The sequence below is a fragment of the Chitinibacter sp. FCG-7 genome (assembly GCF_040047665.1).
GTDB lineage: Bacteria > Pseudomonadota > Gammaproteobacteria > Burkholderiales > Chitinibacteraceae > Chitinibacter > Chitinibacter mangrovi.
On record NZ_CP157355.1, the window covers coordinates 1,775,435 to 1,890,777 of the forward strand.

Consider the following 115,343-nt stretch of genomic DNA (forward strand, 5'->3'; position numbering starts at 1 on the left):
CTACCACGGCCACGCTGACAGCCTGCTGGTCAAAGCCGGCTCGGGCTTGCTAACCTTTGGCAACCCATCGTCGGCGGGCGTACCCGCTGCGGTCGCTGCAGATACGATTGTTCTGCCGTACAACGACGTCGCTGCACTGGAAGCGCTATTTGCCGAACAAGGCAGCCAGATCGCCGCGCTCATCGTCGAGCCGATTGCCGGCAATATGAATCTGGTACCAGCCAGCCCGGAATTCGTCGCCGCAATGCGCAAGCTGACGCAAGAGCACGGTGCGGTACTGATTTACGATGAAGTCATGACGGGGTTTCGCGTTGGACTGCAATGCGCACAAGGCCTGCACGGCATTACCCCCGATCTGACTTGCCTTGGCAAAGTGGTCGGCGGTGGCTTGCCGTTAGCCGCATTCGGTGGCCGCGCCGACATCATGGCCAAACTCGCCCCGCTTGGCCCCGTATACCAGGCCGGCACCTTGTCGGGTAACCCGCTGGCAGTCGCAGCAGGCATGGTGACCTTGCAGGAAATCAGCAAACCCGGTTTCTTTGAAGCGCTCAGCGCCAAAACCAAGGCTTTTGCCGACGGCCTGAACGCGATTAGCCAATCTTTGCCTGCGGAAAAACGGATCACCGCCCAATCGGTCGGCGGTATGTTCGGCATTTACTGCAGCCCAAGCATCCCGCACAGCTACAACGACGTTATGAACAGCGACCGAAGCCGCTTCAACGCCTTCTTCCACGCCATGCTGGCCGAAGGCATCTATCTAGCGCCATCGGCATTTGAAGCTGGTTTTGTCAGTGCAGCGCACAGCTATTCCGATTTAGAATACTCCCTGAACACAGCTAAAATTGCACTGAGTAATATCTAAATTATCCAATTGGTATACCCAATAATGTCTTTTGGAACCTCTGTACAAATCGGTATTTACATAGATCTTCAAGCATAAATCATTGATTTTTAAGTAGCTACTTTTTATGTGTTCAGAGGTTTTTTTTAGGGTAGATATATCCTTCTAGATTCTAAGGTACCTCGTATAATCCACTTTTCTCCGAGGCACTCTTCGAACCTTACAAGCCAACCGGCGTTCAAGCTACTCTATATGTGTCTCGTGCACTATAAAACGAAGCTTCTTCTGCCTCATTGGCCTGAATTTGTCCATATCAAAATTAACATGTGGGCACTGCCAAATCGGTGACACATGCTAACTTAGCGTGTCATCACTCGTCTTCAGTCCTTGACCTCTCATACCCAGCAATCCAACGCTAGTCTCATAGACAAGACTTTTCTTAGCATCTGATCTACCTTTAAAAAACAAGAACCTACCATAATTTTTTCTCAAGCATCGAAAGTTTATTGCCAAAATCAGGATAAGACCGTTCATCGCTTAGAAGATGCGTTTTGTCATCTATAAATGAGGATGGTTAAAAGCTATAATATTATTAAACACTAATATTGATAGAGGCTACAAAATGAGGCAACGTGGTTTTACTTTTGTCGAAATGATGGTAGCTGTAACTATACTCGGTACTGTACTAGCAGTGGCAATCCCATCATATATACAACTCATCGACCGAGAAAAACTCAAATCAGCTGCAGAATTAATGTATAGCAGCTTACAAAAAGCGCGTAGCTTTGCAAAAGCACGCAGTGAAAATGTTTTCATTACAGTAAGTACAACCGGTAGCGCATGGTGCTACGGGATGCACGCTGGGACTGCTGCATGTAACTGCAATACAGCAAATGCTTGTAATGTTGAACAAATTTTATCAACAGATCCAGAATTCAATTTTTCTACTATCACTATCAGTTCAAATAGTCTTTCTGGTCAAAATTTTGACCAAGTAAGGGGCGTAGTTAATGGTGCAGGTGGATCAGTTACATTCAAATCACCAAAAGGTAAAGAAATAAGAGTTTTATTAAGCGCCACAGGTGAAATTCGACATTGCTCACCATCTGGTTCTTCTAATTTTGGAGCTTATCCAACATGTTAAAACAAAATGGGTTTTCTCTTATTGAACTAATGGTAAGCATCATTATTGGCTTATTTTCACTTACAGCCATTTTGACAATATTAAGTAATAATTTGGCTTTCAGTCGCTCTTCAATTGACATGTTGAGGTTAAATCAAGAAATGCGGATCGCAATGGATACTATTGCTGATGATTTACGTCGCGCAGGTTATTGGAATAACACACAAAGCATGGTAAACAATTTAACAGTATCTAATCCTCATTCCTTTCCTAATTTACCAGTAACCATAAATAATGATAAGGACTGTATCGTATTTAGTTATGATAGAGATAACAGCTCCGACACACCCGCAGCAAATGAGATATTTGGTTTTGCACTCAAAAACAATCAGATTGTTACTGGATTTCCAGAAGATATAGATGGATGTGATTCAATTAGTGATTGGAAACCATTAACTGACTCTAAAATCGTAAAAATAGAATCTTTATCTTTTGAAAGTATTAATCCAACAACAACTCAAAATCCCACAGGAACATCAACCGACGTACATCAATTAATATCAACTGCTGGTTTAGTTTGCATTAGAGAAATAAGAATACGAATTTCAGCAACACTGGTTAAAAACGATTTGAATAATCCAGTGAAACAAAGTCTAGAAAAAACTATACGTTTAAGGAATGATGAAATTCGCAGATCACCAGCAACTTCATGTGCATGAGGCTAGCCATGTTAAATATTAAAAATCAAAGTGGAATTGCAACGTTACTGGTAGCTATGGTTACACTATTTATAATGACTATCAGTGTTTTTTTAGTAAATCGTGTCGCCCTTACTGATATCTTTAATTCCTCTGCACAAATCCAATCAAGTAGAGCTAAAGAGGCTGCTGAAGCAGGTGTCCACTTTGTTTTAGCTGAGTTAAATGATGATGTATTAAAACAAAAATATTTTTGTGGAAGCTATATTAGAAGTAATACAACTGCATGTAGTACACCAGCAGAAAATAATTCTGGAAATTCGTATATTGTAGCAAGTACAGCAGATCAAGCCTATACAACAGCATCAAGCCAGGCCTTTACTGTAACTATCACACGCCCATCCCCCACAGGGCCAATCAGTCTTCGTAGTACGGGCGGTAAACCAGATTGTTTGACTGGTGTAACATGCAATAAAAAAATCATCAATGTACTACTTTCTGTTGACCCTTTATTTAGCAAAATGCCGCCTGATGCATTGTCATCTCCAGGTCAGATTGGACTGACAGGTTCAATTTGTGTACAAAATTCATCAGGCAATGGTGGTTTTGCTGCACGTGCAGGTGAAAAATTAGCGACGACAAATAATTTGCAAGGCGCTGGTTGTGCTGCCGCAAATGGGAATGGTTTGTTTGGTGCAATTGCAACCACTGATAAAAACTTGGCTTCAATGAATGGAACATTACAGAATAAATTTTCTAGTGATGCCGGATTTTCAAAAAGTAATGAATCTAATTACTTTGAGTATTTATTTGGAGAATCAGAAACGCATATTTACCAAGAAGCAGATGAACGCTTAGGTGGTGCTCATGCTACATCTGGGAATGCTATTAGCAGCTTTAGCGGATGCCCTAAGAGCTGTGCAAAAGTAATTTGGATAAGTGACCAGGCTTTATTTGATTTAGGAAATGCAACCTATGGGTCTGAAGCTGAGCCTGTGATTATTATTTTAAATGGCGCTGGAGTAATTAACGGTAGCCCTACTATTAATGGCATGCTCTATACTTCTGGCTCTTTAACTGTACATGGAAATCCGACAATTAATGGTGCTGTTTCTGCTGGTGGTGCAATATCTGGGAATGGCAATTTAACAATACTTTATAATAAATCAATTTTTGATAATACTCTAACATTACCAAGTGGTTTCACTGTTCAAGGTGGTTCATGGCGTGACTGGTAATTCACCCATTAAGGAGAATATGATGCTTAAGCGAAATAGTCAGCTAAAAAAATACCATCTGGGTTTTTCTTTGATAGAAATGCTAGTGGCGGTATTCATTTTTTCTATTGGTTTATTGGCTGTTGCAAGCCTTCAAGCAAAGTTAGTCAGCCATGGTGCGACAAATAAAGAAAGTAATATTGCTGAATCTCTTGCTAAGCAAAAAATGGAAGAGTTGCGTAGAAGGGGATTTGACTTTTTACCTGCAAATGGTAGTGACACCCCTAGCAGCTTTAATTCTGATTTTAATTCTACATTTACCAGAAAATGGACTATTAGCAATGGGCCGACAATTGATTCAAGATTAGTGACTGTCACAATGTCTTGGAAAGATAAAAATAATCTTAATAGAAACTTCTCAATTCTTTCTTATATAACAAAATTTGATCCAGTAGATTTTGCAGATTTAACATTACCACCTGGTACAACATCTGACCCAATTAATACAATAGTTAATTGGAAACCAGGTGGAAATTATTATAAAAAAGACGTAATTGTTAAATACAAAGACTCTAATGGAGAAACTAAGTATTATATGTCAAACAATGATCATGCTGATGCATGGAATGCTACTGATCCAGGCAATGATACTACTAACTGGGCATTAGTAAACTTTATTCAAGGTACTTTACAGTGGACACCTAATAACGCAACAACTCACTCTGTATGTGAACTACGTTTTGGTGATTTTAATTCTTTACCAGTTAAATTAACAGATCCTGAAGTAACGGCTTTTGGTACAAAAAATAATGGATCTATTGATCCGAGTGAAATTAATGGTGGTATCACAACCCGTCGTTGTAGTCCGAATATGTTGTCGGGTATTGGTGTGCTATCTACCAAATATGCATGTGCATTGAAAGCAGGTGAAAGTAAAAAATTGTTTGTACAATGTGAAATTGAAGATGGATCAGGAGGTACGACTATTATGGGACCTGTTGGTCCATATTCATCAACTCAAAATGATGTAAATTTGAGTCTATGTCAAAATGGTGGTTCTTGCATAATGACAACCCCTGCTCCAACTGCAGTACCAACAGCAACTCCTATTACAACTCCGACTGCAGTACCTACAGCAACTCCAGTTGTAACTGCTACTTCTGTACCAACACCAACATCTAGTGCTACACCTAAACCATCAGCAACTGTACAAATTACTATTAATATGGCAAATAGTAATAAGAAAAATGGCACATCTTGCACATTGCAAGTATTAACTGCTGGAACTGTTTGTGCAGCCTCGAGCTGGAGTACTGCAGCTGTGAGCTCTGGAAATGGTACTGACACTAGAAATTACAGCACTACATGTACACTAACTGGTAGTAGTGCTGATATAAATTTACAGTGTGGTAATACAACTAAAAATACTTGGAGTGGTTGGATTAGCAAAACCATCACACCAGGAAATACAACTACATACACATTTAATGGTTTTTGAGTAAATAAAAAGGGTTGCATTTGCAGCCCTTTTTTAGTTATAAGTTAGAATTTATAACTTACTAATAATTTCAGCATAGTCAGGTATACCAATATATTTCTTGATTAATTTACCATCTTTAGAAATTAAAAAATTGGTTGGTGTTAATGTTACACCACCAAATTTCTCAGCAATTTTCCCATCTGCATCGTGAACTATTTTAAATGGAATTTTTTCTTTTTTATTATAGTTTTTGATGTATTCAATATTGTCATAGCTCATTGCAATTGCAATTGTCTGGAAACGTTCTTCACCATATTTAAGCTGCAATTTTTTCAGTTCTGGCATTTCTTGCATGCAGCCTGTACAGCTTGTTGCCCAAAAATTTACCAATACAATCTTTCCTTTATAGTCAGAAATCTTGATCTTTTGCCCTTCCAAGCTTGTCATTATTTGCTCACTTGGTACTTTTTTGTCGTTTGAAAGTACAAAGTAGCTAGCTATGGCAGCACTCAGTAGGCAAACAATGATTACTTGTAGACTGGTTTTCATGATTTTTCCTCTTGAAGCATCGGATTTTATGGCATGTAGTCTGTTTTGAGCGAGCTTTTGTTCCTCAAATCTGGAGTACTTTGCTTTACATATATATTGATAAGAAGAAGATAGTAATAATAAATAAGGGTGTCACTTCCCTGTGGGTAAGTCAAAATATTCATAGTAATCAACATTTTAAGATACCCACAACCTATCTGAAGATTTTTGTAACGCCTGTGGGTAATTTGTTGGGATTTTTATCCACAGATCACTTTTGCTATTTATCCACATAGGCATTTGCTTTTCTCCACATGGCAAGTACCTGATTTGATAAGCTGTTTGTGAATAAGCGTATAATCGCGCTTTTTCTTGGGGGTGCATGATGGCAATTCAGTGGTTTCCGGGGCATATGCATGTGGCTCGCAAGAAAGTCGCTGAGACTTTGGCCAAGGTTGATGTAGTGATCGAGATTGTCGATGCGCGCATGCCTTTGTCTAGTAGTAATCCCATGATTGAGAAGCTGCGCATGCATCGCCAACGTCCTGCTTTGAAAATTTTGAACAAGGCTGATCTGGCAGATCCCGCGCTTAATAAAATTTGGCTGGAGTGGTTTAGAGCTCAGCCTGGTACCGAAGCTATTTTGCTGGGTGAAGATAACAAGCAGGAAGCCTTGAAGAGAATTCCTCAGCTTTGCTTGAAGCTAGCACCTTTCCGTACCGGGGTTGAGAAGCCACTGCGTGCGATGATCATGGGTATCCCCAATGTGGGTAAATCAACTTTGCTTAACACTTTGGCACAGCGCAAAGTCGCCAAAGTCGCAGATACGCCAGGCGTTACAAAGTCCCAGCAACGTATCGAGACCTTGGGTGGGGTTATTCTTTACGACACACCGGGTCTGATGTGGCCAAAAGTAGAGCATGAACCTTCGGGTTTTCGTCTGGCCTTGGGTGGCTCGATTGGCCGCAATGCGTACGATGAAGTTGAAGTCGCTTATTTTGCCATTGAGGCGCTGAAGGCTCGTTACCCCGCTGAATTGATGAAACGCTATAAATTGCCTGATCTGGATGGGGAAGTTGAAGCTCTTTTTGAGCGGATAGGTCGCAAACGTGGTGCAGTGATGGCTGGCGGACTGATTGATGAGCAGAAAACGGCAGATCTGATCATCACTGATTATCGAAGCAAAGCCATTGGCCGAATGACGCTGGAAACACCGGATGATTTCATTGGTGTTGATCTGGGTTCTGGCGAGGACGCGCCGCCAGATACGCTTGATGAAAATGCTGATGAGTTATAAATCGCCTGATCGTAAGGGGATCTCTGGCTGGTTTGCATTCCTTAGACCTGCTTGATTCTAGCTTTTTATGGGTATATTCATCCGGGCATTGATGCGTATGATCCAGATCGATATACCTGATTAGAGTATTTTTGAAGTGCGGTTTTCCAGTGGTACCGATGGCAGATAGAAGCAAAATTGGCTTAATATTCCCTAAAACTGTGTGATTGGATGATGCTTATGGATACAGAATTGGGTAATTTGGAGGACAAAGTGAAGCAACTGGCTGATCTTTGTCGCCATCTGCGAGATGACAATCGCAATTTGCGTCAGGCTTTACTGCAAGCAACGCAGGAAAATCAGCACTTGACCCAGAAACTGGCAGGAACCAAAGAGCGGGTTGCTACGATTTTGGCTAAATTGCCGGAGGACATACTGTGAGTGAAGTGATCAAGCAATTGGATATTTCAATCATGGGGCGCGAGTTTCGCGTCGCTTGTCCGGAAAATGAAGAAGCCACGCTTTTGCAGGCTGTGCAGCTACTTGATACGCGCATGCATGATATTCGCAGCAACGGCAAAGTGATTGGTTTGGAAAAAATTGCGATCATGGCAGCTTTGAACATGACGCATGAGTTCCTGCAGACCAAGGTGCCTGGTGGAATTGACATCGGCGCGTTTCAGCGTAGAATCGACAGCATGAATTCAACGATTGATGCGGTATTACAAGAGCAAACCGAGCTCTTTTAAGCATCAAACGCACCCTTGCTTTCCTGCGGTGTTCGTAACGGCTCAGATTCTTTGAACCGATAAGCTGTATAGCATGTCCGCCGGGTCTCCCGACGCCTGTTGTGAGCACTCTCGCTGTTTCGGCAGTTGACGAATGCACCTGATGGCATCGACCTGGTGGCAACTTGAACCATTGGGTTCAAGATGCGAGTCGGTACGGCACTCGCGGGAAGCCCCCACCTATGATGTCCTTAGCCCCAGACCTTTCCAAAGTTGAACTCCGAAGCCGTTTGCGCAAAATCCGCTCTGCGATTTTGCCAGCACAGCGACAAGCTGCTGCTTGGGCGGTGACCCGTTCGAAACCAGTCCTGCAACGTTTGCTGCGTGGAAAAAATATTGCCCTGTATGTGCCTGTGGGGAGCGAGTTTCCAAGCTGGCCGCTGATTTTCACTGCATTGCAACGTGGTTGCAAAGTGTACTTGCCTCGAACGCCCCGTTTTGGCCGTCAACTTGAGTTTGTGCGCTTGAATTCCCTGTCGCAATGGCAAATCGGGCCATACAATATCCCTGTGCCTTCTCATCCGGAAGTATGTTCACCGCGAAAGCTCGATACAGTGTTTGTGCCTTTGCTAGGGTTTGACTCGCAATTGGCTAGATTAGGCCAAGGTGGTGGGTATTATGATGCCACTTTTGCCTTTCGCCGTTTGCGCCGACAATGGCGTAAGCCCAAATTAATTGGTCTGGCGTTTTCCTCGCAATGCCTTGTGCAGCTGCCGCTTGAACCGTGGGATTTGCGTTTGGATGCGGTACAGACCGAAAGTAGTTATTGTCGAGCTGCTCGGTATTGAATGCTGCTGGCGAATACTGGTTATTCCGCAGGTACATTACACAGAATATTCGCTATCATGGGTGGATGATTTCATGTTCAGCTATCACTGGCTGACATATTGCTAATTCACCATTGAGGTTAAAATGGCTGCTATCGTATCGACCCCTGTGAAGATTGTGAATGCAACAGGTCTGCATGCACGTCCTGCGGCAAATGTTGTCAATGTTGCAAAACAATTTCAATCAGACATTAAATTGATGTTCAAATCTATCGAAGCCAATGCCAAATCGGTGGTTTCAGTGATGGGGCTGGATGTCAGCCTGGGTGATCAAATTCAAATTAAAGCCGATGGCCCTGATGCACAGGCTGCTATTGCTGCGGTTACACAAATTATCAGTAGTGGTTGTGGCGAGAAGTAGTAAGACCAACCGTAAAGGGCAGCTTGCTGCCCTTTTTGTTTGTTGCAGGCTGTGTAATTAATAATGATGAATTGTAATTTTACGTAATTCAAATAGAACCAATTCCGCTAAATCTGACCAGAAACAAGTTTTTATCCCATTACTGGCAGCACACTGCTTGTTAGAAAACTTTCGGCCTATCGGAGTAATTATTGGCTGGCAATTAAGCCAATTATTTACTTCATGCTGATGGTATACCGCTTTAAACTGGCTTTTAAGCAAACGGCTGTTTAAGTCAGAGACCGAACAAAAAATGAGGTATTTATGTCGAATCCTGCAACCCGGATTGAATTGAAAGCTCCCTTATCTGGGGTGATGGTGCCATTGGAAAAAGTACCAGATCCCGTATTTGCGCAAAAAATGGTTGGCGACGGGATCTCGATTGATCCAACCAGCAATATTTTGCTGGCACCTTTAACGGGTAAAGTCACACAGCTGCATTCTTCCAAACACGCGGTCACCATCACGGCCCCCAGCGGTATTGAAGTGCTGATGCATATTGGTCTGGATACCGTCATGCTCAAAGGTCACGGTTTCAATGCCAAAGTCAAAGAAGGTGACATCGTTGATGTCGGCCAGCCCTTGATTGAATTCGATATGGATCTGGTGGCGCGCAAAGCGGTTTCGCTGTTAACCCAGATTGTGATTACCAATAGCGACCAGGTTGCCCAATTTATGCCGGCGACGGGGCTTGTGGCTGCAGGACAGCAAACCGCCTTGACCTTGCAGTTGGCGGCCGGTGCTACCAGTGCGGTTGCCAACGTCGGCACAGCCAGCGAAGCGTATTCCGATCCGATTAAAGTGCCGAATCACACCGGTTTGCACGCTCGTCCATCAGCAGTCTTGGCCAACGCAGCCAAAACCTACCAATCCGATATCAAACTGGTACGTGCTGGCGAAGAAGCGAATGCCAAATCCGTGGTCGCCATCATGGGGCTCGAAGTGCAGCACAATGATGAAATTCGCGTGCGTGCAGCTGGCCCGGATGCTGCGGCTGCCGTTAAAGCGATTTCAGAACTGATTCAAACCGGTTGTGGTGAAGACGTTGGCGGTCCGGTTGCTAAAACTAAGCCCGCGCCATTGAATATTAAAACAGCCAAGCCACAGCCAAAATCGAGCGATCCCAATGTGCTCAGCGGCGTTTCTGCCTCACCAGGTCTGGCTGTTGGTCATGTATTTCACGTCAAGCAGGAAGAAATCTCGGTTGTTGAGCAGGGTGAAGGCCAGCAGGTGGAAAAACGCCGTCTGGATAAAGCCCTGAAAGATGCCCATCAGCAATTGGAAAACCTGAAAGCCGAGATTTCGGATGCCAGCAAAGCCGAAATTTTTGCCGCACATCAGGAGTTGCTGGAAGATCCCGACTTGCTTGCCATTGCCATTGCACACATTGGCAAAGATAAAAGCGCGGCATTTGCGTGGAAAGTGGCCTTCAATACCTATGCCGAAAAACTGGCCAGCCTGAAAAATGAAGTCCTGGCCGGTCGCGCCAATGATATTCGTGATGTCGGTCGCCGCGTTTTACGCCTGATTGCTGGTGTTGAAGAAGCTGCGATGGTGGTGCCTGAAAACGCCATTCTGATCGCCGAAGAATTAAGCCCGTCCGACACCGCCAGTCTGGATCGTACCAAAGTCCTTGGTTTTTGCACCACCGGTGGTGGTGCGACCAGCCACGTCGCTATTCTGGCGCGCTCACTGAATATCCCGGCAATCTGTGGGATTGACGAAGATGTGATGCAGTTGGCTAATGGCACCCCCGTCATTCTGGATGGTACGCGTGGCACACTGCGCAAAAATCCGTCTGAAGCCGAAGTGTCTGCTATTCGTGAAAAACAGGCGGCTCAAGCAAGCAAGCGCGCAGCCGAGTTGGCCGCTGCTTTTCAACCCGCGGTGACCAAAGATGGTGTGCACGTTGAGGTAGTCGCTAATATTGGTGGTCTGGAAGACGCCAAGCAAGGCGTGAAGCTGGGCAGCGAGGGTGTGGGTCTGCTACGCAGCGAGTTCCTGTATCTGGAGCGCACTGACGCACCTTCGGAAGAAGAGCAAAGCCAGATCTACATCGACATCGCCAAAGCGCTAGGCACCGAGAAGACTTTTGTAGTGCGCACGCTGGACGTGGGTGGCGATAAACCACTGCCATACTTGCCAATGCCAGCCGAAGAAAATCCATTCCTCGGTGTGCGCGGGGTGCGCTTGTGTCTGGCCGAGCCTGAGCTCTTGCATACCCAAGTTCGTGCCGTTCTTCGTTCAGCCCCATTCTCGAAACTGGCAATCATGTTCCCGATGATCACCAGCCTGGAAGAAGTGCGCGAAGTGAAACGCATCGTGGCCGAAGAAAAAGCCGCGCTGGGCATTACCCAGCAAGTGCAAGTCGGCATCATGGTCGAAGTACCTGCCACCGCCGTGATGGCCGAGCAATTTGCCCGTGAAGTGGATTTCTTCTCGATCGGCACGAACGATCTGACCCAGTACACGCTGGCGATGGACCGTGGCCACCCCAAACTGGCCAAGCAAGCCGATGCGATGCATCCAGGCGTGTTGAATCTGATCAATATGACCGTGCAAGGCGCGCATAAACACGGCAAGTGGGTCGGCGTCTGCGGCGGTATTGCCTCTGACCCGATGGCAATTCCGCTGTTGCTGGGGATTGGTGTCGATGAATTGTCGGCGAGCGTGCCCGCTATTCCGGCAATCAAAGCGCTGGTTCGTACGCTCGATAAAGCCCAGTGCCAAAAACTGGCTGCCGAGGTGTTGCAATTGGGCACCGCAGCTGAAGTGCGGGCACGTTTGTCTCAACTGCTGGATTAAGTGCAAGGCGAAAGTGTTCGTGCCGAGCACGAACACTTTGACCCCGTAATTGGAAGGAAAAAACCACCATGGCAATCTTCATCAGTTTTATCGTCGGCCTGCTACTGGGCGTGATTGGTATGAAACTCACCCGTAAAACGCCTCAAGCCGCTCCGGCGGCTATTTCTCAAGCTGCGGCTCCAGCGGCCAAAGTCAGTGCAAAACCTAAGTCAGTTTTAAAAGACAGCTGGTTGGCTGGCCTGGGTGGCGAGCAAAATGTCCAGCAGGCCGAAGCGATTGCCGCCACGCGAGTTCGCGTCAGCCTGCAAGATGGCAGCCGCTTGAATGAATCAGCGTTGAAACAAGCCGGAGTCTTGGCCATTGCACCAATTAATGCGCAAGTCTTTCACCTGATTATTGGCGCGTAAGCGGTCTGAATGAGCCAAGCCCTGCGACTGGATCGATAATCCGCGTTTTTGCAGGGATAGGCGTCAGGCCAATGGCGTGTTCCGTCCATCCAACCCACCTTCACGGTGGGTTTTTTGATCTGGATCAATAAATACCCCCTACTAGTATTTATATGTAGGTCTTTTAATGTATTGCTCGCGTAGTTATACCCAAGAATAATCAATCGAAATATTCAAGTTTTATGGTCAGCGCACCCAGCCTGACTGAGAAAACAGGAGAAAGTCGATGTTTAAAAACGCGTTTGCAGTACTGCAAAAAATCGGGAAAGCCTTGATGCTGCCCGTGGCCGTTTTGCCGGTTGCGGGTTTGTTACTAGGGATTGGTGCTTCACATTTTTCCTTCCTGCCGACCGTGGTGTCGCAGCTGATGGAAGCCGGTGGCGGGGCCATTTTTGGCCATCTGCCGCTGATTTTTGCCATCGGCGTTGCGCTGGGTCTGACCGAGAATGATGGTGTCGCTGCGATTGCCGCTTCGGTGGGGTTTGTTGTGCTGCTCGCCACCATGGGCGTGATGGCACCAGTGATGGGTGTCGAGCCCGCTACCGTGATGGGCATGAAATCGATGGAGACCGGTGTATTTGGCGGGATCATCATCGGTGGCGTGGCCGCAACGCTGTTCAACAAGTATTACCGCATCGAGCTGCCGCCGTATCTGGGCTTCTTTGCCGGTAAACGTTTTGTGCCGATTGTGACCGGGATTGCCGCGATTTTCGTGGGCGTGATCATGTCGGTGATCTGGCCTTCGATCCAGGGCGCGATCAACAGCTTCTCACAATGGGCCGCGCATTCTGATCCGCGTATGGCGGCTACCGTTTATGGTTTTATCGAGCGTCTGCTGATCCCATTTGGTCTGCACCACATCTGGAACGTGCCGTTCTTCTTTGAAATCGGCAGCTTTAGCAACGCGGCTGGCAAGGTAGTGCATGGCGATATTGCCCGTTTCTTTGCTGGCGACCCAACTGCCGGGATTTTGGCTGGTGCCTTCTTCTTTAAAATGTTCGGTTTGCCAGCGGCGGCCTTTGCCATCTGGCATACCGCCAAACCTGAGAAAAAAGTCATGGTCGGCGGGATTATGGTGTCGGCGGCGCTGACTTCATTTTTGACCGGGATTACCGAGCCCATCGAATTTGCCTTTATGTTCGTGGCGCCGGTGCTGTACGTGATCCACGCCTTTCTGGCGGCCAGCGGGCAATTTATCGCCAACACGCTGGATATGCATATGGGCTTTACCTTCTCGCAAGGCGGCATCGACTTCCTGATGTTCAATGCCTTCGGCAAGTACGCACAAAACTGGTGGTATGTACTGATCATCGGCCCGATCTACGCCGCGATTTATTACAGCGTATTCCGCTTTGTCATCGTGAAATGGAATCTGAAAACGCCAGGCCGCGAAGACGAAACGGCAGAAAATGTGGTCAGCCACAGTGCTGGCGGTATGGCGGAAGATCTGGTGCTGGCTTTTGGTGGTGCCAGCAATATCAAATCACTGGACGCATGTATCACCCGTTTGCGGATTTCGGTGCAGGATGTGGCTAAAGTCGATCAGCCCAAGCTCAAAGCCCTTGGCGCAGCAGGCGTGATGCAGGTGGGCAACAATATGCAGGCCATTTTTGGCACCCGCTCGGAAAATCTGAAAACCGATATGGAGATGTATATCAAGCAAGGCGGCATTCAGCTTAATGTAGCGGGCAATACCCCAGTTGCCCAGTTTGCAGTTGCCAGCAAGACTGCCATCAATCCGGCGCTGCAGACGGCTTTGGGCGGCGCAGCCAATATCCGCAGCGCCGTGCCAATGGCAGCAACACGGGTTCGGGTTGAGCTGGCAGACGCCAAACTGCTCGATCTGGCTGCACTGAAAACACAGGGTATTGAAGCGGTGGCGCCTTTGGCCGACGGTGTGGTGCATCTGATCGTTGGCGATCGTGCCGAACAGATCGCCGGGTCTTTGCTGTAAATCGTTGACGTATTCTTCCCGAGCCATCGCAGCCGCGATGGCTCGGCTTGCCAATCTTGGCAAGCCAATATCAACAGCACTGCACAGGGCTGTATTATTTTGCTGGATAGTCACGGCGGATTCAGCCACACTTTCGTCATGGCACGCGAAAAGCATTTAGACCTTCCTATCTATCGTCCCTCAGCCTGGCTACCCGGTGGGCATGCCCAGACGGTTTATCCTGCCACCTTGCTGTGGCAGCGCCCCATCATTTACAAACGCGAGCACTGGATTACGCCTGATCTGGATGCCATTGGGGTTGACTGGACCGATGGCCGTGCCGGAACGCCGCTGATTGTGCTGTTTCATGGGCTGGAAGGTAGTTCGCGCAGCCATTACGCCGTTTCCTTGTTTCATCAGGCGTATCGGCGGGGCTGGCGTGGCATCGTCCCGCATTTTCGCACCTGCGGAAATGTGCCTAACCGCTTGCCGCGCAGTTATCACGCCGGCGATTCGGCCGAAGTCGACTGGATTTTGCGCCGTCTGAAGAAAAATTTCCCCGAGACGCCTTTGTTTGCCGTGGGCTATTCGCTGGGCGGCAATGCCTTATTGAAATGGTTGGGCGAGCAGGGCGATACTGCGAACGATGTTATTTATGCCGCTGCGGCCGTGTCTGCGCCGATGGATTTGGCCGCTTGCGGTAATGCACTGGATAAGGGCATCAACCGGCATTTATACACCCGGGAGTTTCTGGGCACGATGCGCAAGAAAGCCCAGTACAAGCTCAAATTATCGGAAAACCCGTTTATTGACTGGCAGCAGGTGAAGCAGGTGCGGACGCTACGAGAGTTTGACGATCTGGTTACCGCGCCTTTGCATGGCTTTTTTGGGGTCGAAGATTATTGGTCGCGGGCCAGCAGTAAAAGCGTGCTGAAGCAAATTGCCGTTCCGACTTTGCTGATCAATGCCTTGAATGATCCACTTATGCCCGCGCACAGCTTGCCAACGGTACACGATGTCTCTGAAGCCGTGCATCTGCTCCAGCCACGTGACGGCGGGCATGTCGGATTTTTATCAGGCCCACCGCCTGGCCGTTTGAGCTGGCTGCCCGAAACCATTTTGAAGTTTTTCCAATACCACCTGCCTTTGGTGAGATAAATGAGCCGTATTCCTGCTGCAATTTTCAAAGCCTACGATGTGCGTGGCCCTGTTTCGCTGCTAACGCCAGAAGTTGCCTACTGGGTTGGACGTGCCGTGGGCGCACAAGCGCTGGCGCGTCATATCCGCAGCATTGCGCTAGCTGGCGATGGCCGCCTATCCACGCCAGAGCTGATGGATGCGATGCAACGTGGTCTGCTTGAAGCTGGGGTATTGGTCTGCAGACTAGGTATGGCCTGTACTCCATTGCTATACTTCGCAGCCAAACATCATGCCGACGCTTCGGGCATTATGATTACCGGCAGTCACAACCCGCCGGAATACAATGGCATCAAGCTGGTGCTGGGTGGTGAAACGATTGACGGTGCGGCGTTGCAAGCTTTGCGCGAGCAGATCGAAGCCGACCAATTACCCGTGGTGGCAGGTGGTACGGCCAGCGAAATCGATGTGTTTGCCGATTATCTGGCGGCTCTCAAACGGGATGTTCAAATTACCCAACCGCTCAAACTGGTGATCGATTGTGGCAACGGTGCTCCGGGTGCGGTGGCGCCGCAATTATTTCGTGCGCTCGGTTGCGAAGTCACCGAATTGTATTGCGAAGTCGACGGTCATTTCCCTAATCATCATCCTGATCCGCAAGTGGTCGAAAATCTGCGCGAGCTGCGCGCCACCGTGCTGGAGCAGGGGGCCGATCTGGGTATTGCCTTTGATGGCGATGGCGATCGCCTCGGCGTCGTGACACGTACTGGGCAGATGATTCCCGGTGATCGTTTGCTGATGATTTTCGCCAGCATGGTCTTGGCACAACGCAGTGGCCATGTTTTATACGATGTGAAATCCAGCCGCTCGGTCGCGCAATGGGTCAAGCAGCTTGGTGGCACTTCGGAAGCAATCCCTACCGGGCATTCGCACATGAAGCGCAAGCTCAAGCAAAGCAAAGCCTTGCTGGCCGGTGAGCTATCAGGGCATTTTGCCTTTGCCGGTTGGGATGTGGATGACGCCTTGTATGCCGCAGCACGATTATTAGCTGCAGTCAGCGTAGGGCTGGATCTGGATGCCGAGCTGGCGCGGCTGCCGCAATGCCTCGCCACGCATGAGTTACAAATTCCGCTGTCGGGCGCAGGGCATTTATTAGTCAAAGATATCGCGGCCAAAGCGCAATTTCCCAGCGCAACGGCGATTAGCTTTGTCGATGGTCTGCGCATAGAATACGCCGATGGTTTTGGGCTGATCCGCGCATCCAATACTACGCCGGTGCTGACGCTGCGGATCGAGGCCGATGAAGCGCAGGCTTTACGCCGAATTGAACAAGAACTCGCGGCCGCCATCGCGCCGCTTCCATTTCCAAACTATACCGTCGAATAAATGATTAACTTACCCCCTCAGCACCTGATCGCAGCCAATGTTGCCACTGCGCTGGCCGAAGACATCGGTGAATGCGATTGGACCGCCCAGCTAATCCCGGCTGATCAGCAAGCCACGGCGCGGATTATCGTGCGTGAAGCCGCCGTCATTTGTGGCCTGCCTTGGGCTAATGAAGTGATTCGCCAGGTTGATGCCAGCATTCAAGTCGATTGGAAAATTACTGAGGGAGAGTATGTCGCTGCGGATCAATTGCTATGTGTTCTGCAGGGCAATGCCCGCTCTCTATTAACTGCCGAGCGCAGCATCCTCAATTTCATCCAGACTTTATCGGCTGTCGCAACGGAAACTCGTCGCTACGCCGAGGTGGTCGCGGGTACCAAGGCCGTAGTTCACGACACGCGCAAAACCATCCCCGGCCTGCGTCGCGCACAAAAATACGCCGTCACTGTTGGTGGTGGCGCTAATCAGCGTATGGCCTTATACGACGGTATCTTAATTAAAGAAAATCATATCGCTGCTGCGGGCAGTATTGCCGATGCACTGGCCACCGCCCAGCAAATCGCGCCCAAGCACGTTACGATTCAGATCGAAGTTGAAAACCTGTCCGAGCTTCAGCAAGCGCTTGATGGCGGAGCGGTATCGGTATTACTCGATAATATGAGCCTGGCCGATATGCGCACCGCAGTGCAGATGGCGCAGGGGCGGGCAGTATTGGAAGCCTCAGGCGGTGTTGATTTAACAACCATCCGTGCCATTGCCGAAACTGGCGTTGATCGCATCTCGGTAGGTAAACTCACCAAAGACATTCAGGCCATTGATCTATCAATGCGCTTTAGCTAAAAATCCGATCAAACCGAACTCAATTGATCTTTTGGATGTAAGCCAGCGGGCTGAGTGCTTTTCAGGTCTGGTTTTGCTCGGTGTGAGCGTTCGATTCAGATTGTTTCTTCTTATTGCCTGCGATTTTGCTCTGTTTTTCTGAGTTTTTGCGAGTTTTGCTGAGCATTTCGCTGGTGCTGTTGTTTGTGTTTCTGCGCTTTTTGCCAAAATAATTCGATTTTCGTTTCCTTTCCGATCAATCACTTAGCACCTTTGTTGGATTTTCTTCGCCGATAGGTGTTGACGACTTCTAGGGGCGTGGGTATAGTTCGGCCTCTCTGCTGATGACGCAGCGAAACGAAGTAGTCGTTTCTCTGGTTGTTCAGCCCGATCTTTAACAAATTACAGCCGATGAGTGTGAGTGCTTGATTCGTAAGTCAAATCAAGTGCTTGCACTCAATTGAAAAGAAAATTGAAAGACAAATTCTTCGGAATTTATCTCGCAGTTTCTTTGAGTATTGAAGTACAAGCCAAGTAGTACATTTAGCTTAGAGATTAAACGAAAGAGTTTGATCCTGGCTCAGATTGAACGCTGGCGGCATGCTTTACACATGCAAGTCGAACGGCAGCACGGACTTCGGTCTGGTGGCGAGTGGCGAACGGGTGAGTAATACATCGGAACGTACCCAGTAATGGGGGATAACTATCCGAAAGGATAGCTAATACCGCATACGCCCTACGGGGGAAAGAGGGGGATCGCAAGACCTCTTGTTATTGGAGCGGCCGATGGCTGATTAGCTAGTTGGTGAGGTAAAGGCTCACCAAGGCGACGATCAGTAGCGGGTCTTAGAGGACGATCCGCCACACTGGAACTGAGACACGGTCCAGACTCCTACGGGAGGCAGCAGTGGGGAATCTTGGACAATGGGCGCAAGCCTGATCCAGCAATGCCGCGTGCGTGAAGAAGGCCTTCGGGTTGTAAAGCGCTTTTGTCAGGGAGCAAATCCTTGTGGCTAATACCCACCGGGGATGAGAGTACCTGAAGAATAAGGACCGGCTAACTACGTGCCAGCAGCCGCGGTAATACGTAGGGTCCAAGCGTTAATCGGAATTACTGGGCGTAAAGCGTGCGCAGGTGGTTTGTTAAGCACGATGTGAAATCCCCGAGCTCAACTTGGGAATTGCATTGTGAACTGGCTAACTAGAGTACGGCAGAGGGGGGTGGAATTCCACGTGTAGCAGTGAAATGCGTAGAGATGTGGAGGAACACCGATGGCGAAGGCAACCCCCTGGGCTGATACTGACACTCATGCACGAAAGCGTGGGGAGCAAACAGGATTAGATACCCTGGTAGTCCACGCCCTAAACGATGTCAACTAGTTGTTGGGCTTTTCGGAGCTTAGTAACGCAGCTAACGCGTGAAGTTGACCGCCTGGGGAGTACGGTCGCAAGACTAAAACTCAAAGGAATTGACGGGGGCCCGCACAAGCGGTGGATGATGTGGATTAATTCGATGCAACGCGAAAAACCTTACCTGGTCTTGACATGTACGGAATCCTTGAGAGATCGAGGAGTGCCTTCGGGAACCGTAACACAGGTGCTGCATGGCTGTCGTCAGCTCGTGTCGTGAGATGTTGGGTTAAGTCCCGCAACGAGCGCAACCCTTGCCACTAGTTGCTACCATTCAGTTGAGCACTTTAGTGGGACTGCCGGTGACAAACCGGAGGAAGGTGGGGATGACGTCAAGTCCTCATGGCCCTTATGACCAGGGCTTCACACGTCATACAATGGTCGGTACAGAGGGTCGCTAACCCGCGAGGGGGTGCCAATCTCACAAAACCGATCGTAGTCCGGATTGCACTCTGCAACTCGAGTGCATGAAGTCGGAATCGCTAGTAATCGCGGATCAGCATGTCGCGGTGAATACGTTCCCGGGCCTTGTACACACCGCCCGTCACACCATGGGAGTGGGTTTCACCAGAAGTAGGTAGGCTAACCGCAAGGAGGCCGCTTACCACGGTGGGATTCATGACTGGGGTGAAGTCGTAACAAGGTAGCCGTAGGGGAACCTGCGGCTGGATCACCTCCTTTCAAGAGAAAGACCTGCGGGTCAAGTACTCACACTCATCGGCTGTAGATTTTGAAGATACAGAGAAAGTAGCTGAGCAATGAAGCAATTCATTGTTGGGTTACGGACTTGGTTGGAAGCTGGGTCAGTAGCTCAGTCGGTTAGAGCACCGTCTTGATAAGGCGGGGGTCGCTGGTTCGATTCCAGCTTGACCCACCATTGATTCATCAGTGGAAACAGCTTAGTAATGCCAGATTGGGGGATTAGCTCAGTTGGGAGAGCACCTGCTTTGCAAGCAGGGGGTCGTCGGTTCGATCCCGTCATCCTCCACCAATCAAACTGTGAGGTGTTAGGCGTGAAGAGTAAGGTGTAAAACCTGTTCCAAACTAGCTTAAACGAGATATCACAATTGAAGCAATTAACACCGTTAGTTGTTTGAATTCTGATTTCTTAAATCAGCAGCGATTTAATTGGCTGTATCGTTCTTTAACAAAATAGAAGAAGTAATATCTCCTAATTAAACAATGTAGGAGTGAAGTTGGGTTTGAGGTTTACGCCTCACGCCTTACGCCTCACTCCTTACAGTATGAAATTGGGTTGATTGTATCTGCTAGTCAAAAGACTAGCCGTTGAATGACCTGAGAAATCATTCAACAAGTCGTAAATACCGATACTCTAAACCGAGATCACGGTAAAACGTGTTTGAGGTTATAGGATCAAGCGAATAAGTGCATCTGGTGGATGCCTTGGCGATGATAGGCGACGAAGGACGTGATAGCCTGCGATAAGCGTGGGGGAGCTGGCAAAGTGCTTTGATCCCACGATTTCCGAATGGGGAAACCCGGCCCTTTTGGGTCATCCTTGACTGAATACATAGGTCATGTGAAGCGAACGCGGTGAACTGAAACATCTAAGTAACCGCAGGAAAAGAAATCAACCGAGATTCCCAAAGTAGTGGCGAGCGAAATGGGAAGAGCCTGTACGTGATAGCAGTCGTGTTAATAGAAGGCAATGGAAAGTGCCGCCATAGTGGGTGATAGCCCCGTATATGAAAACACAATTGTGGTACTAAGCGTACGAGAAGTAGGGCGGGACACGAGAAATCCTGTTTGAAGATGGGGGGACCATCCTCCAAGGCTAAATACTCATCATCGACCGATAGTGAACCAGTACCGTGAGGGAAAGGCGAAAAGAACCCCGGGAGGGGAGTGAAATAGAACCTGAAACCGGATGCATACAAACAGTGGGAGCAGACTTGTTCTGTGACTGCGTACCTTTTGTATAATGGGTCAGCGACTTACGTTCAGTAGCAAGCTTAACCAAATAGGGGAGGCGTAGGGAAACCGAGTCCGAATAGGGCGCACAGTTGCTGGGCGTAGACCCGAAACCAAGTGATCTAGCCATGGCCAGGATGAAGGTGCGGTAACACGCACTGGAGGTCCGAACCCACTGACGTTGCAAAGTCAGGGGATGAGCTGTGGCTAGGGGTGAAAGGCTAAACAAACTTGGAAATAGCTGGTTCTCCTCGAAAACTATTTAGGTAGTGCCTCATGTATCACTGACGGGGGTAAAGCACTGTTATGGCTAGGGGGTCATCGCGACTTACCAAACCATGGCAAACTCTGAATACCGTCAAGTGCGAGCATGGGAGACAGTCCTGGGGTGCTAACGTCCTGGGACAAGAGGGAAACAACCCAGACCGCCGTCTAAGGTCCCAAATGATCAATTAAGTGGAAAACGAGGTGGGAAGGCATAGACAGCCAGGATGTTGGCTTAGAAGCAGCCATCATTTAAAGAAAGCGTAATAGCTCACTGGTCGAGTCGTCCTGCGCGGAAGATGTAACGGGGCTCAAATTGATAACCGAAGACGCGGATATGTACGATGTACATATGGTAGAGGAGCGTTCTGTAAGCCTGTGAAGGTGTCTTGAGAAGGATGCTGGAGGTATCAGAAGTGCGAATGCTGACATGAGTAGCGATAAAGGGGTGAAAAGCCCCCTCACCGAAAACCCCAGGTTTCCTGCGCAACGTTCATCGGCGCAGGGTGAGTCGGCCCCTAAGGCGAGGCAGAAATGCGTAGTCGATGGGAAACAGGTTAATATTCCTGTACTTGGTATTAGTGCGATGTGGGGACGGAGAAGGTTACCTCAGCCAACGGTTGGAAGAGTTGGTTTAAGTGTGTAGGCGTGTGGCTTAGGCAAATCCGGGCTGCTTTAACGCTGAGGCATGATGACGAGTCTACTTGTAGACGAAGTGAGCGATACCCTGCTTCCAAGAAAAGCCACTAAGCTTCAGCTAATATCGAACCGTACCGCAAACCGACACAGGTGGGTAGGATGAGAATTCTAAGGTGCTTGAGAGAACTCGGGAGAAGGAACTCGGCAAATTGACACCGTAACTTCGGGAGAAGGTGTGCCTCTAGTCAGTGAAGGTGTACAACCGGAGCTAAATGAGGCCGCAGAGAAATGAGGGCTGCGACTGTTTATCAAAAACACAGCACTGTGCTAACACGAAAGTGGATGTATACGGTGTGACGCCTGCCCGGTGCTGGAAGATTAAATGATGGGGTGCAAGCTCTTGATTGAAGTCCCAGTAAACGGCGGCCGTAACTATAACGGTCCTAAGGTAGCGAAATTCCTTGTCGGGTAAGTTCCGACCCGCACGAATGGCGTAACGATGGCCCTACTGTCTCCTCCCGAGACTCAGCGAAGTTGAAGTGTTTGTGAAGATGCAATCTCCCCGCTGCTAGACGGAAAGACCCCGTGAACCTTTACTGTAGCTTTGCATTGGACTTTGAAGTGGTTTGTGTAGGATAGGTGGGAGGCTTTGAAGCTGGAACGCTAGTTTCAGTGGAGCCGTCCTTGAAATACCACCCTGACCCCTTTGAGGTTCTAACCTTGGTCCGTTATCCGGATCGGGGACCGTGCATGGTAGGCAGTTTGACTGGGGCGGTCTCCTCCCAAATTGTAACGGAGGAGCTCGAAGGTCGCCTAGGTACGGTCGGACATCGTACTGATAGTGTAATGGCAAAAGGCGGCTTAACTGCGAGACCGACAAGTCGAGCAGGTGCGAAAGCAGGACATAGTGATCCGGTGGTTCTGAATGGAAGGGCCATCGCTCAACGGATAAAAGGTACTCCGGGGATAACAGGCTGATTCCGCCCAAGAGTTCACATCGACGGCGGAGTTTGGCACCTCGATGTCGGCTCATCACATCCTGGGGCTGTAGCCGGTCCCAAGGGTATGGCTGTTCGCCATTTAAAGTGGTACGTGAGCTGGGTTCAAAACGTCGTGAGACAGTTTGGTCCCTATCTGCAGTGGGCGTTGGAAGTTTGAGGGGGGCTGCTCCTAGTACGAGAGGACCGGAGTGGACTGACCTCTGGTGTACCGGTTGTCACGCCAGTGGCATTGCCGGGTAGCTAAGTCGGGAATAGATAAGCGCTGAAAGCATCTAAGCGCGAAACTAGCCTCAAGATGAGACTTCCCTAGGTCTTTAAGACCTCTAAAGGATCGTTCGAGACCAGGACGTTGATAGGTCGGGTGTGGAAGCGCAGTAATGCGTTAAGCTAACCGATACTAATTGCCCGTGAGGCTTGATCCTATAACCTGAGACGCGTTATGCGATGAAGGTGCAATCGACCCGATTGCGAATTGTTGAATAAAGAGATGAACCGGAAGCATGCGAATGCGACTGATGAAAGATTACTTCTTCTATTGATTTCGAGTAGTTGTTTGAAAAAACAGCGACTCACCCAGTTTTGTCTGGTGACCATAGCGAGGTGGTCCCACTCCTTCCCATCCCGAACAGGACAGTGAAACGCCTCAGCGCCGATGATAGTGCGGATTGCCCGTGTGAAAGTAGGTCATTGCCAGACTACCCTAAGAAAGCCAGAAGCCCAGTTCGAAAGAGCTGGGCTTTTTGCTGTCCGCGAAATGTGCAAGTGCAATGGCTGGTGTGGGCGAGTATGTGGCTGCAGGATAGGTTGGCTCTGATCTGCAGGTATATACCTACCAGTTCACCGGCTAGTGTGAATTTGTTTCTGGGTTTGTGCGGTGCAGCATGTTATGCTGGTTTATCAACTGATCGCCGCCGCGATTTTAGTTTGAATTTTTGAAATGTACTGCAGTCATTCATCAGGAGACCAGCATGTCGTTTTATTTTGAAGATCTGAAAGTTGACCAAACCGCGGAATATCGCAAAACCCTCACTGAAACCGATGTCGTTCTGTTTGCCGGTTTGACTGGCGATAATAACCCGATGCATATTGATGCCGAATTTGCGCAGCAAACCCGTTTTGGTGAGCGCATTGTGCACGGGATGCTGACCGCCAGTTTTTTATCGACGGTGATCGGCATGCATTTGCCCGGCCCTGGCTGTATTTATATGGCGCAAAATATCCGCTTTGTGCATCCGGTGCATATTGGCGATACCGTGAGCGCGCGAGCGCGGATTGTCGAGCTGTTTGCCGACAAGCAACGCGTCAAGTTGGTGACCGAATGCTGGGTGCGTGATGTACTGGTTTTGTCGGGTGATGCGGTGGTTTGGGTACCTAAACGGCCTCTATAAATGCCACCCTGCATAAACACTGGTTGATGCCACTCACTGATCTGCGTAAATGAAAAGCCTCGCTATTGCGAGGCTTTGTTTATTGATTTTCAAGCAATAATCAGCGCATGGCGTGCGCAACCAGCACCATGACTGCAGCCGAGGCGAGACGGGTTTTGACGTCGTCGGCACGGCTGGTCAGCACAATCGGCACGCGTGCGCCGAGCACAATCCCGGCCGAATCGGCGGCGGCAAAGTAGCTCATTTGTTTGGCCAGCATATTGCCCGATTCGATATCGGGAACGACCAGAATATCGGCTTGCCCAGCCACGGGCGAGTTGATCTTTTTGGTTTTGGCGGCGGCCATCGAGATCGCATTATCAAAGGCCAGCGGGCCATCCAGAATCGCACCGTGGATTTGCCCACGATCGGCCATTTTGCATAACAGTGCGGCGTCCATCGTCGACGGCATTTTGTCGGTGACGGTTTCCACTGCGGATAAAAGCGCCACTTTCGGGCAGGCAATGCCCAGAATATGTGCCAGATCGATGGCGTTCTGTGTGATGTCCGCTTTCGCAGCCAGCCCAGGCGCGATATTGATGGCCGCATCGGTGACTAACAGCGCACGCTCGTAGGCGGGCACGTCCATTACAAATACATGGCTGATACGCCGCGCCGTGCGCAGGCCAGTGGCCGAGCACATTACTTCGGACATCATTTCATCGGTGTGCAGACTGCCTTTCATTAGCGCTTGCGCCTCGCCAGTGCGGCAGAGTTCAACCGCTTTTTGCGCCGAATTATGGCTGTGTTCAGCGCCGACGATGCGAATGCCAAGCAGCGAAATGCCCTCGGCGGCAGCGACTGCGCGGATTTTGGCTTCGGGGCCCACCAGAATTGGAATAATCAGCTTTTCTTGCGCTGCCAGCATGGCGCTCAGTAGTGAGTCTCGATCACAAGGGTGCACCACGGCCGTCGGGATCGCGGGCAGCAGATCGGTCTTGGCGCGCAAATTGGCAAAAACATGGTGCGCGCGTAGCGTAAATTGCGGCGCTTCGGCGTATTCGCTGCGCTGGCTTGTCGTGGGGGCAAGCACATGAATCGGTCCGCTGCACAATTGTTCCCCATGCTGGTTTTCGCAGTGGGCATCCAGAATCACCAGCTTACGTGCTTCGTCCTTGCTGCTCACGGTGAGCGTGAGCGATAGGATATCGTCTTCACTAATCCAGCCATGGGCTTGCAGCTGGTGATCTTCAATCAAGGAGCCGGGGCCAGGAAAGGAGTTGATGGCGGTGGCGGTGAGAAATAAAAATATACCTATGGCAGGTACGCTCACCAAACCCTCGCTGTCTCTCTTTCCTGCCATCATACCCAGCATGTCAATATCGCTACGGCGTACCAGATGTTGGCGGTGGTATTGCTGGCCAATCTGCAGATCGGCAAAAAGCAGGTTTTCGACGCTCATGATGAAGTTATCCTTACTGGCTTTGCACGTAGGGCACACTGAGCAATAGCGAATTACATCGTGAATCCGCTCAATCCGCTGAAAGGCGCATTTGCTGCGCTCAGCGTACCCCGCCGAATTTTTAAGCGATGATATTCATGCCGCCGTCGACATAAAAGGTCGAGCCAGTTAGGCGCTTGGCGCCGTCCGAACACAGAAACGCCGCTGCTGCGCCCACGTCGTCGATATCGACCAGCTCGCGCATCGGTGCATGTTGCGAGGCCTGGGAGAGCAGGGCGTTAAATTCCGGGATGCCGCTGGCGGCGCGGGTCATAATCGGGCCGGGCGATACGGCGTGAACGCGGATTTTTTTGCTACCCAATTCATTGGCCAGGTAGCGTACGCTGGCTTCCAGCGCGGCTTTCACCGGGCCCATGACGCCGTAGTTCTGCACCACTTTTTCCGCGCCCAGATAGCTCATCGTCAGCAGCGTGCCGCCCTGATTCATCAAGGGTTCGGCCAGCTTGGCCATGCGAATGAACGAATGACAAGAGACATCCATCGCTAGCGCAAAACCGGCGGCCGAGCTATCGACCACGCGGCCATGCAAATCGTCTTTCAGCGCAAAGGCAATCGAATGTACGCCAATATCAAGGCGCCCCCAGCTTTGCTGGATTTGCGCAAAGACCGCTTCCAGATCGCCTTCTTCCTGCACATTGCATTTGAGCACAATGGCCGGCTCCAGCTCTTCGAGCAGCGGGGCGATAAAATCTTTGGTGCGCTCGGTCTGGTAGGTGATCGCCAGCTGAACGCCTTGTTCTTTAAGCGCTTTGGCAACGCCATAAGCAATCGAATTGGCATTGGCCATGCCGACGATCAGCGCGTATTTTCCTGCTAAAGCTTGGGTCATTGTGCTTGCCTCGTAATGATGATGAATCCGGGAAGCATCGCAGGCGGGTCGACGCGGGCTGTGCATTCAATGCACTGGCTGCGATGCGAAGTCTGTTTAGATGCTAGTCTTTCGCCATTTTTTGTGCAATGCAATATATTGACTTGTTTGACCAAATGCAGGAAAAAGCTGAATAAAATCAAGGTGGTAATGGTGGGTTGATCTTGTGGCATGCTCCTGATGACCGTAAAGCAAAAGGTCTCAGTCAGTGTGCATGGGGTATAGCTACAAAACCATTAATGGGATTACCTTATGGCGATATACCCTTGTCGGTATCTGGGCAGTTACAGCGCGTGCATTACGTCCGAGATTTAGGCTTGCCAGTTGGCGTGTGGCGATGAATACTTCGCCCACGTCCATGTTGAGAAATACCGTGTTTGCTGCCGCTTTTGCCGCCCTGATGGCGGAAAACCCCGCCGAGAAAATGGCCCTGCTGGCCCAGATCGACCTCGCCCAATCTGATGCCGTAGCCGATGCGCCGGCTGTGATGCCGGTCATCACGCCCGGTAGGCCAGCCAAACCGGCGCTGGTACCGCCTGCCAGCCTGCCGCGCCGCCGCAATCTGGCGCAGGCCGAAAACCGCGCCGCCTTGCTGCACGCCTTTGCGCATATCGAATTTAACGCGATCAATCTGGCGCTCGATGCCATTTACCGCTTTCGCGACATGCCTGTGCAGTATTATGCCGACTGGCTGCAAATCGCCAGAGAAGAAGCGTATCACTTCAGTTTGCTGCGCGAGCATTTGAATAGCCTGGGATTTGACTATGGCGATTTCGACGCGCACAACAGCTTATGGGAAATGGCCGTGCGCACCGATGCCGACGTGATGGCCCGCATGGCCTTGGTGCCACGGATACTGGAAGCGCGCGGGCTTGATGCCGTACCGCCAATCCGCGAAAAGCTCGCCGTAGTCAAAGACACCCGCGCCTGCGAGATTCTGGACATTATCCTGCGCGACGAAATCGGCCATGTCCGCATCGGCAATCACTGGTATTACTGGTGTTGCGAACAACGCGGCTGCGAGCCGATCGCCACTTTTGTCGCGCTCCTGCGCGACTACGACGCGCCAGTCTTTCGCGGCACGCTCAACCACCTCGCCCGGCTGGAAGCGGGTTTCACCACAGAAGAAATGGCGCTGATTGAATCGTTGAAAGCGTAATAAAGTGATCTGCCGCCATTGTCATTATTTTTCCTCGCTACCTTGTATTAAACGATACCGTGCAATATGATGTAAACACTACTACCGTTTAATACATGGTAGTGGATAAGGAGTCATATGCATCGCCATTGGCCACACCCTGCAGGAGCGTGGTGCTGATTTCACACAAAGGGAGGCGGGATGAAAACCCAGCTAAAAAAAGGCGTGCTGGAAATGTGTGTGTTGGCGGTGCTCGCGCGCGGCGATAGCTATGCGTATGAGATCGTTAGCACCTTATCGAACACGATGGACATGAGCGAAGGCACGATTTACCCACTGATGCGCCGCCTAGAAGCTGAGCAATGGGTAAGCACTTATCCCAGCCAATCGAGCAGCGGGCCAGCGCGCAAATATTATCAACTGACCGAATTAGGTCGGTTTGCGCTGCAACAAATGCAAGGGGAATGGCAGGAGTTTATCGCCGATGTTGAACAAGTCATGGGGCAGGGAAAATGAATCAACAAGAATTTATTGCACAACTTGAACGCGCATTGCGCCTATTACCTGCCGCCGAAGTGCGGGATATTGTGGCTGATTATCAGGGCTACTTTGCCGAAGCAATTGCAAACGGGCGCAGCGAGGCTGAGTTTTGCGCTGCATTGGGTTCACCATTGACATTGGCGGAAGAAATTTTGGCGCAAAGTGCGGTGCCAGCTTTGACCGAAGAATCGTTTCAAGGTTTTGAAACTGATGAGAAATCAGGCTTAAGCTGGATTTTGCATTCTTGGCGAGTATTTAAACTGGCGCCTGTACTATTTATGGGTTTAGGAGTAATTGCAGGTGGATTCCAGCTACTGATTGGAAAAACGACCTATTCTGCGATACTTTCACCTTTTGTTGGCCAGATTATTGCTGCCTTGATTTATGCTACGGCTTGGCGTTTTGAAACAAAGCGCAAGATTGACTTTGGCGCAGACGATCAGCAATTTAGCAGGGTAGTGCTTCGCTTTTTGGGTTTGGCAACGTTATTGGCGGTGTCTGGCTTTTTGCATGATGCAATCAGCGATCTGATTGCGGGTCGGCCAATTGCTATGACCTTGGTTGAGGTGCCAAATGCTGCCGAGGCATGGTTTGGCATTATTTGGATGGGCACCGTAGGTACTTTACTTTGGTTTACTTCAGTGCTGATTGTGCTTCAGAATCAGTCGATTTGGCGTGCAATCCAGCTTAGCGTTAAGGCTGTGTTGCGCTACTGGCGTCAAATACTAGCCATTTTTTTCTGGTTATTTTTGATTGTGATTGCCTTAGTGGTGTTGGGTTGGATGTTTATAAAAATGGCTGAAGCCATTACAAACGTTAAGTTGCCAGCTGAAATTTGGGAGGCAGAATTCTATCGAGTGACGCTGGTGAGTTGGGGGACTGCGATTTTATTTTTACTGCCTTATAGCGCTTGGGCTGCCATCTTCCGCGATGGCTCGATGAGAACTGAAGTCCGCCAGTCTTAAAATTAAACCGCACAAAAAAACAAAAACCGACCTGCGTGGTCGGTTTTTTTATTGGGGCAATCTATTAGGGTATTGCCATCTGGCTAAATCTCATATTGGTCTACAGCGATATACCCTAGGTGTTTATTTCTGCGCGACTTTCTCGCCGACGCCGTCATTCCAGTCGTAATGGCCTTTCCAGGCGTTGTAAACCAGATTTGGGTATTCTGCTTTGCCCAGGCTGCCGTTGTAGCGGCCGAGGGCGCGGAAGAGGTCGCCATTTTCGATATTCAGATAGTGACGCAAGATCGAGCAGCCGTAGCGCAGATTGGTGTGCATATCAAACAGGCTTTGCTCCGGCGTGCCTATGGCGCGCTGCCAGAACGGCATCACCTGCATCAGACCGCGCGCGCCCACCGGGCTGATCGCGTAGCGGTTAAAGCGGCTTTCGATGTGAATGAGCCCGAGAACCATTTGCGGGTCGAGCCCGGCGCGGGTAGCTTCGTAGTGGATGGCGGTGAGCAATTTGCGCCGCACGAACTCGTCGGGAATACGCGATTTGAGACGCTCGGACATTTCATTCAGCCACGCTTCGCCTTCCGCTTTATTGGCAAACATCAGCCGTGGCTCGATGCGGTCGGCAATGCTGCGGCGCAGGCTACTGGCGACCGAGTCGGATAAATATTCTTCGCGCTGTGCGCCCGCATGTGCGGCCTGGCCTAGCAGGGCTAGCATCAGCAGCGGAGGGAGTAAAAACTTCAACATATTGAAATACTTGCCGGAGATCGAGCTGTAATTTTCGCCGCAGAACGGAGTAGGGTCAATGTTTGCGGTGATGAATCGTCGCTTTATCCGCGCCAGCGGCGCCGCTTGGGCAGGCTGGCGCTTGATCGGGCGCTCGATTGCTGCCATATTCGCCGCTGCGCTCCCTTTGATTTGCACCATGAATAAACAAACCCGCCATACCTTTTATGCCCGGCTGGCCGAGCTGGACCCGAATCCAACCACCGAGTTGAACTACACGACGCCGTTTGAATTGCTCACGGCGGTGTTGCTGTCGGCGCAGGCGACCGATGTCGGCGTGAATAAGGCGACGAAGATTTTATTTCCGGTCGCCAATACCCCCCAGGGGATTCTGGCGCTAGGGCAGGAAGGGCTTGAGTCCTATATCAATACCATCGGTTTGTATCGCAGCAAGGCCAAGCATTTGCTCGAAACCTGCCGCATCCTGATCGAGCAACACGGCGGCGAGGTGCCGCGCGATCGCGAGAGCCTGGAGGCGCTGCCCGGCGTGGGGCGAAAAACGGCGAATGTGGTGCTCAATACCGCGTTCGGCGTGCCAACGATTGCCGTCGATACGCATATTTTCCGTCTGGGTAATCGCACTGGGCTGGCACCAGGCAAGGATGTTCGCGAAGTCGAAGATAAGCTACTGAAAGTCACGCCAAAGGAATTTATGCTCAATGCGCATCATTGGCTGATTCTGCATGGCCGCTATGTGTGCAAGGCGCGCAAACCGGAATGCTGGCGCTGTGTGGTCAACGATGTGTGTGATTACCGCAGCAAAACGCTCACGCCGCCGCCGGGGCGATAGCGAGAATCAGCGCTGGCTGCTTTATTCTTCGAGCAGGCAGTTGAAAATATAGTGCTCGATCACCAGCCTTGCGCTTGGCTCCAATGGATCAAACTCAACGCCGTATTGAGCCGTGATCGCGGGCGGGTCGATATGGCAGTTGCGTACTTTGCCGCTGATGATCATGGTGTGATCTTCGCCTGCGGCGGGCAGGCGCATGGCGATATTGAGCTGTTGCTCGGCTTCCAGCTTTAATTTGGCGCCTTCCAGCATGGCGCCGGTGGCCGACAGATTGGTGATTTTGGCTGGCGTCTGCTTTAAGCCCTCGGCGCTGATGCTGACGATCAGATTGCTATTGACCCGAAAACTGTTGCGTAACTGGTGGATTTCCAGCTTGTCCGGCCAGCTTAAATGCAGATAGGGGAACGGCGTAAAGCAGACTTTTTCCACCAGTCCCTGAAAGCTCACCACATCTTTGCCAGCGATGGCTTTGACCTTGAGTGATTCGCCTTCGCGAAACGGCAAAATCGCGCCTTGGGCGTTGAGCGTGCTGATCAGTACGCCGCTTTTTTCCAGCCAGCCTATCAGTTTGACCGAGGCTTTGGGTTTGAGCGGATCGCCCAGCGATTGCACATGCAGCGTTGCGTTCGGCTGCAGCTTCACCTGAGCCAGGTGCCGGGCGCTGCGCACAGGTTTGGCTGGCGCTTCAATCACGTCCTGCGGAATGATGCTGCTGGGGTTCAGGCTGGGCGCAGGGCGCGGTTTGCGTGTGGCCGCCTGCCACAGCGGGTTGCGAAACAGGCCTTGCTCACAAATCTGGGCCAGCTGCTTCTCGTTCTGGATAATTTGCCCTTCCCTGAGCAAGAGTTGGTGCTGCCCATCGTAAATCGGATAGCTTAAAGGCACGCCGATTTGCAAATCCTGCTTGCGCACGGGCTGAAGGGCGGAGTTGGTCATGTTGTACAGATCGCTCAAAAGGATATAGTGGTTGTAATCCAATTCTTACTACGCGCCAAGTATCAGCCGACCTGCGTTGCAGTTTGCCGACGTGTTAACATTTCCGGCTTCGCCTGATACAAAGTTGTGCCCAGATGTTGCATCTACTCAATGCCCCCCAACGCGCTGCTGTGCAGTATTTATCCGGCCCCTGTCTAGTGCTGGCTGGCGCGGGTTCGGGCAAAACGCGCGTGATTACGCAAAAGATTGCCTACCTGATCGAAACAGCCGGCATGGATGCGCGCAATATCGCGGCGATTACCTTTACCAATAAAGCCGCGCGCGAGATGCAAGAGCGGGTGGCCACCTTGCTGCCGCCCGAGCGTCTGCGTGGGCTCACTGTGTCGACCTTTCACAGTCTGGGCATGAAAATCCTGCGCGAAGAAGCGCCACACTTGGGCTACAAGCCCAAGTTTTCGATTCTGGATTCGGCCGATGCCAATAAAATCATTGCCGATCAGTTGGTCACCACCGACAAGGCGCTGATACGCCAAACGGCCAGCCATATTTCAATGCTGAAAAATGACCGCATCTCGCCGGATAAGGCAATGGCGATGGCTACCTCCGAGGGCGAATTGCAATTGGCCAAAATTTACCGCGCCTACCAAGACACGCTATTTGCGTATCAGGCGGTGGATTTTGACGATCTGATTCGTTTGCCGGTCGATTTGTTTGAAGACAATGAAGAAGTATTAAAGAAATGGCGCAATAAGCTGCGCTATCTACTGATCGACGAATACCAAGACACCAACACCACACAGTATCAACTAGTAAAGTTGCTCACCGACATCACCGGCTATTTCACCGCCGTGGGCGACGACGACCAGAGTATTTATGCCTGGCGCGGTGCTAACGTTGAAAATCTGAATCTGCTGAAAACGGATTTTCCAAAACTCGAAGTGATTAAGCTCGAGCAAAACTACCGCTCGGTGGCGCGCATCTTGCGCTGCGCCAACGCGGTGATTGGCCATAACCCCAAATTATTCGAGAAAAAACTGTGGTCCGAGCTGGGCGAGGGTGATCTGATCAAGGTGGTGGAAACCAAGAGCGACGAAGACGAAGCCAAATGCGTGGCCGATCGTTTGCGCCAGCATATGCTGCTTAATCGTACTTCGTATAAAGATTACGCGATTTTGTATCGCGGCAACTTTCAGGCGCGCATCGTTGAGGCGCAGCTACGCAATGACAAGATTCCCTATGTAATGGCCGCGGGCGAGAGCTTTTTTGATCGCGCCGAGATTAAAGACATCCTGGCTTACCTGCGTTTGATCGCGAATGAGAATGACGATCCGGCATTTATCCGCGCCGTTACCACGCCCAAACGCGGCATCGGCAATGTGACATTAGAAAAACTAGGGGCATATGCTGCTAGCCGGCAGATTTCCTTGTTTGCAGCGGTATACGAGGAGGGGTTTATTCACCAGATTCAAGCTGCGCAAAATGACATGCTGCACACCTTCTGTCTGTTCATTGGCAAACTGCAAGCGCGCGCCGAGCGCGAACCGGCAGGGCAACTCTTGCAAGAGCTATTGGGTGCGATTGATTACGAAGCCTGGCTGTACGAGACCGAAGAGCAAAAACCGGCCGAGAATAAATGGAAGAGTATTCTTGATCTGGCTGGCTGGATAAATAAGAAAGGCGAAGAAGATGGCAAGAGTCTGATCGAGATCGTGCAGACGATCGCGATTATCACGATGCTCGAAGGACGCGACGAAGAAGAAGTCGATGCGGTGCGGCTGTCGACGTTGCACGCCAGCAAAGGCCTAGAGTACCCACACGTATTCTTAATTGGTTGCGAAGAAGATATCTTGCCGCACCAAAACTCGATCGAATCAGGCATGGTCGAAGAAGAGCGCCGCCTGATGTACGTGGGCATCACCCGCGCGCAACGTAGCCTGACGATTACCTATTGCAGCAAGCGCCGTCGCTCCGGTGAATGGCAAATTACTCGCCCGAGCCGCTTTCTGGATGAAATGTCAGTCGGCGATGTGCACTTTAGCGGTCGCCTATCTGAAAAATACGCACCAACCGCCGAAATTAAAAAAGAACACGCCAGCCGCGCTGCAATGTTAATGGGTAGCTTGAACGCACTGATTCCTTCGGCCAAGCGCTAATCAAGTACCGTTTTACCCCTATTTATTCAGAAAACTCAGCCCGCGCCAGCGGGCTGAGTGCTTTTCGAATCTGGTTTTGCTCGGTTTGAGTGTTCTGTTTCGTTGTTTCTGCCCACTGCGCGCAATTTTTGCTGGTTTTTCCGCGTTTTGCTGAGCGTTTCGCTGGTGCTGTTGTTTGTCTTTCTGCGCTTTTTGCCAAAATAATTCGATTTTCGTTTCCTTTCCGATCAATCACTTAGCACCTTTGTTGGATTTTCTTCGCCGATAGGTGTTGACGACTTCTAGGGGCGTGGGTATAGTTCGGCCTCTCTGCTGATGACGCAGCGAAACGAAGTAGTCGTTTCTCTGGTTGTTCAGCCCGATCTTTAACAAATTACAGCCGATGAGTGTGAGTGCTTGATTCGTAAGTCAAATCAAGTGCTTGCACTCAATTGAAAAGAAAATTGAAAGACAAATTCTTCGGAATTTATCTCGCAGTTTCTTTGAGTATTGAAGTACAAGCCAAGTAGTACATTTAGCTTAGAGATTAAACGAAAGAGTTTGATCCTGGCTCAGATTGAACGCTGGCGGCATGCTTTACACATGCAAGTCGAACGGCAGCACGGACTTCGGTCTGGTGGCGAGTGGCGAACGGGTGAGTAATACATCGGAACGTACCCAGTAATGGGGGATAACTATCCGAAAGGATAGCTAATACCGCATACGCCCTACGGGGGAAAGAGGGGGATCGCAAGACCTCTTGTTATTGGAGCGGCCGATGGCTGATTAGCTAGTTGGTGAGGTAAAGGCTCACCAAGGCGACGATCAGTAGCGGGTCTTAGAGGACGATCCGCCACACTGGAACTGAGACACGGTCCAGACTCCTACGGGAGGCAGCAGTGGGGAATCTTGGACAATGGGCGCAAGCCTGATCCAGCAATGCCGCGTGCGTGAAGAAGGCCTTCGGGTTGTAAAGCGCTTTTGTCAGGGAGCAAATCCTTGTGGCTAATACCCACCGGGGATGAGAGTACCTGAAGAATAAGGACCGGCTAACTACGTGCCAGCAGCCGCGGTAATACGTAGGGTCCAAGCGTTAATCGGAATTACTGGGCGTAAAGCGTGCGCAGGTGGTTTGTTAAGCACGATGTGAAATCCCCGAGCTCAACTTGGGAATTGCATTGTGAACTGGCTAACTAGAGTACGGCAGAGGGGGGTGGAATTCCACGTGTAGCAGTGAAATGCGTAGAGATGTGGAGGAACACCGATGGCGAAGGCAACCCCCTGGGCTGATACTGACACTCATGCACGAAAGCGTGGGGAGCAAACAGGATTAGATACCCTGGTAGTCCACGCCCTAAACGATGTCAACTAGTTGTTGGGCTTTTCGGAGCTTAGTAACGCAGCTAACGCGTGAAGTTGACCGCCTGGGGAGTACGGTCGCAAGACTAAAACTCAAAGGAATTGACGGGGGCCCGCACAAGCGGTGGATGATGTGGATTAATTCGATGCAACGCGAAAAACCTTACCTGGTCTTGACATGTACGGAATCCTTGAGAGATCGAGGAGTGCCTTCGGGAACCGTAACACAGGTGCTGCATGGCTGTCGTCAGCTCGTGTCGTGAGATGTTGGGTTAAGTCCCGCAACGAGCGCAACCCTTGCCACTAGTTGCTACCATTCAGTTGAGCACTTTAGTGGGACTGCCGGTGACAAACCGGAGGAAGGTGGGGATGACGTCAAGTCCTCATGGCCCTTATGACCAGGGCTTCACACGTCATACAATGGTCGGTACAGAGGGTCGCTAACCCGCGAGGGGGTGCCAATCTCACAAAACCGATCGTAGTCCGGATTGCACTCTGCAACTCGAGTGCATGAAGTCGGAATCGCTAGTAATCGCGGATCAGCATGTCGCGGTGAATACGTTCCCGGGCCTTGTACACACCGCCCGTCACACCATGGGAGTGGGTTTCACCAGAAGTAGGTAGGCTAACCGCAAGGAGGCCGCTTACCACGGTGGGATTCATGACTGGGGTGAAGTCGTAACAAGGTAGCCGTAGGGGAACCTGCGGCTGGATCACCTCCTTTCAAGAGAAAGACCTGCGGGTCAAGTACTCACACTCATCGGCTGTAGATTTTGAAGATACAGAGAAAGTAGCTGAGCAATGAAGCAATTCATTGTTGGGTTACGGACTTGGTTGGAAGCTGGGTCAGTAGCTCAGTCGGTTAGAGCACCGTCTTGATAAGGCGGGGGTCGCTGGTTCGATTCCAGCTTGACCCACCATTGATTCATCAGTGGAAACAGCTTAGTAATGCCAGATTGGGGGATTAGCTCAGTTGGGAGAGCACCTGCTTTGCAAGCAGGGGGTCGTCGGTTCGATCCCGTCATCCTCCACCAATCAAACTGTGAGGTGTTAGGCGTGAAGAGTAAGGTGTAAAACCTGTTCCAAACTAGCTTAAACGAGATATCACAATTGAAGCAATTAACACCGTTAGTTGTTTGAATTCTGATTTCTTAAATCAGCGGCGATTTAATTGGCTGTATCGTTCTTTAACAAAATAGAAGAAGTAATATCTCCTAATTAAACAATGTAGGAGTGAAGTTGGGTTTGAGGTTTACGCCTCACGCCTTACGCCTCACTCCTTACAGTATGAAATTGGGTTGATTGTATCTGCTAGTCGAAAGACTAGCCGTTGAATAGCCTGAGAAACTATTCAACAAGTCGTAAATACCGATACTCTAAACCGAGATCACGGTAAAACGTGTTTGAGGTTATAGGATCAAGCGAATAAGTGCATCTGGTGGATGCCTTGGCGATGATAGGCGACGAAGGACGTGATAGCCTGCGATAAGCGTGGGGGAGCTGGCAAAGTGCTTTGATCCCACGATTTCCGAATGGGGAAACCCGGCCCTTTTGGGTCATCCTTGACTGAATACATAGGTCATGTGAAGCGAACGCGGTGAACTGAAACATCTAAGTAACCGCAGGAAAAGAAATCAACCGAGATTCCCAAAGTAGTGGCGAGCGAAATGGGAAGAGCCTGTACGTGATAGCAGTCGTGTTAATAGAAGGCAATGGAAAGTGCCGCCATAGTGGGTGATAGCCCCGTATATGAAAACACAATTGTGGTACTAAGCGTACGAGAAGTAGGGCGGGACACGAGAAATCCTGTTTGAAGATGGGGGGACCATCCTCCAAGGCTAAATACTCATCATCGACCGATAGTGAACCAGTACCGTGAGGGAAAGGCGAAAAGAACCCCGGGAGGGGAGTGAAATAGAACCTGAAACCGGATGCATACAAACAGTGGGAGCAGACTTGTTCTGTGACTGCGTACCTTTTGTATAATGGGTCAGCGACTTACGTTCAGTAGCAAGCTTAACCAAATAGGGGAGGCGTAGGGAAACCGAGTCCGAATAGGGCGCACAGTTGCTGGGCGTAGACCCGAAACCAAGTGATCTAGCCATGGCCAGGATGAAGGTGCGGTAACACGCACTGGAGGTCCGAACCCACTGACGTTGCAAAGTCAGGGGATGAGCTGTGGCTAGGGGTGAAAGGCTAAACAAACTTGGAAATAGCTGGTTCTCCTCGAAAACTATTTAGGTAGTGCCTCATGTATCACTGACGGGGGTAAAGCACTGTTATGGCTAGGGGGTCATCGCGACTTACCAAACCATGGCAAACTCTGAATACCGTCAAGTGCGAGCATGGGAGACAGTCCTGGGGTGCTAACGTCCTGGGACAAGAGGGAAACAACCCAGACCGCCGTCTAAGGTCCCAAATGATCAATTAAGTGGAAAACGAGGTGGGAAGGCATAGACAGCCAGGATGTTGGCTTAGAAGCAGCCATCATTTAAAGAAAGCGTAATAGCTCACTGGTCGAGTCGTCCTGCGCGGAAGATGTAACGGGGCTCAAATTGATAACCGAAGACGCGGATATGTACGATGTACATATGGTAGAGGAGCGTTCTGTAAGCCTGTGAAGGTGTCTTGAGAAGGATGCTGGAGGTATCAGAAGTGCGAATGCTGACATGAGTAGCGATAAAGGGGTGAAAAGCCCCCTCACCGAAAACCCCAGGTTTCCTGCGCAACGTTCATCGGCGCAGGGTGAGTCGGCCCCTAAGGCGAGGCAGAAATGCGTAGTCGATGGGAAACAGGTTAATATTCCTGTACTTGGTATTAGTGCGATGTGGGGACGGAGAAGGTTACCTCAGCCAACGGTTGGAAGAGTTGGTTTAAGTGTGTAGGCGTGTGGCTTAGGCAAATCCGGGCTGCTTTAACGCTGAGGCATGATGACGAGTCTACTTGTAGACGAAGTGAGCGATACCCTGCTTCCAAGAAAAGCCACTAAGCTTCAGCTAATATCGAACCGTACCGCAAACCGACACAGGTGGGTAGGATGAGAATTCTAAGGTGCTTGAGAGAACTCGGGAGAAGGAACTCGGCAAATTGACACCGTAACTTCGGGAGAAGGTGTGCCTCTAGTAGGTGAAGGTGTACAACCGGAGCTAAATGAGGCCGCAGAGAAATGAGGGCTGCGACTGTTTATCAAAAACACAGCACTGTGCTAACACGAAAGTGGATGTATACGGTGTGACGCCTGCCCGGTGCTGGAAGATTAAATGATGGGGTGCAAGCTCTTGATTGAAGTCCCAGTAAACGGCGGCCGTAACTATAACGGTCCTAAGGTAGCGAAATTCCTTGTCGGGTAAGTTCCGACCCGCACGAATGGCGTAACGATGGCCCTACTGTCTCCTCCCGAGACTCAGCGAAGTTGAAGTGTTTGTGAAGATGCAATCTCCCCGCTGCTAGACGGAAAGACCCCGTGAACCTTTACTGTAGCTTTGCATTGGACTTTGAAGTGGTTTGTGTAGGATAGGTGGGAGGCTTTGAAGCTGGAACGCTAGTTTCAGTGGAGCCGTCCTTGAAATACCACCCTGACCCCTTTGAGGTTCTAACCTTGGTCCGTTATCCGGATCGGGGACCGTGCATGGTAGGCAGTTTGACTGGGGCGGTCTCCTCCCAAATTGTAACGGAGGAGCTCGAAGGTCGCCTAGGTACGGTCGGACATCGTACTGATAGTGTAATGGCAAAAGGCGGCTTAACTGCGAGACCGACAAGTCGAGCAGGTGCGAAAGCAGGACATAGTGATCCGGTGGTTCTGAATGGAAGGGCCATCGCTCAACGGATAAAAGGTACTCCGGGGATAACAGGCTGATTCCGCCCAAGAGTTCACATCGACGGCGGAGTTTGGCACCTCGATGTCGGCTCATCACATCCTGGGGCTGTAGCCGGTCCCAAGGGTATGGCTGTTCGCCATTTAAAGTGGTACGTGAGCTGGGTTCAAAACGTCGTGAGACAGTTTGGTCCCTATCTGCAGTGGGCGTTGGAAGTTTGAGGGGGGCTGCTCCTAGTACGAGAGGACCGGAGTGGACTGACCTCTGGTGTACCGGTTGTCACGCCAGTGGCATTGCCGGGTAGCTAAGTCGGGAATAGATAAGCGCTGAAAGCATCTAAGCGCGAAACTAGCCTCAAGATGAGACTTCCCTAGGTCTTTAAGACCTCTAAAGGATCGTTCGAGACCAGGACGTTGATAGGTCGGGTGTGGAAGCGCAGTAATGCGTTAAGCTAACCGATACTAATTGCCCGTGAGGCTTGATCCTATAACCTGAGACGCGTTATGCGATGAAGGTGCAATCGACCCGATTGCGAATTGTTGAATAAAGAGATGAACCGGAAGCATGCGAATGCGACTGATGAAAGATTACTTCTTCTATTGATTTCGAGTAGTTGTTTGAAAAAACAGCGACTCACCCAGTTTTGTCTGGTGACCATAGCGAGGTGGTCCCACTCCTTCCCATCCCGAACAGGACAGTGAAACGCCTCAGCGCCGATGATAGTGCGGATTGCCCGTGTGAAAGTAGGTCATTGCCAGACTACCCTAAGAAAGCCAGAAGCCCAGTTCGAAAGAGCTGGGCTTTTTGCTGTCTGCGAGATCAGTAGGGGATAGAGTGGGTATGTGGCTGAAGGGCATTCTAAACCTTATTTTCAGCCATATACCTCCGTTGCTTGATTTGACCATTGAGTGGCTCAATGGTGGTCTGCTCGCTCGGCTGCACGCACCAGCTTGCGAAAGACGCAACGTGTGTTGCCGGTGTGAGTAGATCAAGCAATTCATTCAATGAACGCCCAACGCTTTTTTTCCTGGGCGTGATGAGTAGACTTTCCCTCCCAGAGTGAGCATTACATATTCGCTTGGATCGGTGCCTCGCTAGATGACTTGAACTGTAACTGCCAAATTGATATAGCGGCGCAGTGGGACGAATGTCATCAAGATCCTGCTCTGGAGGTGAAAAAGAGCCTCTTGCTTACATCAAAAACACCGTGGCCAGCCCGAGGAAAATAAAGAATCCCAGGCTGTCGGTCAGTGCGGTGATCATCACCGATGAGCCGTAGGCGGGGTCGCGGCCGAATTTTTGCATCGTGAGCGGAACAAACAGGCCAACGAGTGCGGCGACCATCATATTGAGCAGCATGGCGGCGGTCATCACCAGCCCCAGATCCCACTTGCCGTACAGCGCCCATGCGATCAGGCCGAGTACGCCGCCCCAGACCACGCCGTTAATGAGCGCTATGCCCAACTCTTTGAGCAGTAACATGCGCGTGTTTGAGGTGGTGATTTGCCCGAGCGCTAGGCCGCGAATAATCAGCGTGGTTGTTTGCGTGCCGGTATTGCCGCCGATGCCCGAGACAATCGGCATCAGCGCGGCGAGCGCGACCAGATGGGCGATGGTGTCTTCAAACACGCCGATGACGCGGCTGGCGATAAAAGCCGTGCAGATATTGATGGCCAGCCACGGCCAGCGGTTTTTGACGGCCTTGCCGACGCTGGAAAACAGGTCTTCATCTTTCAGACCGGCCAGCGACAATACTTCGGCCTCGGATTCCTCGCGGATGACGTCGACCATCTGATCGACGGTGATGCGGCCGATGACTTTGTGGTTGGAATCGACGACTGGGGCAGAAACCAGATCGTAGCGCTCGAACGCTTGCGCGGCTTCACCCGCGTCGTCAAAGGGCTGGAAAATAACGACGTCGTCGGCCATTACATCCCCTACGTATTGCTCTGGATCGCTTACTAGCAGTTTATTCAGGGGCAATACCCCCTTGATGATTTCTTCATCATCGACCACAAACAATTTATCCGTATGCGTCGGCAGCTCGTCAAAACGGCGCAAATAGCGCAACACCACTTCCAGCCGCACATCGGCGCGGATGGTGACCATCTCGAAATCCATCAGCGCGCCGACCTGATCGTCGGTGTACGACATCGCCGATTGCACTTCGGCGCGATCTTCCGCGTCCAGCGTGCCAAGAACTTCGCTTTGCACTGCCTGCGGCAGATCGGGCACCAGATCGGCCAGCTCGTCGGTATCGAGCTGCCCGGCGGCGGCGACCATTTCGTGCGGTGCCATATCGGCCAGCAGCGATTCGCGCACCGCGTCGGAGACTTCGAGCAGAATCTCGCCATCGTCTTCAGCATCGACCAAACCCCAGATCGTCAGGCGATCCGCTGGCGGGAGGGCTTCCAGAATATGCGCGATGTCAGCTGGGTGTAGCGCGGCCAGCTTCATTTGCAATTCGGTCAGGTTTTGCCGGTGAACCAGCTGCTCGACCAGATCGTGTTTCGGGCCTTCCTGCTTGTGCACCATATTCTCGACCAGCTTGTGGCGCTCGAGCAGGCGGATGACTTGTTGCAAGCTTTCTTGCAGGCTTTCTTGCGGTTTGCGGCTAATCACGGTCATGGGCGAAATCCGGCTGGCGACGCCATTTTGCTTGGGCGGCGTCGCAGGTCTATTGGTGCGCTGCAGTGTAGCATGGGGGCGTGAAAGCTTTGTGATTGCGGCCTGGGTAGTTTGTCATGTCGCGCCCAGGTACTGATTGGCGGCTGGGTTGGACTTTGCCATTTTTCTGTCATATTGAGCGCCTATCATCGTGGCTTTATTGAGTTTTACACACAGGAATTGCGCAATGAAACGCTGGCTGGCACTAGGTAGCACCGCTTTGATCATGAACCCGCTGTTTGCTGCCGAGCCAGCGCCGCTGGTGCTTAATTTGCTGGGGCGTTACAGCACCGGGGTCTTTGAGAAAAGCGCGGCCGAGATTCCGGCGTTTGATCCGGCGTCCAAGCGTGCTTTTGTCGTGAATGCACAAAAAGGCGTGGTTGATGTGCTGGATTTGCGCGATCCGAACCAGCCGGTTGCGCTGGGCGAATTGTCGGCTACGGCGGTCTTGCCGCAGGCGGTGGTCAATAGCGTGGCGGTGAAGAACGGCATCGTGGCGATTGCGATTGAAGCGCCGGTAAAAACCAATCCGGGCAAGGTGGCGTTTTATCGCGCGGCAGATTTAAGCCTGATCAGCCATGTTGGCGTTGGGGCGCAACCGGATATGCTGACCTTTAGCCCGGATGGCAAAAGCGTCGTGGTGGCCAATGAAGGCGAGCCAAGCGTCGATTACCAGATCGACCCTGAAGGCTCGGTGAGTATCATCAATATCCAGAATCTGAAAAAACCAGCGGTGCGCACGGCGGATTTCCGCGCCTTCAATGGCCGCGAAAAACAGCTGCGTGACGCGGGTGTGCGCATCTACGGCCCCTACGCCAGCGCGGCGCAGGATCTGGAGCCGGAATACATCACCATTTCTGCCGACAGCAAAACGGCGTGGGTGACGCTGCAGGAGAATAACGCCCTGGCCAAGGTTGATCTCAAGCAGGCCAAGGTGAGCGATGTGCTGCCATTGGGCTTTAAAGATCATGGCGTCGAAGGTAATGGGCTGGACGTCAGTGACAAAGATAAGAAGATTAATATCCGCAGCTGGGCTGGCGTAAAAGGTATGTATCAGCCGGACAGTATTGCCAGCTATAGCGTTGCGGGCAATACCTACCTGGTGCTGGCCAACGAAGGCGATGCCCGTGCCTGGGGTGAGGACGACAAAGCCTACTGGGCGGGCGATGCCGCGAAAGGTTTTGTTGAAGAAATCCGCGTGAAACATCTGCTGCACAAGGATGGTTTTGCCGGCCAGAAAGAGCTGCCACCCCAACTGGCCAAACTGGCCAAAGGGGCGGTGCTCAATCCGGCGGTATTTGCTTACTGCGGCGCAAGCGTGCAAAGCGCAGGTGATTGTATTGATGATGAGCAGCTCGGTCGGCTGACCGTGAGCTGGACGCAGGGCTATCAGGTGGGTGACGATGGTTTGCCCAAGCTTAACGCCGAAGGCAAGCTGGTGTACGACCAGCTCTTTGCTCAGGGCGGCCGTTCATTCTCGATCCGCGATGCCAACGGCAAGCTGGTGTGGGATTCGGGTGATCAGTTCGAGCAGCAACTGGCCAAGATCGAGCCGAAGTTTTTCAACACCAATCACGGCAAAACCGCGTTTGACGATCGCAGCGACAATAAAGGCCCTGAGCCGGAAGGCTTGGCGGTTGGCCAGATTGGCGAGCGCACTTATGCCTTTATCGGTCTGGAGCGCATAAGCGGCGTTATGATGTACGACATCAGCAATCCGGCCGCGCCGACGTTTGCCGGCTACACCAGCACGCGCAACTTTGAAGCCAAAGAGCTGGCCGCAGCAGGTGATCTGGGGCCGGAAGGGCTGGCCTTTGTTGCCGAAAAAGATTCGCCCACTGGCGAGCCCTTGCTGATTGTTGGTAATGAAGTCAGCGGTACAACGGCGATTTTCTCCATCATCCAATAACGTCCTCAGTAATGTCCTAAGTCATGCCGTAGCCTGAGCCCTGTGAGGCTCAGGCTGGGTCAATTCGATTACGGGTATCTCCTGCCAGTACAGGCTGTGCAGGCTGTACTGGCGGCGAAGCCCGCTCTGCAATCGGCAAGCCTCGCCTGTATTGTTATCCCGTCTGCGCTTGAGCGTGCGCTTCACTTTATCTGCCGCCAGATCACACGCCTTGATCACCCCAGTCCGCCGTGGCTGCCGTATAATCGCGCCCATTCGCATGATTTACCTGCAAGGCGCTTTTTCCATGCTCAATGCCTTTGTCCTCTCCGCTGGCCGTTTGATTCAGGTTCCCGCTTTAGTGCCGGAAGACTTGTCGCGACCGGAAGTATTGTGGGTGGATATGGTCGATCCGACCGATGACGAACGCGAGCTGGTGCAGCGCGTGTTTCATCTGGAATTGCCCGAAGACGAAGAGCTGAAAGATTTGGAAGAATCAGCGCGCTGTTATGTGGATGACAATGGTGTGCACATCAGTTCGTTTTTTCTGACGCACACCGAAGATGAGCACCAGAACGTTACGGTGTCATTTTTGCTCAATGAAGGCCGGCTGTTAACGATCCGGCAGGAAGAGCTGGCCGTTTTCCGGCTGTTCCGGCTGCGCGCCCGTGTGCAACCGGGCTTTGTCGGCAGTGCGCAGGAGATTTTGCTGGCGATTTACGATGCGGCGGTTGAATACGACGCCGATGTGCTGGAAGAAATCTACGCCAAGCTCGACGGCGTGAGCCGCCGCGTGCTCGACCATAGCGCCGAGATGACCGATGAGCTGATGGGGCAGGCGCTGGCCGAGCTGGCGGGGCACGAAGACATTAACGGTAAAGTGCGGCTTGATTTGATGGACACGCGCCGCGCGCTGTCTTTTCTGTTGCGAAGTCGCCAACTCGCGCCAGCGCAGGAAAACGATCTGCGCGAAATTTTGCGCGATCTGGAGTCGCTGAATAATCACAGCGCGTTTTTGTTCGACAAGATCAACTTCTTGATGGACGCGGTGATGGGCTTGATTAATCTGGCGCAGAATAAAATCATCAAGATTTTCTCGATTGCCAGTGTGGTCTTCCTGCCGCCAACGCTGGTGGCCTCGATTTATGGCATGAATTTCGCGCACATGCCCGAGCTGCAATTTGCCTGGGCCTATCCGGTGGCGCTGGGTTTGATGGTATTGTCGGGCATTGCGCCTTATGTCTTTTTCAAACGCAAAGGCTGGCTGTAAGTTAGATGCTTAAGGCCATGATTTTGCTAGAGTTCTCCGGCGTGATCGGCTAGGCTAAGGTCTGTCGTGGGCACTGTGTACCCCCACCCCGAAAACACCGCCAGGTAAGCACAATGAGCGCCACCGTTCCCAACGCCGCTGAGCGAATTGCCGACATTGCCCGACGCATGTACCGTGCGCCTTCGGAAATCCTGCTGCAGGCCGAGGCTTTGCTGGCCGATAGCCACGCCTATCACGATTTGCACACCCAGGTGCACGCCTGCCTGTATCTGTCGATTATCCGCAATCAGCTGGGCATGCGTTTTGACGATTGCTCCTTGCTGTTGCAGGCGCTGGAAATCTGCGAAGCCAATGATTACCGCCTGCTTTCGGCGCAAGTGCTTGAACGGCTTGGGCGAGATCGCTATACCGGCGGGCTGTACGCCGAATCGCTGGCTTACTGGAAGCAGTGCATCGAGGTTTGTCGTGCGCTGCGCCATTGCGGACATGCGCATGTGCAGGCGTTGATTGGGCTAGGCCATGTCTGCAGCGCGTATAACGAGCATCTGCAAGCGGTTGAATTTCACCGTGCCGCGCTGCAGCTGCTCAAGCTGCATCCAGATCCGCTGATTCATGTGCGCGCCTTGCTTAGCCTCGGCTGGGATTTGTATAACGGCGGGCAAAGCGATGAAGCCGTGCAGATTCTGCACGACACCATCGAACTTAGCCGTCAGCATAATTTTGGCCATTATGTGTCCGAATCGCTGCTGCATCTGGGCACCATTCATTTAAAAGCGCGTGATCTGGCGCAGGCCGAGCTGTACTTTGAAGAATGTCTGGAGTCGATGCAGGAAACGCCGTCGCACTGGGCCGAATGCAATCTGATGGGCATGCTGGCCGAAATCCGCTTTCTGCAAGGTTCGCCCGAAATGGCGCGCGACATTATCGAGCGCGGCATCCATCTGGCGCAGCAGGACGGCATGCGGCATATCGAGGCCAAGCTCAATGCGCAGGCGGCAGGCTATTGCGCTGCGCTCAACGACAGCAGCGGCATCGAGTATTACGGCCGCCAGCTCGAGCATTTGCACGAAGAAAACGATCAGTCCTGGCATATCCCGGCAATTGATCTGAGTAATATCCGTCAGTATTTGCCGGGCTAGGTTGGTATATCCTTGTAGGCTATATTGGGATTGGTCTGTAGTGGCATACCCTTGGTTGCGGATTAAAGTCTTACGCTTGTCTTGAATTCATCCGGCTTGCCGCCATATCTATCTGAATAATCAATTGACGCTGGAGCCGCCCATGAGCGTGCCACACCTCACTACTGCATTAACCGGCCCTTTACTGGAGCTGGAACGCAAAATCCTCGCCGCGCAACCGGAAATCGAACACTGGTTCCGCAATCAGTGGCAGGAACACACGCCACCGTTTTATGGCTCGGTCGATTTGCGCAATGCAGCGTACAAACTGGCGCCGGTCGATATGAATTTGTTCCCGGGCGGGTTTAATAATCTGAACCCGGATTTTCACCCGCTGGCGGTGCAGGCGGCGATGATGGCGCTTGAGGGTTACTGTCCGGACGCTCGGCGCATTTTGCTGATCCCGGAAAACCACACCCGCAATTTGTTCTACCTGCAAAACGTCGCCGCGCTGGCCAAAATTCTGCGTCAGGCCGGCATGGTGGTGCGCATCGGCAGCATGAATCCCGAAATCACCGAGCCCACCGAGCTGGATCTGCCTGATGGCAGCAAAATGCTGCAAGAACCGGTGGTTCGCGCTGGCAATCGCGTCGGTTTGGGCGCTGATCTGAGCGAGTTCGACCCTTGTGTCGTGCTGCTGAATAATGATCTGTCTGCGGGCATTCCCGATTTACTGAAAAATATCGAGCAAACCTTATTGCCGCCGCTGCACGCGGGTTGGGCGGTGCGGCGCAAAACCGGGCATTTTGCCGCCTACGATAGAGTGGTCGCCGATTTTGCCAAGATTATTGATATTGACCCATGGCTGATCAACCCGTATTTCGAACACGTTGACGGGCTGGATTTTCACGCGCGCGAAGGCGAAGAAAAGCTCGCGGCGACGATTGATGCGATGATCAAAAAAATCGCCGCCAAATACGCCGAATACAGCATTGACCAAACGCCATTCGTGATCGTTAAAGCCAATGCCGGCACCTACGGCATGGGCATTATGAGCGTTAAATCGGGCGAAGAACTCATCGGGCTGAACCGCAAGCAGCGCAATAAAATGTCGGTGATCAAGGAAGGAGTGACCGTCCACGATGTGATTGTGCAGGAAGGCGTACCGACCTTTGAAACCATCGATGACGGCGTGGCCGAGCCGGTGGTGTATATGCTGGATCGCTTTGTGATCGGTGGCTTTTACCGCGTGCACACCGACCGTGGTATTGACGAAAATCTGAATGCGCCGGGCATGCACTTCAAACCGCTGGCTTTTGCGACGCCACTTTCCACGCCCGATTGCGATGGCTCGCCCGATTGTGAAGCAAATCGTTTCTATGCGTATGGCGTTGTGGCACGCTTGGCTTTATTGGCCGGCTCGCTGGAGCTGGAGTCTGATCCATTTGAGGGCAGCCTGTAATGCCAACGATGAATATCCTGTTTGTGGCCGACCCACTGGCCGGATTCAAGATTTACAAAGATTCGACCTACGCCATGATGCGCGAGGCGGCGGGCCGGGGGCATCAGGTCTGGGCTTGTCTGGCCGACGATTTGCGGCTGAAAAACGGCGTTGTTGAAGCGCGTGCGCAGTTGATTGGCTTTACCGAACAGCAAAATGGCCACGACTGGTATCGCATTGACGGCGAAGAGGTCATCGTGCTGCGCGATCTGGGCGCGGTGGTGATGCGTAAAGATCCGCCATTTGACCAGCAATATCTGTATGCAACTCAGCTTTTTAGCTTGGCCGAAGCGCAAGGCGCGAAAGTATTCAACCGTGGTCAGGCGCTGCGGGATTTCAATGAAAAGCTGGCGATTTTCCAGTTTTCACACTTTATCGCGCCGACCATGGTGAGCCAGAATATGGCCGATATTCGCGGCTTTGTGGCCGAGCACGGCGATGTAATCGTTAAGCCACTCGACGGCATGGGTGGGGCGGGTATCTTTCGCATCACCAGCAATGACGCCAACTTGGGCAGCATACTGGAGATGCTCAGCCACAATGGCGAACGTCTGGTGATGGCGCAAAAGTATCTGCCAGCCATCAAGGACGGCGATAAGCGCATTTTGCTGATCGACGGTGTGCCCGTTGATTGGTGTCTGGCGCGCATTCCTGCCGATGGTGAAACCCGCGGCAATCTGGCCGCTGGTGGCTCGGGTGTTGCGCGGCCGCTGACTGCAAGAGACAGGGAAATTGCCGAGGCGCTGGGCCCGCAACTGGCCGCGCAAGGTTTGCTACTGGTGGGGCTGGATGTGATTGGTGACAATCTGACCGAGGTGAATGTGACCAGCCCGACGTGTTTTCAGGAAATTACCGCCCAATCCGGGATTAATGTGGCGGGGCTGTTCATCGACGCAATTGAAAGGAAAGTGGCTTGAGTCGCTTTTTTTCCGTTCAGATCAGCCGCGGTCTTGTTCTAGCCGCGGCTTTTTTGCTCACGGCGTGCGGAAAAAGCGAGCTGTATCAGCAGGAAAGCTATGTCTTTGGTACGCGGGTGCAGATCAGTATTTATGGGCTGGACGAAGCGGTGGCGGCCAAGCACGCTGGTGCTGTGCTCGCCGAACTCGATCGCTTGCATCGCAAATTGCACGCGTGGCAGCCGTCGGAAATTACCCGCTTGAACGCGGCCATCCAACGCGGCGAGCTGACTACGGCCGATATTGAGCTGATCGAGATGCTCAAGGCCGCACAAAGCTATGCCCAGCAAAGCGATCAGCTATTTAATCCGGCGGTGGGGGGGCTGGTCGAGCTATGGGGCTTTCATCGCGATACATTTGCGCCTGTCATACCCGATGCACAATCGCTCGCTAAACTGCTGGCGGCACAACCGAGCATGGCGCAGCTGCGCATCGATCAGGCCAGCATCAGCTCGGATAATCCGGCGGTGCAGATTGATCTGGGCGGCTTTGCCAAAGGCTGGGCGCTGGATCATGCGGCCAGCTATTTGCGCCAGCAAAGGGTGCTCAATGCGCTGATCAATATTGGCGGCAATGTGCTGGCGCTGGGCAAGAAAGATCAGGAGCCTTGGACAGTGGGCTTGCAGCATCCGCGCCAACCCGAGGCGATGGCAACGATTGCGCTTAAAAGCGGTGAGGCCATTGGCACTTCGGGTGACTATCAGCGTTATTTCATGCAGGGTGGCCGTCGCCACAGCCATCTGATCGATCCGCGTACGGGGCTCAGCGCCCAAGGCATACAGGCCGTGAGCGTGATTGCGCCACCCAGCCAGTCGGCGGGCACGATTTCCGACGTGGCGACCAAGCCGATGCTGATTGGTGGTTTGGGGACGAGCTGGATGTATGCGCAGCGCTTTGGCATTCGAGATGCGCTGGTGATCGACGAAAAGGGCGATGCGTATATTTCATCAAGCCTGCAGGCGCGGATCAAATGGCTGAAAAAGCCGCCCCACGTTTATCGTTTGCGCTAAAGCAGCCTTTTCTGGCTTTGCCCTCTATGTGATCGCGAAGTGTTGCAGGCAGGTGGCTTGGCATTTTTGAAGCTGCCTGAACGCTAGAAACAGTTATATGATGCATCAATCAGGATTAATCTTTCTGCCCACAAGGTGGTAAGGCCAGAAAAAGGAAGTATTTGGGCATGGTAGGCATAATCATAGTCACCCACTATTCCATGGGTGAGGCTTTGATGACATGTGCGCAGCACATCATGGGGCGTCCATTGCCCAATCTGGGGCAACTGGCCGTCAGCAAGGCCGACGACCCCGACGAGGTATTGAGTCGGGCGCAAGCATTAATCCAGGAGCTGGACGATGGCTCGGGCGTGTTGCTGCTGACCGATATTTACGGTGGTACGCCATCGAATGTGGCTAATCGCCTGATTTGTGCCGGACGCATTGAAGCGGTCGCCGGGGTCAATCTGCCCATGCTGGTGCGCGCACTGTCGTATAGCCATCAATCACTTGAAATTGCAGTGAGTAAGGCGATTACAGGTGGGCTTGAAGGTGTTTTGTATATGTTACCCGGCAATCCGTCGTAATTAGGAAATAGAACCATGCCGCAACAAGAAGTTGAAATCGTCAATAAACTGGGCTTGCATGCCAGGGCTTCGAGCAAATTTACCCAGCTGGCCAGCCAATATCAGTGTGAAGTGTGGGTGAGCCGCAATCAGAAGCGTGTGAATGCCAAATCGATCATGGGCGTGATGATGCTGGCCGCAGGCAAGGGCAGCAAAATCGTGATCGATACCAGCAATGCACCCGACGAGCAGGTTGCGCTTGATGCGCTGGTCGCGCTGGTGGCCGACAAATTTGGCGAAGGCGAATAAAAAAAACCGGTGATCGCGGCCATAAGAGCCAGCGACACCTTTGGCAGCTTGCTGGCAGTTAGTACGCAAATATTCACGCAAAACCTCGGCCGTTCGGTGGTAATCGGCGTAGCGTGAAAGTGGCTGAACTGGCAGTGACTGAACAGGTTTCAGGAGGGAATTGATGAGTATTAGCCTGCACGGTTTAGGGGTCGGTGGCGGTATTGCCATCGGCCACGCCCATTTGGTATCGCACGCCGATATTGAAATACTTCATTATCCTGTTCCCGCTGAAGGCTTGGCCGCCGAGCTGCAACGTTTTGACGATGCCATCCGCAATACCCGCAAAGAGCTGGAAATGCTCTGGGGCAGTATTCCTGACAATGCGCCAGCCGAGCTGGGCGCCTTCTTGAGCCTGCATATCATGCTGCTCAACGACCACACGCTCTCGAAAGAGCCGCGCCATATTATCGAAACACAGCGCTGCAACGCTGAATGGGCGGTGAAGCTGCAGCTGGATGTGCTGCTGGCCCAGTTTGACGAAATTGAAGAGGAATACCTGCGCGAACGTCGCACCGACGTGATTCAGGTGACCGAGCGGATTTTCAAGGCATTGGCCGGGCATGAACACGGTGCGCACGCGCCGGTTTGCGATGGCGACGATTGCATTCTGGTCGCGCACGATCTGTCTCCGGCCGATATGGTGCTGTTCAAGGACACCAGTTACAAAGCCTTTATCACCGATGTGGGTGGGCTGACTTCGCATACGGCCATTCTGGCGCGCAGTCTGGACTTGCCCTCTGTGCTGGCGCTGCGCAATGCACGCGAGATTATCCGCGAGCAAGAGCTGATTATTGTCGACGGCATCAAAGGCTGCGTGATTGTCGATCCTGATCCGGCGATTCTGGCCGAGTATCAGTTCCGGCAAAATGAATGGCTGCTCAAGCAAGCCAAATTGCAGGATATTCGTACTCAGGCCGCAGTCACACTTGATGGCACGGCGATCGAGCTGAGTGCCAATATCGAATTGCCCGACGATTGTGATCTGGCGCTGGAAAATAGCGCCAGCGGCATTGGCCTGTTCCGTTCGGAGTTTTTATTTCTGAAAGAAAACGATCTGCCGACCGAAGAAGAGCAGTTTGAAGCCTATCGCGAAGTGGCTCAGGCCATGCAGGGCAAACCGGTGGTCATTCGGACTATCGATCTGGGTAAAGACAAAATCCCGTCCTGGCAAATCGAACGCGAAGCGCCCAACCCGGCGCTAGGGCTGACCGGTATCCGGCTATGCATGGCCGAGCCACAAATGTTCCGCACGCAACTGCGTGCGCTATTGCGGGCGTCGGCCTTTGGCAAAATCAAGCTGTTGATTCCAATGCTGTCGGCCCTGAGTGAAGTCAAGCAGACCCGGCTTCATCTGGAAGACATCAAGGCCCAATTGCGCGAAGAGGGCATTGCCTTTGACGAGCATATCGAGCTGGGCGGCATGATTGAAGTGCCTGCCGCGGCCATGGCGGTTGGGGCTTTTCTGAACCATCTGGATTTTATCTCGATTGGTACCAATGACTTGATCCAGTATTCGCTGGCCGTAGACCGCAATGATGATGCGGTTAGCCATCTGTATGATCCGCTCAACCCCGGCGTGCTGCATTTTCTCAAACACATCATCAGCACCGCCGACAAACTGGGCAAACCGGTGTCGATGTGCGGTGAAATGGCTGGCGACCCGAGCCTGACCCGATTACTGCTGGGGCTTGGCTTGCGCCGCTTCTCGATGTTGCCCATCCAGCTATTGAAAGTAAAACAGCAGTTGCTCACCGGCGATATTGGCCGGATCAAGCCGCTGGTGAGCAAAATGCTCAAAGCCGACGATGAAGATCAATTGCGGGCGCTATTGCAGCAGTTGAATCAATAAGCGCTGCCCAAGGCTATGCTTGCGTCCGATTTACGCCAGTTTCTACCGCCCCAGTGCTGCGTGCCCGACGATATTTCCCGTTGTCTGCAGCAAGGTCGGCATTTGTTTGCCTCGCATTGCGAGTCATCGCTGATCCTGGCTCAGGCTGCGCTCGATAGTGCCTGTACGCTGGAGCACTCGGCCTTGCAAGCCGAGGCGCTGATCCTGCTGGGGCAATCGCAGCAGGTGCTGCAGCAAACCGATGTGGCGCTGGCGTCTTTTCAGCGTGCGCTGGTGCTGGGCAAGCGGCTTGAGTCTTGCGCAATTCAAAGTGTCGCCTGCGAAGGTCTGGCGCTGTGCTACCAGAATCTGCGCCAAAATCCCAAGGCACTGCAGGCCTGGCTTAATGCACTGGAACTGGGTTTGCAATCGGGCGAGCCGGTGCGCTATATCCAGGCCTATCTGGGGATTGGTAGCCTGTATTTCCAGCACGAAAATTACGAACAGGCCTGTTATTACCAAGCACAGGCCGTTGAATGGTCTCAGCTGCAGGATGATCGTGATCTGCAAGCCAAGGCTAGACTGCATCTGGCCGCAACGCTGATCAAGATGAACGATTACAGCCTAGCTGAACAATTATTGCAGCAGACCGAAAACATCCTGCTGCTGCCGGTTCGGCTGTCCTGGCAGGCTGAAATCAATCACTATCTGGGCCTGATCCAGATGGCACGGCAGGATTGGCCGCGAGCAGAGCATTACTTTCAGGCCGCACATGCACTGAATGTCACCACCGCCTCGCGCTGGGGGCAAACCCAAAGCCTGATCAGTCTGGGGCAGCTGAGTGCACTCAAAGGTGATTTGCAGGCCGCGATTGTTCACCTGCAAGACGCTTTGCAGCTGGCCGAGCAGCAGGCGGACGATCATCTGCGCCAGCAGATCCACGCCGAGCTATCGGCCTTGTACGAAGCGCAGGGCGACTATGTGCGTGCCACTGCACACCATATCGAGTTTCATCAGTTTTATTTGCAATTGCTCAAGCAAAATACCTCGGATCAGCTCGATGCCCTGTCGTCGCGGCGCTTGAAACAGGCTGAAATCAAGCTGCAACTGTTGCGCAGCGAGCTGGAAGTCAAACAGCTGATGCAACAACGCAGCCTCGAGCATGAAAGAATGCAGCAGTTGGAAAACGCGGCTTTTCACGATGCGCTGACCGGTGCTTTTAATCGCCATGCGCTCGACGAGCAATTGCCTGTGTTGCTGCAGCAAGCGCGGCAGGATGGCTCGACCTTGTGCCTGATCATGATTGACTTTGATCATTTCAAGCAGGTCAACGATGGCTATTCGCATCAGGTGGGCGATGAGGTGCTCAAAACCGGTATCCGGCTATTGCTCGCGCTGACGCGTGAAACCGATTTGCTGGCGCGTTTTGGCGGCGAAGAGTTTGTCCTGATTTTGCCACGCAAAAATGCACAGCTGGCGCGCCGGGTGGCCGAGCGCATGCGTCAGGAAATCGAGCAGTTTGACTGGGCCGCGCTCGCCCCCGGTCTGGCGGTGACTATCAGTCTGGGCTGCGCCCAATGGCATTCCGGGATGGGGATTGATGATTTGATGGCCGCCGCCGACCAGGCGCTCTATCAAGCCAAACATGCGGGGCGCAATCAGGTGTGCCTAGCGCCAGTTCCGCCAACAGGAGCAGCGCAATGAGTGAGGCGCTCCGGGCACAGGCACAAACGATAGCCAGCCAGCTGCAGGATGAACCCGCACAGGCCGAATCAGCCGCGCAAGCTTTGTTGCAACAGGCCAAATTACAATCCGATCATGAGCTGCTTGCCCATGCCTACCGTTTGCTGGCGCGCAGCCAGCATCTGCAGGGCAAAATCGGCGAGGCGATTCGCACTTTGCAGGCGGCGATCCGTTTTCTGCAACGGCACAAGCTGAATCAGCCCATTATGCAGGCCTACGACGAGCTGGGTAGCCTGCTGTATGAACAACTGGATTACTACGCTGCGCTCGATGCCTGGCTTAAATCGCTGGAAATCGCGACCGTCTTGCAGAGCTCGCACGGCTGTATCCGCGCGTATCTGGGGGTGGGCAAAGTTCATTTTGCCTTTGGCGACTACCGCAAAGCGACCCATTTTTACCAGATGGCGCAGAGCCTGAGCCAGCCGCTGCAGGATGCCCGGCTCGATTGCGAAGTGGCGCTTAATCTGGCAGCCAGCGCGTATCGGCTGGGCGAGTATGACAAGGCGCAGGCGGCGCTGGGGCAAGTTTCGCAGCATTTGCTGGAAGACTTGAGCCAACCGGCCTGGGAGGCCGATGTGCTGACCTACAATGGCCTGCTCCATCTGCATTTTGCCCGCTATAGCGTGGCGCAGGAATTGTTAAGCCAGGCTTATCAGCTATACCGCAAGCATCGCCTGATTGGTGGGCAAGGGCAGGTGATGATTGCGCTGGCGCGCTGTTTTACCGCGCTGGCGCAAGCCGATCTGGCCGAGGAATGTTTGCTGGAAGCTGCCCGGCTCAGCGCCGAGCATCAGCTGTTGTCGCTCGGTGTGGAGTCGCACACCTCGCTGGCGCAGCTCTATCTGGAGCAGGGGCAGCATCAGTCGGCCTTGCAGCACCGCAAATTTCTGCACGCCTTGCTGGCTGGCCAGCATCAGGAGCAGGGCTTCCCCTTGCAGATGTCCAGCCATGCCCGCATGCGCTTGCGCAAAATCGAGCGCGAGCTGGAAACCCGCAAAATCCGTCTGCGCCTGCTGGCATTGCGCTGAGCTCAGGCGGGCAGGGCAATACGTTATAATCGGCTTTTTGCTGTTGCTGCGCTGACCATGACCGTTCAAACCCTGCCCCTTTCCGATTCGCTGCGCGATTACTTTTTGCAGATGGCTTTGCGCGAGCCGGATATCTTGCGCGAGCTGCGCGAATCGTCCGTCGATCACCGGGTCGCCAAAATGTCGCTGGCTCCCGAGCAGGGCGCATTGCTGATTTTTCTGCTGCGGCTGATTGGTGCCAAGCGCTATATCGAGGTCGGCACGTTTCTGGGCTATAGCTCGATTGCCGCTGCGCTGGCCATGGGCGAGGACAGTGAAGTGATTGCCTGCGACGTCTGTGAAGAATTCACGGTACAGGCGCAGGCCTGGTGGAAGCGCGCTGGGATCGAGCAGCGCACCACGCTCTATCTCGATCGCGCCAGCGAAACCTTGCCACGCTTGCTCGAAGCAGGTGCCGCCGGGACTTTTGACTGCATGCTGATCGACGCCGACAAGCCCAACTATCCCAATTATTACGAATACGCGCTGCAACTGGTGCGCCCGCGCGGGCTGATTATTCTGGACAATATGTTTCTGAATGGCCGCGTCGCCACGCCGCAAGCCAGCCACCCGCGCAGCGTCGCCATCCTGCACGAATTCAACCGCCAGCTGCGCGACGATCAGCGTGTCGAACACTGCATCCTGCCCACGGGTGATGGCATGACTTTATTGTTTAAGCGCTAGGGGTATATTGCTATAGGCAATATTTTTATTGTTTTATAGCGACATACCTTTGCATGTATATGCTGCCCCCATCTTCAGCTGACGTCGATTTCTCCGTATCCGCAGTGGCAAAACACCGGTCAGCGGCTACACTGAAAGCCATTGACCCGAGTGTAGCTCCAGTATGTTAGCGATGACGCAACCCTTTAGCTCGACGCCGCAATTTGCCCAGCTGGTGGCGCAGATAGAAGGCCAGTTGCACAACGAGCGCACGCTGGCGCAGCAGTCGCTCGATCAACTGCTGGCGCAGACGCGCGCCGAGCGCGATGCTGTGGGTTTTATTACTGCGGTCGAGCTGCTCTCGCAGATTACCTATGGCGACACCAGCCTGGATCTGCAGTACGAAGCCTTGCAAATGGCGCAGGGCCATCATCTCTTTGCCGCCGAAGCACGCCTGCTCAATCTGATTGGTCGCGCCCTGTATGCCAGCGCGCGTTATCAGGAAGCGATGCAAACCTGGGCGCGCTGCCTGGAAACCGCCGAGCTGTCGCAGCAATACGTCTGCTGGGTGAAAGCCAAAATGGGGCTGGGGCAGATATATGACGCGCTGGGTGATCCGGCGTCGGCAGTGCGCCTGCATCAGGAGGCGATCGAGCGTTGCGCACAGCTGGATGATCGCTGGCTGCTATTGCAAGCGCATATCAATCTGGGCGTGAATCTGCACAAACTGCGCCGCAGCGACGAAGCGTTGGCGGCGTTCAATTTTGCCCTCGATACCGCCCGCGAGCTGAAGCACGCCGATGACGAAGCCGAAGTGCTGATGCGGATTGGCGAGCTGTATGTGACCAAACAGGTATTTCCCTTGGCGCTGCGCTCGCTTGATTCGGCCTGCGTGATTGCCGAGCGCACCGGCTATCGCTGGGCATGGGCGCAATCGCTATTGCTGCGCGCCGAATGTTTGCTGCGCATGGCGCGGCCAAAAGAAGCATTGCAAGAGGTGCATCATGGCTTGGAAATTGCCAAGCAGGCCGGTGCTTCGCACGTCAGAATGAAGCTGCTGTATCTACTGGCCGAAGTGTGCGAGGCGCTGGATGATTTTGCCACCGCACTGCAAATGCAGCGGCAGGCTCAACAGCTCGAACGGCAAATCAATCAGTCCTTGCAGCGCGACCCCTTGCAACAGATTGCACAGATTGCCGGTTTATCGCCCAATGCCGACCAGATGCTGCTTGATCTGGCCAGCGATCCACGGCTGGAGCAGGGCGATTTGCCCGTGCTCAGCCAGATTTTGTGCCAGACCGCCTGCAAGGTGTTGCAGCTGGCGCAGGCAAGCTTCTGGCAATGGTCGGCCGACCGGCAAACCTTGCACTGCTTGCTGCGCGTGGCTCAGGACGGCGCATTGCTGCAAGCGGGCCCCGATGTGCCGCGCAGCAAGCTGGAGCTGCTGTTTGGCTATCTGGAAGCGGGCGAAATTGTGGTGGCGCATTCGGCTGCACAGCACGTTTACACTTGGCAATGGAGCGAGCTGAGCCTGCATCTGCAGGGCATCAGTGCGCTGATTCTGGTGCCGGTGCGGCTCAATGATTGCAGCGTTGCCGTGCTGGCGTTCGAGCATTTGCATCAGCAACGCAACTGGCAGCGCGACGAGCTGCAGCACGCCACCCAGCTGGGCTTGCTCGCCAGTCGGGCGCTGGCCCAGCATCAGCAGCGGCAATACCAGCTGCAGATTGCCCGCCTGAACGAGCAGCTGCAAAACCAGAATGAAATGCTCGAGCTGCGCGTGACCGAGCGCGGTCAGGCTTTGCAGCAAGCCAGCCAGAAACTGGTGCAGGCCGAAAAACTGGCTGCGCTCGGTTATCTGGTCGCTGGTTTTGCGCATAAACTCAATACCCCGCTGGGCAGCGTGCTCACGGCGGCCAGTACTTTCAGCGAAAAAAGCAGCGAGATCAGCCGCTTGCTTGATGCGGGAGCCATGAAAAAATCGCAGCTGGAGCAATTTCTGGCCGAAGGCCACACGATTGCCGAAATTATCCAGCGCAATGCGCATCGTGCCAGCGACATGATCCGCGATTTGCGCCAGCTGGCGGCCGACGACGACGCCATGCTGGCCGCGCGGCTGGGCCTTAAATCCTTGGTTGACGAGATTATTGCGCGCTATGCCGCGCGCAGCGACGCCAGCCTGATCCGCTTTCACAACCTGCTTGATGAAGGCCTGCACATCCTGAGTTATCGCGCGGTACTGGAGCTGATCGTGGCGCAGCTAATCCAGAATTCATTGCGCCATGCTTTTGCGCCCGGCCAGAGCGGGCAGATCGAGATTGCCAGCCAGTACACCGGCGCAGGTCAGCTGCAAGTGCTGTATCGCGATAACGGCGTGGGCATCGTCAGCGAGCTGCAGCAAAAAGCTTTCGAGCCTTTTTACACGACGCAGTTTGGCCAGGGGCATAGTGGGCTAGGTCTGTATCAGGTGTATTCGCTGGTGCATGGCAAGCTGGGCGGCGAAATTGCTTTGCGCAGCGAGCCGGGGCAAGGCCTTGAAATTACACTGACTTTGCCCGCCAGCGCCAACTTGTCGAGCGTCACTTTCACGCCTGCAGGCTAAAAACCCCTAGTTTTTATCCGGTTATTTAAGCGGTCTTGGCTATTTTATCTGATAAAAAACAAGCATTTAGCTGCAATAAATTACCAAATCTGCGACAATGCGCGATTAGCCCTATTCGCCGTCGCCATGAATTCCACTCATTCCCCGCTTAAACCGATTTACGAACTACCCGCAGGCGTAACGCCGCGCCAGCCTGCGCCTTTCCTGCCGATGAGCCGCAAGGAAATGGATCAGCTCGGCTGGGATGAGTGCGACATCATTATTGTGACGGGCGACGCTTATATTGATCATCCGAGTTTTGGCATGGCGCTGCTTGGCCGCCTCTTGGAAGCGCAGGGTTTTCGCGTCGGCATTATCAGCCAGCCGGACTGGACCTCAGCCGACGACTTCAAGCAGTTGGGCAAGCCGCGGCTGTATTTCGGCGTCACCGCCGGCAATATGGATTCGATGATCAATCGCTACACGGCCGACAAAAAGCCGCGTTCGGACGATGCCTACACTGCTGGCGGCATGGCGGGCAAACGCCCCGATCGCGCGCTGAATGTGTATTGCCAGCGCTGCCGCGAAGCGTATCCGGGCGTGCAGATTATGGCCGGTGGGATCGAGGCCAGCCTGCGCCGCATTGCGCAGTACGACTACTGGAGCGACAAAATCCGCCAGTCGGCGCTGATTTATTCCAAAGCCGATTTGCTGCTGTTCGGCAATGCCGAACGCGCCTTGGTTGAAGTGACGCAGCGCGTCGCTGCGGGTGAGAAAATGAGCGAAATCCGCGACGTGCGCGGAACGGCGTTCCTCGCGCCGCATGGCTGGATGCCCGAAGGCTGGGCTGAGCTGGATTCTTCAGTCGTTGATATTCCGGGCAAGATTGATCCGCATATCAACCCGTATGCCGATGAAAGCGAACGCCAGCAAGCCAATCAGAGCAATACCCCCAGTGATGCCCCGCAGCCTATCCGCATCGTTTCACGTGAAGCACGCCTAGCCGCACGCCGCGAAGTGCGTGGCCGTACCGTGATTCGCATTCCGTCGTTCGAGACGGTGACCTACGATCCGGTCAGCTACGCGCACGCCAGCCGCACCTTGCATTTGGAATCAAACCCCGGCAATGCGCGGGCGCTAGTGCAGCAGCACGGCGAGCGCGATGTGTGGATGAATCCGCCGCCGATTCCGCTCGAAACCGCCGAAATGGATTACGCTTTCGATCAATATTTCGCCCGCAATCCGCACCCGAGCTACGGTGAGCAGGTGATTCCGGCGTGGGACATGATCCGTTTTTCAATCAATATCATGCGCGGCTGTTTTGGCGGCTGTACTTTCTGTTCGATCACCGAGCATGAGGGGCGGATTATTCAAAGCCGTTCGGAAGGCTCGATCTTGCGCGAGATCGAAGAAATCCGCGACAAGACCGAAGGCTTTACCGGCCACATTTCTGACTTGGGCGGGCCAACGGCGAATATGTATCGCCTCGCCTGTAAAGACCCGAAAATCGAGCAATCCTGTCGTCGTTTGAGCTGCGTCTATCCGGGCATTTGCGAAAACCTGAATACCGACCACAGCAGCCTGATTCAGCTGTATCGCAAGGCGCGCAAAATCAATGGCGTGAAAAAAATCACCATTGGCTCGGGTCTGCGCTACGACCTCGCGGTGGAGTCGCCCGAGTATGTCAAAGAGCTGGTCACGCATCACGTCAGCGGCTACTTGAAAATCGCGCCGGAGCACACCGAAGATGGCCCGCTGTCGAAAATGATGAAGCCCGGCATCGGCGCTTTCGAGCGTTTCAAAGACATGTTTGAGCATTACAGCCAGCTCGCCGGTAAAAAGCAGTATCTGATTCCCTACTTTATCGCCGCCCATCCGGGCACCAGCGATGACGACATGATGAATTTGGCGCTGTGGCTAAAGAAAAACAACTTCCGCCCCGATCAGGTGCAAGCCTTCACGCCGACGCCAATGGCGATGGCGACGACGATGTGGCACACCAAGCGCAACCCGCTCAAACGCATCCATCGTAGCTCGGAAAAAGTCGACATCATCAAAGACGAAAAACGCCGCCGGATTCATAAAGCGTTCTTGCGCTATCACGACCCGAAAAACTGGCCGATCTTGCGCGAAGCACTGATCAGCATGGGCCGCGCCGATTTAATCGGCACCGGGCCCAAACAATTGATTCCGCCCGAATCGGCTGCTGAAAAAACCATGCAAGCCCCCAAAGGCAATGCGCGCGGTGGCGGCGGGCCGGGCTCGGTGGGTAAGATACCTAACCGGAGTAAATCGCCGCAGGGCAATGCTAGAAATACCGCTGGCGCTATACCCCGTGGGGCGGCGGGCGGTGCCGCCAAATTTGGCCAGCAACGTCTGGCAAGCAGACCCGGCGCTGCCAAGCCTGCTTCAGGCAAACTGGCCACTAAAAAAGCACGTTAAACAAAACTTCGCTACAGCGAACTTGTGGCAGCTCTTACGCCAAGAGCTGCCACATCCCATTTTGCAGGGTCTTGTATTAATTGGTTTGAATGTGACTCATAGTCCGTAGACGGTCAATTCCTTGCCGGCTGATAATTAAAGCAGTCACAGTGGGGAATCGCTATGTTAGCCAGAATGAAAAGTCATGAAGAAAGTTATCGCGGCTACTCTATTTTTATTGAAGAAAATCCTGATCAATACCGCGAAGGCTATCTCTACTGCATTTCCGTCTCGTCAGCCATCATTGAAGATGGCCTTGAGTTTGATTTTGAGTGTGCAGTTAAAGCTGCGCGCACTTTCATCGATCAGCAGAGTGGTTGAATTCAGTAATTTCAAATCTGAAGTGATTTACGTTCGGTAAGCCACTCTGAGAGATTTTGCAGTTGTTCACGCTGCGCGGGTTTATATGTCGTCTGAATTGCTTCTGGTATCACTAATTGCAGCCCATGCGCTGCCATTTCCAAAGTTTGGGCCTCGCTGATTGCAGCCTCAAGAGTAATCAGGTGTTTGCGACCAATCCGATTCGCTTCACTTAATACCTGTCTCCAGCGATCTTTGCAGGAAGTTTTTGCACCGAGCATCGCAAGTTGTTTATCGGGAAAAAGTGGATTGTGATAGCTGGCAAAATCCGGGAAAAGAAAGTCTGGTTTTGCATTGTTTTCTGTTACTTTGCCTTTGCCGCGACCCTGCTCAAACTTCAAGCCATGCAATTGAAAAAGGTGATTCAGATGCCCTTCAAAAGCATGGCCGACTCTGGATTTTCTGCGAATCTCACGTTGCTGACATAGAAACTATGTTTGCTTATGCCATTACAATTTATGCGAGAATTTGTTAATTAACTTTTTCTCTGTTCTTACCTGATCTTCTAGAGTGAGTGGTTGATTGAGCAGCATATCTATCCTCTGCAAATCATAGCGACTGGCGAACTGATTTAGAATGTCATAAATATCTTCAACTTGCTCGAGGTCTTTAGCATAATCCTCGGCGAGCGTAGTGTCGTTCAGCTCAAGCCCATAATATGTGCTGAGCATAGCTGCACAGATGCTATGGAACGGTGGTTTATGCATTAGAGTATCTCATTTGCAACGTAAGATAAAAAATATAAATAGTACTTCGTAACCAAATGGAAGTTGTCCTTTCATTCCGTGTAGATGCCACCTGTTAATTGGCTTTGACACTATGTGGGTTTAGTTATTCCATTCAGTTGTAACTGGCTACTTATTTTCAAGTGAGGAATTATTGAACGAATACATGCTTAAAATGGTAAGCCAGAAAATCGGGGTTTGGAGTGAATTTTTTGGGCAATGTTATTGTTGTTCCATTAAATCGACACAAGTAGTCCTGAGCCATTGCACTTTGGTCTTTGAGTAGTCTATTTGAGACTCGGATAATGAAATCAGGTGTGATCGTTAATAAACCTTGATCGTAAGCTTTATCATGTAGCACAGAAAGACATAAGCCATTAGCTGGATTAAGGCGATTATGTTCATCCTTGCTCCATGGCACGATATGGCTCGCTACAAGTAATTTGGGTTCGGCAAGTCCCGTGATGCAACAACGATGCTCATAACTGCTCAATACGGTTTTGCGGAAAAATGCTTGTTTCACTCGTGCCTTGCTCTGAATAATGGTACTTTCGCTGTAGAAATTGCTTGGGATATCGACAGTTTCTTCGGTACTCGAAAGGCTTGAAAGAGCAATATCCTGTTGTGCGAGCTGGTCAACCATAAACTGGCTTTGATAGCCTATATTTTCAGGGTCTTCAATAAATTCAGCCCAGATTTCCCTGTCTAAATATGATGCACCAACTAACCCTTTTCGACCGTTACTAGTGATTTTTGGGTCAAGGCTCGCAAAGTTACAGAGTTTCATTGCTAAGGCGCTGGGCGTTCTGCCTATTTTATTAGCTGCCGCAATAATCAAAGGATTATTCTTATGAAGTCGCCCAAAGGGGAGTTGGCAATAGAGATTAACGGCAATCAATAGTTGATCACGAGACCAATTATTTGCCATAGCTGTGGATCCTTGATTAGTTTTCCGTCATGGCGGTTGTTTGCGTGTAACTGCCCCATTCACTACTAAATATACAATTCCCAACAATAAGCTTAAATGCTTGTCTCTATACGCCACCTCCGCAAACAGTCCAATAACACGAAATTCATTTGTGCTTTTGTCCTGATTTTCAAAAGACAAGACGAATTGATGTAATTGTTAGGTAACATCAGGGTTGGGTTGCTTTTCCCTTTCTCCATCGTCTTACTGTGCTTTGGTCTATGCCAAGCCTCTTCGCCAAATCTGCTTTTTGGTAGAGGCGTAATGCCTCGGTTAAATACTTATGAGCAAGATCAAGAGGCTGATTCATGAGAAAGCTCTGGGTTTTTTTTGTGCATTTTGCACGGAAAATACCCAGATGATAAGAGCAAACGCTACTCATGTCGAACATTTGTTCTGTTTCAAGTGGGTTGTGGCTAGTGCTGCCCCAAACAACTGATTCCCCCCGAATCAGCCGCCGAAAAAACGATGCAAGCCCCAAAGGGCAACGCGCGCGGCGGCGGTGGGCCGGGTTCGGTGGGTAAGATACCTAACCGGAGTAAATCGCAGCAGGGCAATGCTAGAAATACCGCTGGCGCTATACCCCGTGGTAAGCCAGTGGTGCGCACGGGCGGTAAGCCCGCGGTCAAAACGGACTTTGGCGCTGGTGGTGGCAAGAAGCCGGGCTCAAGACAAAGCGCACCGCCGGGCTTTGTCTGCTTGCCCCGCTGCCCTATTGCGCGGATAATCGCGTCCGCGAAGCGGGACAGACCATCGCTGCTGCCAGTGTAATGCTGGCGGGGGAGGAAAGTCCGGGCTCCATAGAGCAGGATGCTGGCTAACGGCCAGGCGGCGCGAGCCGACGGAAAGTGCAACAGAGAGCTGAACCGCCAGTAATCCGAGTTGAACGGCCAGATGAGATGGCCGGAATCGGGCGATTGGTAAGGGTGAAAAGGTGTCCCCGCCTCACGGGGAGCCCCGCAAGGGGTCGGTAAGAGCGCACCGCGGCGCTGGTAACAGTCGCTGGCAGGGTAAACCCCATTCGGAGCAAGACCAAGCAGTAGGCGTTGAGGTTGCTCGCTGAGTCTACGGGTAGGTTGCTTGAGCGCGTCAGTAATGGCGCGCCTAGAGGAATGATGGTCACGGCTGGCAACAGCCGGACAGGACCCGGCTTATCGGCCCGCTTCGCACTCCACCTTATTTCACCGATTATCCGGATGAATCGCTGGCCTGATGTGGGCGAGTTTGCTGCCCGATCGCTGCTGGCCTAATGCGACTATTTGCATGGCTGCTAGGGTATAGGGCTGTAGCCCTTTTCTATCATGCCTTACGTTGAAATACCCATACTCCTGCTTTGAGCTCCGGCGGCAAAACCAGTTGGCTAAGTGCTGGGTATTCCTGCCAGTCAAATTGTGTTTGTTCTTCGTAATCACGCCAGCTGCCGGTGAGAAAGCGTGAATGACTGCCGATCACGATATAGGTTTCCACTTCCCGCTGACGGAAGATTTGCCGCTCAAAATGATTATTCGATGGTGGCCAGCTGCAAATCACGACTTTGGGTTTAAAGCGCGAGATGGCCGCGATGGCATCATAGCGCTGAACCTCGTCGGGGTACTGAATGGTTTTTTCCCAGCTGTAATCGTCGGTCGGCGTAATCTCGACGCCTTGTGCGGCCAGAAAACGGCTTAAAGTGCCATCGCCAGCACCCACTTCAACCGTGCGGCGCGCGCCGATCAGCGCTGCCAGCCCGGTAATCAGCTCATGGCTGTAAAAACACCAGATGCCGCGTTTTTCGACCAGCGGCATGAGTCGGCGTTTTTGCCAGAGTAGTGGCCAGATCAGCTTGAAGCGGGTCATCGAAACCGGTTTGCGGATGAGATCGCGTTCGAACAGCAGATGTTGCGCCAGCAGGCCATTGAGCAGATTAAAGCGGACCTTGCCCGCTTTGACGCCGCTGGCGCTGGATAGCGCGTACTGGCGCAAAGCCTGCTCGGTGAGGCGCTGGCGTAGCTGTTCGTGGACAAAGAGTGCAAAGGCCCGGCCTTCGCGTTCACCGCTTAAATAGCGCTGCCCCGGCGCTTTGCGCTGGCTGGCCTGCGCCAGCAACGCTTTCAATTCAGCCGGATCCCGTCTGGCAAACACCTCGGCCAGCTCGGCCCGCACTTCGCTCCAAAGCGCGGGGTGTTGCTGCGCCAGCTCGGTCAGGCTGGGATTGGTTTGCAACCATTCCCAGGTGCGGGATGGATTGGAAAGATCGGCTACGAGATGGGGTAAAGGGGAGTTGGACAGCGCCATGGTGCGGCCAGCGTGGAGAAAAGAACCATCATAGTCGATTCCCCGTGGCTGGCGCACGTGGGGCAATTACATCAGCAGCATGCCAGCGCGTTCCGGCTGCCAGCTCAGCGCTTTGACCCGCACACGCAGCTGCGTGCCGGCAGGCGTGGGCCAGCTGATTTCCTGCCCGACTGACAGACCCAGAATGGCCGAGCCGATGGGTGCCAGAATTGAAATCTGCTCGCGGCTGCCATTCATCTCGTCGGGGTAGCACAATGTGAGCTCAAATGTTTTACCTTCGGGCAGTATTTCAAAACACACTTGCGAGCGCATCGTCACAACATCGGGCGGCATGTTTTCCGGCTCAACAATATGAGCCCGTGCCAGCTCGTTCTCTAGGCCGCTGATATCGGCCAGGCCTTGAGCCGCCTGGCGCTCAAGCAGTTTTTCCAGCCGCACGGCATCCAGAGCAGAAACAGTAATCGGGGGTAAACTCATCAGCTGCATCCTTCTAAAAAACATTTGTCCCAAATGATTGAGCACAATAAACGGCAGCACATCGTGAAATGCGCTGCCGCTAGGGTATATTGCTGTGGGCAATAGCAAGTCAGGTAGACCCAGCTATACCCCATAGGTTTAATGTGAATATTACCGCCTTGCTGATTGAGTGATCGTGCCGGATGCGGCGCAATCACGCCGACAGGATGGTTATTTGCGATAAAGCGCTTGACGCGCGGCGCCGGATCGGCTTTAATAGCAACCCTTGTGACTGAGCAATCATTCACTGGCCAATTAGCTCAGTTGGTAGAGCAGCGGATTGAAAATCCGCGTGTCCGTGGTTCGATTCCGCGATTGGCCACCAAAATTACAAAAAAGCCACCTTCGGGTGGCTTTTTGCATTGGTGCGAAATTACAAGCCTTGCGGCGCCGAGGCCAGCGCCAGTTTGCCCCGCCTGAGCATTTCTTTTTGCATGGCGCCAAATTGCTGGGCAATTTGCGTTTGCAAATGCTGCTTGCCCAAAGTGCGCATCAGCACCGAATTGGGAATCCAGTCGGCCTGATAATTCATCTTGGTGTAGCGCCCTTGAGCCTGTAGCTGCATCCGGCTGCTAAATGCGCCATTGCTGCTATTGATCGAGCGGGCTGTGATCTGCTCCATCGGCTGGATTTCGATATCGCGCTCCGAATCCAGCGTCATGCTGATCGGCCCCAGCTGCAGCTGGCCTTGCTGCCTGATATGCCAGTGATTGCCCTGCCGTGATAGCACTTTGCTCTGGCTCATATTCGGCATGAATTCGGCCATGTGGTCAAAGTCGGTCAGCACGGCGAAGGCCTGGGCCTGCGTCACCGGAGCAAGAAACTGGGCGTTAAACAGCACATGGCCGTCACGTTCGCTGGCTTGTACGGTGACTAGCGGCAGGATGGGGGAATCCAGAGCGTGGCTTGCTCCGGAGCACAGCAGCAACAAGATCAGAAACCAGCGCATGATGTGTCCTTTAACTCGCGTGGTACTTGGCCACTGCAATCTGGCGGCACAATCAATAAACCCCGGTGCAAGCCCGGGGTTGATCTGGATTTAGTTGCGCGAGAACTTCTGCGCCAGCTGATTGAGTTTTTCTGTGCGCTGGCGTTCGGCCTCGGCAGCCGCTTCTGCAGCTTGCTGTGCCTTGCGCTCATTCGCGGCTTTTTTGAAGTGTTCATGCAGGCTGGTGGCGGCAAATGTGCGCTGCTCTTCAGTCACCGCGTCGGCCTTGCTGCCATCCAGATTGACGCGTTCGGTCGCGTTTTGCATCACTTTCAGATAACGGATAGAGCGCGTGTGCATGGCCAGCGCGCTGCGCAACACCCGGCGGTTCACTTCCGGCAGGGCGGCGATGACTTGCTTGTCGATCCCGATGGCGAGAGGCTGGCAGTCACGAAATACCGCAAATTGCTTTTGCAAATCCTTCAACATGCCAAAAGTGGTGGGTGTAGAAGTCGGTTTGTTTTCTGGGGTGTTCATTCGATCAAGCTCGTCAAAGGGTTTTTTGCCTGCGCATTTTATCAGATTCGCCACCGTAACCAAGCGAATGTGATGGCGGGTGTTCAAATTCGGCGCTGCGATGGCTGTTTTTGCCACCCGCCGCAGCAAAACTAACGAAGACCTGTTTGGCTTGCGGCGGTGAAATACTGCGGCACTTAGCTTGGCGCTTAAGCGACTGTTTCGGGCAAAGTCTGGCCAAATGCGGCCTGATATTGCGCTTTCAGGTCGGCTATGCTGAATTTGTGGTTCTGGCCGCCACGGTGGGCGATCTTGATGCTGCCCAGCAAAGAGGCCAGACGGCCGGTCGTGGGCCAATCCCAGCCCTGCATCAGCCCGTGTAGCAAACCGGCGCGGAAAGCGTCGCCGCAACCAGTCGGGTCAAGCACGGCAGCTGGCGCAACAGCAGGAATAATATGCTGCGTGCCATCGGCATAAATGCACGAGCCTTCTGCGCCCAGCGTCACGATCAGCGCTTTGACTTTACCAGCCAGCTGCTCAAGGTTTAGGCCGGTGGCTTTGCACATCATTTCTGCTTCGTAATCATTCAGCGTCAGATAGCTGGCGATCTCGACCAGCTCCAGCAGCTCTTCGCCACTAAACATCGGCATGCCCTGACCAGGGTCGAAAATAAACGGAATACCGGCTGCCGCCAGCTGGCGAGCATGATCCTGCATCCCTTGCTTGCCATCGGGTGAGACAATGCCGATGCTGATTTTTTCTTTGACGTCGCTCACCTGATTGACGTGCGACATGCCCATTGCGCCGGGGTGGAAGGCATTGATCTGGTTATCGTCCAGATCGGTGGTGATAAAGCACTGTCCGGTAAACCCTTCCTGCACACTGATGTAGTCCTGGCGGATTTGCATTTGCTCTAGCCATTTGGCGTAGAGGTCAAAATCCTGGCCCACCGTCGCCATGATCAGCGGCTCCGAGCCGAGCATTTTCAGGCTGTAGGCGATATTCCCGGCGCAGCCACCCAGCTCGCGGCGCATTTCTGGCACCAGAAATGACACCGACAGAATATGAATCTGCTCAGGCAGGATGTGTTTTTTGAAATGATCAGGAAACACCATGATGGTGTCGTAGGCCATAGAGCCGCAAATTAAGGCAGACATTGATTTTCTCCAAGCGAGGGTCTGTGCATTATACGTTTGCATGACGTCATCATCGCCATGAATTTTTTGCGTGTTTGTTGCCATACTGTTGCAGTGCAACCACGCCTGTACTGCCAGAAGTGCCATCCGTCAGTTCTGACTTTACCCTGACATTGTGTGAAGGCATATTAGTTTTATTAGGGAAATCACTTACATTAGTATTGTCTTATGTTGGAATCGCTTAACTCGCTCTCCGTCTTGGCCATGATTTGTTCGGCACTGGGCGCCTTGATGTATCTCGGTCTGGCCCGCAGTCAGGATAGCGAGCGTGGCATCACCACGCTGGCCGTCGGCGGGGTGCTGCATCAGTCCGGCTGGTTTGTCTGGGCGCTGGCTCTGTTTGGTAGCGCCGACCTGCTGGCCTGGCTGGCGATTTTGCTGTTATTGCTGGGGCAATTGGGCTTGCTGGCCGGGACGCGTCGCTCGTTTGCGCGGCCAGCCGTGCTCGGCTGGTGGGCTGCGCTGATTCCGCTATGTCTGCTGGCTGTCATCGCCAGCTTGGTGCAGGCGATTTCGGCCGCACAGGCCGGATTGCTCCAGGCACTGCTGCTCGCGCCGCTGGCCTTTCAGATCGGTCGCGAAGCATTTCAGCCCGGCAATGACGAAGAGTGGAGCCTGCCGCGCTACTTGCTGGTGCTCACTGTATTTGCCCTGGCAGGTATATTGCTCTGTGCCAGTTTGTGTAACGTCTTTGGCGCAATACCCCATGATCGGCTTGCCCAGATCTGGGCTGTACTGGCTTGCGCAATCAGCGTGGTGTTGCCCTACAGTTATCAGTTGATGATTGCCCATCGCCTGCACACGCGCCTGACCAAGCTGGTGCGCTACGATGCGCTAACTGGCTTGCTTAATCGGCGAGGCATGGAAGAGCACGCCGAACGCGAATTGCACCGCGCCCGCAAGCACAATTCATCGCTGGGCCTGATGCTGCTTGATATTGACCAGTTCCGCGTGGTGAATCAGCGCTATGGCTATGGCTCAGGCGACGCTGCCTTGAAAAAATGCGCCAAGAAAATCCGCGAGATTGCCGGTGATGAAGCGCTGATCGGCCGCATTGCGGGCGAGGAATTCTGCATTATTTTCTGCGATAAAAATTCGCACGAACTGCGCTCGCTGGCTGTGGAAATCGAAATGGCGCTGGAAGCGTTGACCATTGAGCATGGCGATTTCAGTTTTCACCTTTCGGTGACGCTGTCACTGGTTAAATATGGCCGCCACGGCAACCAGTTTGAAGCGCTACTGCAACGTGCCGAAGAAAAACTGCAGCTGCGCAAAGGCCATTTGCGTGGCGAAGCCATCCCCGAGGGGGCCATCACCGTCGCGCCATAATTTCGCTGGCAGTGCTGTGTGGGCATTTTCTGGCGCTTGTCTTAGATCAAGCCGCGCCATGTTTAGATCAATCAATCACTTATCGGGCCAAACCAGCAGTGCTACATTACTTGGGCTCTTATCATCCCAAGGACTTTAGCAATGAAATTCGATACGCTTGCCATTCATGCCGGCTACAGCCCCGACCCGACGACCAAGGCGGTGGCCGTCCCGATTTACCAGACCACCAGCTACGCTTTTGACGACACCCAACACGGCGCCGATCTGTTTGATCTGAAGGTCAAAGGCAATATCTATACCCGCATCATGAACCCGACCACCGATGTGCTCGAACAACGGGTGGCGGCGCTGGAGGGCGGGATCGGCGCGCTGGCGCTGGCCTCGGGGCAGGCGGCGATTACCTATGCGATCCTCACCATCGCCGAAGCGGGCGACAATATCATCGCCACCAGTGCGCTGTATGGCGGCACCTACAATCTGTTTGCACATACGCTGCCGCAGTACGGTATTTCGGTTCGTTTTGTTGACGCGAACGATCCGCAAGCCGCCACCGCACTGATCGACGAAAAAACCAAAGCAATCTACTGCGAATCAATCGGTAATCCATTGGGCAACGTCGTGGATTTCGCGGCCTTTGCCGCCGTCGCGCACGCCGGTGGCATTCCGCTAATCGTCGATAACACCGTGCCTACGCCATATCTCACTCGTCCGATTGAACACGGTGCCGACATCGTCGTGCACAGCCTGACCAAGTATATGGGCGGCCACGGCACCAGCATTGGCGGCATTATCGTCGATAGCGGCAAATTTCCGTGGGCCGAGCATAAAACCCGTTTCAAACGCCTGAACGAGCCCGAAGTCAGCTATCACGGCGTGATTTACACCGAGGCGCTCGGCCCAGCGGCATTTATCGGCCGCGCGCGCACTGTGCCACTGCGCAATATGGGCGCGGCGATTTCGCCATTTAATTCTTTCCTGATTTTGCAGGGGCTGGAAACACTGGCGTTGCGCATGGACAGACACGTAGAAAACGCGCTGAAAGTGGCCGATTTCCTTGCCGCACATCCGAAAGTGGAATGGGTGAACTACGCTGGCCAAGCAGGCCACCCCAGCAAACCCTTGGTGGATAAATACTTCGGCGGCAAAGCGTCAGGCTTGTTGACCTTTGGCGTCAAAGGCGGCCGTGAGGCGGGTGCGCGTTTCCAAGATGCGCTGCAATTGATCACCCGACTGGTGAATATTGGTGACGCCAAATCGCTGGCTTGCCACCCCGCCAGCACCACGCATCGCCAGCTCTCGCCCGATGAACTGCAAAAAGCAGGCGTATCCGAAGACATGGTGCGTCTGTCGATCGGGATTGAGCACATCGACGATATTCTGGCCGATCTTGATCAGGCGCTAGCACAAGTGTAGTCGATGTATTTCATGGGTATTGCTCTATAGATATTATTCAGCATGATCTGCAGGGCTATACCCATGTAAATTGCTGCACTGCCTGCTTGGCGTTTTGCCAGCGAGCCTCGCCCACGCCAGTCACCAGCGCAAACGGTGCTTGTGTTTGTTCTAGCGCGGTTTGATAGCGGGTCAACAATGCATCCCGATCCAGCGGATTTTCGCGCAAAGGGTCGGGTTGCCACGGCAGATCGGCTGCGGTGAGCAGATGCAGCTGATAATCCTGAGGCCGCCACAGTTGCGCCAGCTCGGCTGGGCATTCGCCAAAGCGCACCTGTGCCCAGATCACACACACCAGCACACTGGTATCGCACACCAGCCAGTCAGCCCCGGTGGCCAGCTGCTGTTCCAGCGCCAGCTGACCATGCGCAATCGCAATAATATCGTCCATGCTATACGCAGTGCGGCGCTGGGCGGCAAACCACGGGCGGGAGAATTCGGGCACCCAGGGTGCCTGCAACTCACGGGCCAGCGCTCGCGCCAGACTGGTTTTTCCGCAGGATTCGGGGCCGACAATTGCGATTTTGCGCGTCATGCGGCCACCAGCTCGCGCCGCCAGTTGCGCCAGCCCCACACGGCCAGCAAGGCCAGCAGGACATACAGCACGGCGGTGATATACAGCGTTTTATATAGATACACGCCACTGGCCAGCAAATTGAGCACGATCCAGTACGGCCAGTTCTCTATCCGTTTCTTAGCCTGCATCCACTGCGCCAGCAGGCCAAACACAAATATGGAAGAATCGAGCACGGGGACATCAGTCGGTAAAAACTGAATTTGCAGCGTCGACACCACGGCGGTTAAGGCCAGCCCCACGGTATTGATCAGCAGCCATTCTTTTTTATTCAAATAGCAGACAGGTAAAGCCGGTTGACTTACATTGCCGCGCCATTGCTGCCAGCCATACACCGCCAGAACGGCATACACCGCTTGCAGCGCGGCTTCGCCAAACAAGTTGAATTGGGCAAATAGCCAGACGTATAGCAGGCTAGCCACCAGCTGCAGTGGCCAGGTCAGCACATGGCCGCGCGCGGCTAGTGCAATCGCCGTCAGCGTGAGTACAAAGCCAATGATTTCAAGCAGGGACATAAGGTGCAATCAAAGGGTGTAAAGGGTGCTAGTTTAGCAGCCCCCAGCGCTAGCAAGGCGCTTCTGGCTCCACCAGTGCACAATCTGCAAGGCTTTGCGCTGGTGCAAATTTCCTCACATCAGGGCGGCATCGTGCCGTTTCAGCGCCGTTTGTCACGGTATAATCTCCCGCATCAAAGTCGGAATCATTCATCATGACCAGCACCGTATTACCCAGCGCCCAACGTCTTGTCATCAAAGTCGGCTCCAGCCTTGTCACCAACGACGGCAAGGGGCTGGATCATGCGGCGCTTAGCCGCTGGGCCAAGGAAATTGCCGAGCTGGCGCGCCAGGGCAAGCAGGTCGTGCTGGTATCGAGCGGTGCCATTGCGGAAGGCGTGGCGCGGCTGGGCTGGAGCAGCAAGCCCAGTGCGGTGCATGAAAAACAGGCCGCCGCCGCCGTCGGACAGATGGGGCTGTGCCGTGCTTATGAAGCCGCATTTCAGGAATACGGCCTCACTTGCGCACAAGTGCTGCTCACGCACGAAGATTTATCCGATCGCACCCGCTATCTGAATGCCAGGTCAACATTATTGACCTTATTGCAGCTGGGCGTGATTCCGATCATTAATGAAAACGACACCGTCGTGACCGCCGAAATCAAATTTGGCGACAACGACACGCTGGGCGCGCTGGTGACAAATCTGATCGAGGGTGATGCGCTGGTGATTCTGACCGATCAGACCGGCCTTTACACTGCCGATCCGCGCAGCAACCCCGATGCCACGCTGGTGCGTTTTGCCACCGCTGGTGATGAAGCGCTGGAGGCGATGGCCGGTGGTGCGGGCTCCAGCGTCGGCACAGGCGGGATGTATACCAAAATCATCGCTGCCAAACGGGCGGCGCGTAGCGGGGCGACAACCATTATCGCCTGCGGCCGCGAGCCCGAAGTGCTCACCCGGCTGGCTGCCGGGGAGGCCATCGGCACACAGCTGACTGCGCACACCTCGCCGCTGGCGGCCAAAAAACAATGGATTGCCGATCATTTGCAGCTCAAAGGCCGGGTAACGCTGGATGCGGGTGCGGTACGGGCGCTCAAGCAAGGTGGGTCAAGCCTATTGCCCATTGGCGTGAGCGCGGTGGAAGGCGAGTTTTTGCGCGGTGAAGTGGTGAGCTGTATCGATCATCAGGGCGTTGAAATTGCGCGCGGCCTGATCAATTACAGCTCGCAAGAAACCGCGCGGATTTTGCGCCACCCTACCGGCCAGATCGAAGCCATTTTGGGTTATATCGACGAAGCCGAATTGATCCATCGTGATAATCTGGTTGTTTCCTGATGGGTATAGGTCTGCACTCTAGTTTTGAATTAGGCTGCAGACCAATACGTTGGAGGGTATGGTGAAAGACCCCGTTCAGCTGGCCCAACTAGCCCGTAGTGCCGCGCAGCGTGCAGACTGGGCTCAAGCGCAAATCCTGATGGCGCAAGCCCTGCAGCTGGTGCCTGAAGCGCCCGCCCTGCATTTGAATTACGGCAATATCCTCAAGCAGCTGGGGCGCTACGATGAGGCGCGCATCGCCTATGAGCAGGCCTTGCACTGGCAGCCCGGCTGGGCCGACGCACACTATAACTTGGGCAATCTTGCGCTGTTGCAGCACAATGCGCTGGCCGCGACCGAGCATTATCGCGCCACGCTGGATGCCAACCCGGCGCACGCCGAGGCGCACTATAATCTGGCAACCCTATTGACCAATCTGGGGCGCTTTGCGCCCGCACACGAGCATTTTGCCGCCGCTTTGCGGCTCAAGCCCGAATATCCCGATGCCCTGCATAATCTGGGGCGGCTGTACCGGCGCGAAGGTGAGTTGGCGCAGGCCAGAGCACATTATCTGGCGACACTGAGGCTCAATCCTGAGCATCATCTGGCCCGCTACAGCCTGGGAACATTAAGCTTGCTTGAAGGAAAATGGCAGGAAGGATGGCAGGGGTATGAGTCGCGCTGGCAAGCGCTGCATAGGCCCTATCCAAATACCCCTTTGCCCCGCTGGTCGGGTGAGGTAGTGAACCGTTCTGCCCGGCTATTGGTGATTGGCGAGCAGGGCTTTGGCGATATGCTGCAATTTGCCCGGTTTTTACCCCAGTTACTGCACCGCTTTGCCCATGTGACCGTGCTGGTGCCGGATACATTGCAGCAGCTGCTGCAGCAAAGCCTGCCGCCAGAGATTCATGTGGTGAGTAGCCTGAATGACCACAGCGGGCTGACGCACCATATCCCGTTGATGAGTCTGGCCGCTGCGCTGCAGATTGACGAAGCACGGCTCGATGGTGCTGCCTATTTGTGTCCTGATCCGGCGGCGCTGGCGTACTGGCGTCAGCACCTGCCTGCCGGTTTTAAAGCTGGTCTGGCCTGGCAAGGTAATCCGCAGCAGGCGGATAATCGCTGGCGCAGTATTCCGCTGGCGCAGTTGCAATCTTTACTCGATTTGCCGGGCATTCACTGGTGCAATTTACAATACGGCGCTCACCCGGCGCAGCTACGCGACGACAGCGCCCACTGGCGTAATTTTGCCGATACGGCCGCGTATATTGCCAATCTGGACTTGGTGGTCAGTAGCTGCACGTCGATTGTGCATCTGGCGGGCGCGTTGGGCGTGCCGACCTTATTGCTGAGCCGGATCGACGCCGATTGGCGCTGGCAAACTGCGCGCAGCGATAGCCCGTGGTACTCATCGCTGCGCATTTTGCGCCAATCGGGTTTGGATGACTGGTTAGTGCCCGTACAGCAGGCCGCTCAGTATATTGGCCAACGACAGCAGAGCTAGGTAATCATGCTGCCGTCTTGTTGACTGTGTGCCTGTCGGTGATTATTTAACGGGTTTGGCAGCCGGAACAGTCAGCAGGCCATTTATTGGCGACGAATTCCTTTTTGATGGTTTCTAGCGGCCAAGGCGCATTGAAGCTACAAAACTCATCAGCCAGATAACCTTGCCAAGCATTATGGCCATTTTTGCTGTTGATTTTCCAGGTGCTATTTTTCAGCTCGCGCCAGTCGCCCGTACTGCTGGCACTGGCATAGTGGCGGTATTGATTGCTTGCACAATCGAGCCCTTCAAAAAACAGTGTGGTGATATTTGCACCTGCTGGTTTAATGGCAACAACATAACGGACAATTTCATCACTATTGAGCGTTAAACTGTCCAGTGCTAGAAAATAGCTATTTTTGCTGTTGTTTTTTAACTGTGGAATATCAAGTGGTGCCCATTGCGTCAAATCTTTGATATTCGGTAAAACAAAACCAACTTCTGCAGGCGCAGCCTTCTGATCATTAAACCAATCTGTCACTTCACCCGGTAAGCCGCGGCCATTACGCTCCACTCTGACATTGGTTTCTGCAAACGAAGTCATACTGGCACACAGCATGAGTATCAGGCATTGGGCTCGCATCACTCTTTCCCCGAGACAAAGAAACAAATGCTATCACGCCGCATCGGTCAATGCGCAATCCGTATCATGGGCACGGGTTCACCCTGATGCTCGCTGAGCCAGGCGGGCTGCAAGGTAACGTGGTCAATATGGTATTGCTGCTCCAGCATCTCGTTGAGTTGCAAAATCAACCGTGGCCATGCAGCGGGGTCTTCGATAATCAGGTGGGCCGATAGGGCGTTGCGTTTGCCCCCGATATTCCAGACGTGCAGATCGTGCAATTCGCTCACGCCCGGCGTGGCGGTAATGGCATCGGCGACAGCGGACAAATCCAGCCCGTCCGGTACGCCATCCATTAATAAATGCGTCGACTTTTTCAGCAGTGCCCAGGTCGAGCGCAAAATCAGCAGCGATACCGCAATCGACAAAATCGGGTCAATCGGCTGCCAGCCGGTGTAGTAAATCACGGCCCCGGCGGCAATGGCCGCCACCGAGCCGAGCAAGTCACCCAGTACGTGAATCAGCGCCGCACGGCTATTGAGATTGTCGTGATCATGCGAGAGCTGCCAGGCGGAAATCACATTGACCAGCAGGCCAATGACCGCAATCACCATCACGCCCAGACCATTGACCGGCTCGGGGTTGAGCAGGCGTTGTACGGCTTCGACCACAATCCACACCACCAGCGCAATCATGGTCAGGCTATTGACCAGCGCGCCGATCAATTCTGCACGCGCGTAGCCATACGATTTGGCCGCATTGGCTGGGCGTTGCCCGATCAGATTGGCAATCAGCGCCAGCAGCAGCGCAGCGCTGTCGGTCATCATATGACCCGCATCGGAAATCAGCGCCAGTGATCCGGCCCAGAGGCCGCCCGCTAGTTCGACAAAGGCAAAGCCAAAGGTCACAATCAGTGCGATCACCAGCCGTTTTTGCGAGCTGGGCGCACCATGATCGTGGTGATGGTGGCTTTCGTCGTGGCGATGATCATGGCAGGCATTGTGTCCACCCGGGCGATCATGCGGGTGCTGGTGCTGCGCACCTTCGGGAAAATGCTTGTGGGTGTGCGGAGTGTATTTCACGATGCCTATCCTTCTTTCAGGGCGTTGCAGAGGTAGATAGCGAATCTGCCGGATATTACTGCACCCAGGTTTTGCCGCCTGAGCCCTGTCATGCAATGAATGTAATGCAGCTACTATAACGTAGCGTCCTATGGCTTGGGTATGTTACTAAGCAAAGGATAAGTTTTGCATTTCATTCAATTATTGTTGCGTTGCAAAAAGGTCATTGAGCTCGATCTGATCAAGATCAGGTGTGCATCAACGGTGCATAATACATAAAGCAAACTCGCAATAGACAAGCCAAAGCCGTCGTCCCCATCATGTCCCGATCTGGCCTGCTTGGCTTTCAACTTCAATCCTGACTATGCTGACATAAGCAATTGTTGGCGAATTGTTAACGGTTTCCGGATCAGATAAAAACAGCTTTTTCCCACTGCGGAGTCATTATGCCCATCAAGACCCGAATCATTTTATCCACCGTTTTGATTAGCCTGTTGGCGCTGGCATTGGGTTTCTGGGCTAGCTTGGGGTTGGGCTGGTCAGCCTGGGTCAGCTTGCCGCTGGCCGTGCTGGTCGCAGCAGTGGCGCAGGCGCTGCTGTTGCAATGGCAGCTTAAACCCTTGCAAAAGTTGTTGCAGGCTATGCAGCAATTGCCAGTGGGTGGTGGGGATCTGAATTTCCGCATTCCGGTGCAGGGGCAAGATGAATTGGGGCAGGCCGCAGCCGGATTTAACGAGTTTGCTACGCAGCTGCAAAACACCTTTCGTGAAGTGCAGCGCGATATGGAAAGCCTGTCGCTGGGCTTGAAAGAAATTACCAGCGTCACCGGGCAGCTGGTTAAAGACAGCCACACCCAAGCCGATTTTGTCGCCGCCTCGGCCGCTGCAGTGGAGGAAATCACCGTTAGCATTACGCATATTGCCGATAGCGCGCACGAAGTGGACGACGCCGTGGCATCCACGCAGCAATTGTCGGTCGATGGCGCGCAAACCGTGCATAGCGTATCGGATGAAGTAGGCAAAATGCAGGATTCGATCAAATCACTCAGCTTTGCCATGGCCGATCTGGGGCAGCGTTCCAAGGAAATTGGCGGCATTGTCAGCGTGATCAAGGATATTGCCGAGCAAACCAATCTGTTGGCGCTCAATGCCGCGATTGAAGCGGCGCGGGCCGGTGAGCAAGGCCGCGGTTTTGCCGTGGTGGCCGATGAAGTGCGCAAGCTGGCCGAACGCAGCGCCAAGGCCACGGTGGAAATTACCGACCGTATCAATTCGGTGGGTAAAGACACCGATATTGCACTCAAAAACATGAATGAAGCGGCAAGCGGCGTTACTTCCAGTGTCGAGCGGGCGCAGGAAGCCAGCCAGATGATGCATGAAATCGGCCAGCGCATGGAAAACGTCGTGCAAGTCGTGCGCGGCATTGCTGACGCGACGCGCGAACAAACCGCCGCCAGCACCACGATGGCGCAATCGTCCGAGCAAATTAATTCAATGACACAATCGAGCGATTCAGCGCTGCAGCAAACCAAAAAAGCGCTAGAAACGCTCGACAATCGTGCCCGCGAACTGATGAGTGCCGTGGGTAAATTCAAGCTGGAAGACATTACGGTCTTGCACGGCTGGTTTGCTGCCAGTGGATTTCGTGCGGTGGCCGATGTGAAAGCGCGCTTGAATCAGATCGGCCATCATTGGTCGGATAATCACAGCGGTAAAGATGTCCCCGGCATGCTGAAAAAAGCCGTCGAGGAAAATAATCTACCCACCGCCGCCGCCATCGGTGGCGTCAAAATCCAGGCCTGGGCAGGCAAAAACGTGCTGGCCAATCTGGACGATCTGGCGCGGGAGCAAAACTGGGCGCAGATACTGCCCGCCGTGCTCGATAAACAAATGCACGCTGATGGCCACTATGCCGCCGTACCGCTGGGCGTGGCCCGCGTGAATGTGATCTGGGCCAATGCGGCGCTGCTGCGCCGGGTGAATGTGAGCCAGGCTCCCCGCACATGGGATGAGCTGATCGCGCTCTGCGAGAAATTGCAAAACGCCGGGATTATGCCTTTTGCGCATTCCGAGGTGAAATGGCAGGTGGCCACGCTGTTTGAAGCCGTCTCGCTGGGCCTGTGTGGTGCCAAATATTATGTCGATGCATTTAGCAGGCTCGATCAGGGCGTGTTGTCCGGGCCGGAAACCATCCGCGCGCTCGAAATGTTCCGCCGCCTAAAACCCTACTGCAGCCCCGATCCGGTGGGCCGCGACTGGAATCTGGTCTCCGCCGATATTATCAATGGCCGTGCCGCCATGCAGCTGATGGGCGACTGGGTTAAAGGCGAATTTGATACCGCAGGCAAGCAGGCCGGTAGCGATTATCTATTCTGGGCCGCGCCCAATCAGAATGGCGAATACAGCTTCGCCGCCGATACGCTGACCATGTTCCGGCAGGACGATCCAAAACGCGCCATCGCCCAGCGTGACTTTGCCTCCCTGCTGATGAGCCCGGAATGCCAGATTGCCTACAACCATCACAAAGGCTCGATCCCCGCCCGCACTGACATCGACCGCAATCGGCTCGATGCTTATGGTAAAGCCTCGGCGGCCGACTTTGCCGACGCCGCGCAGAAAAATACGCTGGTCCCATCGTGGGCGCACAATATGGCCGTGCAGGACGATATGAAAAAAGCACTGATCGAAGTGGTCTACGAGTTCTGGCACAACCCCAACATCACCGCAGCCGCCGCCGCCAGCAAACTGGCCGCCACCGCCCGCCGCTAGGCCACATGCCGGAGGCCGGTTGAATACCGGCATCCGGCATTTCTACTGATCGCCCCTCAAGCGAATCACATCAATCGCTGACATCACCGCCAACAGGCAGGAAATCCCGCTCAAGTCAGATTCTATGGGTATATCAACAGAAGCAATATCTCAATTGACCTCTAGAGCAATACCTATTCACGTATATCTTCTGTGAGCTAAGCGGCCAACAGATAATGAAAAGCGGCCATGATTGGCGGTTTCGTTGGTGATGGGTTGGGTGTGAAAATCCCGCAGGGATTTGCGCACCGAAATGCTAACTTCTTTTTAGGTTTTATACGGCTACGCAGCGATATTTGAATGCGCGTTCCGCCGCGCGGGCAGGTAGGGGGCTTTGCTTCTCCAAAGCCCCCTACACCCCAAAGGAGCCCCCCGCCTGCGGCCCTCCGGGCTTCCCTCAGTCGGTCGCGAGCCAAACGATAAAGCTGTTTGTCTCACTCCACTCCTTCGGCGATGGGCGACAGGGGATTAAAGCCCCAGACCACACAGCGCGAACAAAATAGGAATGGGTATATCGCCAAAGGCCAGATCAAAATTGGTCTATAGAGCAACACATAGGCATGTATATGCCGCAATCGTTGGTCTGCGCCAATTCCCCTACAGCTGCGCCGAGCGAGGAACGGGCGGGGCGGGGTTTCGGCGGGGCCTGTTTTGTTAAGCCCCGCCGCCGCCTCGAACCGTCCGCAGTCGAGGGCATCGGCGTAGCCGACGCAGATGTGGGGTCGCCTTCCTTTGCTTACTTTCCTTGGCGAAGCAAGGAAAGTGAGTGCCGCGGCGCATAGCCGCCAATCCGCGGTGGATGACAAATTGCAGGCAAATAAAAACCGTCATAGATGGCGGTTTCTTGGTAAAAGTTGGGCTGCGCAAGCTTAGTCCAATCTACGGCGCTACATGGCTGCAAGCTCTGAAAAGTGTAATTTCAAATAAAATAAATATCCAAAATTTGGTCTGGATTAATTGGGGTGCCTTTCCCCTTGTGGCCAGATAAATGATAATTATCTGGTTTGTAGCCTTTTGTATTTACTAATATGCAATATCTCCATAAATCACGGATATAAGTTTCCTTGCATTCTGGAGTGGCTGAAAATTCAACAATGCACTGTTTAAAGTTATCGCTAATTATTTTCTCAAAGTCGTATGAGAATTTATCTTGGTTTTCGTATATAAAGTCTTGAAAAAATTCGGGGATTGAGTAATTTAATCCACTTTTTGACGCGAAGTGTGCTTCATCGTAAGAGGTAAAAGCATGCGGTCCGCCAGACTCTGGTTCACTAGATAATCGGTGTATTAGTTTTTGTAAGGCCAAAGTCTTTATTTTTTTTGTGTCATCTTTGATTATGAATCTGCTAAGTTGCGCCAGAAATAGAACAGCTCCGTCTCTTGCGGATAGTAATCCATTTTCTATAAAGGTTGTTTTGTTAAAGCAAGCCGCTCGATGATAATATTTTGCTAGATCAAAGTGATAATCTTTGCCACCAAGTTCAGCGTAAATATGCATTAATAAATTTGGTGTTTGACTCGGCTGTTTGATGGCTTCATCTTTTATCCAAGTGTTTTGCGCACTTTTAATTGCATCAATACTTGCACTGTAAGCCTTGGCTAAAGAATTTAGGGCGTCATTATAATCTTTGCAGCTTAGAATCAGCATTATTTACCTAAGTATGGTCTAGTGCGAAATCGCTTCTGGTATTGAACCGCAGAGTTATCCACGCTATTGGTGTATTTGCCACTGGGCGGCAAATACACCCTATATCTTAATGCGCCTCTTCCCAATTCTCCCCAACGCCCACTTCCGCCAATAACGGCACTTTCAGCGTCGCTACATTACCCATAATCTCCGGCAATTTGGCTTTCACTAAGTCCAATTCCGCCTCTGGTACTTCCAAAATCAACTCATCATGCACCTGCAACAGCAGTCGACTCTGCAATTTTTCCGCAATCAACCAATTATTCACCGCCACCATCGCCAGCTTGATGAGGTCAGCCGCCGTGCCTTGCATCGGCGCATTAATCGCCGCGCGCTCGGCCCCTGCACGTTGGGCGCCATTCGATGATTTGATCGCGGGTAGCCATAGCCGGCGGCCGAAGACGGTTTCGACGTAGCCGGCGTCGCGGGCGGCGCTGCGGGTGGTTTCCATGTATTCGGCCACTTGCGGGAAGCGGTTGAAATAGCGTTCGATAAACGTTTTGGCTGCCTCGCGCGTGATTTCGAGCTGAGCTGCGAGGCCAAATACGCCCATGCCGTAAATCAGGCCGAAGTTGATCGACTTGGCGTAGCGGCGCTGCTCGCTGGACACTTCTTCCAGCGGGATGCCGAAGACTTCGGCGGCGGTGGCTTTGTGAATGTCCAGCCCCTGCTCAAAGGCGCGGATCAGCGCGGCGTCACCCGATAGGTGCGCCATGATGCGCAATTCGATCTGTGAATAATCCGCCGAGACGATTTTGCTGCCCGCTGGCGCGATAAAGGCTTCGCGGATTTTGCGGCCCTCGGGCGTGCGCACCGGGATGTTTTGCAGATTCGGCTCGGTCGAGCTCAGCCGCCCGGTGACGGCGACGGTCTGGTTGAAGTTGGTGTGCACACGGCCAGTGGCGGCGTTGATCATCAATGGCAGCTTGTCGGTGTAGGTGGATTTGAGTTTGGAGAGGCTGCGGTGTTCGAGCAGCACTTTGGGCAGCGGATAATCTTTGGCCAGCTCGGTGAGCACTTCTTCGTCGGTCGATGGCGCGCCTTTGGGCGTTTTTTTGATCACCGGCAGTTTGAGTTTTTCAAAGAAAATTTCACCCAACTGTTTGGGCGAACCCAGATTAAACGGTTGACCGGCCAGCTCGTACGCTTGCTGCTCCAGCTCGATCAGGCGCAGGCCGATGTCGTGGCTTTGTTGTTTGAGTTTGCCCGCATCGACCAGAAAGCCGTTGCGCTCCATCACATACAGCACGTCGCGCGACGGCATTTCGATTTCGCGGTAAACGTGATACAGACCCGCCTGTGCTTGCAGACGCGGCAATAGGGTATTGGCCAGACGGCCAGTAATATCAGCGTCTTCAGCCGCATACCGCGTGGCGGTATCTAGATCAACCTCGGCAAAACCAATCTGCTTGGCGCCTTTGCCGCAGATTTCTTCGTATTTGATTGTGGTTTCGCCCAGCTCGCGCGCGGCTTGGTCGTCCATATTGTGCTTTTCGTGGCTGGCGAGGACGTAGCTCATCAGCAGCGTATCGTCGGCGATGCCTGCTAGATTGACGCCGATATTGGCCAAAACGTGTTGATCGTATTTCAGGTTCTGGCCGACTTTTTTGTGGTCGGCGGATTCGAGCCACGGTTTGAGCTTGGCGATAGTCTCATCAAACGGTAACTGGTCAGGAGTGTCAGCGCCGTGGTGCGCCAGCGGCAGGTAGGCAGCTTCACCGGCTTGCACCGAGAACGACATGCCGACGATGCGCGCCTGCATCGAGTCGAGGCTATCGGTTTCGGTGTCGAACGCAGTCATGCTCGCGGCAGTGATTTTGTCTATCCACTTGGCGAGCAATTCGGGCGTGGTGATGCATTCGTAATGGCGCTCGACTGGCGCGCTGGGGGCGGGGTTGTCTTGGGGTATTGCCTCAGGGGTATTATCTGCAAACAGGTCTGCGGTTACACCTGCTGGTGTATTTGGTGCGGCAGGCGCTGCGCTCTGGCCACCGTTGCTGGCCACCTTGTTTTCCATTTCGCGCATCCAGGTGCGGAAATTAAAGCGGGTAAACAGGCTGAGCAGCGTTGCGCTGTCCTCGGCTTTAGGCGTCAGATCGGTGAGGCCGTTCGGCAATTCGGCGCTCAAATCCACATCGCACTTGATCGTGACCAGCTCTTTGGCGGTTGGCAGCCAAGCAAGCGAATCGCGCAGATTTTGCCCGACCACGCCTTTGATGCTGTCGGCCTTGGCGACGATTTCATCCAGCGAGCCGTATTCGGCCAGCCATTTGGCGGCGGTTTTCGGGCCGCACTTCGGTACGCCCGGCACGTTGTCGACGGTGTCGCCGATCAGCGCCAGATAATCGACAATCTGCTCGGGCCAGACGTTGAATTTGGCAAAGACGCCGTCGCGGTCGAGCACTTCTTCAGTCATGCTGTTTTCAATGCGCGCGTGCTCGTCGACCAGCTGCGACATGTCTTTGTCGCCGGTCGACATAATCGTCGTGATGCCTTGGGCGGAGGCTTGCCGCGCCAACGTGCCGATCACATCGTCGGCCTCGACGCCTTCAATCATCAGAATAGGGATGCCAAACGCGGCGACGGCGGCGTGGATCGGCTCGATTTGCACGCGCAGCTCGTCCGGCATCGGCGGGCGCTGGGCTTTGTATTGCGGGTAAATGTCGTCGCGGAAGGTTTTACCTTTGGCATCGAACACGCACGCGATATAATCGGCGTGAGTTTGCGCTCGCAGCTTTTTCAGCATGTTCACAAAGCCAAACAGCGCGTTGCTTGGCGTGCCGTCGGGGGCGGAAAGCTCTCGAATGGCGTGAAAGGCGCGGTAGAGATACGAAGATCCGTCGATTAAAAGCAGCGTCGCCATGCGGGAGTTCTCTATACTGTGATTGGGTGTGCCGCCCATTATAAACGAGCTATTCACATCTTAAGGGAGCGAACCATGCGAAGCGGAATCATGAGAAATGTGCTGATTGCTGTATTGCTCGGGGCGCTGGCCGCTCCGACATTTGCCGAAGTGGTGGCTGACCAGCCGCCACCCATGCCAACCGAAGACACCCCTACCGAGGTTGAGTCCGGCCCTGAAGTGCGCATTATCGAAAAAGACGATGCGACATTTGCCGAATACCGACTGCGCGGCAAGCTGTACCAAGTAAAAGTAACGCCAAAAGTGGGCAAGCCCTATTACCTGATTGACCCGACCGGCAAAGGCGAATTCATGCGCCGCGATATGACCGACAATATCGCCGTCCCAACGTGGGTCTTGCTGGAATTTTGAGATAATTGAATGTCTGTTTTTACTACTGTTAGCCGCGAAGATTTAACCCCGTTCCTGAAGCGCTATTCGCTGGGTCAGCTGGTCGAGATCAAGGGGATTGCCGCAGGGGTCACCAATACCAATTACTTTGTCACCACGACTCATGGCAAGTATGTCCTGACCCTGTTTGAAACACTGCGTGCCGACGAGCTGCCGTACTACGTGAACCTGATGGTGCACCTAGGCCAGCACGGTATTGCGATTGCCGCGCCGATTGCCAATCTGCATGGCGACTATGTCGATGAGCTAAACGGCAAGCCCACCTTATTGGTGCCATGCCTGCCCGGTGCGGTAACCGATAGCCCGAACGCGGTGCAATGCGCTCAGGTGGGGGAAATGCTGGCGCAAATGCATTTGGCCGCCGCCAGCTACAGCGGCCAGATGGCCAATCCGCGCGGCCCGCAATGGTGGTCTGCCACCGCGCATGATATGTATCCGTTTATGAATGAGGCCGACGCCGCACTGCTGCACGCCGAGGTGAAACTGCAGTCGGAGCACAAATTCGATCAGCTCCCCAAAGGCGTGATCCATGCCGATTTGTTCCGCGACAATGCCTTGATGAATGGCGATCAGGTGGGCGGATTTATCGATTTCTACTACGCCTGCAACGACATCCTGCTGTATGACTTGGCGATTACGTTGAACGATTGGTGTGTGCTGGAAAACGGCGATATTGACGCCGAGCGCGCTAAAGCGATGCTGGCGGGCTATCAATCAGTTCGTCCACTGACGAGCGATGAAGTGGCCGACTGGCCGATTATGTTGCGCGCCGCTGCGCTGCGGTTCTGGGTGTCGCGACTGCTCGATTTCCACAAACCGGCGGCAGGCGAGATGACTTTTGCCAAAGACCCCGGCCATTTCCAACGCGTTATCGAGCATCACCAGCGGCGCACGGATTTCTGGCTGTAGCCCGAATCCTCGTTTTTCAGGATAGTGAATGAGTTTTCTAGAGCAATTGCATCAATGGCAGGCTTCGCATGCCATCCTGTTTGGCGCCGATACGGCGCCTTATTGTTTGGATCAGCGCCGCCGCTATCAAGGCCAAGCCATCGCCGTGGCGCGCCCGGCAAGTACCGAACAGGTGCAGCAGCTGGTGCGCCTGTGCGCAGAACATCAGGTGGCCATCGTGCCGCAAGGCGGTAACACCAGCTTGTGCGGTGCGGCCACGCCACTCAATGAAGGCCAGTCGCTGATTGTCTCGCTGGAGCGCATGAAAGACATTATTCAGGTCGATGCGGATAACAACACCATGACCGTGCAGGCTGGCGTGACGCTGGCTCAGGTGCAGCAGGCGGCGCTGGCGGCCAATAGATTATTCCCGGCCAACTGGGCTGCGGCGGCCAGCTGCCAGATCGGCGGTGCACTGGCGACCAATGCCGGTGGCGTGAATGTGCTGCGCTACGGCAATATGCGCGAGCTGACACTGGGGCTGGAAGTGGTGCTGGCCAGCGGCGAGGTCTGGGATGGCTTGCGCGGCTTGCGCAAGGACAATACCGGCTACGATCTCAAGCAATTGTTTGTCGGCTCGGAAGGCACGCTGGGGCTGATTACCCAAGCCGTGTTACGGCTGTATCCGCTGCCTACGGCACACGCCACCGCACTGGTGGCGCTGGATAATCCGGCGGCAGCGGTAGATTTGCTGCGCGGCTTGCAGGCCGAGGTGGGCGATAGGGTCACGTCGTTCGAGCTGATTTCCGCGCCTTGTCTGGATTTGCTGAAAAAACATTTCCCCCGGCTGGCGCAACCTTTCGATACCAGCCCGGCCTGGTGCGTGCTGATCGAGCTATCCGATGGCGGCGATTCGGTCGCGCTGACGGATAGGTTGGCCGAATATCTGTTTGCCCATGGCTGCATGGATGCCTACGTGGCGCAGACGCTGGGCGAGGCGGCGGATTTCTGGGCTTTGCGTGAGTCTATTCCTGAAGCGCAAAGGATTGATGGTGTCAGCATCAAGCACGATATCAGCTTGCCCATTGGTGCAATACCTGACTTTCTGAAAGTATGCGATGCTGAGATGCTTTCAGCATTTCCCGGCGCGCAAATTGTGGCCTTTGGCCATCTGGGCGATGGTAATCTGCATTACAACCTGTTTCTGGCCGATAAAACGGCAGCGGTGTATGCGCATGAACACGCGGTCAACGAGGTGGTTTACCGCAATGTGGCTGCGCGCAATGGCAGCATCAGCGCCGAGCACGGCATCGGCCAGCTCAAACGCGACACACTGCAGCAGACACGCCCCAGCCTCGAACTGGGTTTGATGCGCCACATTAAGGCGGCCTTGGACCCTGCAGGCTTATTCAATCCGGGCAAAGTGTTGTAGATTTAATTCGGGCCGGCCATTTGGGCTGGCCAATGGGCTTATCTTATTGTTCAAGGCATGTCATGACGCAATCGAGCACGAATAGTAGCAACCATGAGTTCGGCTGGCACGTTTCGGAAAGTCAGGCTCATTTTGATCCTTTGCTCGATTGTCTGGTTGAACTGACCCGTCTGCACGGCGAGCCCTGGACAGCACAGGCGCTGGCTGCGGGTTTGCCGCTGGTGGAAAACCGCCTCACGCCATCCTTGCTGCCTCGCGCGGCTTCACGCGCAGGGCTATCGGCCCGGGTGTTGCGGCAGGGCTTGAACGATATTCCCGAGCGCCTATACCCGACGATTATTCTGCTGCACGATCAACGTGCCTGCGTGTTGCTGGAAAAACTCCTCGACGGGCGTTTTCGCGTGCGGATGCCCGAAACCGCCGAGGCGGTTGAAGTCTTTAGCGAAGCCGAGCTGGCGGCGCAATATTCCGGTATTGCCATCATTGTGCGGCCGCGTTTTCGCTTTGATCTGCGCACGCCCGAGCTGGGCCAGATTCGTGAGCGCCACTGGTTCTGGGGCGCGATGTACGACAATTGGCGGATCTATCGCGATGCCTTGATCGCCGCCCTGCTGATCAATATTTTCGCGCTGGCGATGCCGCTGTTCTCGATGAATGTGTACGACCGGGTGGTGCCCAATCACGCGATCGAAACGCTATGGGTGCTGGCGCTGGGCGCCGGGCTGATACTGGGGTTTGATTTTGTGCTGCGCACCGCGCGCGGCTACATCCTTGATGTAGCGTCCAAGCGGATTGATATTTCCTTGTCCGCCTTGATTATGGAGCGCGTACTGGGGGTAAAAATGAGCGCCAAGCCCGCTTCGGTTGGCTCGTTCACCGCCAATTTGCGCGCCTTTGAGTCGGTGCGTGATTTTATCGCCTCAGCGTCGATCACTACCTTGGTTGACCTGCCTTTTGTGTTGATTTTCTTTCTGGTGCTGATCTGGATTTCACCGTGGCTGGTGCTGCCGCCGCTGATTGGCGCGCTGCTGATTGTCGGTTTTTCATGGCTGGCGCAGGCCAAGATGAACCAGATGGTCGAGCTAACGCAGCGCGCGGCTGCCCAGCGCAACGCGACGCTGGTTGAAAGCATGGTGGGGCTGGAAACCATCAAGATTATGAGCGCCGAAGGCGAGATGCAGCGCCGCTATGAGCGGGCAACACGCTTTCTGGCACAAATCGGTGGCCGTCTGAAGCTGCTGTCGACCACGACGGTGAACTTTGCTCAAGCCATCTCCCAGCTGGTGTCGATTGTGATTGTGATTGTCGGCGTGTATCTGCTGGTTGACGGCAAGATCACCATGGGTGGGATTATTGCCGCATCCATGCTGGCGGGGCGAGCGATGGCGCCGCTGGGGCAGGTGGCCGGTTTGCTGATGCAATACCAGAATGCCAAAACCTCGCTCGGTGCGGTGGAAAGCCATATGCAAATGCCGATTGAGCGCCCGGCCAATAGCTCGTTTTTGCATCGCGACAGCTTCCGTGGCGAAATCGAATTTCGCAATGTTACTTTCCGCTACCCGGATCGCGACGATATTGCGCTGAAAAATGTCAGCTTCAAAATGCAAGCAGGCGAAAAAGTGGGCGTGATCGGCCGGGTTGGCTCGGGCAAAACAACGATAGAAAAACTGATTTTGGGACTGTATCAGCCGGAAGAGGGCGCTGTGCTTATCGATGGGATCGATACCCGCCAGATAGACCCGGCCGAGCTGCGTCGCGCCATCGGTTTTGTACCGCAAGATCCGCTGCTGTTTTTTGGCACGCTCAAGCAAAATATCGCGTTGGGCAATGCCTCGGCTGACGACGCGCAAGTGCTCGCGGCGGCCGAGCTGGCCGGGATTGCCGAGTTTGTAAACGCCAATCCGCGTGGTTTTGATATGCAGATTGGCGAGCGGGGCGATTCATTATCGGGTGGCCAGCGGCAAGCCGTGTCGATTGCCAGGGCTGTTTTGAACGATCCACCCATGCTGATTCTGGACGAGCCCAGCAGTGCGATGGACCATCAAAGCGAAGAACGCCTCAAGCAGCGTTTGCGCACCTATCTGGCGGGCAAATCCATGTTGCTGGTGACGCATCGCACGTCCTTGCTTGAGCTGGTCGATCGCCTGATCGTGATTGATCAGGGGCAGGTGATGGCTGACGGGCCGAAAGCGCAAGTGGTCGAGGCCCTGCAACAAGGCCGGATCGGCAAAGCCGGAGGGGCGGCATGATGAAGGACGCAAACATGATGCCGACGCAGGCCAAACCAAATATCTTCAAACGCATCTGGAGCAAAATCAGCAATCGCAGCGATATGCTGTTTGATCGCTATATCTTTTTTGCCGAAGAAAAAGACCTGATCGACGATAGCGACTATATCGCAGACGCCAACCACACCATCGTCGAGCAAAGCCCGCATGGTGCACGCGTGTTGATCCGAGCCTCAGCACTGGCGATTTTTGTGCTGATTCTGTGGGCGGCATTTGCCGAGCTGGACGAAGTGACCAAGGGCGAGGGCAAAGTGATTCCTTCGCGTGAATTGCAGGTGATCCAGAGTCTGGATGGCGGTAGTGTGCAGGAAATTCTGGTGCGCGAAGGTCAGCAGGTGAAAAAAGGCCAGCTGCTGCTCAAGATTGATTCAACGCGCTTTGTCTCCACGCTGAAAGAAAGCCGGGCGCAATATCTGTCGCTGAAAGCCAAGGCCGCACGGCTCGATGCACTGGCCAATGGCAAGCCTTTTACCATGCCCGAAGAGGTGCTGACCGAAGCGCCCGAAATCGCCAATCAGGAACAGATGCTGTACGAGTCCAAGCGCTCCGAGCTCGATGCCAGCCTGGGCGTAGCGCGCCAGCAAATGAATCAGCGCACGCAGGAGCTCAACGAGATTCGCACGCGTCGCGAGCAAGCATCGCAAGGCTATGAGCTAACCAAGAAAGAACTCGATGCCACACGGCCCTTGCTGAAAAGCGGCGCGGTGTCCGATGTTGAAGTCTTGCGTCTTGAGCGCGATGTGTCGCGCTACCGTGGCGAGCGTGATAGTGCCAGTGCACAGATTCCGCGTGTGCAGGCTTCGATTTCCGAAGCCAGCCGCAAAATTCAGGAAGTCGAGCTGGTCTTTCGCAATCAGGCCCGCACCGAGCTGGCCGAAACCAGCGGCAAGTTAAGCTCGATTTCGGAAGGCAATGTGGGGCTGGCCGATCGCGTTAAACAATCGGAAATCCGCTCGCCAATGGACGGCACGGTTAAACAGCTGTTCGCCAATACGGTGGGCGGCGTGGTGCAGCCGGGCAAAGACATTATCGAAATCGTACCATCGGGAGAGAGCCTGATGCTGGAAGTGAGAATCCAGCCGCGCGATATTGCCTTCTTGCGCCCCAAGCAGCAGGCCACCGTCAAGTTCACCGCCTATGATTTCTCGATTTATGGCGGTCTGGCCGCCGAAGTGGTGCAAATCGGCGCTGATACCGTCAAGGATGAAAAAGGCAATGTGTTCTACCTGATCCGGGTACGCACGACCGAGGGCTTTCTGGAAAAAGACGGCAAACGCCTGCCGATTATTCCGGGCATGATCGCCGAGGTCGATGTGTTGACCGGCAAGAAAACCGTGCTGTCCTATTTGCTAAAACCTGTGTTGCGCGCTAAATCCAGCGCATTGAGCGAACGATGAGCCGAACTCTTTATTTGATCAGCGATGATCCGGTCTTGCTGGCGCACTGGCAGCAAAGTCTGGCGGCGTATCCGCTGCAGCAGGTGGGTGCCGCGCCTTTGCCCGCTGGTGCGACGCTGATTGTTGACGCCGCCTGCCGCGGCGAGATGGGCTGGCAGCGGCTGGCAGAGCAAGGCAAGGTAGCGGGGCACGCGGTTTTGCTCGCCAGCTCGACGCCGAATGACGAAGAGGGCTATCGGGCGCTGCAGCTGGGCTTTAGTGGTTATTGCCATGCTTATGCACCCGCGCCATTGCTTGAGCAGATTGTCGAAGTGATTCAGGCGGGTGAGATCTGGGCCGGACGCTCGCTGGTGCAGCGTCTGGTGAGCGCCGTCAACCGTTTACCGGCACAATCTGCCAGCCTGCAAGGCTTGTCCGAGCGCGAAACCCAGGTAGCACAGCTGACGGCAAAAGGCCTGAGCAATAAGGAAATTGCCCGCCAGCTCGACATCACCGAGCGCACGGTCAAGGCACATTTATCGCTGATTTTTGAAAAGCTCAAGGTCAGCGATCGCGTCCAGCTGGTGCTGCGAGTCAACGGACTGGGTTAGTCGCTTTTTTCTCGCCATTTCTCGGCAAAATTCCCTTTTCTGATCAACCGCTTATCCGTCTTCCGGGCTGACTGTACTTTGGTACAGTCGCCAGATTCATGCCAGTGCCGTAAATTCCATCATTAGGAAAATCTAATTCTGGAGCATGCGTCATGGCCGAAACAATCATCAGCAGCAACAATAAAGCACCCCAACAAATCGTTGTTGTCGAAGGCGAAGCATTTATCCGCGATGCCAGCGGCAAAGTGACCCCTGTTGTGGCGGGTGATCAGTTGCAGGAAGGCCAGGTGATTTTTACTTCGGCCACCGGCCATGTGACGCTGCTGCTGCCTAACGGCCAGGTGATCGAGCTGGGCGCAGACCGCAATCTGCTGCTGGATGGCGATTTGGCGGCGACCCAGCCGACTGACGCGACTGAAGCCAAAGTCGCCAATACCGACGCCAGCGCAGACCAGATCATCAATGCGCTGAATCAGGGTAAAGATCTTTCCGAAGAACTCGAAGCTACCGCTGCGGGTCTGAATGGCGCGGGTGGTGAGGGCGAGGGCAGCGGCTTTGTCCGTTTGCTGCGGATTGTGGAGCAGGTTGATCCGGTCAGCTTCGAATTCGCGACCGCCCTGCCACCTGCCGAACCAATTGCGCCTGTCGCGGCCAGCAGTGAAGCCCAATCTGAAGTACCGGCCGACAATCGCAACCCGGATTTTGTCGACGCCAATAGCAACCCGCTGGCTAACAATGTTAGCGTTACTACATCCGAAGATACACCGGTAAGTGGCCAGCTAAGCGCCCGTGACCAAGACGGTGACACGCTGACTTATAGCAAAATCAGCGATCCGCTCAATGGAAGTGCGACAGTATTACCCGATGGGCGCGTGACTTACACGCCTAATCCCGATTACAACGGCCCGGACAGCTTCCAGGTGATCGTGTCCGACGGCAAAGGTGGTACTGATACGCTGACTGTGAATGTTGGCGTTACGCCGGTGAACGACGCACCAGACGCGATCAACGACACAGCCAGCACCTTGATCAATACCCCCGTACAGAATATCAACGTACTCGGCAATGACAAAGACGTTGACGGCGATACCCTCACTGTAACCGGTGCCAACCTGCAAGACCCAAGCAAAGGCTCGGTCACGGTAAACCCAGACGGCACGCTCAATTTCATCCCTGCGACCAATGTACTGGGCCCGGTGGTGATCACTTACACCATTAGCGATGGCAAAGGCGGCACTGACACTGCCCAGCTCACCGTCAATGTGGGTGACGTACCGACTCCGCCGATTGCCAAAATCGAAGTTGGTCAGCCTGGCCCGCAAGACGACAGCGTCGTTGAAGGCAACGCACTGGTTTACAACGTCACACTGAGCACCGCAAGCCCGAAAGCGGAAAGCTACAGTTTTGTGCTGGGCGGCGGCAGCGCAGTCGAAGCCGATATCGATCGCACTAATCTGACGTTCAGCAACGGCGTTACCTATGACGCCGCCACCGGGAAAATCACCGTGCCAGCTGGCGTCACCAGCTTTAGCGTCACTCTGCCAACGGTGGACGACGCACTGATCGAAAGCACCGAAACCGTACCATTGACCATCGGCGGCGTGAGTGCAGACGGCAGCATCACCGACAACGACAGCGCCAATCTGAGCATCACGCCCGATCTAGGCAACGCCGGCGTGTCGGAAGGCAGCGCCGCCGTTTTCACACTGACACTGAGCAACCCATCGGCAACGCCAACTGAAGTAACGCTCAATTTGCTCACTGGCGGTAACAATACGGCGTCTGCAGCCGATGTAGGTGCGCTTGAATACTTCAATGGCAGCAGCTGGGTGCCGGTCGTAGACGGCAAAGTAACCCTGCCAGCCAATGAAACCAGTTTGCAGATCCGTGTCCCTACCGTGCAAGATAGTGTGTATGAAGGCAAAGAAACCTTCCAGTTGCAAGCCACGGTTAATGGGCAAACTGCTACCGGTAACGGCAGCATCATTGATGATGCAACAGGTACGGTGCCACCAGGCCAGCCTGGCCTGCCCGACAACGACCAGCCTAAAGTCAGCATTGCAGGCGTCACCCCGGGCAACGAGCAAGGCTCGGTGGGCGTTGTGTACAGCTTGAAGCTTGATCACGCGAGCACGACAACGACCCAGGTCGCCATCGAGCTCAAAAACGGAACTGCAACACTGGGTAGCGACACGGCTGCAGTTGAAGTGAGCTTTGACGGTGGTGCGACGTATATCCCGGTGAGCGGTAGCAGTATTGATGTTCCGGCCAATACTACCGACTTCCAGATCCGCATCGCCGTAGTTGACGATGCCCTGATCGAAGGCACCGAAAACATCACGCTGGCAGCGAAGAGCCAATACGACACCGCTTTCACCGCCGCCGTAAGCGGTGACATCCTAGATAACGACAACAACGTCGCGCCACCAAGCCTGACAATCAATCCGGCCTTGGGCAATGATAGCGTGTCGGAAGGTAGTGGTGCCGTCTTCACGCTGACACTGAGCAATCCGGCTGCGACACCGACCGAAGTGAGTCTGAATGTGCTCACAGGCGGTAGTAATACGGCAGTTGCTGGCGACGTCGGCGCACTCGAATACTTCAACGGCAGCAACTGGGTGGCTGTTGCAGGTGGTAAAGTCACTATTCCGGCCAACACGGCGAGTCTGCAGGTTCGTGTGCCAACCACGCAAGATAGCGTCTATGAAGGCAAAGAAACCTTCCAGCTACAAGCGATCGTTAACGGGCAAACGGTGATTGGTAATGGCAGCATTATCGACAACGGTAGCGGCAAGGTGCCACCTGGCCAACCCGGATTGCCTGACAACGACCAGCCGCACGTGCAAAGCATTACGCAAGTCCCCAACAGCGGCAAGGAAACCGGCCCCGTTGCCGTTGACTTCGCTGTGACGCTCGATCATGCCAGCAGCACGCCGACGCAAGTCACGCTCGACTTGCAAGGCATCAGCGCCACCTTGGGCAGCGATACCGGATTGGTGGAAGTCGACTTCGGCGACGGCAAAGGGTATCAGTCTGTGGTCGGCAACAGCATTAGCGTACCGGCCAATACCACCGGCTTCACCGTCCGCGTTGCGGTCGTTGACGACGCGTTGGTCGAAGGCAGCGAAACGCTCAGCCTGAACGCCAAAACCGAATATGAAAGCACCGGCAAAACCGGTATCGGCAGCATTGAAGACAACGACAGCCAAGGCATCACCATTGTGGGAGCAGGCAACGGCACCGGCACTGGCGACACCGTCGTGTTTGAAGGCACCGCCGCCGTCTTCACCGTCAAACTGGACGCTGCTTCGGCCAGCGACACCGCTGTCAGCCTCACGCTGACCACCGCCGGTGGCACCGGCCAGGCCGCCGCAGGCGACGTCGGCGCACTCGAATACTTCAACGGCAGCAACTGGGTACCGGTTGTCGGTGGTCAAGTCACCATCAAAGCCGGTGACACCAGCGTGCAAGTACGCGTACCGACCACCGGTGATGACGTCTTTGAAGGCGCAGAAACCTTCAGCCTCAAAGCGGACGTTGCCGGTGTTGGCAGCGCCACTGGTGTGGGCACGATTGTGGACGACGGCCGTACCGGCCCGACCCCACCGATTGGCACCCCTGACAACGACCAGCCGCACGTGCAAAGCATTACGCAAGTCCCCAACAGCGGCAAGGAAACCGGCCCCGTTGCCGTTGACTTCGCTGTGATGCTCGATCATGCCAGCAGCACGCCGACGCAAGTCACGCTCGACTTGCAAGGCATCAGCGCCACCTTGGGCAGCGATACCGGATTGGTGGAAGTCGACTTCGGCGACGGCAAAGGGTATCAGTCTGTCGTTGGCAATAGCATTAGCGTACCGGCCAATACTACCGGCTTCACCGTCCGCGTTGCGGTCGTTGACGACGCGTTGGTCGAAGGCAGCGAAACGCTCAGCCTGAACGCCAAAACCGAATATGAAAGCACCGGCAAAACCGGCATCGGCAGCATTGAAGACAACGACAGCCAGGGCATCACCATTGTGGGTGCGGGCAACGGCACCGGCACTGGCGACACCGTCGTGTTTGAAGGCACCGCCGCCGTCTTCACCGTCAAACTGGACGCCGCTTCGGCCAGCGACACCGCTGTCAGCCTCACGCTGACCACCGCCGGTGGTACCGGCCAGGCCGCCGCAGGCGACGTGGGCGCACTCGAATACTTCAACGGCAGCAACTGGGTACCGGTTGTCGGTGGTCAAGTCACCATCAAAGCCGGTGACACCAGCGTGCAAGTACGCGTACCGACCACCGGTGATGACGTCTTTGAAGGCGCAGAAACCTTCAGCCTCAAAGCGGACGTTGCCGGTGTTGGCAGCGCCACTGGTGTGGGCACGATTGTGGACGACGGCCGTACCGGCCCGACCCCACCGATTGGCACCCCTGACAACGACCAGCCGCACGTGCAAAGCATTACGCAAGTCCCCAACAGCGGCAAGGAAACCGGCCCCGTTGCCGTTGACTTCGCTGTGACGCTCGATCATGCCAGCAGCACGCCGACGCAAGTCACGCTCGACTTGCAAGGCATCAGCGCCACCTTGGGCAGCGATACCGGATTGGTGGAAGTCGACTTCGGCGACGGCAAAGGGTATCAGTCTGTGGTCGGCAACAGCATTAGCGTACCGGCCAATACCACCGGCTTCACCGTCCGCGTTGCGGTCGTTGACGACGCGTTGGTCGAAGGCAGCGAAACGCTCAGCCTGAACGCCAAAACCGAATATGAAAGCACCGGCAAAACCGGTATCGGCAGCATTGAAGACAACGACAGCCAAGGCATCACCATTGTGGGAGCAGGCAACGGCACCGGCACTGGCGACACCGTCGTGTTTGAAGGCACCGCCGCCGTCTTCACCGTCAAACTGGACGCTGCTTCGGCCAGCGACACCGCTGTCAGCCTCACGCTGACCACCGCCGGTGGCACCGGCCAGGCCGCCGCAGGCGACGTCGGCGCACTCGAATACTTCAACGGCAGCAACTGGGTACCGGTTGTCGGTGGTCAAGTCACCATCAAAGCCGGTGACACCAGCGTGCAAGTACGCGTACCGACCACCGGTGATGACGTCTTTGAAGGCGCAGAAACCTTCAGCCTCAAAGCGGACGTTGCCGGTGTTGGCAGCGCCACTGGTGTGGGCACGATTGTGGACGACGGCCGTACCGGCCCGACCCCACCGATTGGCACCCCTGACAACGACCAGCCGCACGTGCAAAGCATTACGCAAGTCCCCAACAGCGGCAAGGAAACCGGCCCCGTTGCCGTTGACTTCGCTGTGACGCTCGATCATGCCAGCAGCACGCCGACGCAAGTCACGCTCGACTTGCAAGGCATCAGCGCCACCTTGGGCAGCGATACCGGATTGGTGGAAGTCGACTTCGGCGACGGCAAAGGGTATCAGTCTGTCGTTGGCAATAGCATTAGCGTACCGGCCAATACTACCGGCTTCACCGTCCGCGTTGCGGTCGTTGACGACGCGTTGGTTGAAGGCAGCGAAACGCTTAGCCTCACTGCTAAAACTGAATATGAAAGCACCGGCAAAACCGGTATCGGCAGCATTGAAGACAACGACAGCCAAGGCATCACCATTGTGGGAGCAGGCAACGGCACCGGCACTGGCGACACCGTCGTGTTTGAAGGCACCGCCGCCGTCTTCACCGTCAAACTGGACGCTGCTTCGGCCAGCGACACCGCTGTCAGCCTCACGCTGACCACCGCCGGTGGCACCGGCCAGGCCGCCGCAGGCGACGTCGGCGCACTCGAATACTTCAACGGCAGCAACTGGGTACCGGTTGTCGGTGGTCAAGTCACCATCAAAGCCGGTGACACCAGCGTGCAAGTACGCGTACCGACCACCGGTGATGACGTCTTTGAAGGCGCAGAAACCTTCAGCCTCAAAGCGGACGTTGCCGGTGTTGGCAGCGCCACTGGTGTGGGCACGATTGTGGACGACGGCCGTACCGGCCCGACCCCACCGATTGGCACCCCTGACAACGACCAGCCGCACGTGCAAAGCATTACGCAAGTCCCCAACAGCGGCAAGGAAACCGGCCCCGTTGCCGTTGACTTCGCTGTGATGCTCGATCATGCCAGCAGCACGCCGACGCAAGTCACGCTCGACTTGCAAGGCATCAGCGCCACCTTGGGCAGCGATACCGGATTGGTGGAAGTCGACTTCGGCGACGGCAAAGGGTATCAGTCTGTCGTTGGCAATAGCATTAGCGTACCGGCCAATACTACCGGCTTCACCGTCCGCGTTGCGGTCGTTGACGACGCGTTGGTCGAAGGCAGCGAAACGCTCAGCCTGAACGCCAAAACCGAATATGAAAGCACCGGCAAAACCGGTATCGGCAGCATTGAAGACAACGACAGCCAAGGCATCACCATTGTGGGAGCAGGCAACGGCACCGGCACTGGCGACACCGTCGTGTTTGAAGGCACCGCCGCCGTCTTCACCGTCAAACTGGACGCTGCTTCGGCCAGCGACACCGCTGTCAGCCTCACGCTGACCACCGCCGGTGGCACCGGCCAGGCCGCCGCAGGCGACGTCGGCGCACTCGAATACTTCAACGGCAGCAACTGGGTACCGGTTGTCGGTGGTCAAGTCACCATCAAAGCCGGTGACACCAGCGTGCAAGTACGCGTACCGACCACCGGTGATGACGTCTTTGAAGGCGCAGAAACCTTCAGCCTCAAAGCGGACGTTGCCGGTGTTGGCAGCGCCACTGGTGTGGGCACGATTGTGGACGACGGCCGTACCGGCCCGACCCCACCGATTGGCACCCCTGACAACGACCAGCCGCACGTGCAAAGCATTACGCAAGTCCCCAACAGCGGCAAGGAAACCGGCCCCGTTGCCGTTGACTTCGCTGTGATGCTCGATCATGCCAGCAGCACGCCGACGCAAGTCACGCTCGACTTGCAAGGCATCAGCGCCACCTTGGGCAGCGATACCGGATTGGTGGAAGTCGACTTCGGCGACGGCAAAGGGTATCAGTCTGTGGTCGGCAACAGCATTAGCGTACCGGCCAATACCACCGGCTTCACCGTCCGCGTTGCGGTCGTTGACGACGCGTTGGTTGAAGGCAGCGAAACGCTTAGCCTCACTGCTAAAACTGAATATGAAAGCACCGGCAAAACCGGCATCGGCAGCATTGAAGACAACGACAGCCAGGGCATCACCATTGTGGGTGCGGGCAACGGCACCGGCACTGGCGACACCGTCGTGTTTGAAGGCACCGCCGCCGTCTTCACCGTCAAACTGGACGCCGCTTCGGCCAGCGACACCGCTGTCAGCCTCACGCTGACCACCGCCGGTGGTACCGGCCAGGCCGCCGCAGGCGACGTGGGCGCACTCGAATACTTCAACGGCAGCAACTGGGTACCAGTCGTTGGTGGTCAAGTCACCATCAAAGCCGGTGACACCAGCGTGCAAGTACGCGTACCGACCACGCCAGACAGCGTCTTTGAGGGTGCAGAAACCTTCAGCCTCAAAGCGGACGTTGCGGGTGTTGGCAGCGCCACTGGTGTGGGCACGATTGTGGACGACGGCCGTACCGGCCCGACCCCACCGATTGGCACCCCTGACAACGACCAGCCGCACGTGCAAAGCATTACGCAAGTCCCCAACAGCGGCAAGGAAACCGGCCCCGTTGCCGTTGACTTCGCTGTGATGCTCGATCATGCCAGCAGCACGCCGACGCAAGTCACGCTCGACTTGCAAGGCATCAGCGCCACCTTGGGCAGCGATACCGGATTGGTGGAAGTCGACTTCGGCGACGGCAAAGGGTATCAGTCTGTCGTTGGCAATAGCATTAGCGTACCGGCCAATACTACCGGCTTCACCGTCCGCGTTGCGGTCGTTGACGACGCGTTGGTCGAAGGCAGCGAAACGCTCAGCCTGAACGCCAAAACCGAATATGAAAGCACCGGCAAAACCGGTATCGGCAGCATTGAAGACAACGACAGCCAAGGCATCACCATTGTGGGAGCAGGCAACGGCACCGGCACTGGCGACACCGTCGTGTTTGAAGGCACCGCCGCCGTCTTCACCGTCAAACTGGACGCTGCTTCGGCCAGCGACACCGCTGTCAGCCTCACGCTGACCACCGCCGGTGGCACCGGCCAGGCCGCCGCAGGCGACGTCGGCGCACTCGAATACTTCAACGGCAGCAACTGGGTACCGGTTGTCGGTGGTCAAGTCACCATCAAAGCCGGTGACACCAGCGTGCAAGTACGCGTACCGACCACCGGTGATGACGTCTTTGAAGGCGCAGAAACCTTCAGCCTCAAAGCGGACGTTGCCGGTGTTGGCAGCGCCACTGGTGTGGGCACGATTGTGGACGACGGCCGTACCGGCCCGACCCCACCGATTGGCACCCCTGACAACGACCAGCCGCACGTGCAAAGCATTACGCAAGTCCCCAACAGCGGCAAGGAAACCGGCCCCGTTGCCGTTGACTTCGCTGTGATGCTCGATCATGCCAGCAGCACGCCGACGCAAGTCACGCTCGACTTGCAAGGCATCAGCGCCACCTTGGGCAGCGATACCGGATTGGTGGAAGTCGACTTCGGCGACGGCAAAGGGTATCAGTCTGTGGTCGGCAACAGCATTAGCGTACCGGCCAATACCACCGGCTTCACCGTCCGCGTTGCGGTCGTTGACGACGCGTTGGTTGAAGGCAGCGAAACGCTTAGCCTCACTGCTAAAACTGAATATGAAAGCACCGGCAAAACCGGCATCGGCAGCATTGAAGACAACGACAGCCAGGGCATCACCATTGTGGGTGCGGGCAACGGCACCGGCACTGGCGACACCGTCGTGTTTGAAGGCACCGCCGCCGTCTTCACCGTCAAACTGGACGCCGCTTCGGCCAGCGACACCGCTGTCAGCCTCACGCTGACCACCGCCGGTGGTACCGGCCAGGCCGCCGCAGGCGACGTGGGCGCACTCGAATACTTCAACGGCAGCAACTGGGTACCAGTCGTTGGTGGTCAAGTCACCATCAAAGCCGGTGACACCAGCGTGCAAGTACGCGTACCGACCACGCCAGACAGCGTCTTTGAGGGTGCAGAAACCTTCAGCCTCAAAGCGGACGTTGCGGGTGTTGGCAGCGCCACTGGTGTGGGCACGATTGTGGACGACGGCCGTACCGGCCCGACCCCACCGATTGGCACCCCTGACAACGACCAGCCGCACGTGCAAAGCATTACGCAAGTCCCCAACAGCGGCAAGGAAACCGGCCCCGTTGCCGTTGACTTCGCTGTGACGCTCGATCATGCCAGCAGCACGCCGACGCAAGTCACGCTCGACTTGCAAGGCATCAGCGCCACCTTGGGCAGCGATACCGGATTGGTGGAAGTCGACTTCGGCGACGGCAAAGGGTATCAGTCTGTGGTCGGCAACAGCATTAGCGTACCGGCCAATACCACCGGCTTCACCGTCCGCGTTGCGGTCGTTGACGACGCGTTGGTCGAAGGCAGCGAAACGCTCAGCCTGAACGCCAAAACCGAATATGAAAGCACCGGCAAAACCGGTATCGGCAGCATTGAAGACAACGACAGCCAGGGCATCACCATTGTGGGTGCGGGCAACGGCACCGGCACTGGCGACACCGTCGTGTTTGAAGGCACCGCCGCCGTCTTCACCGTCAAACTGGACGCTGCTTCGGCCAGCGACACCGCTGTCAGCCTCACGCTGACCACCGCCGGTGGCACCGGCCAGGCCGCCGCAGGCGACGTCGGCGCACTCGAATACTTCAACGGCAGCAACTGGGTACCGGTTGTCGGTGGTCAAGTCACCATCAAAGCCGGTGACACCAGCGTGCAAGTACGCGTACCGACCACCGGTGATGACGTCTTTGAAGGCGCAGAAACCTTCAGCCTCAAAGCGGACGTTGCCGGTGTTGGCAGCGCCACTGGTGTGGGCACGATTGTGGACGACGGCCGTACCGGCCCGACCCCACCGATTGGCACCCCTGACAACGACCAGCCGCACGTGCAAAGCATTACGCAAGTCCCCAACAGCGGCAAGGAAACCGGCCCCGTTGCCGTTGACTTCGCTGTGATGCTCGATCATGCCAGCAGCACGCCGACGCAAGTCACGCTCGACTTGCAAGGCATCAGCGCCACCTTGGGCAGCGATACCGGATTGGTGGAAGTCGACTTCGGCGACGGCAAAGGGTATCAGTCTGTGGTCGGCAACAGCATTAGCGTACCGGCCAATACCACCGGCTTCACCGTCCGCGTTGCGGTCGTTGACGACGCGTTGGTTGAAGGCAGCGAAACGCTTAGCCTCACTGCTAAAACTGAATATGAAAGCACCGGCAAAACCGGTATCGGCAGCATTGAAGACAACGACAGCCAAGGCATCACCATTGTGGGAGCAGGCAACGGCACCGGCACTGGCGACACCGTCGTGTTTGAAGGCACCGCCGCCGTCTTCACCGTCAAACTGGACGCTGCTTCGGCCAGCGACACCGCTGTCAGCCTCACGCTGACCACCGCCGGTGGCACCGGCCAGGCCGCCGCAGGCGACGTCGGCGCACTCGAATACTTCAACGGCAGCAACTGGGTACCGGTTGTCGGTGGTCAAGTCACCATCAAAGCCGGTGACACCAGCGTGCAAGTACGCGTACCGACCACCGGTGATGACGTCTTTGAAGGCGCAGAAACCTTCAGCCTCAAAGCGGACGTTGCCGGTGTTGGCAGCGCCACTGGTGTGGGCACGATTGTGGACGACGGCCGTACCGGCCCGACCCCACCGATTGGCACCCCTGACAACGACCAGCCGCACGTGCAAAGCATTACGCAAGTCCCCAACAGCGGCAAGGAAACCGGCCCCGTTGCCGTTGACTTCGCTGTGATGCTCGATCATGCCAGCAGCACGCCGACGCAAGTCACGCTCGACTTGCAAGGCATCAGCGCCACCTTGGGCAGCGATACCGGATTGGTGGAAGTCGACTTCGGCGACGGCAAAGGGTATCAGTCTGTCGTTGGCAATAGCATTAGCGTACCGGCCAATACCACCGGCTTCACCGTCCGCGTTGCGGTCGTTGACGACGCGTTGGTTGAAGGCAGCGAAACGCTTAGCCTCACTGCTAAAACTGAATATGAAAGCACCGGCAAAACCGGTATCGGCAGCATTGAAGACAACGACAGCCAAGGCATCACCATTGTGGGAGCAGGCAACGGCACCGGCACTGGCGACACCGTCGTGTTTGAAGGCACCGCCGCCGTCTTCACCGTCAAACTGGACGCTGCTTCGGCCAGCGACACCGCTGTCAGCCTCACGCTGACCACCGCCGGTGGCACCGGCCAGGCCGCCGCAGGCGACGTCGGCGCACTCGAATACTTCAACGGCAGCAACTGGGTACCGGTTGTCGGTGGTCAAGTCACCATCAAAGCCGGTGACACCAGCGTGCAAGTACGCGTACCGACCACCGGTGATGACGTCTTTGAAGGCGCAGAAACCTTCAGCCTCAAAGCGGACGTTGCCGGTGTTGGCAGCGCCACTGGTGTGGGCACGATTGTGGACGACGGCCGTACCGGCCCGAACCCACCGATTGGCACCCCTGACAACGACCAGCCGCACGTGCAAAGCATTACGCAAGTCCCCAACAGCGGCAAGGAAACCGGCCCCGTTGCCGTTGACTTCGCTGTGATGCTCGATCATGCCAGCAGCACGCCGACGCAAGTCACGCTCGACTTGCAAGGCATCAGCGCCACCTTGGGCAGCGATACCGGATTGGTGGAAGTCGACTTCGGCGACGGCAAAGGGTATCAGTCTGTGGTCGGCAACAGCATTAGCGTACCGGCCAATACCACCGGCTTCACCGTCCGCGTTGCGGTCGTTGACGACGCGTTGGTTGAAGGCAGCGAAACGCTTAGCCTCACTGCTAAAACTGAATATGAAAGCACCGGCAAAACCGGCATCGGCAGCATTGAAGACAATGATCTAGCTCCTACTATTGCTCTGGATGCCAACATCACGGCTGATGACATCATCAACGCCGCTGAAGCGGGTCAGACGATTGCCGTGACAGGCACCGTGGGTGGCGACGCCAAAGTCGGCGACACGGTCACTTTGACGATCAACAACAAGACCTTTACCGGTCTGGTGACGGCAGGCAATGTCTTCAGCATCAACGTACCAGGTGCAGACCTAGCGGCGGATGCAGATCGTACGATTGATGCGTCTGTGACGACTACCGATGCGGCAGGCAACAGCGGCAGCGCGACCGATACCGAAGGTTACAGTGTTAACACAACAACACCGACGCCGATCATTACGTTGAATCCAAGTATCACAGTGGATGACATCATTAACGTGACCGAAGCAAGCCAGACGATTGCCGTGACAGGCACCGTGGGGGGCGACGCCAAAGTCGGTGACACGGTGACGCTGACGATCAACAACAAGACCTTCACCGGTCTGGTGACGGCAGGCAATGTGTTCAGCATCAACGTACCGGGTGCAGACCTGGCGGCGGATGCAGATCGCACGATCAACGCTTCTGTAACCACCACCGACGCGGCGGGTAATACTGGTTCTGCCAGCGACACCGAAGGCTACAGCGTTGACACCACTGCGCCAGTACCGACGATCACGCTGAACCCGAACATCACTGCTGATGACATCATCAACGCGGCTGAAGCGGGTCAGACGATTGCGGTTAGCGGTACCGTCGGTGGCGACGCCAAAGTCGGTGATACCGTGACGTTGACGATCAACAACAAGACCTTCACCGGTCTGGTGACGGCGGGCAATGTCTTCAGCATCAACGTACCGGGTGCAGACCTGGCGGCGGATGCAGATCGCACGATCAATGCTTCTGTGACGACGACCGATGCAGCGGGTAATACTGGCTCAGCCAGCGATACCGAAGGCTACAGCGTTGACACCACTGCGCCAGTACCAACGATCACGCTGAACCCGAACATCACGGTACGATGACATCATCAACGCGGCTGAAGCGGGTCAGACGATTGCGGTCAGCGGTACCGTCGGTGGCGATGCCAAAGTCGGTGACACGGTGACTCTGACGATCAACAACAAGACCTTCACCGGTCTGGTGACGGCAGGCAATGTGTTCAGCATCAACGTACCGGGTGCAGACCTGGCGGCGGATGCAGATCGCACAATCAATGCCTCAGTGACGACGACCGATGCGGCAGGCAACAGCGGCAGTGCGACCGACACCGAAGGCTACAGCGTTGATACCACAGCGCCAGTACCAACGATCACGTTGAACCCGAACATCACCGCCGATGACATCATCAACGCGGCTGAAGCGGGTCAGACGATTGCAGTGAGCGGTACGGTGGGTGGCGACGCCAAGGTTGGCGACACTGTCACACTGACCATCAACAACAAGACCTTCACCGGTCTGGTGACGGCAGGCAATGTGTTCAGCATCAACGTTCCGGGCGCCGACCTGGCCGCTGATGCAGATCGCACGATTGATGCCTCAGTGACGACTACCGATGCGGCGGGCAACAGCGGCAGTGCGACCGACACTGAAGGTTACAGTGTTAACACAACAACACCGATGCCGATCATTACGTTGAATCCAAGTATCACAGTGGATGACATCATTAACGTGACCGAAGCAAGCCAGACGATTGCCGTGACAGGCACCGTCGGTGGCGACGCCAAAGTCGGTGACACGGTGACGCTGACGATCAACAACAAGACCTTCACCGGTCTGGTGACGGCAGGCAATGTGTTCAGCATCAACGTACCGGGTGCAGACCTGGCGGCGGATGCAGATCGCACAATCAATGCCTCAGTGACGACGACCGATGCGGCAGGCAACAGCGGCAGTGCGACCGACACCGAAGGCTACAGCGTTGATACCACAGCGCCAGTACCAACGATCACGTTGAACCCGAACATCACCGCCGATGACATCATCAACGCGGCTGAAGCGGGTCAGACGATTGCAGTGAGCGGTACGGTGGGCGGCGACGCCAAGGTTGGCGACACGGTGACGCTGACGATCAACAACAAGACCTTCACCGGTCTGGTGACGGCAGGCAATGTCTTCAGCATCAACGTACCGGGTGCAGACTTGGCGGCGGATGCGGATCGCACGATTGATGCGTCTGTGACGACTACCGATGCGGCGGGCAACAGCGGCAGTGCGACCGACACTGAAGGTTACAGTGTTAACACAACAACACCGATGCCGATCATTACGTTGAATCCAAGTATCACAGTGGATGACATCATTAACGTGACCGAAGCAAGCCAGACGATTGCCGTGACAGGCACCGTCGGTGGCGACGCCAAAGTCGGTGACACGGTGACGCTGACGATCAACAACAAGACCTTCACCGGTCTGGTGACGGCAGGCAATGTGTTCAGCATCAACGTACCGGGTGCAGACCTGGCGGCGGATGCAGATCGCACAATCAATGCCTCAGTGACGACGACCGATGCGGCAGGCAACAGCGGCAGTGCGACCGACACCGAAGGCTACAGCGTTGATACCACAGCGCCAGTACCAACGATCACGTTGAACCCGAACATCACCGCCGATGACATCATCAACGCGGCTGAAGCGGGTCAAACGATTGCGGTCAGCGGTACCGTGGGTGGCGACGCCAAGGTTGGCGACACTGTCACACTGACCATCAACAACAAGACCTTCACCGGTCTGGTGACGGCAGGCAATGTGTTCAGCATCAACGTTCCGGGCGCCGACCTGGCCGCTGATGCAGATCGCACGATTGATGCCTCAGTGACGACCACTGATGCAGCTGGCAACAGCGGCAGTGCGACCGACACTGAAGGTTACAGTGTTAACACAACAACACCGATGCCGATCATTACGTTGAATCCAAGTATCACAGTGGATGACATCATTAACGTGACCGAAGCAAGCCAGACGATTGCCGTGACAGGCACCGTCGGTGGCGACGCCAAAGTCGGTGACACGGTGACGCTGACGATCAACAACAAGACCTTCACCGGTCTGGTGACGGCAGGCAATGTGTTCAGCATCAACGTACCGGGTGCAGACCTGGCGGCGGATGCAGATCGCACAATCAATGCCTCAGTGACGACGACCGATGCGGCAGGCAACAGCGGCAGTGCGACCGACACCGAAGGCTACAGCGTTGATACCACAGCGCCAGTACCAACGATCACGTTGAACCCGAACATCACCGCCGATGACATCATCAACGCGGCTGAAGCGGGTCAAACGATTGCGGTCAGCGGTACCGTGGGTGGCGACGCCAAGGTTGGCGACACTGTCACACTGACCATCAACAACAAGACCTTCACCGGTCTGGTGACGGCAGGCAATGTGTTCAGCATCAACGTTCCGGGCGCCGACCTGGCCGCTGATGCAGATCGCACGATTGATGCCTCAGTGACGACCACTGATGCAGCTGGTAACAGCGGCAGTGCGACCGATACCGAAGGTTTCTCGGTGAATCTCAACGCGCCAACGGTGGGTAATGGTTCGGCAACCGTATCCGAAGAAGGTTTGAGCAATGGTTTGAAAGACACTGCTGGTACTTCGGATACGACGGATCTGGTGTCTCGCTCTGGCACGATTGCGGTAGCGGATGCCGATGGTAACCCGGTCACCGTGACCCTGCAGCAGCCAGGCGAAGCGTTAACGTCGAATGGCCAGCCAATCACCTGGTCGGGTGATGGTACGCAGACGCTGGTGGGTTCTGTGGGTGGTACGGTGGTAGCAACCATCACGATCAATAATGCAGGTCAGTACAATGTAACCCTGTCAGGCCCGATCGATCACCCGAATACCAGCGCTGAAGACGTGAAATCCTTCAACGTCGGTGTGAAAGCATCTGATGGCGTCAACGTTGGCAACGGTACTTTGACTGTTAATGTCGAAGACGATGCGCCGATCGGAGCCAGCCAGACCGTTGATGTGCAGATGCCATACATCAATACCAATCTGGTGCTGACGCTGGATATGTCGGGCAGCATGAACAGTGCCAGTGGCATTGCCGGCAAAACACGCCTGCAAGTGGCTAAAGAAGCAATTACCCAGCTGATTAATGATTATGACAATGTGGGTGACGTCAAAATCATGCTGGTAACCTTTGATGCTAGTGGTCAAACACGCCTGAGTAATGGTCAGGTCTGGATGACGGCTTCGGAAGCTAAAGCCATTCTGAATGCCTTGCCTGCGCCTTCCAATACGGCTGCGACAGACTACGATGCCGCATTGTCGCAAGTCACATCGAACTATGACGCTGCTGGCAAGCTGACTGGTGCGCAAAATGTGGCGTATTTCTTCTCGGATGGCGCGCCAAACGATGGCAATGGCTCGAATGGGATCGTGGGTTCCGAAATCACGGATTGGACTAATTTCCTTAATGCCAAGGACATTAATTCGCTGGCTATTGGTCTGGGAACAGGCGTCAATAGCACGAATCTGGACCCAGTTGCTTATAACGGCGCGGGTACAGGCAGCGAAGCCAATTCGATTATTGTCACCGACTTGGCGCAACTGCCACCGATCCTGCGTGATACCGTGCTGACGCCATCTGCAGGCCAGATTGCGGTGAATGGTAACGCCTCCAGCTTGTTTGGTGCGGATGGCGGGCATATTAATGACGTTTCGGTTGATGGTTTCAAATTCACGTTTGATACCGCCAGCAACTCGATTCTGACTTCTGCGCCGGGAACAAAATACACCTTTGATGCCAGCACCCACATTCTGAAAATTACTACGGCGCTGGGTGGTTTGTTTGCGGTCGATATGGACGACGGCAAGTACACCTACACGCCACCGACCAGCCTGACAGCGACCGCGCAGGAAAAAATCGGCTACACGCTGATTGATAATGATGGTGACAAGGACACGTCAAACAGCGTGTTGACGCTGAATGTGATCCCGCCGCGTTATAACACTGCGCCAGTTGCGGCTGATGATTACAGCTTCACCAAGCAGAATCAGGCCGTGACGGTGAATGTGTTGGCCAATGATAAGGACGCGCAAGGCGATACGCTGAGCATTCTGGGCACGCCAACCGTGATTTCCGGCAATGGCACGGTCACGAAAAACGCCGATGGTACGCTGACCTTTACGCCTGCCAATGGCTGGCTGGGTGAAGCGCAGATCGAATACACCGTGTCTGATGGTTACGGTGGCACTGATAAGGCTATTGTCTTTGTCCGTGTTGTACCACCGGATGCCGTACTCGATGGCTCGGGTGATGGCGGTGTAGGTTCATACTTTGTTCGCGGACCTGAATCGGGTGCGGGTAACATCATTGATGTGGCAACTTCGGCCTACTTCAATGCCAATAACGTACCGCAGGCGGGGGCTCAGTATTCATCAACTGCAACAGGCAATGCGCAAGTTATCCTCACTGGTGGCAGTAATGACCACGTTGAGGCGGGTGCGGGCAATGACCTGATCTATATGGGCGAAACGCAGAGTGCCAATAATTCGGTGCTGGAAGGAACAACCGCGGACTTCCTGACGGGGGCGCGCAAAGACTTCCTGATGAATGCCGACGGTACTTTGTCCACGGTGGCGAACAACGACAAGATGGTACAGTCGATTGTGAATCAGATGCAGCCGGTGACCGATCTGGTCAATGCGGGTGCGGGCGATGACACGGTGTTTGGTGAAAATGGCTCGGATGCCTTGTACGGCGGCGCAGGCAATGACAAATTGTTTGGCGGTGCTGGTCTGGACATCTTGCGCGGTGGTGCCGGTAACGATTTGCTGGTAGGCGGTGCGGGCAATGACTTGCTGCGCGGTGATGCGGGTGCCGATGTCTTCAAATGGACTCTGGGTGATCAGGCGGCAACGCCGGGTGCAACTGCTGCCGGTGCTGGCAATGCGTATGGTATTGGCAACAATATCAATATTGCGAGCAAAGCGACTGATCTGATTGTGGACTTTGACAAAACGGCCAATACCGGTGATGCGCTTGATCTGCGTGATTTGCTGCAAGGCGAAAATAGCGGCAACCTGACTCAATACCTGCATTTTGAAAAATCAGGCAGCGATACGGTGGTGCATATCAGCAGTGCGGGCAAGTTTACCGGCAGCGCTGCGGATTACACCGCGCAGGAAGATCAGACCATCATCCTCAAAAACATTGATCTGGGTGCGACCGGCTCCAATGATCAGACGGTGATCCAGACCTTGCTGAACAACAAGAATCTGCTCACCGATTAATCGGCGGCCTTGGCTCCAACAAAAAACCCCTGATTGGTATCAGGGGTTTTTTATTGCATGGGTATTTGTCTCTAGGTCAATTCAGTAAGGCTCTGTATGGATATACCCCTTAATTGGCCTTGCTGTCGGTGATCGGCCCCGTTGCGCCGGTAAGCCCCAGTTGCTCCAGCTGTTGCCATTCGGCGTCGGTGCGTACCATTTCGGCGATCAGCATCAGATCCAGATTGCGGGCAATGCCGACCACCGCTTTGACCAGCTGCTGGTTGCCGCTGTGCTGGTTGATTTCATGCACAAAGGTACTATCGATTTTCAAATAGTCGAGCGGCAAATCGTACAGTTTGGACATGCTGCCAATCTGGCGGTAGAAGTGCTCGATCCCCACTTTGATGCCGTGGCGATGCATTTCGGCGGCAAAGGTGGCCAGCGATTCCACATCGTCGATCAGCGCATGCTCGTTCACTTCCAGCCACAGGCGTTGCAGGCTGGCGCTCTCTTGCTGGGACAGCAGCAAGGTCAGCTCGCGACGGAAGCCGGGGTTGCTGATCGAGGCCGGGGCAATATTGACTGCCAGATCGTGCTGGTGTTGTGCCAGCTGTTGCAGTGCCAGCCGGATGGCGGCCAGATCCAGATCAGGCAAAAGCTTGAAGCGGCTGGCAAACGGCATGAACAGCCCGGTACCGAATGCAGCTCACCGCTTTCAGGGTCGGGCAGGCGCAGCATCAGTTCGTGGTGCAGCAGCTGGCCGGAAAAATCGAGCACGGCAAAGCTGGTGGCAATCAGTTGGTTCTGCTCAATGGCCGCCTGCAGGCGTTCGCGCCAGTAGGTATTGGAGCGGTTGGTTTTGTGGTGAATGAATTCGGCTGCGCATACGGCATTGTGCGGGTGCGCTTCAGCACGCGCCAGCGCGGCATCGGTACGGCTGAGCAGGCTGCTAATCGTATCGCCCAGCTCGTATTCGGCGTAGCCAATATGCAGCAAATTGCTCACCTGCGGCGACAGGCTGCCGATTTCGGCGAGTAGCTGGGTGGCAAAAGCCGGGCTGTCTTCCAGCCCTGGCGTTGCCAGCACAAAATCGGCGCCATTGAGGCGAGCCGCTTGCCAGTCGTCCTGGCTGTCGGCGTAATGAGCCAGCCGCGTGGCCAGATCCATCAGCAAGCGGTCGGTGGCTTCACGGCCCAGATTCCGGTTTAGCCCGGCCAGATTATTGAGCCGCAGCATGAATAAAGTGCCATCAGGCAGGCTTTCCTCGGCAGAGAGCAGATTGGCCAGGCGCGCCATAAAGAAGCTGCGGTTGGCCAGCCCGGTTACTGAGTCGCGGTTGGCATCGTATTTCAGCTGCTCGATGTGCGCCGATTGTTCGTCAAACATGGATTTGACCCGGGCCACCATGCTATTCATGGCATTGGCCATCGGGCGCAGCTCGATATACGGCGGCGGCGGCACATGGATGAATTTGCGCTCGCTGATCGCCGCTGCTTGCGCCATCATTTGCAAAATAGGCCGACGTATACGGTTAAGCAGTATATTCATCAATAGCCCGGTGAAGATACCCCCGAAGAGCATCCAGAAAAACAGCTTTTTGCCATTGGCCCATAGCGATTCATAGGCAAAGCGCGAGTGTGCGCTGATCTGGACTTTACCGGCCTGTTTCCAGCCATTGCTGATCAGTGCCTCGCCCGGCTGCACGGTAATCGGAAAACGCTGGACGAACCAGGCGGGCACCTTGGTGGGCAATTCGCGATTGTATTGCTCGTAAATGGTTTTGCCGTGCGGATCGCTAATCCGTATCCAGGCAAAATGCCCCGAATCAAACAAGGCATTGGTCATTAATTCAACCATGGCCGGATCATTGGCCTGCTGCGAAATCGACAGCGCCAGCGCCGAGGCGGTGTCGCTGCTTTGCGTATAAAGCTGGGTTTGCAAATAATCGCGCGCACTGAATGTACTGATCAGCAAGGCCACAATAAATGCGACCAAGGCCGAAGCAATAATCATCAGCCAGACCTGGCGAAATAAAGACATAGTGCGTTCCTTAAAAATCAATTCCTTCGCTTTGCATGCGCAGCAGCACATCTTTCCAGCGCGATAAACGATCAATCGAACCCGAAGGCTGCGTGCCGCTACCGGCGTAGATGCCTTCATGGTTAAAGCTAAATACCGGGGTCAGATCTGGGCGACGGCTGGCCGGGCGGATATCGGTAATCAGATTATCCAGAACCAGCGGCTCGGCATCGGGGCTGGCGTAATAGGTTAGTACCATATGCGCCTGGCTCACGGTGCTGTTACTGCCGCCAATTTTAGCTTTGACATAACTGAGGCGGAGTTTTTCCGGCGCAATACCCAATTCTTTCAGCGAAAAATACTTAATAATGGCAAAATCCTCGCAATCGCCAGCGGCTTTGCCTATGGTTTCCAAGGGCGTTGCCCAATAATCCGGGGCGTTCCAGATCTGGCTATCGTCGTTGAAACTGATTCTGCGATTGAAGTATTCGTTAACGCGTTTGAGTTTGTCGGTTTCGGATTGCGCCTTGATATTGCCAAACAGGGTTTGAATTTCGCCGAGCATTTTGCTGGCTGCACCGCCGTATTTGAGCTGGGCATTGCGGGCCAGTTTGTCAAAATCCCATTTGGACCAGGCGGGTAGCACAGCAACGACGAGCAGGAGCATTGCCATCATTAGCAATTGACTCAGCAGTCGTTGATATGAAATATGCATACAAGCTCGGAGCGTCAATGGTTGGGCCAATGTGGGCATTGCAGCGCGGCGTGAATGGATTTGCGCAGTTACTGAAAGGGTGAATCAGCCGCCTTGATCCATATCTTGGCATAAAGCGGATTCATCTGGCACATAAATTACACCTAATTAAAATAGGGTTACTTGCAAAAGTAATTTTTACATAAAATAGCACGGTCGGCATTTAACATAATAGGGTAGAGGGATGAGATTAAAGCCTGTAGTAGTGATGATGTTGCTCGCGAGTGCAGGCAGTAGCCTGGCAGCCGGTAGCCTGAAAGACGCGGTCGAACAAACCGTCCTTAAAAACCCCGAAGTGCGCGCCAAATGGCTGGGCTACAAAGCTTCCAGCGATGAGCAGGACGTTGCCAAGGCCAATTACTACCCGCGCGTTGATCTGAATGCCTACACCGGCATGGAAAAACAGCAGCGCCCGACTGGCAATAAAGGCGGCGCTTTTGGCCATAGCGGCGTTAATCTTGAATTGCGCCAGATGCTGTTTGACGGCTTTGCCACCCAAAGCGAGGTGCGCCGTCTGGGCTATGGCAAACTGACCCGCTATTACGAATTGCTCGCCGCCAGCGATATGGCCGCGCTGGAAACCGTTAACGCCTACCTTGATGTGCTGCGCTACCGCGAGCTGGTTGAGCTGGCCAAAGACAACTACGCCATTCACAAAGAAACCTACGATCAGATTACCGAGCGCGTGAGCGCTGGCGTGGGCCGCCGCGTTGATCTGGAAACCGCCACTGGCCGTTTGGCGCTGGCCGAATCGAACTGGCTCACGCAAGCCTCCAACCTGCACGATGTCTCTGCCCGCTACGAGCGCCTGACTGGCTCGCTGCCCGCCGCCGACATGAGCAAGCCCGGCAGCCTGGCTGCTGCGCTGCCTGCAGACGCCGCTGCCTTGCGTGCGCAGCTGGTGCACAATCCGCAATTTAAAGCCGCCGTTTACAATATCCGCGCCGCCCGCGCCGACGCCGAAAACAAGCAAAGCGACAACTACCCCACCTTCGAGCTGCGCGCCAGCCAGGGCCTGGACTGGAATCGTGACAATGTCGATGGCAGCTACAAAGACGGCGTCGTTCAGCTGGTGATGAACTACAACCTATTCCGTGGCGGTGCCAGCAAAGCCCGCGCCAGCCAGTACGCCGAACAACTGAATATCGCTTACGAAATGCGCGACAAAACCTGCCGCGACATTCGCCAGACCACGCAGATCGCCTGGAACGACACCTTCCGCCTGAAAGAGCAGCTCAGCTACCTCGACCAGCATGTGCTCGCCACCGAAAAATCGCGCGACGCCTTCCGCCGCCAGTTCGACATCGGCCAGCGCTCATTGCTGGACGTACTCGATACTGAAAACGAATTGTTCGAAGCCAAAATCGCGCTGGTCAAAGCCGACTACGACTACCAGCTCTCGCACGCCCGCGTGCTGGCGCAAACACACCAGCTGCTCGCCACCTTGCAACTGGCCCCATTGGAAAGCAGCGGCCCGGACGACAATCTGGGTGACAATGTCAGCGACGACGAAAAAGTGGCCTGCGCAGGCGGCATGATCGACAGCGTCAAGCTCGATCGCGACGCCGCCATGGCCGCCCGCCCTCCGCGCACCGCTGTCGTTGCCGAAGTGACCCCCACACCGCAGCCAGCCCCTGCCGCGCCGGGCAGCAACTGCGACAAAGCCATCAGCGATCTGGTCGGCAACTGGTCCGCCGCCTGGTCAGGCAAACAGCTTGACACCTACCTGAGCCTCTACGCCGCCAGCTTTGAAGCCAGTGGCGGGCGCACCCGCGCCGACTGGGAAACCAAACGCCGCGCTCGCGTTGGCAAGGAAGGCAGCATCACGCTCAAGCTGGACAATCAGACCTGCAAGATGAGCGGCAAAGACCGTGGCGAAGTGACCCTCACGCAGCACTACAGCTCGAAAGACTACAGCGACACCGTGCAGAAAACGCTGGAGCTGGTGCAAGAAGGCGGCAAATGGAAAATCAGCCGCGAACGAGTCACCAGCGGGCGTACCGAGTAATCACGCAGCAACAGGTATTGCCATGCAGGCCAATATGCAATTGGCCTGCAAGCAAATACCCCTTAGTGGCTCACCCCGGCGGTGAGCCGTTTTTATTTCAGTCGGTGCTATCTGTTACCATCGGCACTACTGTATTTCGACATCGTGTTATGAAACTGAATATCATCGCCGTCGGCCATAAAATGCCTGACTGGATTAGCGAAGGCTACAACGAATTTGCCAAGCGCATGCCGCGTGATTTTGCGCTGACGCTGACCGAGCTCAAGCCCGATAAACGCATCAGCGCGCGCACGCCACAGCAGGTGATGGCCGAGGAAGCCGAGCGGATTCTGGCGGCAATTCCGCACGACGCCCGCGTGCTGGCGATGGACGAGCGCGGCGCGAACTGGACGACGATGAAGCTGGCTGAAAACATGAAGCAATGGCAAATCGATGGCCGCGAAACGGTGTTTATCATCGGCGGTACCGACGGACTTGACCCGAAAATCAAGCAACGCGCCGACCAATTATTGCAACTCTCGGCGATGACGCTACCACACGGCATGGTGCGCGTGATGCTGGCCGAGCAGTTGTATCGTGCGGTATCAATCCTGAATAATCATCCTTACCATCGCGAATAATGACTCAACTTTATCTGGCTTCCGGCAGCCCACGCCGCAAAGAACTCCTCGCGCAAACCGGCGTGATTTTCGAGCGCATCGCCGCGCCGATTGATGAAACCCCGCAGCCCAATGAAAACCCACGCGATTATGTGATCCGCATGGCGGTGGAAAAAGCCGAATCGGGCTGGCGGCATTTACTGGAGATGGGCTTGGCGCTCAAACCGGTGCTGGCGTCTGATACCTCGGTGGTCTTGGGTGATGAAATCTTGGGCAAACCGCTTGATGCGGCTGATGCAAGTGTAATGCTGGCTAAACTATCGGGCACCACGCATGAAGTGCTCACCAGCTTGGCGCTGCGCACCGAAGCCGGCGTTGAAACGGTGCTGAACGCGAGCCGGGTGACGTTTGCCACGCTGAGCGAGGCGCAAATCGCGGCCTATGTCGCCAGCGGCGAACCGATGGACAAGGCGGGCGCCTATGGCATCCAAGGCGTCGGTGGTTTGTTTGTCGCGCATCTGGATGGCAGCTACACCGGCGTGATGGGTTTACCGCTGTATGAAACGGCGCAACTGATCGCCAAGCAAGGCTTGGGGTTTATGGCGGCATAATGCTGTCAGAGATGGTTTGTGGTATATGCCCGCAGCTCATTTAATGATTGATCTACATAAATATACCCCCTAAGGAAGCAGTATGACTCAGCATGTTTTTGAACTCTGCAACGAATA

General features: G+C 54.3%; 78 protein-coding genes, 5 tRNA genes, 6 rRNA genes and 2 other RNA genes (2 of these 91 running past the window's edge). 67 read left to right on the forward strand and 24 right to left on the reverse strand.

The genetic code is table 11. The features are described 5' to 3' along the window. From hemL to ABHF33_RS08525, 5 genes are all read left to right on the forward strand, one after another. A protein-coding gene (gene hemL / locus ABHF33_RS08505; RefSeq protein WP_348946566.1) for a glutamate-1-semialdehyde 2,1-aminomutase crosses the window boundary here: on the forward strand, positions 1-862 show its 3' portion. The gene continues 425 nt to the left of window position 1, outside the view; only the last 862 of its 1,287 coding nucleotides appear in the window; the start codon falls outside the window, past its left edge; it ends in the stop codon at positions 860-862. A 601-nt stretch (positions 863-1,463) separates the two neighbouring features. Further along, positions 1,464-1,985 (forward strand): GspH/FimT family pseudopilin, encoded by a 522-nt coding sequence (locus tag ABHF33_RS08510; RefSeq protein WP_348946567.1) that lies wholly within the window; start codon positions 1,464-1,466, stop codon positions 1,983-1,985. Continuing rightward, complete coding sequence (locus ABHF33_RS08515) at positions 1,979-2,683, forward strand: PilW family protein (RefSeq protein ID WP_348946568.1); 705 nt, start codon at positions 1,979-1,981, stop codon at positions 2,681-2,683. Before ABHF33_RS08510 ends, ABHF33_RS08515 begins: the two co-directional genes overlap by 7 nt. 8 nt (positions 2,684-2,691) lie before the next feature. After that, on the forward strand, positions 2,692-3,900 hold the full coding sequence (locus ABHF33_RS08520; RefSeq protein ID WP_348946569.1) for a hypothetical protein: 1,209 nt from the start codon (positions 2,692-2,694) through the stop codon (positions 3,898-3,900). Further along, positions 3,890-5,377 (forward strand): type IV pilus modification PilV family protein, encoded by a 1,488-nt coding sequence (locus ABHF33_RS08525; RefSeq protein ID WP_348946570.1) that lies wholly within the window; start codon positions 3,890-3,892, stop codon positions 5,375-5,377. Before ABHF33_RS08520 ends, ABHF33_RS08525 begins: the two co-directional genes overlap by 11 nt. Before the next feature lie 51 nt (positions 5,378-5,428). Here the strand turns inward: ABHF33_RS08525 and ABHF33_RS08530 are convergent, their stop codons facing one another. Beyond that, the gene (locus ABHF33_RS08530) at positions 5,429-5,908 is read right to left on the reverse strand and encodes a TlpA disulfide reductase family protein (protein WP_348946571.1); all 480 of its coding nucleotides are present in this window, start codon (positions 5,906-5,908) and stop codon (positions 5,429-5,431) included. Positions 5,909-6,269: 361 nt separating this feature from the next. Between ABHF33_RS08530 and ylqF the strand changes: the two genes are divergently transcribed. The 18 genes from ylqF to ABHF33_RS08620 all read left to right on the forward strand — a co-directional run bounded on the left by ylqF (position 6,270) and on the right by ABHF33_RS08620 (position 24,338). Then, positions 6,270-7,184 (forward strand): ribosome biogenesis GTPase YlqF, encoded by a 915-nt coding sequence (ylqF, locus tag ABHF33_RS08535; protein WP_348946572.1) that lies wholly within the window; start codon positions 6,270-6,272, stop codon positions 7,182-7,184. A 219-nt stretch (positions 7,185-7,403) separates the two neighbouring features. After that, positions 7,404-7,604, forward strand: a complete 201-nt coding sequence (locus ABHF33_RS08540) for a hypothetical protein (protein ID WP_348946573.1) — start codon at positions 7,404-7,406, stop codon at positions 7,602-7,604. Continuing rightward, positions 7,601-7,912: a cell division protein ZapA gene (locus ABHF33_RS08545; protein WP_157670946.1), complete on the forward strand. Its 312-nt coding sequence runs from the start codon at positions 7,601-7,603 to the stop codon at positions 7,910-7,912. The genes ABHF33_RS08540 and ABHF33_RS08545 overlap by 4 nt, the downstream gene beginning before the upstream one ends. Positions 7,913-7,929: 17 nt before the next feature. Further along, positions 7,930-8,127, forward strand: a non-coding RNA gene (gene ssrS, locus ABHF33_RS08550) — 6S RNA. Between the two features lie 6 nt (positions 8,128-8,133). Next, positions 8,134-8,739 (forward strand): 5-formyltetrahydrofolate cyclo-ligase, encoded by a 606-nt coding sequence (locus tag ABHF33_RS08555; protein WP_348946574.1) that lies wholly within the window; start codon positions 8,134-8,136, stop codon positions 8,737-8,739. A 124-nt stretch (positions 8,740-8,863) separates the two neighbouring features. Further along, a complete protein-coding gene (locus ABHF33_RS08560; protein WP_157670944.1) occupies positions 8,864-9,139 on the forward strand; it encodes an HPr family phosphocarrier protein in 276 nt (91 codons plus the stop codon). Between the two features lie 303 nt (positions 9,140-9,442). Then, positions 9,443-11,983 (forward strand): phosphoenolpyruvate--protein phosphotransferase, encoded by a 2,541-nt coding sequence (gene ptsP / locus ABHF33_RS08565; protein WP_348946575.1) that lies wholly within the window; start codon positions 9,443-9,445, stop codon positions 11,981-11,983. A 68-nt stretch (positions 11,984-12,051) separates the two neighbouring features. Then, positions 12,052-12,390, forward strand: coding sequence for a hypothetical protein (locus ABHF33_RS08570; protein WP_348946577.1), 339 nt, complete (start codon positions 12,052-12,054; stop codon positions 12,388-12,390). A gap of 265 nt (positions 12,391-12,655) precedes the next feature. Further along, complete coding sequence (gene ptsG, locus ABHF33_RS08575; protein ID WP_348946578.1) at positions 12,656-14,383, forward strand: PTS glucose transporter subunit IIBC; 1,728 nt, start codon at positions 12,656-12,658, stop codon at positions 14,381-14,383. A gap of 138 nt (positions 14,384-14,521) precedes the next feature. After that, positions 14,522-15,520, forward strand: a complete 999-nt coding sequence (locus ABHF33_RS08580) for a YheT family hydrolase (RefSeq protein WP_348946579.1) — start codon at positions 14,522-14,524, stop codon at positions 15,518-15,520. Continuing rightward, positions 15,521-16,885: a phosphomannomutase/phosphoglucomutase gene (locus ABHF33_RS08585; protein ID WP_348946580.1), complete on the forward strand. Its 1,365-nt coding sequence runs from the start codon at positions 15,521-15,523 to the stop codon at positions 16,883-16,885. Continuing rightward, positions 16,886-17,725, forward strand: a complete 840-nt coding sequence (nadC, locus tag ABHF33_RS08590; protein WP_348943588.1) for a carboxylating nicotinate-nucleotide diphosphorylase — start codon at positions 16,886-16,888, stop codon at positions 17,723-17,725. A 536-nt stretch (positions 17,726-18,261) separates the two neighbouring features. Next, positions 18,262-19,795 (forward strand): 16S ribosomal RNA (locus ABHF33_RS08595). A gap of 119 nt (positions 19,796-19,914) precedes the next feature. Next, a tRNA-Ile gene (locus ABHF33_RS08600) sits at positions 19,915-19,991 on the forward strand. A 38-nt stretch (positions 19,992-20,029) separates the two neighbouring features. Beyond that, a tRNA-Ala gene (locus tag ABHF33_RS08605) sits at positions 20,030-20,105 on the forward strand. 381 nt (positions 20,106-20,486) lie between these two features. Continuing rightward, positions 20,487-23,372 (forward strand): 23S ribosomal RNA (locus tag ABHF33_RS08610). A gap of 160 nt (positions 23,373-23,532) precedes the next feature. Then, a 5S ribosomal RNA gene (gene rrf / locus ABHF33_RS08615) occupies positions 23,533-23,646 on the forward strand. The 16S, 23S and 5S rRNA genes sit together here with 2 tRNA genes alongside, the layout of an rRNA operon. A gap of 272 nt (positions 23,647-23,918) precedes the next feature. Continuing rightward, a complete protein-coding gene (locus tag ABHF33_RS08620) occupies positions 23,919-24,338 on the forward strand; it encodes a MaoC family dehydratase (protein WP_348943589.1) in 420 nt (139 codons plus the stop codon). Between the two features lie 100 nt (positions 24,339-24,438). Here the strand turns inward: ABHF33_RS08620 and ABHF33_RS08625 are convergent, their stop codons facing one another. Both ABHF33_RS08625 and fabI read right to left on the reverse strand, forming a co-directional pair. Further along, positions 24,439-25,779, reverse strand: coding sequence for a bifunctional enoyl-CoA hydratase/phosphate acetyltransferase (locus ABHF33_RS08625; protein ID WP_348943590.1), 1,341 nt, complete (start codon positions 25,777-25,779; stop codon positions 24,439-24,441). Positions 25,780-25,900: 121 nt separating this feature from the next. Beyond that, positions 25,901-26,668, reverse strand: coding sequence for an enoyl-ACP reductase FabI (fabI, locus tag ABHF33_RS08630; RefSeq protein ID WP_348943591.1), 768 nt, complete (start codon positions 26,666-26,668; stop codon positions 25,901-25,903). Positions 26,669-27,068: 400 nt separating this feature from the next. On the opposite strand from fabI, the gene ABHF33_RS08635 reads away from it, so the two are divergent. The 3 genes from ABHF33_RS08635 (at position 27,069) to ABHF33_RS08645 (ending at position 29,350) form a co-directional block, all read left to right on the forward strand. Further along, on the forward strand, positions 27,069-27,866 hold the full coding sequence (locus ABHF33_RS08635; RefSeq protein WP_432803978.1) for a ferritin-like domain-containing protein: 798 nt from the start codon (positions 27,069-27,071) through the stop codon (positions 27,864-27,866). Between the two features lie 180 nt (positions 27,867-28,046). Continuing rightward, on the forward strand, positions 28,047-28,361 hold the full coding sequence (locus ABHF33_RS08640; protein WP_348943593.1) for a PadR family transcriptional regulator: 315 nt from the start codon (positions 28,047-28,049) through the stop codon (positions 28,359-28,361). After that, positions 28,358-29,350: an HAAS signaling domain-containing protein gene (locus ABHF33_RS08645; RefSeq protein WP_348943594.1), complete on the forward strand. Its 993-nt coding sequence runs from the start codon at positions 28,358-28,360 to the stop codon at positions 29,348-29,350. The genes ABHF33_RS08640 and ABHF33_RS08645 overlap by 4 nt, the downstream gene beginning before the upstream one ends. Before the next feature lie 123 nt (positions 29,351-29,473). On the opposite strand, the gene ABHF33_RS08650 is transcribed toward ABHF33_RS08645, so the two are convergent. Next, complete coding sequence (locus ABHF33_RS08650; protein WP_348946620.1) at positions 29,474-30,094, reverse strand: lytic transglycosylase domain-containing protein; 621 nt, start codon at positions 30,092-30,094, stop codon at positions 29,474-29,476. 178 nt (positions 30,095-30,272) lie between these two features. Here ABHF33_RS08650 and nth point away from each other — a divergent pair, with 178 nt between their 5' ends. Further along, complete coding sequence (gene nth, locus ABHF33_RS08655) at positions 30,273-30,923, forward strand: endonuclease III (RefSeq protein WP_348943595.1); 651 nt, start codon at positions 30,273-30,275, stop codon at positions 30,921-30,923. Between the two features lie 21 nt (positions 30,924-30,944). On the opposite strand, the gene ABHF33_RS08660 is transcribed toward nth, so the two are convergent. Then, positions 30,945-31,859 (reverse strand): flagellar brake protein, encoded by a 915-nt coding sequence (locus ABHF33_RS08660; RefSeq protein WP_348943596.1) that lies wholly within the window; start codon positions 31,857-31,859, stop codon positions 30,945-30,947. A gap of 134 nt (positions 31,860-31,993) precedes the next feature. Here ABHF33_RS08660 and ABHF33_RS08665 point away from each other — a divergent pair, with 134 nt between their 5' ends. Beyond that, complete coding sequence (locus ABHF33_RS08665) at positions 31,994-34,012, forward strand: UvrD-helicase domain-containing protein (protein WP_348943597.1); 2,019 nt, start codon at positions 31,994-31,996, stop codon at positions 34,010-34,012. A gap of 22 nt (positions 34,013-34,034) precedes the next feature. On the opposite strand, the gene ABHF33_RS08670 is transcribed toward ABHF33_RS08665, so the two are convergent. Beyond that, positions 34,035-34,247, reverse strand: a complete 213-nt coding sequence (locus tag ABHF33_RS08670) for a hypothetical protein (RefSeq protein WP_348943598.1) — start codon at positions 34,245-34,247, stop codon at positions 34,035-34,037. 293 nt (positions 34,248-34,540) lie between these two features. Between ABHF33_RS08670 and ABHF33_RS08675 the strand changes: the two genes are divergently transcribed. The 5 genes from ABHF33_RS08675 (at position 34,541) to rrf (ABHF33_RS08695) (ending at position 39,925) form a co-directional block, all read left to right on the forward strand. Next, positions 34,541-36,074, forward strand: a 16S ribosomal RNA gene (locus ABHF33_RS08675). A 119-nt stretch (positions 36,075-36,193) separates the two neighbouring features. Further along, positions 36,194-36,270 (forward strand) — tRNA-Ile (locus ABHF33_RS08680). A 38-nt stretch (positions 36,271-36,308) separates the two neighbouring features. After that, positions 36,309-36,384 (forward strand) — tRNA-Ala (locus ABHF33_RS08685). Between the two features lie 381 nt (positions 36,385-36,765). Continuing rightward, positions 36,766-39,651, forward strand: a 23S ribosomal RNA gene (locus tag ABHF33_RS08690). A gap of 160 nt (positions 39,652-39,811) precedes the next feature. Next, positions 39,812-39,925 (forward strand): 5S ribosomal RNA (rrf, locus tag ABHF33_RS08695). Between the two features lie 431 nt (positions 39,926-40,356). Here rrf (ABHF33_RS08695) and mgtE read toward each other — a convergent pair. Beyond that, on the reverse strand, positions 40,357-41,793 hold the full coding sequence (gene mgtE, locus ABHF33_RS08700) for a magnesium transporter (RefSeq protein WP_348943599.1): 1,437 nt from the start codon (positions 41,791-41,793) through the stop codon (positions 40,357-40,359). A 226-nt stretch (positions 41,794-42,019) separates the two neighbouring features. Between mgtE and ABHF33_RS08705 the strand changes: the two genes are divergently transcribed. The 15 genes from ABHF33_RS08705 to ABHF33_RS08775 all read left to right on the forward strand — a co-directional run bounded on the left by ABHF33_RS08705 (position 42,020) and on the right by ABHF33_RS08775 (position 61,155). After that, on the forward strand, positions 42,020-43,741 hold the full coding sequence (locus ABHF33_RS08705; RefSeq protein WP_348943600.1) for a choice-of-anchor I family protein: 1,722 nt from the start codon (positions 42,020-42,022) through the stop codon (positions 43,739-43,741). Between the two features lie 259 nt (positions 43,742-44,000). After that, positions 44,001-44,990, forward strand: coding sequence for a magnesium/cobalt transporter CorA (corA, locus tag ABHF33_RS08710; protein ID WP_348943601.1), 990 nt, complete (start codon positions 44,001-44,003; stop codon positions 44,988-44,990). Positions 44,991-45,103: 113 nt separating this feature from the next. After that, positions 45,104-46,129: a tetratricopeptide repeat protein gene (locus ABHF33_RS08715; RefSeq protein ID WP_348943602.1), complete on the forward strand. Its 1,026-nt coding sequence runs from the start codon at positions 45,104-45,106 to the stop codon at positions 46,127-46,129. A gap of 142 nt (positions 46,130-46,271) precedes the next feature. Continuing rightward, the gene (gene gshA / locus ABHF33_RS08720; protein WP_348943603.1) at positions 46,272-47,570 is read left to right on the forward strand and encodes a glutamate--cysteine ligase; all 1,299 of its coding nucleotides are present in this window, start codon (positions 46,272-46,274) and stop codon (positions 47,568-47,570) included. An 8-nt stretch (positions 47,571-47,578) separates the two neighbouring features. After that, positions 47,579-48,526 carry a glutathione synthase gene (gene gshB, locus ABHF33_RS08725; protein WP_348946621.1) on the forward strand — a complete coding sequence of 316 codons (948 nt, stop codon included), beginning with the start codon at positions 47,579-47,581 and terminating at the stop codon, positions 48,524-48,526. Then, the gene (locus ABHF33_RS08730; RefSeq protein WP_348943604.1) at positions 48,523-49,575 is read left to right on the forward strand and encodes an FAD:protein FMN transferase; all 1,053 of its coding nucleotides are present in this window, start codon (positions 48,523-48,525) and stop codon (positions 49,573-49,575) included. Before gshB ends, ABHF33_RS08730 begins: the two co-directional genes overlap by 4 nt. A 167-nt stretch (positions 49,576-49,742) precedes the next feature. Then, the gene (locus tag ABHF33_RS08735) at positions 49,743-50,141 is read left to right on the forward strand and encodes a PTS sugar transporter subunit IIA (protein ID WP_348943605.1); all 399 of its coding nucleotides are present in this window, start codon (positions 49,743-49,745) and stop codon (positions 50,139-50,141) included. Between the two features lie 15 nt (positions 50,142-50,156). Continuing rightward, the gene (locus ABHF33_RS08740) at positions 50,157-50,429 is read left to right on the forward strand and encodes an HPr family phosphocarrier protein (protein ID WP_157670770.1); all 273 of its coding nucleotides are present in this window, start codon (positions 50,157-50,159) and stop codon (positions 50,427-50,429) included. A 163-nt stretch (positions 50,430-50,592) separates the two neighbouring features. Further along, the gene (gene ptsP, locus ABHF33_RS08745) at positions 50,593-52,320 is read left to right on the forward strand and encodes a phosphoenolpyruvate--protein phosphotransferase (protein WP_348943606.1); all 1,728 of its coding nucleotides are present in this window, start codon (positions 50,593-50,595) and stop codon (positions 52,318-52,320) included. A gap of 15 nt (positions 52,321-52,335) precedes the next feature. Beyond that, positions 52,336-54,003 carry a tetratricopeptide repeat-containing diguanylate cyclase gene (locus tag ABHF33_RS08750; protein WP_348943607.1) on the forward strand — a complete coding sequence of 556 codons (1,668 nt, stop codon included), beginning with the start codon at positions 52,336-52,338 and terminating at the stop codon, positions 54,001-54,003. Further along, entirely contained in the window at positions 54,000-55,070 is a 1,071-nt protein-coding gene (locus ABHF33_RS08755; protein ID WP_348943608.1) for a tetratricopeptide repeat protein, read from the forward strand. The genes ABHF33_RS08750 and ABHF33_RS08755 overlap by 4 nt, the downstream gene beginning before the upstream one ends. Before the next feature lie 57 nt (positions 55,071-55,127). Further along, on the forward strand, positions 55,128-55,793 hold the full coding sequence (locus ABHF33_RS08760) for an O-methyltransferase (protein WP_348943609.1): 666 nt from the start codon (positions 55,128-55,130) through the stop codon (positions 55,791-55,793). Positions 55,794-55,965: 172 nt separating this feature from the next. Beyond that, positions 55,966-58,374, forward strand: a complete 2,409-nt coding sequence (locus ABHF33_RS08765) for an ATP-binding protein (RefSeq protein ID WP_348943610.1) — start codon at positions 55,966-55,968, stop codon at positions 58,372-58,374. 126 nt (positions 58,375-58,500) lie between these two features. Next, positions 58,501-60,795, forward strand: a complete 2,295-nt coding sequence (locus ABHF33_RS08770) for a YgiQ family radical SAM protein (protein ID WP_348943611.1) — start codon at positions 58,501-58,503, stop codon at positions 60,793-60,795. A 162-nt stretch (positions 60,796-60,957) separates the two neighbouring features. Continuing rightward, positions 60,958-61,155 (forward strand): hypothetical protein, encoded by a 198-nt coding sequence (locus ABHF33_RS08775; protein WP_348943612.1) that lies wholly within the window; start codon positions 60,958-60,960, stop codon positions 61,153-61,155. Between the two features lie 11 nt (positions 61,156-61,166). Here the strand turns inward: ABHF33_RS08775 and ABHF33_RS08780 are convergent, their stop codons facing one another. The 3 genes from ABHF33_RS08780 to ABHF33_RS08790 all read right to left on the reverse strand — a co-directional run bounded on the left by ABHF33_RS08780 (position 61,167) and on the right by ABHF33_RS08790 (position 62,847). Beyond that, the gene (locus ABHF33_RS08780) at positions 61,167-61,544 is read right to left on the reverse strand and encodes a type II restriction endonuclease (RefSeq protein ID WP_432803929.1); all 378 of its coding nucleotides are present in this window, start codon (positions 61,542-61,544) and stop codon (positions 61,167-61,169) included. A 99-nt stretch (positions 61,545-61,643) separates the two neighbouring features. Further along, entirely contained in the window at positions 61,644-61,901 is a 258-nt protein-coding gene (locus tag ABHF33_RS08785) for a hypothetical protein (protein WP_348943613.1), read from the reverse strand. 169 nt (positions 61,902-62,070) lie between these two features. Beyond that, a complete protein-coding gene (locus ABHF33_RS08790; protein ID WP_348943614.1) occupies positions 62,071-62,847 on the reverse strand; it encodes an HNH endonuclease in 777 nt (258 codons plus the stop codon). A 776-nt stretch (positions 62,848-63,623) separates the two neighbouring features. Here ABHF33_RS08790 and rnpB point away from each other — a divergent pair. Then, an RNA gene (gene rnpB / locus ABHF33_RS08795) (RNase P RNA component class A) lies at positions 63,624-64,056 on the forward strand. A gap of 129 nt (positions 64,057-64,185) precedes the next feature. Here rnpB and ABHF33_RS08800 read toward each other — a convergent pair. Both ABHF33_RS08800 and rnk read right to left on the reverse strand, forming a co-directional pair. Further along, positions 64,186-65,226, reverse strand: coding sequence for a hypothetical protein (locus ABHF33_RS08800; RefSeq protein WP_348943615.1), 1,041 nt, complete (start codon positions 65,224-65,226; stop codon positions 64,186-64,188). Further along, entirely contained in the window at positions 65,227-65,637 is a 411-nt protein-coding gene (gene rnk / locus ABHF33_RS08805) for a nucleoside diphosphate kinase regulator (RefSeq protein WP_157670783.1), read from the reverse strand. It abuts the gene before it with no gap. Between the two features lie 288 nt (positions 65,638-65,925). Between rnk and ABHF33_RS08810 the strand changes: the two genes are divergently transcribed. Next, positions 65,926-66,001, forward strand: a tRNA-Phe gene (locus tag ABHF33_RS08810). A 48-nt stretch (positions 66,002-66,049) separates the two neighbouring features. Here the strand turns inward: ABHF33_RS08810 and ABHF33_RS08815 are convergent. From ABHF33_RS08815 to ABHF33_RS08825, 3 genes are all read right to left on the reverse strand, one after another. Then, positions 66,050-66,625 (reverse strand): SRPBCC family protein, encoded by a 576-nt coding sequence (locus ABHF33_RS08815; protein WP_348943616.1) that lies wholly within the window; start codon positions 66,623-66,625, stop codon positions 66,050-66,052. Between the two features lie 90 nt (positions 66,626-66,715). Then, positions 66,716-67,141, reverse strand: a complete 426-nt coding sequence (locus tag ABHF33_RS08820; protein WP_348943617.1) for a ProQ/FinO family protein — start codon at positions 67,139-67,141, stop codon at positions 66,716-66,718. Between the two features lie 188 nt (positions 67,142-67,329). Beyond that, entirely contained in the window at positions 67,330-68,277 is a 948-nt protein-coding gene (locus tag ABHF33_RS08825) for a carbohydrate kinase family protein (RefSeq protein ID WP_348943618.1), read from the reverse strand. A 207-nt stretch (positions 68,278-68,484) separates the two neighbouring features. On the opposite strand from ABHF33_RS08825, the gene ABHF33_RS08830 reads away from it, so the two are divergent. Both ABHF33_RS08830 and ABHF33_RS08835 read left to right on the forward strand, forming a co-directional pair. Next, positions 68,485-69,645: a GGDEF domain-containing protein gene (locus ABHF33_RS08830; RefSeq protein WP_348943619.1), complete on the forward strand. Its 1,161-nt coding sequence runs from the start codon at positions 68,485-68,487 to the stop codon at positions 69,643-69,645. A gap of 141 nt (positions 69,646-69,786) precedes the next feature. Further along, positions 69,787-71,058 carry an O-acetylhomoserine aminocarboxypropyltransferase/cysteine synthase family protein gene (locus tag ABHF33_RS08835; RefSeq protein ID WP_348943620.1) on the forward strand — a complete coding sequence of 424 codons (1,272 nt, stop codon included), beginning with the start codon at positions 69,787-69,789 and terminating at the stop codon, positions 71,056-71,058. Positions 71,059-71,113: 55 nt separating this feature from the next. On the opposite strand, the gene ABHF33_RS08840 is transcribed toward ABHF33_RS08835, so the two are convergent. Together ABHF33_RS08840 and pnuC are read right to left on the reverse strand one after the other, a co-directional pair. Further along, positions 71,114-71,632 carry an ATP-binding protein gene (locus ABHF33_RS08840; RefSeq protein ID WP_348943621.1) on the reverse strand — a complete coding sequence of 173 codons (519 nt, stop codon included), beginning with the start codon at positions 71,630-71,632 and terminating at the stop codon, positions 71,114-71,116. Further along, positions 71,629-72,186: a nicotinamide riboside transporter PnuC gene (gene pnuC, locus ABHF33_RS08845; RefSeq protein ID WP_348943622.1), complete on the reverse strand. Its 558-nt coding sequence runs from the start codon at positions 72,184-72,186 to the stop codon at positions 71,629-71,631. The genes ABHF33_RS08840 and pnuC overlap by 4 nt, the downstream gene beginning before the upstream one ends. 194 nt (positions 72,187-72,380) lie before the next feature. Between pnuC and proB the strand changes: the two genes are divergently transcribed. Continuing rightward, a complete protein-coding gene (gene proB, locus ABHF33_RS08850) occupies positions 72,381-73,502 on the forward strand; it encodes a glutamate 5-kinase (RefSeq protein WP_348943623.1) in 1,122 nt (373 codons plus the stop codon). Positions 73,503-73,560: 58 nt separating this feature from the next. Beyond that, positions 73,561-74,985 carry a tetratricopeptide repeat protein gene (locus ABHF33_RS08855; RefSeq protein ID WP_348943624.1) on the forward strand — a complete coding sequence of 475 codons (1,425 nt, stop codon included), beginning with the start codon at positions 73,561-73,563 and terminating at the stop codon, positions 74,983-74,985. 46 nt (positions 74,986-75,031) lie between these two features. Here the strand turns inward: ABHF33_RS08855 and ABHF33_RS08860 are convergent, their stop codons facing one another. Then, a complete protein-coding gene (locus ABHF33_RS08860) occupies positions 75,032-75,568 on the reverse strand; it encodes a CNP1-like family protein (protein ID WP_348943625.1) in 537 nt (178 codons plus the stop codon). Between the two features lie 86 nt (positions 75,569-75,654). Further along, a complete protein-coding gene (locus tag ABHF33_RS08865; RefSeq protein WP_232522636.1) occupies positions 75,655-76,668 on the reverse strand; it encodes a cation diffusion facilitator family transporter in 1,014 nt (337 codons plus the stop codon). A gap of 425 nt (positions 76,669-77,093) precedes the next feature. Here ABHF33_RS08865 and ABHF33_RS08870 point away from each other — a divergent pair, with 425 nt between their 5' ends. Beyond that, positions 77,094-79,415, forward strand: coding sequence for an extracellular solute-binding protein (locus ABHF33_RS08870; RefSeq protein WP_348943626.1), 2,322 nt, complete (start codon positions 77,094-77,096; stop codon positions 79,413-79,415). 958 nt (positions 79,416-80,373) lie between these two features. Here the strand turns inward: ABHF33_RS08870 and ABHF33_RS08875 are convergent. Both ABHF33_RS08875 and polA read right to left on the reverse strand, forming a co-directional pair. Beyond that, positions 80,374-81,102 (reverse strand): hypothetical protein, encoded by a 729-nt coding sequence (locus tag ABHF33_RS08875; RefSeq protein ID WP_348943627.1) that lies wholly within the window; start codon positions 81,100-81,102, stop codon positions 80,374-80,376. 106 nt (positions 81,103-81,208) lie between these two features. Then, a complete protein-coding gene (gene polA / locus ABHF33_RS08880; RefSeq protein WP_348943628.1) occupies positions 81,209-84,004 on the reverse strand; it encodes a DNA polymerase I in 2,796 nt (931 codons plus the stop codon). 75 nt (positions 84,005-84,079) lie between these two features. Between polA and ABHF33_RS08885 the strand changes: the two genes are divergently transcribed. From ABHF33_RS08885 to ABHF33_RS08920, 8 genes are all read left to right on the forward strand, one after another. After that, on the forward strand, positions 84,080-84,415 hold the full coding sequence (locus ABHF33_RS08885) for a DUF2782 domain-containing protein (RefSeq protein ID WP_348943629.1): 336 nt from the start codon (positions 84,080-84,082) through the stop codon (positions 84,413-84,415). A gap of 9 nt (positions 84,416-84,424) precedes the next feature. Then, a complete protein-coding gene (locus ABHF33_RS08890; protein WP_348943630.1) occupies positions 84,425-85,363 on the forward strand; it encodes a homoserine kinase in 939 nt (312 codons plus the stop codon). A gap of 28 nt (positions 85,364-85,391) precedes the next feature. After that, positions 85,392-86,774: an FAD-binding oxidoreductase gene (locus tag ABHF33_RS08895; protein ID WP_348943631.1), complete on the forward strand. Its 1,383-nt coding sequence runs from the start codon at positions 85,392-85,394 to the stop codon at positions 86,772-86,774. A 62-nt stretch (positions 86,775-86,836) separates the two neighbouring features. Then, on the forward strand, positions 86,837-89,023 hold the full coding sequence (locus ABHF33_RS08900) for a type I secretion system permease/ATPase (protein ID WP_348943632.1): 2,187 nt from the start codon (positions 86,837-86,839) through the stop codon (positions 89,021-89,023). Beyond that, the gene (locus ABHF33_RS08905) at positions 89,020-90,459 is read left to right on the forward strand and encodes an HlyD family type I secretion periplasmic adaptor subunit (RefSeq protein ID WP_348943633.1); all 1,440 of its coding nucleotides are present in this window, start codon (positions 89,020-89,022) and stop codon (positions 90,457-90,459) included. The genes ABHF33_RS08900 and ABHF33_RS08905 overlap by 4 nt, the downstream gene beginning before the upstream one ends. After that, positions 90,456-91,049 carry a response regulator transcription factor gene (locus tag ABHF33_RS08910; RefSeq protein WP_348943634.1) on the forward strand — a complete coding sequence of 198 codons (594 nt, stop codon included), beginning with the start codon at positions 90,456-90,458 and terminating at the stop codon, positions 91,047-91,049. The genes ABHF33_RS08905 and ABHF33_RS08910 overlap by 4 nt, the downstream gene beginning before the upstream one ends. 152 nt (positions 91,050-91,201) lie before the next feature. Continuing rightward, entirely contained in the window at positions 91,202-104,029 is a 12,828-nt protein-coding gene (locus ABHF33_RS08915; protein WP_348943635.1) for a retention module-containing protein, read from the forward strand. Between the two features lie 31 nt (positions 104,030-104,060). Next, positions 104,061-109,253, forward strand: coding sequence for an Ig-like domain-containing protein (locus ABHF33_RS08920; protein ID WP_348946623.1), 5,193 nt, complete (start codon positions 104,061-104,063; stop codon positions 109,251-109,253). Between the two features lie 109 nt (positions 109,254-109,362). Here the strand turns inward: ABHF33_RS08920 and ABHF33_RS08925 are convergent, their stop codons facing one another. From ABHF33_RS08925 to ABHF33_RS08935, 3 genes are read right to left on the reverse strand one after another with little or no spacing between them, the layout of a single operon-like run. Further along, a complete protein-coding gene (locus ABHF33_RS08925; RefSeq protein WP_348946624.1) occupies positions 109,363-109,881 on the reverse strand; it encodes an EAL domain-containing protein in 519 nt (172 codons plus the stop codon). Beyond that, positions 109,767-111,275, reverse strand: a complete 1,509-nt coding sequence (locus tag ABHF33_RS08930) for a LapD/MoxY N-terminal periplasmic domain-containing protein (protein WP_348943636.1) — start codon at positions 111,273-111,275, stop codon at positions 109,767-109,769. The genes ABHF33_RS08925 and ABHF33_RS08930 overlap by 115 nt, the downstream gene beginning before the upstream one ends. Before the next feature lie 10 nt (positions 111,276-111,285). After that, on the reverse strand, positions 111,286-111,930 hold the full coding sequence (locus ABHF33_RS08935; RefSeq protein WP_348943637.1) for a transglutaminase-like cysteine peptidase: 645 nt from the start codon (positions 111,928-111,930) through the stop codon (positions 111,286-111,288). A gap of 262 nt (positions 111,931-112,192) precedes the next feature. Between ABHF33_RS08935 and ABHF33_RS08940 the strand changes: the two genes are divergently transcribed. From ABHF33_RS08940 to ABHF33_RS08955, 4 genes are all read left to right on the forward strand, one after another. Beyond that, the gene (locus tag ABHF33_RS08940; protein ID WP_348943638.1) at positions 112,193-114,016 is read left to right on the forward strand and encodes a TolC family outer membrane protein; all 1,824 of its coding nucleotides are present in this window, start codon (positions 112,193-112,195) and stop codon (positions 114,014-114,016) included. Between the two features lie 149 nt (positions 114,017-114,165). After that, positions 114,166-114,636 carry a 23S rRNA (pseudouridine(1915)-N(3))-methyltransferase RlmH gene (gene rlmH, locus ABHF33_RS08945; protein WP_348943639.1) on the forward strand — a complete coding sequence of 157 codons (471 nt, stop codon included), beginning with the start codon at positions 114,166-114,168 and terminating at the stop codon, positions 114,634-114,636. After that, positions 114,636-115,226, forward strand: a complete 591-nt coding sequence (locus ABHF33_RS08950) for a Maf family protein (RefSeq protein WP_348943640.1) — start codon at positions 114,636-114,638, stop codon at positions 115,224-115,226. The genes rlmH and ABHF33_RS08950 overlap by 1 nt, the downstream gene beginning before the upstream one ends. 82 nt (positions 115,227-115,308) lie before the next feature. Next, positions 115,309-115,343 carry the 5' portion of an RNA-binding S4 domain-containing protein gene (locus ABHF33_RS08955; protein ID WP_348943641.1) on the forward strand. 178 nt of this gene lie beyond the right edge of the window, so 35 of the gene's 213 nt are visible here — the first part of the coding sequence; its start codon is at positions 115,309-115,311; its stop codon lies beyond the right edge, outside the window.

Coding starts and splice junctions, on each gene's coding strand:
- ABHF33_RS08510 (WP_348946567.1), top strand. CDS start 1,464: ATGAGGCAACGTGGTTTTACTTTTGTCGAAATGATGGTAGCTGTAACT.
- ABHF33_RS08515 (WP_348946568.1), top strand. CDS start 1,979: ATGTTAAAACAAAATGGGTTTTCTCTTATTGAACTAATGGTAAGCATC.
- ABHF33_RS08520 (WP_348946569.1), top strand. CDS start 2,692: ATGTTAAATATTAAAAATCAAAGTGGAATTGCAACGTTACTGGTAGCT.
- ABHF33_RS08530 (WP_348946571.1), bottom strand. CDS start 5,908: ATGAAAACCAGTCTACAAGTAATCATTGTTTGCCTACTGAGTGCTGCC.
- ylqF (WP_348946572.1), top strand. CDS start 6,270: ATGATGGCAATTCAGTGGTTTCCGGGGCATATGCATGTGGCTCGCAAG.
- ABHF33_RS08540 (WP_348946573.1), top strand. CDS start 7,404: ATGGATACAGAATTGGGTAATTTGGAGGACAAAGTGAAGCAACTGGCT.
- ABHF33_RS08555 (WP_348946574.1), top strand. CDS start 8,134: ATGATGTCCTTAGCCCCAGACCTTTCCAAAGTTGAACTCCGAAGCCGT.
- ABHF33_RS08560 (WP_157670944.1), top strand. CDS start 8,864: ATGGCTGCTATCGTATCGACCCCTGTGAAGATTGTGAATGCAACAGGT.
- ptsP (WP_348946575.1), top strand. CDS start 9,443: ATGTCGAATCCTGCAACCCGGATTGAATTGAAAGCTCCCTTATCTGGG.
- ABHF33_RS08570 (WP_348946577.1), top strand. CDS start 12,052: ATGGCAATCTTCATCAGTTTTATCGTCGGCCTGCTACTGGGCGTGATT.
- ptsG (WP_348946578.1), top strand. CDS start 12,656: ATGTTTAAAAACGCGTTTGCAGTACTGCAAAAAATCGGGAAAGCCTTG.
- ABHF33_RS08580 (WP_348946579.1), top strand. CDS start 14,522: ATGGCACGCGAAAAGCATTTAGACCTTCCTATCTATCGTCCCTCAGCC.
- ABHF33_RS08585 (WP_348946580.1), top strand. CDS start 15,521: ATGAGCCGTATTCCTGCTGCAATTTTCAAAGCCTACGATGTGCGTGGC.
- nadC (WP_348943588.1), top strand. CDS start 16,886: ATGATTAACTTACCCCCTCAGCACCTGATCGCAGCCAATGTTGCCACT.
- ABHF33_RS08620 (WP_348943589.1), top strand. CDS start 23,919: ATGTCGTTTTATTTTGAAGATCTGAAAGTTGACCAAACCGCGGAATAT.
- ABHF33_RS08625 (WP_348943590.1), bottom strand. CDS start 25,779: ATGAGCGTCGAAAACCTGCTTTTTGCCGATCTGCAGATTGGCCAGCAA.
- fabI (WP_348943591.1), bottom strand. CDS start 26,668: ATGACCCAAGCTTTAGCAGGAAAATACGCGCTGATCGTCGGCATGGCC.
- ABHF33_RS08640 (WP_348943593.1), top strand. CDS start 28,047: ATGAAAACCCAGCTAAAAAAAGGCGTGCTGGAAATGTGTGTGTTGGCG.
- ABHF33_RS08645 (WP_348943594.1), top strand. CDS start 28,358: ATGAATCAACAAGAATTTATTGCACAACTTGAACGCGCATTGCGCCTA.
- ABHF33_RS08650 (WP_348946620.1), bottom strand. CDS start 30,094: ATGTTGAAGTTTTTACTCCCTCCGCTGCTGATGCTAGCCCTGCTAGGC.
- nth (WP_348943595.1), top strand. CDS start 30,273: ATGAATAAACAAACCCGCCATACCTTTTATGCCCGGCTGGCCGAGCTG.
- ABHF33_RS08660 (WP_348943596.1), bottom strand. CDS start 31,859: ATGACCAACTCCGCCCTTCAGCCCGTGCGCAAGCAGGATTTGCAAATC.
- ABHF33_RS08665 (WP_348943597.1), top strand. CDS start 31,994: ATGTTGCATCTACTCAATGCCCCCCAACGCGCTGCTGTGCAGTATTTA.
- mgtE (WP_348943599.1), bottom strand. CDS start 41,793: ATGACCGTGATTAGCCGCAAACCGCAAGAAAGCCTGCAAGAAAGCTTG.
- ABHF33_RS08705 (WP_348943600.1), top strand. CDS start 42,020: ATGAAACGCTGGCTGGCACTAGGTAGCACCGCTTTGATCATGAACCCG.
- corA (WP_348943601.1), top strand. CDS start 44,001: ATGATTTACCTGCAAGGCGCTTTTTCCATGCTCAATGCCTTTGTCCTC.
- ABHF33_RS08715 (WP_348943602.1), top strand. CDS start 45,104: ATGAGCGCCACCGTTCCCAACGCCGCTGAGCGAATTGCCGACATTGCC.
- gshA (WP_348943603.1), top strand. CDS start 46,272: ATGAGCGTGCCACACCTCACTACTGCATTAACCGGCCCTTTACTGGAG.
- gshB (WP_348946621.1), top strand. CDS start 47,579: ATGAATATCCTGTTTGTGGCCGACCCACTGGCCGGATTCAAGATTTAC.
- ABHF33_RS08735 (WP_348943605.1), top strand. CDS start 49,743: ATGGTAGGCATAATCATAGTCACCCACTATTCCATGGGTGAGGCTTTG.
- ABHF33_RS08740 (WP_157670770.1), top strand. CDS start 50,157: ATGCCGCAACAAGAAGTTGAAATCGTCAATAAACTGGGCTTGCATGCC.
- ptsP (WP_348943606.1), top strand. CDS start 50,593: ATGAGTATTAGCCTGCACGGTTTAGGGGTCGGTGGCGGTATTGCCATC.
- ABHF33_RS08750 (WP_348943607.1), top strand. CDS start 52,336: ATGCTTGCGTCCGATTTACGCCAGTTTCTACCGCCCCAGTGCTGCGTG.
- ABHF33_RS08755 (WP_348943608.1), top strand. CDS start 54,000: ATGAGTGAGGCGCTCCGGGCACAGGCACAAACGATAGCCAGCCAGCTG.
- ABHF33_RS08760 (WP_348943609.1), top strand. CDS start 55,128: ATGACCGTTCAAACCCTGCCCCTTTCCGATTCGCTGCGCGATTACTTT.
- ABHF33_RS08765 (WP_348943610.1), top strand. CDS start 55,966: ATGACGCAACCCTTTAGCTCGACGCCGCAATTTGCCCAGCTGGTGGCG.
- ABHF33_RS08770 (WP_348943611.1), top strand. CDS start 58,501: ATGAATTCCACTCATTCCCCGCTTAAACCGATTTACGAACTACCCGCA.
- ABHF33_RS08775 (WP_348943612.1), top strand. CDS start 60,958: ATGTTAGCCAGAATGAAAAGTCATGAAGAAAGTTATCGCGGCTACTCT.
- ABHF33_RS08785 (WP_348943613.1), bottom strand. CDS start 61,901: ATGCATAAACCACCGTTCCATAGCATCTGTGCAGCTATGCTCAGCACA.
- ABHF33_RS08790 (WP_348943614.1), bottom strand. CDS start 62,847: ATGGCAAATAATTGGTCTCGTGATCAACTATTGATTGCCGTTAATCTC.
- rnk (WP_157670783.1), bottom strand. CDS start 65,637: ATGAGTTTACCCCCGATTACTGTTTCTGCTCTGGATGCCGTGCGGCTG.
- ABHF33_RS08815 (WP_348943616.1), bottom strand. CDS start 66,625: ATGCGCTGGTTTCTGATCTTGTTGCTGCTGTGCTCCGGAGCAAGCCAC.
- ABHF33_RS08820 (WP_348943617.1), bottom strand. CDS start 67,141: ATGAACACCCCAGAAAACAAACCGACTTCTACACCCACCACTTTTGGC.
- ABHF33_RS08825 (WP_348943618.1), bottom strand. CDS start 68,277: ATGTCTGCCTTAATTTGCGGCTCTATGGCCTACGACACCATCATGGTG.
- ABHF33_RS08830 (WP_348943619.1), top strand. CDS start 68,485: ATGTTGGAATCGCTTAACTCGCTCTCCGTCTTGGCCATGATTTGTTCG.
- ABHF33_RS08835 (WP_348943620.1), top strand. CDS start 69,787: ATGAAATTCGATACGCTTGCCATTCATGCCGGCTACAGCCCCGACCCG.
- ABHF33_RS08840 (WP_348943621.1), bottom strand. CDS start 71,632: ATGACGCGCAAAATCGCAATTGTCGGCCCCGAATCCTGCGGAAAAACC.
- pnuC (WP_348943622.1), bottom strand. CDS start 72,186: ATGTCCCTGCTTGAAATCATTGGCTTTGTACTCACGCTGACGGCGATT.
- proB (WP_348943623.1), top strand. CDS start 72,381: ATGACCAGCACCGTATTACCCAGCGCCCAACGTCTTGTCATCAAAGTC.
- ABHF33_RS08855 (WP_348943624.1), top strand. CDS start 73,561: ATGGTGAAAGACCCCGTTCAGCTGGCCCAACTAGCCCGTAGTGCCGCG.
- ABHF33_RS08860 (WP_348943625.1), bottom strand. CDS start 75,568: ATGACTTCGTTTGCAGAAACCAATGTCAGAGTGGAGCGTAATGGCCGC.
- ABHF33_RS08870 (WP_348943626.1), top strand. CDS start 77,094: ATGCCCATCAAGACCCGAATCATTTTATCCACCGTTTTGATTAGCCTG.
- ABHF33_RS08875 (WP_348943627.1), bottom strand. CDS start 81,102: ATGCTGATTCTAAGCTGCAAAGATTATAATGACGCCCTAAATTCTTTA.
- polA (WP_348943628.1), bottom strand. CDS start 84,004: ATGGCGACGCTGCTTTTAATCGACGGATCTTCGTATCTCTACCGCGCC.
- ABHF33_RS08885 (WP_348943629.1), top strand. CDS start 84,080: ATGCGAAGCGGAATCATGAGAAATGTGCTGATTGCTGTATTGCTCGGG.
- ABHF33_RS08890 (WP_348943630.1), top strand. CDS start 84,425: ATGTCTGTTTTTACTACTGTTAGCCGCGAAGATTTAACCCCGTTCCTG.
- ABHF33_RS08895 (WP_348943631.1), top strand. CDS start 85,392: ATGAGTTTTCTAGAGCAATTGCATCAATGGCAGGCTTCGCATGCCATC.
- ABHF33_RS08900 (WP_348943632.1), top strand. CDS start 86,837: ATGACGCAATCGAGCACGAATAGTAGCAACCATGAGTTCGGCTGGCAC.
- ABHF33_RS08905 (WP_348943633.1), top strand. CDS start 89,020: ATGATGAAGGACGCAAACATGATGCCGACGCAGGCCAAACCAAATATC.
- ABHF33_RS08910 (WP_348943634.1), top strand. CDS start 90,456: ATGAGCCGAACTCTTTATTTGATCAGCGATGATCCGGTCTTGCTGGCG.
- ABHF33_RS08915 (WP_348943635.1), top strand. CDS start 91,202: ATGGCCGAAACAATCATCAGCAGCAACAATAAAGCACCCCAACAAATC.
- ABHF33_RS08930 (WP_348943636.1), bottom strand. CDS start 111,275: ATGTCTTTATTTCGCCAGGTCTGGCTGATGATTATTGCTTCGGCCTTG.
- ABHF33_RS08935 (WP_348943637.1), bottom strand. CDS start 111,930: ATGATGGCAATGCTCCTGCTCGTCGTTGCTGTGCTACCCGCCTGGTCC.
- ABHF33_RS08940 (WP_348943638.1), top strand. CDS start 112,193: ATGAGATTAAAGCCTGTAGTAGTGATGATGTTGCTCGCGAGTGCAGGC.
- rlmH (WP_348943639.1), top strand. CDS start 114,166: ATGAAACTGAATATCATCGCCGTCGGCCATAAAATGCCTGACTGGATT.
- ABHF33_RS08950 (WP_348943640.1), top strand. CDS start 114,636: ATGACTCAACTTTATCTGGCTTCCGGCAGCCCACGCCGCAAAGAACTC.